This is a genomic window from Staphylococcus sp. HMSC14D10 (assembly GCF_001808125.1).
GTDB classification, from domain to species: domain Bacteria; phylum Bacillota; class Bacilli; order Staphylococcales; family Staphylococcaceae; genus Staphylococcus; species Staphylococcus haemolyticus.
The window spans coordinates 115,343-214,643 of sequence record NZ_KV792255.1 but is presented as its reverse complement, the minus strand read 5'-3'; the positions used below and the strand labels follow the sequence as shown (position 1 = coordinate 214,643).

The following is a 99,301-nucleotide window of genomic DNA, read 5'->3' as shown; positions in this document are numbered from 1 at the left end:
GGTTCTTCTCAACGCACAATAAATTTTCTCGGCACAAATGCGTAGTCTACTTTTTATCTTTATCTTGTAAATCATATTTTTCTTTCATCTCATCAAGGTCATCATCTTTATAAAAAAGTATAAAATAAGCAATAATACCAAACGGAATACCTAAAAATGGTGTAGTAAAAGAACTAAATATTACACACATAAAAATTAACCAAAACAAATCTTCTAAAGACCATTTTTTATTTAATAAATCATTCACAATCTGTTTGATAGTCATAAAAATAAAACACTCCTTTTTAGCAAACTTTATCACAATAGTTATCGCTTTACAGGTCTGTTTTTCGTCGTTATAATCTAGTTAAATCCCGTAAGGGCGCACTTATACGTTTGTTCCAAACGCTAGTGCAAATTCGTAATCGACCTGCGTCGATTTTTTATTTTAAATCTTAGTTTTAAAGAATCGGCGTTGTGGCGCAGATATAAAAATTAATACTGCACGAACTAGAATCGACGTTGTAGCGTAGATATAAAAATTAATACTACATCAAAATTTAACTAAGATTTGAGCTACTAGTTTTTGCTAGTCGATTTTTTATTTTGTTATTTTTAAATACCTTTATTTTGAATTTTAAGGGGGGATTTTGAAGATTTAGGGGGAGTTTTATACCAAAAACTTATATTGGTTCTTAAAACGCAAATATGAGCCAAATAAATATATGCTAATTTCACAAACAAAAGTTTGAGCAAAACTAGTGACTAATTTTTTAGACACTGCCCATTTATATGCAAATTAAAATTTTGCATAAAATCCTTCAAAAAGTAATACCAATTTTTAGTTTCTGCAGGGGCTGATTTCTGTAAAAATACCAAAATCTTGATTTTGTCCAAAATAAAAATTAAGAGCATAAGGGAAATTTGCTACCTTTTAAAAAGGTAGGTCTGGCGAAGCCAGACATTTCAATACTTACAGCATTTTTACTCAGGTATCCAAAATCGCTTAAGTACCCAAAATGTACCCAAACGTTTTTTAGCCCTTTTCAATAAAAAAACGCTAGCTTTTTGGCTAACGTTTTAGAAAAAATATCAAAATTTATACTCAAATTTCTTCGTCGATTTCATCAATCATTTGATGATTAATTTTTCTTTTTTCTTCTTCGGTCAAATCAAAAATTTCACTCGCTAAGTATTCTTTTTGGTTCCAGTGATAAAAAATTTGATAAATATATTCTGTCGGATCTACTTCTTTAAGATAATCTAAATCACCATTTTTTAATTTCTTTCTTGCCTCTTTAAACAAACCAGAATAAACAAGAATTTGTTTACCTTTGAGTGATTTATAAAATGCATCGAATACTTTTTGATTAATTAAATAGTCGCTATCTTTACCAGAATACTTCGCCATTCCGTATAATTCTTTGTTGTTATTTTGTTTTATTTTTTGAACATGAACTTGTGTAATTTCATCGTTACCCGTTACATCTCGCCATAAATTCAGCCATTCTTTTTGACTGATGTATGACTTAGTATCTTTAAAATACGATTTATTAACGGCAATTAAAACGTGAAAATGGGGATTATAATCATCCCGCTCTTTGTTATAGGTTCCGTTGCAAAGTTAAAAATCATGTAATATTTATACTGAAAAACGAAAAATAATTAATACTAACAAAACATTTTACTGTTAAAACAATATTTGTTTTTATAGTTTTGTATAGATGTGTATATAATTTTAACTTTGCAACGGAACCGAAAAAATTCATCCACAGTGGTACCAAATAGTCTTGCCAAATTAAATGCTAATGTCAATGTAGGATCATATATTGTTTTCTATTAAATTAATAGTTTCCAATAATATTGATATGTGAGAATGATGTTACCTAAAAAAGAAAATACAATTTTAAAATATGTTGTTTATCTAGTATCGAATATATCGCACATCTCAATTTCTACCGTTGTTTAATATGTTTCTTCTAATTAGTTGAGTCATCGTGTGAAATCATTTTGCATTTCTCCACTCACCAGTGTTATAATTTAGTTAACAAGGAAACTAGCATAGATGCACCAATCCCCTCACTATTGCCGTAGTGAGGGGATTTTTAGGTGTGGCTATGGTCGCCTATTTATTATTGCGATTACGTAGCCAATGCGTGAATATCGCAATAATACAACCACTGATGACTGTGGTCGTGATGTGAACAAGGATTTCTAGCATAGATTAGCACCTCCTCTCTACGCCTAAATTGACGCCTGAGAGATAGGCGACTAGTATATTATATCATCTCCAAATACACGCTGATGGTTTACTTTTAATAAGTCATTTTATAGTAATATTTTCCAAGATTTAACCTATATACTGTTCTTTTTATTACTAAATTTATCAAAATAGATGATGATACTTATATATCCTAAATGCTTTAAAACTGAGAAGTATCACCTACATGCACTATCTAATTTATGCTATAATGTGGTGTATTATTTAGAAGCTAAGGTGAGGCAAACGTTGAATAAGAATATAGACGTTCAAACGAAACAAGTTCTAAAACAAAATGGTGAAAAACAAAAATTTGAATTTGCTGCTCAAGGTTCATGGCAAAAGAAAAACGCAGATTATATTCGATACCAAGAACAAATTGAAGATGCAGTTGTTAATGTAACAATTAAAATTGAGGAACGCGGTGTTAAATTAATACGCAAAGGCGATATTAATATGAATCTTCACTTTGTGGAAGGTCATGATACGACTACACTTTACGATATACCAGCTGGTCGTATTCCTTTAACTGTTAAAACACGTAGCATCCTGCATTTTGTGAATGAAAATGGTGGAAAATTAAAAATTCAATACGAGTTACATCAGAACGATGAAAAGATGGGCTCATATCAATATGAAATTAATTATAAGGAGATAAGCGAATGAATATTATTGAAAAAGTAAAATCAACTTTAATAGAAGAAATTAAAGCAAGTATTGAAAAAGCTAATCTGGCTGAAGATATTCCCGAAATTAAAGTAGAGATACCAAAAGATACTAAAAACGGGGATTATTCAACGAATATTGCAATGGTATTAACTAAAGTTGCGAAACGTAATCCACGTGAAATTGCTCAAGCTATCGTTGATAACTTAGACACAAGTAAAGCGAACGTGAAGCAAGTAGATATCGCGGGCCCTGGTTTTATTAATTTCTACTTAGATAATCAGTATTTAACTGCAGTTATCCCAGAAGCTATCAATAAAGGTGACAAATTCGGTTGTGCAGAAGAATCTAAGAACACGAATATTTTATTAGAATATGTATCTGCTAACCCAACTGGTGATTTGCACATTGGTCATGCTAGAAATGCTGCTGTAGGTGATTCATTAGCTAATATTTTAATTGCTGCAGGTTATAATGTAACACGTGAATATTATATTAATGACGCGGGTAATCAAATTACTAACTTAGCACGTTCTATTGAAACGCGTTTCTTCGAGGCACTTGGTGATACAAGTCATGAAATGCCAGCTGATGGTTATAACGGAAAAGATATCATCGAAATTGGTAAAGATTTAGCTGATAAACACTCTGAAATGAAAGACTACTCTGATGAAGAACGTCTTAAAACATTCAGACAATTAGGTGTCGATTATGAAATGGATAAATTGAAAAAAGATTTAGCTGATTTCAACGTCCACTTTGATAACTGGTTCAGTGAAACATCATTATATGAAAATGGTGCCATTGATAACACATTAGCTAAAATGAATGAACTAGGTTATACGTATGAAGCAGATGGTGCGACATGGCTACGTACATCTGACTTTAAAGATGATAAAGACCGAGTATTAATTAAGAAAGATGGTACTTACACATACTTTACGCCAGATACAGCATATCATTACAATAAAATTAATCGTGGTAATGATATCCTAATCGATTTAATGGGTGCCGATCATCATGGTTATATTAATCGTTTGAAAGCTAGTCTTGAAACATTTGGTGTGGATAGTGATCGTCTTGAAATTCAAATCATGCAAATGGTTCGTTTAATGCAAGATGGAGTCGAAGTGAAGATGAGTAAACGTACAGGTAATGCGATTACTTTACGTGAAATTATGGATGAAGTAGGCATTGATGCTGCACGTTATTTCTTAACAATGCGTAGTCCTGATTCTCATTTCGACTTTGATTTGGAACTTGCCAAAGAAAAGTCACAAGACAATCCAATTTACTATGCTCAATACGCGCATGCACGTATTTGCTCAATCTTAAAACAAGCGAAAGAACAAGGTGTTGAAGTTACTGCTGATGCTGACTTTTCAACGATTACAAATGAAAAAGCAATCGACTTATTGAAGAAGGTTGCTGAATTTGAACCAACTATTGAAAGTGCAGCAGAAAGTCGCGCACCACATCGTTTAACAAACTATATTCAAGATTTAGCTTCTGCATTCCACAAATTCTATAATGCTGAAAAAGTATTAACAGATGATGCAGAAAAGACGAAAGCTCATATAGCTTTAGTAGATGCAGTAAGAATTACGTTACACAATGCATTAGCACTGGTTGGTGTCTCTGCACCTGAATCTATGTAATCAAGAGAATTATATAAATTTTGATAACACCCTCATAAATTTCGATTTGTGAGGGTATTATTATGTAAAGATTGGAGTGAGAGTATGCCAACGCTTACGACAGAAGAACTTTATGAAACTTTATTAGAGCATATGGGACCGCAACATTGGTGGCCCGCTGAGAGCCCGGAAGAAATGATGCTCGGTGCTATATTAGTCCAAAATACGAATTGGAAAAATGCAGACATGGCTTTACTTCGGTTAAAAGAAAAAACAAACTTTGATCCTCAAAAAATTTTATCGTTGCCATTAACTGAACTACAAGAAACGATCCGTTCCAGCGGCTTTTATAGGAATAAAGGGAAAGCCATTCATGCTTTGTTTCAGTGGTTAAATCAATTTAATTTTGATTATGAAAATATTGCTCAACATTATGGAGATAATCTAAGAAGAGAGTTACTAAAAATTCGTGGCGTCGGTAGCGAAACAGCTGATGTTTTACTCGTCTATATCTTTAAAGGTATAGAGTTTATTCCTGATAGTTATACAAGACGTTTGTATAGTAAGTTAGGTTACGCCCATACAGAAAGTTATGATAAATTTAAAAAGCAAATTTCATTGCCTCCTCATTTTACGAATCAAGATGCTAACGAGTTTCATGCCTTATTAGATAATTTTGGGAAAAACTATTTTAATGGAAATGGGACTCAAAAATACACATTTTTAGAAGATTATTTTAATAAGAATGATTGACTTTAACGTTACGTCATAGTCCACACTACTAAATAGATGAATGAGGTATTAATGATATTAAAAATAAAGTAAAGTGGAGAATAAAATAATGATAAATCATGACTATTTTACACCTAATGAAGTGAGCAAAGTGACGTCGGTTAGTACAAGAACTTTACGTTATTATCATGAGATTGGTTTACTTGTGCCTAGTTATATTGATGATAACGGGTATCGTTATTATCATTCTCAAGATATATCAACATTACAAACAATTTTATTTCTTAGACAACTCAATTTATCGCTTGAGAACATTCAAGACTATTTTCAGCAAAGTATTAATGATAAAAATGTAATATTAGAAGAAAATTATGCTCAAATTATTCATCAACGAAATCACCTGAATCAAATCATTGATTACCTCAATCATCATCTAATTAATCATAGAAATGAGGAGATTAATATGGACAAATTTAATCAATTTGATGTGAATGAACAATATGATAAAGAAGCGGCGCTAAAATATGGTGACACGGATTACTATCGGTCATATCAAGATAATAGAACTCAATTTAGTGATTCTGAGAAGCAAGATAATGATGATCATACTAATGAACAATTCAATCAATTTTTTAATGAGATGAATCAACTATTGGAAGATGGCTATTCAGCGGATGACGCATTTACGTATCAAAATATCGAAACGTTAAAAAAGATATTACAACGACAAGTACCAAATGCGGACAATCAATTCTTAGAATATATGGCACTCACTTATGAAAGTGATGAACGTTTTGCTAAAAATATAAATAAAAATCGTAATGATTATTTAAATGAATATATTGCAAGAGCAATTCGAGCTTATATTAAATAAAGTATTCTCTTCAATTCTTTATTGTGTAATGATTATAGTGAATCATATTTAAAGGAGACGCTATAATGATTGAGTCGTATCAGCTATTCTGGAAAAATTATTTCAATGTACAAGGTCGAACTCGTAGACGACATTATTGGTTTGCAACATTAGCTAATATCATCGTACTTGTATTATTAAGTTTACTTGCAGACTTACTTAAATGGGTGTTTGGCGGTGGAGATACGTTTTTTAACATTGTGTATGAAACGATTGATGTCATCATTGTAATAGGTACATTTACTATGTCAGTACGTCGATTTCATGATGTTGGGCGCACAATGTTAATTCCGTTAATTATGTTAATATCGATGCTGTTACGAGGATTAATTGTATTATTAGAAACAATATCTAATGTGTATTTGAGTAATTTTTATTCTGACGTATCGTTGATGATTGCAACGGTAGTTGTATTAGTTATTTCGATCGTATTATTAATTGTATCAATTTTCGCATTGATTTATTGTGTTACAGATAGTGAAAAAGGTACAAATGAGTATGGAACTAATCCCAAGGCAACGTAATGTTAAGAAAAGCATTGAGTATTTCTAAATTTAGAGATATTCAATGCTTTTTAATATTTAAAATTTTCCATAAACAAATAATAATATAAAATTACACAATTAAATATAAAAAACTAAATTAATATTTAATATTATTTGTTATGATATATGCATACATAATCTAGAAAGGAATGTGTGAACGTGTTAAATAAAAAGTTATGGATATTACTTAGTTTAGTCATGTTGATTCTTGTCGCTTGTGGACAAAACGACCAACATAAACAAGAAGATAAACAAAGTAATCAATCTGATTCCAACTCGAAAGAGCATTCATACAAACGTATCGTGTCGCTTATGCCAAGTAATACGGAAATTCTTTATGAATTAGGTCTCGGAAAAGATGTTGTAGGTGTTTCTACAGTGGACGATTACCCTAAAGATGTTAAAAAGGGGAAAGAACAATTTAATACAATGAATTTAAATAAAGAAGCCTTATTAAAAGTCAAACCCGATTTAATTTTAGCACATGAATCTCAAAAAGGAACTTCAAAGAAAGTGTTAGATAGTCTTGAAAAAAATGGCGTAAAAGTGGTTTATGTGAAAGATGCACAATCATTGGATCAAACGTATGAAACTTTTAAACAAATAGGTAAAGTAACGGGACGTGAACATGAAGCTAACGAACTTATTGATGAGACGAAGCACAATGTTGAAAAAGTAATAAAGTCGGTGCCAAGACATCATAGGTCACAATCTGTTTTTATGGAAGTCTCTTCTAAACCTGAAATATATACAGCAGGCAAACATACATTTTTTGATGACATGTTATCCCAATTAGATGCTAAAAATAGCTTTTCAAATATAGAAGGTTGGAAACCAGTGGATAAAGAAGGTATCATTAAAAAGAATCCAGATATCCTCATTTCTACAGAAGGTCTATCTAAATCAGATTACTATAAAGTGATTAAAAAACGTGATGGTTTCCGTCAAATTAAAGCTGTGAAAAATGGACGTATTGAAACTGTGAACGGTGATGAAATTTCACGTCCAGGCCCTCGTATTGATGAAGGTTTAAAACAATTAAGAGACGCTATTTATAAAAGATAAATTCATATGAATTAAATAGTTATTGTAAAAGTGAGATTAGTACAATTTATATTGAAAAGTTACATTACAAATCCCCTGTAGCTGACTGAACTGAGAAGAGCTTTAAATCAAGCTTTTCTCAGTTTTAATTATTTTTGCGACTATGCAACTACGGGACCTAGCAAAAAGAATGTTATATAGAAATGCTATAACTAATGCAAGCTAAGTCTACGAATATAAAAGAATGCTGCCCTCAGTCCCATTCTTTTATATCATCAGTTATAATAGAAGAAATAATAGAAAGATTATTGATGAGTTGATAAAATGACAAGAAATATATATTTAACATTTCTAAGTTGGTGCATATGTTTAATCGGTGCCATAGGACTTTATTTACTATGGGACTTAGGGAGCTTAACGGATTCATTTAATCAAATGATATTGCTTAAAGTTCGGTTGCCAAGAATTATTGAGGCCTTATTAACGGGAGCAATATTAACACTAGCAGGTCAGATGTTTCAGACTGTTTTAAATAATCCTCTAGCCGATAGTTTTACATTAGGACTGGCAAGTGGTGCTACATTCGGTTCTGGATTGGCGATATTTCTAGGATTATCTTTTATTTGGGTGCCCATCTTTTCAATTAGCACTAGTTTAATCGCATTGTTGATCGTCTTAATGATTGCTGCCAAAATCTCACGTGGTTATCCACTTAAAATTCTTATTATTACTGGTTTGATGATAGGTGCACTCTTTAATGCATTATTGTATATTCTAGTTTTAATTAAACCTAATAAGATGAACCAAATAGCTAACTACTTTTTCGGAGGATTTGCAGCGGCTGAAACGCGAGAGGTCATATACATCGGTCTAATAGCTATACCTATTATATTGATTCTACTTAGTATGGTGCCAGCGATTAAGTTATTACAATTAGGTGAATTGAAGAGCCGGTCATTAGGTTTAAACGTCCAACAAGTCATGTTTTTGATACTAACACTAGCATCTATAATAACAGCAGTCGCGATAGCATATACAGGTATTATTGGTTTCATCGGCATGATAGTGCCTCAACTGATAAGACGCTATTATTGGAGATTTACGTTAGGCATTCAAATGATATTAAATATTTTAATCGGTGCTACAATGATGTTGATTGCAGATTGGATTGGTAGTGTGTTAATTCATCCAGTGCAAATACCAGCTAGTATTATTTTGGCTTTAATAGGTATTCCAACATTATTTTACATTTTGCTTAAGCAATCTAAAGATATTTAAACATACATTTAACTGTATCACATGGATGTTACGTTATTATTTTATGGAAGACTTTTTGATAAAATGAGAATAATTATAGAGTTAAGAGGGAATTGACAATGGACTTAAGTCATATAAAAGCAATCGTGTTTGATTTAGAAGGTACATTATTAGATAGAACAAAATCTCGAGATAAATTCATTGAGGAACAATATGAACGATTTCATGATTACTTCGTACATGTTCAATTAGCAGATTTTAAACAAAAATTTATAGAATTAGATGACGATGAAGATAATGATAAACCTGATTTATATAAAGCAATTATTAAGCAGTTCCATATTGATCGTTTAACATGGAAAGATTTATTTAATGATTTTGAAATGCATTTCTATCGTTACGTATTCCCTTATTATGACACGCTATATACTTTGGAGAAATTATCGCAAAATAATTATGTTTTAGGTGTTATCGCAAATGGTAAATCTAAAATTAAACAATTTCGTTTACAATCATTAGGATTAGGGCATGTAATCAATTATTTATCAACTTCTGAAACTGTAGGATTCCGTAAGCCTCATCCTAAAATATTTGAAGATATGATTAATCAATTAAATGTTCAACCTGAAGAGATAATGTATGTGGGTGATGATGCTTTAAATGATGTAGCACCAGCTCGCGCAATGGGCATGGTAAGTGTGTGGTTTAAACATGATGACGCTGAATTAGAACCTTTAGAAGAAGAGGTTGACTTTATTATTACTACAAGTGAAGAGTTATTATCAATATTACCGATTCATATAAAACAAGGAGGAGATTCATAAGATGGATTTATTTACTAGAAAAGGTGGTTTATCCTTACATTACAATACGATGGGTGAGGGATATCCTGTTGTCTTAGTACATACAGCATATGAAAATGCTTCTATATTTCAAAATTTAGCAAAAGAATTGGCAAAATCTTTTCAAGTAGTTTTACTAGATTTAAGAGGACATGGCTATTCAGATAAACCAAGGCAAATTGATTTCAAAGAATTTGCCGATGATATCATACAATTACTAGATTATTTGTATATTGATGAATCAGCATTAATAGGTCATGAAATGGGCGCAGCCATAATTGCGGATTTGGCAGAACGTTATCCTAATTATGTGTCATCCCTCATAATGGTAACACCAACATCTATTGAGGGTGAATTACCTGAAGAACGTTTATTCAGAAAATATTCACATAAAATTAGAAACTGGGATGACGAAAAACAAAATAAGTTTTTAGAAAAGCATCGTTATCATAAGCCGAGAAAAGTTAATAAGTTTTTAAAACATGTTGAGGATACGAATGCAATTTCTACAAAAGAGGAGACACAAGCGATTGAAGATGTGTTCAAAGAAACTGCGATTTCAAGCGTATTTGAACATGTAACGAAACCGACGTTAATTATTGCGGGAGAACATGGTGAGCGTATTACAACACTTGAATCTAAAGAAGTAGCCGATTTAGTTAAAGAGTCACAATTTGATGTGTATGCTCAATCAAGTTTATATCCTTTTGAGGAAGAGAAAGATAAGTTTATTGAAGATGTAACACCATTTATTAAGAAATATATGCCTGAACACTAATTGTTGTTAGGATATCTTCAGTCGTCATCCTGATTTGTTACATAAAATAACTTATTTTGTAATATTTTCGTAACAATACTGTTATTTTAGTAATAAATGGGGTATACTATGAATAAGCACAAGACGAGAAACGAGATAAAGGAGAGAGTGCTTATGAAAAAATTAGTAGCGGCATTTTTAGTCTCTGGACTAGTAATGACAGGAGTAGGCGTTAATCATGCTGAAGCAGCTAGCGGTAATACAATTCAAACAGTTCAACAATTAACTCAAGGTGAAAAATCATTAGAAAATATTACACTTGGCGAATCAATCAAAAATGTTTCAAACAAATATGGTACACCGATTTATTCTAAAAATCCAAGCAACAATGAAGGTTATTATGAGTATCGCACAAATAAAGGTTTATTAGTTGTAACTGCAGTAGGTAAAAAGAACCAAGGTTATGTTACTAGAATTTCTATGACTTATAATGAAGCTAATGGCCCAACTTATAATCAAGTTAAGAAAAATTTAGGCCAAAATGCAGTGGCACGAGTTCAATATAATAAAGTAAGCGGCAATTTTGGATATATTCAAAAAGGTAAAACAAGCTATCAATTTGGCTCAAATTCACCTCAAGATAAAAACTTAAAATTATATCGTATTGATCTTGCTAAATAATAAAAATAACAAATTTTATAATTTCATCACTAGGAGCATGACGTTAAATTCTAACTTTTGAATAACGTCATGCTCTTATTTTTCGTCATTAAACAGAAAATAATGTCAATGTATGATAAAATTTTAAATTGAACAATTAACAATCGTATAGATGTTATTAAACTATAGCAAAGGAGTAACTCATGAGAACCAACGATAAAGTGTTACTTGAAAATATTAACGATTACTTTAGCCACAAAGGGATGGCACCTAATTTAATCGATGATATAAAAGAAAATTTGCGCAATGATTTGAAAAGGTCTGAATCAAAAGATGAAGATTATTTAGATTATCGTGGCAAATCTCCAGCACAAATTATTTTGATTATTCAACGAAATTTATTCGGTTTACAAACGAATCCTGTTATTTTCTTTATTATGAATTTTATCTTAATATCATATCTTTATGATAAGCAATATGTGCCATTTCAAGCGGCTACAGCAATTTCTATATTCTATTGTATAATCATTTTTCCATTATCGATTTTTATTAATATTCGTATTGATAAGAAGAAGTTTCTATATAGCAATCGTTTTGAAATGATACTAGGATATATCGTTGCGATAATTGCACTAATTTTAATCATTATGCGTGCTTTTAATCTAAATTGGGGAATCATTCCCATCACTATTTATAGTCATCAAGTCGTTTTTTTTATAGGTATTATACTAAGCTTGATCGGTGTCTTTTTTAAAAAAATAGAGTACACAGCAATTGGTTTATTATTCTGTCAAAAGACGATTGATGCAGTAGTGACAAAACCTGAAATTGCACAAATCATTTCTCTTATTATATGGATCATGATAGTGGCATTGATCGTTTTTTATACAATTAAATTATCATCAAGGACGAGGGTGTAACGCTTAATTAACATAAGCTTGAAATAAATATTATTTGAGTTTACATTCCCAGTTCAAAATAGATAAGCAAATTAACTTGAGAGTAGGGCCTGGGACATAAGCAATGTCTCAGGAGTTATTATATTGGCAGTCATTGACTGAGTTAAAAAGCACTTGTAACAAGTGCTTTTTTAATTTAAAAAATATTTATATAATAATGATTTTAATAAAGTTAAGAACATTCATAGCGTAACTTTTAATGAAGTGGGTATAGTAACAATTAAGGGAGGTGCCAATATGAAAAAAATCGAAACGTTAAACCAAACAAAATTAGCTTATCAAGATGAAGGACATGGCAGCCCCGTTATCTTAATTCATGGCTTAGATGGTAATTCGGCAGCGTTTGATTTATTAAACAAACAACTCCAACAAAACTATAGAGTGATTGCGTATGATGTTCGAGGACATGGTAAATCGTCACGTCCAGATTCATATAACTTAGAAGATCATGTGAAAGATTTATATGTACTTATCAATAAATTAAACTTAAAGAAAGCGCATCTATTAGGTCATGATATGGGAGGGGTTATTGCTAGAGAATTTACCGAAAAACATGAAAATCATTTATTATCTTTAACAATTATCTCTTCAAAAGCTGAGGATATCGTTCATGGTTTTACGAAATTAATGATTGAGCACCAAGACGAAATTGCAGGGTTTAATAAATCTGAAGCATTACTTTTATTATTCCCGTATATCTATAAAGAACAAGAATCAGCAATGAAATGGATTCAACGGCAACGCTTATACAGTAAACAAAATTCCGAGGATAGTGCTATAGCAAGCAGAGCACTTTTAGATACGGCTTATGCGAATAAAGGGTACACACATTATGTTAAAGTTCCTACATTAATTATAAACGGACGCTATGATCCAATTATAAATGATAAGAATCATTATAAAATAGAAGAGCGTTATCAAAATGTTGAGAAGGTTTTATTTGAAGAATCTGGACATGCACCCTATGTTGAAGAAGAAGATAAGTTTCTAGTCTTATATTTAAGTTTTTTAGAAAATGTTGAACAGGTAACAGAAGTGAATCATTAAATGATATTAGTTATTTTTATAAGTGGATGCCTGTTTGATGAATCATGATATAAAGCTTTTACATTAATATATTAGATGGAAATATTATGATTTAAAATACATTTGTAATACGACATATGATATACAAAAAAGCCAGTAAGTGAAATTTACGGATTTCATTTATTGGCTTTGTTATTTAAAAATAATATCTCAGGGTTATAAATTCATATCGAAACGAATAGAATTAGAAAAGCCACAAAGAAATTATAATTCAGTTTCTTTGTTAGCTTCTTCGATACGAGTATTTACTTTATTTAATAATGAATCGATTTTTTTACGTTGTGTACTATTTACAAGAATTAATACAGTTCTTTCATCGTGTTCATTACGTTTTTTATCAAAATAATCTTCTTGAGATAAATTTTTCACTGCTTTAACTACTTGTGGTTGTTTGTAGTTTAAGTGATTAATGATATCTTTTAAATAATATGCCTCTTCTTTACTTTGACTAATATATGTTAAAACTGCGAATTCTTCAAAGCTAATTGAAAATTCTTTTTTGATGATGTTTTTTAATTTATCTGCGTATGTGATCATTGATAATAATTCGAAACAATCATTGATTTTTGAAATTGCCATTTTGAAACCTCCCCAACTAATTGTGCACTTTTTCTATTTTGCCCGTTAAATTATATATAACGTCTTATAATAGTTAAAATTACTTAAATAATTTAGATTAAAAGAATTTTATTAAATTAATTTAATGCTATATTATTTAGTTAATTATAACTAAATAAAATTAAGAAGTAAACAAAGAAGTACTTAATAAAACAATATTTTGATTATTATATTCTTTGTTTGAATTTCAAAGCAATTTATAAAAATCAATTAATTAAGAACAATTATTATTTCGCTCTATATAATAAATTTTAATATGAATATACAATTGCAAAAAATCACTGCTATTTTTGTAGAAGTGATGATGAAGGATGCACAATCACTTTATCTCCAATATTTAATCCATTGGATACCATAATATACCCATTTTTTTGACTTTTAGTATATTCTATTCTTCTTTTAATAATTTTGTTATTTTGTGTAATTAAAACATAATAATTTTCATAAATTGCACTTATAGGTAGTTCTATTTTAGAAGTTCCAACATCGATATCAAAGTGGCGTCCAAGAGGGTATTGATCTTGAGTCGAAATATCTACTTGATAAATTGATTCACCTTTTTCTACTTTATAAGGGATTTGAATGATAGAAAGAATTTTACCAGTAAATAATTTGGAGTGATTTCTTGTAACGTTTACATCTTGATTCGCTTTAATATGTTCCAATTGAGATTCAGTTATACTAGCACGAATAATATGTTTTTCGCTATTAATTTGCATTATTTTTGTATTTAATTTAGAAGGATGTGCTTCTAGGATAGTTACTTTTCCAGGAATAGGGGAATTAATGCGTGTTTGAAGTCGAGTTTGGAGTTCTAATATTTGGCTGTTTAGCGTTAACTGTTGACTAATTGATTGTTTCGGTGAATGGTTGATAAGTGAGGATAGGGCCTTCTTTTTATCTACAATAAGCTTTTCAAGGAGCGGATTATAATACTCTAATAAAGGTGTATCAGAATGGATGATTTCATCATTTTTGACAAGTAAGGAAGAAACATTTCCTAAAGATGGATTGAAATATAAAGTGAAACTTTCTTGAGGTTGTTGTTCGCCAATGAATGAAAGAGAGTATTGAGGTTTTGCAGTAATGGTTTCTATTTTAGATGTGTCAGGTTCTGTTGGAATTTTTGCATAAATATGACATACAAAGGATATGACGAGGAGGATAAGTGTGGCAATTAAAATTCTTAACGGGGTAAAAAATGTCTTCAATAAGATCACCTCTATAAAATTTTTATACAACTATTATACAATGGAGATATAACGAATAAGTGTAATAACTTATAAATAAAAAAATGTCTTCTCAATTACTAAGAAAAGAAGACATTTTAAATAAAGATATTAATATAGTGTTGTAAAAACTAAAAGAGGCGTAACAAAATAATTCCTATAGCTATGGCAATTAGCCCACTAAACTTGCGAAGTGTTATTGGATTCTTGCGAACGCCTAAACCGAAATGATCAATGATAACGCCCATTAACATTTGACCTAACATTGCGACGATAGTTGTCAGTGCTGCACCTAAAAACGGCATCAGAATTATATTTGATGTGACAAATACAACGCCTAGAACACCACCAATAAAATGTATTGGCTTGATTTTACCGATATCAGGATGTGTGATTTTAATTTTGAGACTTCTGTTAAATATTAACGTTAAAATGAATAATGCTAATGTACCAACAGTGAAAGATACGAGTGCGGCAAATAGCGAATTATGCATTTGCTGAGCTAGACCACTGTTAATTGTAGTTTGTAATGGTGGCGCAAACCCAAATATAAAGCCGATGATAAGCCAAACATAAAACATATGATTTGTTTTTTCTTGGAGTTTATTTTTAGGTATATAGTTCATTAATAAGATACCGAAGAATAGGATTATGATGCCTACTGCTTTTAGGAAAGTGAATGAATGATTGCTTGCGCCAAGTAGACCGAAAGTATCTATGAAGACCCCCATGATGATTTGACCAGCTACTGTCATGACAACAGTTAACGCTGCGCCTAAACGAGGCAGTAATAATAAGTTTCCTGTTAAGAAACAAACACCTAGTAGACCACCAACCCACCAATGATAGTCAATTGTATGTCCACTATAAAATGAAGCGTCAAATAATTTAGGATTAAAAATCATATTTAAAATAAATAAAAATAGTGTACCTACGAAAAATGAAATGGTAGATGCATAAAAAGATGATTCTGTATATCGTCCTAGGCGAGAATTGATTGAGGTTTGGATTGGGACCATCATACCAGCCACAATACCGAGTATAAATAAAAATGCCACGATAGACCCCCTATATTTTCTTTCATAACTAAAACATCATTATTATACGCATTTTAGTTTCCAATTTCAAAATACGAATATCAACGCATTTTACTAATGGTGGACTCAGAATATAAATTATTGAAGTATTAATTATAAAAAAAGAAGCTAGGACAGAATTCTTTTCGAATTCTTCATCCTAGCTTCGCAAGGTTGACTAGAAGTGAGAAAAGCTTGATTTAAGCGTCTTGTCAGCTTAGTCAACTATTACGAATATACGCAGTAGTCATGAAACATTTTTTGTCTCACACTCATTGAAACATCAGAATGTGTTATTTAGTTTCAAATAGAGTAGTACTCGTAACGTCTATTAATTTAGCATAAGTGGCTTTAATAGGTGTGCCAACTGTAGGTTGTAGAATATTAAGTTTAATAATATTATCCATAGCAGCTTTAGCATCAGCCTCAGACACAGCAACGTTAACTTGTGGGAATTGCAATTTAGCAGTTTTATTTAAATTTGTTTTAAAAGCAAGTTCTAAAGTCTTTGACATGTAGAATACCTCCTTTCTTAATTTTTAAGTTAAATTAGGCTAAAACTTGTGTTTTAACCACCTCAACTTTATCGAATGTTTCATTAATCAGATGTGCAATGATATTGACGAATGATCTGATTTCTGAATCTGTGGCTTTAGTGTTTAAGTTAGTAAAACGACGTTTTGTTTCTTTCGCTTTACCACTTGCGTCGTGAGTGATATGCGTGCAAACAACAGATAATTGTGAAATTTCATTCATATGTTTGTCACCTCCTTTCACTCTATATATCGAAATCCATTCATAAAAGGGACACATTTATATAAAGAAATTTGAGCAAAAACATTTAATGTTACTAAAATATGGTTTATCATTAAATAAGAAACTTTTATGAGGTGGATAAATGAATCAAGTTGAACCGATCAGAAATAAAGATGATATAAAAAAGATGTATGATGTATTAAAAAAGAAATCTGATAGAGATTATCTTTTATTTAAATTAGCTATACATACGGGTATACGTTTAACAGATTTATTAAATCTAAAAGTGAAAGACGTCAAAATGATTGATCAAGATGAAATAAAATCATCTTGGATTGAGTCGTGTGCGCCTGCAATCAAAATCTTGTTACCAAACGATTTACGTGAAGAGGTTAGAAGATTTATTGAATATAATAAGCTTATGGATGATCATTTATTATTCCAATCGATAAGAACACATAAAGAGTTATCTAGACAACAAGCTTACCGAATCATTCATCATGCCGCTGAAGAGTTAGGTTTGTGTCATATTGGATTGACCACTTTGCGAAAAACATTTGCTTATCATGCTTATCAATCGGGTATTTCTATTGCAATCATACAAAAATATTTAGGTCATCAGACAACTCAAGAAACGGTGAAATTTATCGGGTTGTCTGCCGATGATGAACTTCATACAATTATCGCTTTAAATTTATAATTGATTTTCACTGAAAAGGAGGCTTTTGATGAGCTTAGTATATTTACTAGGTGGACTAATAGTTATTATGTTAATCGTCTTAATGACGTTGTTTATTAAGCCATTGAGACGGTTCGCTGGATATATTGCTTTGTTAGCGCCTATTTTAGCTTCGGGATATTTCTTAGCCCAAATTCCTAATGTTCTACATGGAAAATTTGTAGAATTTAAAATTCCATGGATGCCCGCTATTGATGTTAATCTAGATTTTCGATTAGATGGTCTAGGATTAATGTTTGGATTAATTATCTCCATTATAGGGGTGGCAGTATTCTTTTATGCTACTCAGTATTTATCTGTTAATATAGATAACTTACCGCGTTTCTTCTTATATTTATTATTATTCATGTTTAGTATGTTGGGTATTGTAGTCTCAAATAATACTATCTTAATGTATGTTTCCTGGGAATTAACAAGTGTATCGTCATTCTTATTAATTTCATACTGGTATAGCAATGCCGAAAGTCAATTAGGCGCCATTCAATCATTTATTATCACTGTTTTAGGTGGTTTAGCCTTATTAACAGGATTCATTATGTTGTATATCATTACTGGTACAAATACGATTTCAGAATTACTTACTCAAAGTCATAGCATTAGTAAACATGCTCTATTTATACCAATGATGATAATGTTGTTAATAGGTGCATTTACGAAATCAGCCCAATTTCCATTCCATATTTGGCTACCTAAAGCCATGGCTGCACCAACCCCTGTAAGTGCCTATTTACACTCAGCTACTATGGTTAAAGCTGGTATCTTTTTACTATTTAAATTCACGCCTATCTTAGGTTTAAGTGATAGTTATATTTATATTGTTACTTTTGTAGGTTTGATTACAATGATATTTGGCTCTGTAACGGCCGTAAGACAATATGATTTAAAAGGTATCTTAGCGTATTCAACAATTAGCCAACTAGGAATGATTATGTCGATGGTTGGTCTAGGTGGAGGTGTTGCGCAACACTCATCAGGTCCAATGTCAGAGACGTATACATTAATTTTATTCGCCGGTTTATTCCATTTAATGAATCACGCAATATTTAAATGTGCTCTATTTATGGGTGTCGGAATCATTGATCATGAAGCTGGTACGAGAGATATTCGCCGACTAAGTGGAATGCGTAAATTCTTCCCGAAAATGAATTTAGTTATGACACTTGCTGCGTTATCAATGGCAGGTGTGCCGTTGTTAAATGGTTTCTTAAGTAAAGAGATGTTCTTCGATTCTTTAGTTAGCGCAATCGAACTTCAACAATTTGGTTTAACGTTAACGATTATTGTTGTAGCTATTGGTGTTATAGCAAGTATCTTTACTTTTGTGTATGCAGTTTACATGCTTAAAGAAACTTATTGGGGAGAATTTGATGAAAAGAAAGTGCCAAAGAAACATATTCATGAACCTTGGTTGTTCAGTTTACCTGCAATAATTTTAATGGTTATGATACCAATCATTTTCTTTATTCCCAACTTTTTCACTGAGCACTTAGTATTGCCGGCACTACGAAATGTTACCAATTTGGGTAGTAGCGTAGATGCAATAGCACCGCATGTTTCTCAATGGCATGGTGTTAATTTGCCACTCATTTTTAGTGTGATTGTTATTATAGTTGGTCTCATTGTAGCGTTAAAAGTAAACTGGAAAGCTATTACGCATCAAGTCATTAAATATGCTTCTATTACAAATTCTTATCGCAACGTGTATCGAGGATTTGAACGTTATTCAGGTCAAATGATTCGAGGTTTAATGAATAACAGATTAAACCATTATAATATTATAACGGTTCTTATTTTCTCTATATTAATTGCATATGGCATATTCCAAGTAGGTTTGCCAAAGTTACATCAAATAGAAGTTTCAGAATTTGGTCCATTGGAAGTTATTTTAGGCATTATGATTAGTGTTGTCGGTATAGCGTTAGTGTTTATTCGACAACGTTTAACAATGGTTATTTTAAATGGAATTATTGGTTACAGTGTTGCATTATTCTTCTTATTAATGAGAGCACCAGATTTAGCGTTAACTCAATTAGTAGTAGAAACAATTACGACCATTCTCTTTATTGTAAGTTTCTCTAGATTGCCAAATATCGCTCGTACAACAGCGAATATGAAAAAAGAAGCAATCAAAATTATCGTATCATTTATTATGGCTGGAGCCGTAGTAACGCTCATATTTATTGCGCAACAAGGTGATGGTCTAGAGTCAATTTCTAAATATTATACGAATGCCTATGAATTGACTGGTGGTAAAAACATTGTAAATGCTATTTTAGGAGATTTCAGAGCCTTAGATACAATGTTTGAAGGTATCGTCTTAATTATTGCCGGTTTAGGTATTTATACATTATTACATTACAAAGATAGGAGGGGCCAAGATGAAAGAAAATGATGTTGTGTTAAGAACCGTTACTAAAATCGTCGTATTTATTTTATTAACATTCGGCTTTTATGTTTTCTTTGCGGGACATAACAATCCTGGTGGCGGTTTTATAGGTGGTCTTATCTTTAGTTCGGCCTTTATCCTAATGTTCCTAGCTTTTGATGTACATGAAGTATTAGAAAGTTTACCTATTGATTTTAAAAAGTTAATGATTGTTGGTGCCATAATCTCAGCACTTACTGCAATCGTTCCGGTTTTCTTTGGTAAATCGTTCCTATACCAAAGTGAAGCATACATCCATTTTCCATTATTAGGTGAATTACATGTAACGACAATTACATTATTTGAATTAGGGATATTGTTAACGGTTGTCGGCGTCATCGTAACAATTATGTTGGCTTTGAGTGGTGGTAAATCATGAATTTAATATTATTACTTGTGATAGGATTTTTAGTATTTATAGGAACGTACATGATACTATCACTCAACTTAATTCGAATTGTTATAGGTATTTCGATTTATACGCATGCGGGAAATCTAATTATTATGAGTATGGGTCATTATAGTAATAAGATGACGGAACCTTTAATTCACGGTTCTAATACTAATTATGTGGATCCATTATTGCAGGCTATTGTTTTAACTGCAATCGTTATCGGATTTGCAATGACTGCCTTCTTACTAGTATTAGTTTATCGAACATACCGTGTTACTAAAGAAGCAAATATTGATGTATTAAGAGGAGAGGAGGATGAAAATGAACAGTAATTTATTAGTCCTTCCAATCCTATTACCATTGTTATGTGCATTAGTCCTTGTTTTTACTAAAGAAAAGAACAGGCTATCTAAAATTTTGTACATTGGAACAATGTCTGTTAATACAATTATTTCATTATGTTTATTGATATACGTCTTACAACATAAACCCATTACGCTTGATTTTGGTGGTTGGGCAGCACCTTATGGTATCCAATTCTTAGGTGATTCACTGAGTTTAGTTATGGTTACAGTGGCGTCATTTGTTGTGACACTCATTATGTCATACGGATTTGGTCGTGGGGAAGATCGTGTTAATCGATACTACTTGCCTACTTTTATCTTATTCTTAACAACAGGCGTTATTGGCTCTTTCTTAACATCTGATTTATTTAACCTGTATGTTATGTTTGAAATCATGTTACTAGCTTCATTTGTATTAGTAACGTTAGGACAATCTGTCGAACAATTAAGAGCAGCCATTATTTATGTTGTACTGAATATCGTAGGATCATGGTTATTCTTGTTAGGTATTGGTTTATTATACAAGATGGTTGGAACATTAAACTTCTCACAAGTTGCTTTACGTTTAGATCAAATCCATGATAATAAAGCGATTATTATTATTTCAATTGTATTTATAGTGGCCTTTGGTTCGAAAGCTGCCTTAGTACTATTTATGTGGTTGCCTAAAGCTTATGCAGTGCTTAACACTGAACTTGCCGCTTTATTTGCAGCGTTAATGACGAAGGTAGGTGCATATGCACTCATTCGTTTCTTTACACTTCTATTTGATCAACATACGGGTGTGACACATCCATTGTTAGTATTTATGTCATGTATCACAATGCTTATAGGCGCTTTCGGTGTTATTGCATATCGTGATATTAAGAAAGTGGCTTCATATCAAGTTATATTATCGATAGGTTTTGTCATTTTAGGTCTAGGTTCCAATACCTTTGCAGGTGTACATGGTGCTATCTTCTATCTAGCGAATGACATTATTGTGAAGACAATGTTGTTCTTTATTATAGGTAGTTTAGTTTATATGTCTGGTTACCGCGAATATAAATATTTATGTGGATTAGCTAAGAAAGAACCATTCTTTGGTGTTGCATTTGTTGTTATGATATTTGCGATTGGAGGCGTACCGCCATTTAGTGGTTTCCCAGGAAAAGTACTCATCTTCCAAGGTGCGATTGAAAATGGTAACTACATTGGCTTAGCGTTAATGATTATCACAAGTCTATTAGCAATGTATAGTCTGTTTAGAATTTTATTTATTATGTACTTTGGAGACAATGATGGTGAACAGGTTGATTTCAATCCACTACCTAAGCACCGTAAAACGATTCTGGGTATTTTAGTCGCAGTCGTACTTGCAATGGGTATTGCAGCGCCAGTTGTGATGAATGCTACTGAAAATGCAACAAAATTGAATATGGATGATAATTATTTCCATAGCATTGTCAATTCACATTTGAAGGAGGGGAATAAATGAGACAAGTTGTATTGAACATATTAATCGCATTTTTATGGGTACTGTTTCAAGATGAAGACTCATTTCAATTCTCTACCTTCGTATCTGGCTTCATCATTGGTTTAATCGTAATTTATATATTACATCGTTTCTTTGGGCAATCTTTTTATCCTAAGAAGATATGGATTGCTATAAAGTTCTTAGGTGTGTATTTATACCAATTAATTACTTCTAGTATTAGTATTATTAATTATATTCTATTTAAAACGAGACATATGAACCCTGGGTTATTAACATATGAAACGAATTTAAAAAATGATTGGGCAATTACGTTTTTAACTATTCTAATCATTATTACGCCTGGTTCAACAGTTATTCGTATTTCGAAGACTACCAATAAATTCTTTATACACAGTATAGATGTTTCAGAAAAAGAAAAAGAAAGTCTGCTTAAAAGCATAAAACAATATGAAAACTTGATTACGGAGGTGTCACAATGATTGAAACGCTCACGAATTTTTTTATTACAAGTGCATTAGTATTATTTGGCATAGCGTTCATAATTGGATTATTCCGTTTAATCAAAGGACCTACTACAGCTGATAGGGTTGTGGCATTCGATGCTTCCAGTGCTGTCATCATGTGCATTATAGGTATAGTTAGTGTTATTTATAATACTGTTTCGTTCCTTGATTCCATAATGCTTGTTGCAATTATTTCATTTGTAAGTTCTGTATCTATTTCTAGATTTATAGGGGGAGGTCGAGTATTCAATGGCACAAATAAACGAAATCATTGATTTGATTGCCGCTTTCCTCATATTTCTAGGCAGTATCATTGCCGTAATTAGTGCAATTGGAATTGTAAAATTTCAAGATGTCTTTTTACGAAGTCATGCATCTACCAAGAGTTCTACGCTATCTGTCTTACTAACATTAGTGGGTGTATTAATTTACTTTACGAATGAACAAAGCTTCTTTAGTGTTAGATTATTATTATCAATTGTTTTTATTAATTTAACATCACCGGTAGGTATGCATTTAGTTGCCAGAGCAGCATATCGGACAGGTGCATACATGTATCGCAAAGATGATGCACTAAGTCGATCTTCCATTTTATTAAGTTCTAAAGAATACAATTCTACAGAAGAACTTAAAAATCGAGCTCGAATTCGAGAAGAGCGTCGTGAAAAAATTTATTACGATGTTCAGAAGCAGCGACAGAAAGAAAAAGAAAAACAGCAAGAAGAAAAAATCGAAAGTTTATCAGAAACTAGAAGAGAAACTAAAGATTGATTAAATCAATGAGATTGAACAAGAATGAGTAATAGTTAAGACTACTACTTTGAAATGCTCAATCTCATTTTTTTAAATTTATATAAGAGACCAGTGTCATTAACACGGTCGATATACTTAAATAAATGTAAAGAAGTAGGAAAGGTATGGGGGATGTAGCGATTATAAAATGAATAACCAATAATAAGATTGGCGTTATTAAACTAAGTAATAAAAATAATAAGTCCATATAAGACCAGTGTTTCGTTGTAAAAAGATAAAAGATTTCTAAAAGCCATATAATCAGAAATAAAATTGGGTACGCAATTATAAATGGGACAAACACAACCATTTGTGCCAATGCATTCTCGCTTTCAAGTTCAGACAATGGTGGCAGAAATAATGTCCAAAAGAACAAGGTTGCAATCATTAGTACAAAAGACCATATAAGAAGAACTAATTTAAATTTATTCATAATAAATGACTTCTATTACTGAATTTTATTGTAATAGGGAATGAAAAATGTATGTATGGTTTAGAAGTGAATTATAGTGTCTTCAATTTAATTAAAATAGATTAGAAATGAATGCAAGTTAGTTAATTCATTGTAACTTTAATGGTAAAATTATAATTAACCGATTGTGAGTTTAAGATGTATTTTATCAGGATATAAATAGACATAAAACTTATTTTTATATTAGGCAAGTCTTATTTCTCCAATTAAATATGAAGTATAAAATGGGGTGGAAGTTTGGAAATATTTGAAACGATTCTCATATTTCTAGCAGTAGTTATTGTAAGCTCCTTTGTTCATACTTTTTTACCCAAAGTGCCTCTGGCATTCATTCAAATTGCTTTAGGAATGCTCCTCTTTTTAACGCCAGTACCTGTAGAATTTAACTTCGATTCAGAACTCTTTATGGTAGCAACGATTGCACCGTTACTTTTTGTGGAAGGTGTTAACGTTTCGAGAGCTCATTTACGTCGTTATATTAAACCAGTGATGTTAATGGCTTTAGGACTCGTTATTACAACTGTTATTGGTGTAGGTCTATTTATTCATTGGATTTGGCCGACACTTCCTATTGGTGCAGCTTTTGCCGTAGCCGCAATATTATGTCCAACTGATGCTGTGGCAGTGCAAGCTATTACAAAAGGTAAGGTTTTACCTAAAGGTGCTATGACTATCCTTGAAGGTGAATCGTTACTTAATGATGCAGCAGGTATCATCTCATTCAAAATAGCGGTAGGTGTTTTAATTACTGGTTCATTCTCATTATTTGAAGCGGTGCAACAATTTCTAATCGCGTCAATCGGTGGTGCGATTATTGGTTTACTTATTGGTATTGCGCTTGTTAGATTCCGTTTAACACTTACAAGACGTGGCATAGAAAACATTAATATGTTTACTTTTTTACAACTATTAACGCCATTTGTTACCTATCTTGTTGCTGAAATGTTTCATGCGTCAGGTATTATTGCTGCCGTTGTAGCAGGTTTAGTACATGGTTTTGAACGTGATCGTATCGCTCAAACACGTACTCGACTTCAAATGAGTTACAATCACACTTGGAACATTCTAGGATATGCATTGAATGGTTTTGTTTTTTCAATATTAGGATTTTTAGTTCCAGAAGTAATTGGAAATATTGTAAAGACTGAACCACACAATTTATTGTTCTTAGTTGTGATAACAGCACTCGTTGCGTTAGCGGTATACTTATTTAGATTCATATGGGTGTATGTGCTCTATCCTCTATTCTATTTATCTGTCAGTCCTTTCCAAAAATTAATGAATGAAGAAGGAGAAGACAAGAAGAAAGAGAAGCCACCTAAACGAAGCATGTATGCGCTTATCATGACACTATGTGGCGTGCACGGAACTATTTCGTTAGCAATCGCATTAACATTACCATACTTTTTAGCAGATCATCATGCGTTTACATATCGTAATGATTTACTATTTATTTCATCAGGTATGGTTATTATAAGTCTTGTGATTGCACAAGTTGTATTGCCGTTTGTAACATCTAGTGCACCTAAGGCTAAGATTGGAAGTATGAATTTTAAAGAAGCTAGAATATATATTCTTGAACATGTCATAGATTATTTGAATCATCATTCATCATTTGAAACAAGTTATCGTTATGGTAATGTTATTAAAGAATATCACGATAAATTAACGTTCTTGAAATCTGTTGAAAAGGATGATGAGAACTCAAAAGAACTCGAAAGATTACAGAGTTTAGCTTTTAAGGTTGAAACGAAAACGTTAGAACGACTTGCCGATGATGGTGAAATAACTGCGAGTGTATTAGAAAACTACATGCGTTATGCAGAACGTACACAAGTGTATCGTCAAGCGTCATTGATACGTCGTATGATTGTTGGTGCGAGAGCTGTACTATTAAAACGTCGTATACGTACACGTACCAATGCGGCATCATCATTAAGTGTTACTGATAACTTAATGGAACTTTCTAAAATCAATAAGATTGTTCATTATAATGTTGTGAGTCGTCTTGTAGATGAAGCGAATGAAGATAACAAATTAGAAGTTGGTATGATTTGTGACGGTTATCTTATGAGAATAGATAACTTATCGCCATCTAATTTCTTTAATACGCGTGCCGAAGATTCAATTACGAAGATAAAATTAAATGCTTTAAGAGAACAACGCCGTGTTTTATCTAATTTAACTGACGATGGAGAGATTACTGAAAGTACGGCATTGAAATTAAGAGAAGCGATAAACTATGATGAAATGGTTATCGTTGATAGCTTAACTGACTAACTTAATAAATATGATTGAAGATATAATAGAGTGTGGTCGGGATAATGAATTCAAATGGAATTCTATCCTAGCCTCACTTTTTTTATTAAGGTACGGTTTGTTTAAATAAGGTGAATAACATTCGTTATCAATTCATGATACAATAAAGTGAATGTATGGGTGAGGTGAAATGATGTTAACTGAAGAAAAAGAGGATTATCTAAAAGCAATATTAGCCAATGATGGGGATACATCCTTTGTCTCAAATAAAAAGTTATCTCAGTACTTAAATATAAAACCTCCTTCAGTTAGTGAAATGGTTGGACGCTTGGAAAAGGCTGGTTATGTTGAAACGAAACACTATAAAGGTGTGAAACTCTCAGATGAGGGCTTGAAACATACGTTGGATATCATTAAGCGTCACCGCCTGTTGGAGTTATTTTTAATAGAAGTTTTACAATATAATTGGGAAGAAGTCCATCAAGAAGCGGAAATCTTGGAACATCGCATTTCAGATTTATTTGTAGAACGCTTGGATAAGATACTTGATTATCCTGAAACATGTCCACACGGTGGTATTATCCCTAGAAACCAGCATTTTGAAGAGAAATTCACGGTATCTTTATTAGAATTTGAACCTGGTGATAAAGTGACGATTAAGCGGGTGCGTGATAAGACCGAACTTCTGGTATACCTTTCTAGCAAAAATATTTCAATTGGAAATGATGTTGAGATCGTAACTAAAGATGAAACAAATAAAGTAATGATTGTGAAACGAAATGATATTGTAACGATACTAAGTTATGATAATGCAATGAATATTTTCGCAGAGCATGTTTAAATCAGATAATAAAATCTCCAATAAAAGGTTCAATAATACCTTTTTATTGGAGATTTTTTGAATGAATTTATTAAATTGTAAAGATAAGCATTAAGTATATCGATAATATGTTAATCGCTATCCATAATGTACTGAATAAGAAAGTTGGTATGCGTGTAAGTTCTGTCAATGTGCGTCCATCCCAACTTGGAATTGGTCGCTGAAAAGTCAGTTTGAATATCGTCCAACTTGATTGTAAAACTTCACCTAATAAGACACCTAGTATAAGGTGATAAATAAATGTGACTAGATAATAAAATAATAATTGATTATCATGTTGTACTAAGAAGTATAGAAGTGCAATAAATATAATTAGTACAATGATAGGTGATAGTTTGCGTGATGTAAGCATTAAAAAATAAATGAAAATGATGATATAAGCGCTTAAGAACAAACTAGGGTGACCATAATACGCAGCACTTAGACCAATTAAAAGCATTAATGGAGGCATAATATAGCCACCTAGAGTAGTAATGAATTGTCCAATGAGCCCCTTGGATTGGGTAATGGCATAGCCTTGTTGCATCGTTTGAAGTCGTTCCGAAGGCCGTGTGATGATGACTAAATCTTTTGCGCGTCCACCACTGATTTTATTGAATAATACATGACCGAATTCATGTGTAAGTACAGGAATATAGTTTAAATAAACATCTAAATATTGATTGAATTGACGATGTCTATTTTGATGAATCATAATATAGATAATTGCTATAATACAGATTAAATATATATTTAAATTAATAGTTGTAGTAAAAAAGTTTTCTAAATAGACCATAGTTGACCTCGTCGAGTGTAAGATTATAGTATTTATTATAAAGTAAATTTGATGATTTAGCGTTTAGACTTTAGATGTATCTTTTAATGAGAGAACTAAAAAAAGAAGATAAATCATTTGAAAATATATGTAGACAGCTACATAGTTATTTATTATGATTCTATTTTCATATAATATATGCATATGAAAATTGTTTAGACAGTAAGGAGATTACTTAAATGCATGATCAAAAAGAGACAACAGCGACTAAAGTGGATATTTTAGGTGTTCAATTTAATAATGTAACCATGTTAGATATGATTGAACATGTCAAAACATTTTTCACACAAGAGACTGAGGATAATTTGTTTATCGTGACAGCTAATCCAGAAATCGTTGATTATGCGTCAGAGCATAGTACTTATAAACAGTTAATTAATAGTGCGGATTTTGTTGTCCCGGATGGCACAGGTGTTATTAAAGCATCAAATCGTTTGGGAACACCGTTGAAACGACGTGTGCCGGGCATTGAATTAATGGAACATTGTTTAAAGATTGCCCATACAAATTATCAAAAAGTATATTTACTTGGTGCCAAAAATGAAGTAGTCACACTAGCACATAAAAATTTACAACACAAATACCCTCAGGCGCAATTCGATTACCATCATGGTTATATAGATTTAAATGATGAGACGGTAATCAAGCGCATAAAACGTTTTAATCCTGATTATATATTTGTAGGAATGGGTTTCCCTAAACAAGAAGAGTGGATTCAAAAACATCGACACACCTTTAAAAGAACTGTAATGATGGGTGTGGGCGGCTCATTTGAAATATATAGTGGCACAAAAAAACGCGCCCCTAAACTATTTATTAAATTAAATATCGAATGGGTATATCGTTTATTAATCGATTGGAAACGTATTGGACGTATGCGTAGCATTCCTAAGTTTATGTTTAAAGTTTTTAAAGTACAACGAAAAATGAAAAAGCAAAAATAAGTAGCTAATCTGATACTAATTATTTTAAATATGAAGAAGGCGGATTCAAGTCGAGAGGACTGAATCCGCCTTTAAAATTTTTTGTTTTAATTATCGCTATTTAACAATAAAGCGTTTTTCATCTAAACCTTTGCGAAATGCTTTTTGATCAGCTTTTGATTTTTTCTTAAAGTCCTTTAAGAATTGCTCATATTTAGGAAGAACCTCTTCTAAATCTCCGTATTCTTTGAGCTTTCCGCCTTCAATCCAGGCAATTTTAGTACAAAATTCACGGACTTGGCGAATATTATGACTAACGAAGAAAATCGTTTTATTCGCTTCTTTGAACTCATAAATTTTGTCTAAGCATTTTTGAGTGAAAGTTTGGTCACCAACAGATAATGCTTCGTCAATGACTAAGATATCAGGATTAATTGTAACATTAATCGAGAATCCTAATTTAGCACGCATACCACTTGAATAATTTTTAACAGGTTGATGGATAAACTCGCCGAGTTCACTAAATTCTATAACTTGAGGCATAAGTTGCTTGATTTCTTTTCTTTTGAATCCCATGCATAACATTTTAAATTCGATATTTTCTACACCAGTTAAACGACCATTCAGACCTGCATTGATTGCGATGACACTGACTTCACCATTACGTTCAATATTTCCAGAAGTTGGGGAAATAGAACCACCAATCATATTACTTAATGTAGATTTACCTGAGCCGTTAATGCCGACTAAACCTATGACATCACCTTCGTGAGCTGTTATAGAGACATCATCTAAAGCGAAAAATGTATTGTTTTTATTTTTAGGGATTAAGGCATCTTTAATGCGTTCTTTATTATTACGATAAATGCGATATTCTTTTGTCACATTATTTATATTTACAGATACGCTCATGATATTTCCTTCCTTATAAATACTTATATAGATTATAATACATCATACAATAGTTGTTAAATTTATTAACCTAGTGTAAAGTGTATAAGAGATTTTGAATAACTTTTTGTAAACAATAAGTAGATTTTACTTTTTTTGGAAAATTAAGTCCATAGTTATGGTTCTTATTTTCTAGTAATCTTCTCTACAATATAAAATAATACTGTATGTACGTAATAATTATATTAAACTTTTGAGAAAACGTTATATATAATATAGTTATCCTAATTTTAAATAAAAAATGTAAATACATTGTGGATATTTAATTGAAAGCGTGGTTAATTTCAATGTCGGCAGTAGGATCTGTTTTTAAAGAACATATCAAGAATTTTTACTTAGTGCAAAGACTTGCACAATTTCAAATTAAAATAACAAATACGAATAACTATCTTGGTGTAGCATGGGAATTACTGAATCCAGCATTACAAATCATGGTTTACTGGTTTGTATTTGGTATGGGGATTAGAAGTAACCAACCTATTCATGGGATACCTTTTATTTATTGGCTACTTGTAGGGATTAGTATGTGGTTCTTCGTAAACCAAGGTATTCTTGAAGGTACTAAATCAGTATCTATGAAGTTTAATCAAGTGGCGAAGATGAATTTCCCACTTTCTATCATACCAACTTACACTGTAACCAGTCGTTTTTATGGTCATATAGGTTTATTGTTAATTATTATAGGAATTTGTATCGTTAATGGTATTTTCCCTTCAATTCATATTGTACAATTATTAATTTATGTACCAATGACATTTTTCTTTACAGCATCTGTTGCATTATTTACGTCGACACTCGGCATTATTGTACGGGATACACAAATGATCATGCAGGCTTTGCTAAGAATTTTATTCTATATGTCTCCAATTCTATGGGTACCTAAAGATTCAGGTATTGGTGGAACAATTGGTGAAATTATTAAATTTAATCCAGTTTATTTCTTAGCTGAATCATATCGTGCAGCGATTTTATTCCACGAATGGTACTTTATAGAACATTGGAAATTATTAATTTATAACGTGATAGTTATTTTAATATTCTTTGTTCTAGGTTCAATTTTACATCGAAGATATCGCGATCATTTCGCAGATTTCTTATAATTTAAAGTCCTTGATAAATGTTGATGCGTTTATCAAGGATTTTGTGTATACAGCATAATGACAATTTTTGATTTATAATTTTTATAATGAAAATATAAGGGGTAAATGTATGCGACTAATTATTAAAAAAGTATATATGTTGATGATTACATTATTGAATTTTATTTACAAAAGGAGACAAGTTGATAAAAAGCAAATTACGGTACTCATGACATTTCCTGAAGATGTCATGCCGATTATTAACGAATTAGACAATAAAGGTTACAAAATAACTGTAATTGCAAAATTTGAAGAGCAATATAGGCTGAAACATCTTAACAACATTACTTTCATACCAGCAGGAAACAAATATATCGTCAAACATATAAAAGCATTAAGTAGTTCGAAAGTCATTTTAATCGATACGTATTATTTAATGCTAGGTGGTTATACTAAGAAGAAGACACAAACGATTATTCAAACGTGGCATGCATCTGGCGCACTGAAAAATTTTGGGCTGACTGATCATCAAGTTGATTTGACTAATGTAACCATGGTTAGACAATATCAACGCGTGTATCAAGCGACTGATTATTATCTTATTGGTGGTAAAGAGATGGGAACATGTTTTAAAGAGTCATTTGAAGCTACTGAAGAACAATTATTGCCAATCGGTTTACCACGTCTATCAAAATATTTAAAATTCAATCTTAAGGCCGAGCAAGAACGTTTGAAAAAGCATTATAATATTCATAAAAAATTGGTGGTCTATGTTCCTACTTATCGTGAAGGTTCTGAAAACAATAGACAAATAGATGTTGCTCGCTTTGAAGAAGTGCTACCCGAGTACACATTGATTAATCAATTACATCCATCTATTTCAAAAAGTCAATCTATAGCCACAACACAAGAATTGATGATTATGGCGGATGTGATTATTAGTGATTATAGTTCATTACCTATTGAGGCGAGTTTATTAGACAAACCAACATTATTTTATGTGTACGACGAGCATAAATATGATAAAATTCGTGGGTTAAACCAATTTTATAAAGCAATTCCACAACAATATAAGGTAACAACTGAAGAAGAATTAATTTTAAAAATTAGAAATGATATTGCCTTGTTCAAACCTTTATTTAAAAATTGGCATAAGTATAATCGTGAAGATAGTGTTCGACGCGTTACAGAATTTATTGAAAAGATGGTGAAAAGATGAAAATAGCTATCATAATACCTGTATATAATGCAGAAAAGACAATACGTAGAGCAATCAAATCTATCGATACAACACATGAGGCTGAAATCATTTGTGTGAATGATGGTTCTACAGACCATTCGAGACATGAGCTCACTCAATTACAAAAAGAAGTTAAAAATATTATGATTTACAATCAAGATAATCAAGGTGCAGCTGCAAGTAGAAATTTTGGATTAGCTGCAATGTCTGATGATGTTGAAGCATTTATGTTTTTAGATGCAGATGATCAATTTTTACCGGGAAGACTAGATAAGATGATAGATTACTATGAACGTAATCAAGAGGTTGATATCGTCATTGGTCAAATTGGTAGAGGTGTCCAAGGAGATTGGAAAATTGTATCGACACATGAAGAAATGAATCGTGAATCACTAGTATCTTTAGCTCAAGCGCCTGAAATTTTGCAATCTATTGGGCCTGGTGGAAAATTATTTAATTCTAAATTTAGTGCATTACGTTTTGATGAAGACGTTGTATTTTGTGAAGAGCATACCTTTGTCACACGAGCTTATTTAACAGCACGTGATATCCAATTACTACCACTCATTATATATGGCTATAATGAGCAAGAAGGTTCAATCACAGATAAACGAGCTGATACATTTATATCTTATATTGAAGATGCTCGAAGAGTACGTCAGCGCGTCATGGAGATGCTACTTTTAACAAATGAGAAAGCATACTATAGTTATCGAATGGATGATTTAATTGTTAGTTATCTTATCCAAGCTTACTTATTAAAATACAGTAAAGTTACACCTGAATTTATTGATAAGGTCACACATTACATTAAAGATATGCAACATACGAACTACTCTGGCGATGCGCTATTTAGAATCATTCAAGCAGTTGAACAAGGTGCAACAAATTGGACACGTGACACTTACGAGAAGTGGCGTCAAACGCTTATCGATGTTGGTATTGGAAGACCAGGATATTTTCGTTTTCAAGCACAAGTTATGCCTAAAAAATTTGCCTTTAGCAGTAAACAGTTAGTTAAGCGTACTTTAAAGAGATAGTGTAGTATAACTTATAAAATTAATGGTATGTAAATTTTATTTATGCTAAATTAAGATTATGAAAAAATGTTAAAAACTATGTTAAGGAGATAGCGTTTATGAGAAGAGTTATTACTTATGGTACTTATGACTTATTACACTATGGTCATATTGAATTACTAAGAAGAGCGCGTGAAATGGGCGATTATTTAATAGTTGCTTTATCTTCAGATGAATTCAATCAAATTAAGAATAAAAAGTCATATTATGATTATGAACAACGTAAAATGATGTTAGAATCAATTCGTTATGTTGATTTAGTTATTCCTGAGAATGATTGGGGTCAAAAAGAAATCGACGTGGATCGCTTTGAAGTAGATGTCTTTGTAATGGGACATGACTGGGAAGGTGAATTCGACTTCTTAAAAGATAAATGTGAAGTCGTATACTTAAAACGTACTGAAGGTATTTCAACAACTAAGATTAAACAAGAATTATATGGCAAAGACGCTAAATAATTAAAAATATAAGGTCTTAATCCTATTAAAAGAGCCAGCAAATGAACTTTTTGAATTCATTTGCTGGCTTCTTTGTTTAACTTAAGTTGCTTCGCGTTCCTGAGGTGACGTCTCTATAGCAGTTCTTTAAAGTGATTCTTAATTGTTTTACATTTTAGAATTTCTTACCTAAGTGATATAGCACTTAGGTTCTTTATATTAATACTGAAAGTAAAAGATATTGTTACTATATAGTCAAAGAGTTATCAATCACTTTATTTACGTTTAAATAATAAATGAATAATTGAACGTACAATAAGTATAATTGCAATTGCTAATAATGCTAATGCGACAAAGGTAACCACTGGATGCTCTTTCCACGTCGTTTGAGCAATGGTATTTGCTTTGTGCAATAGAGGTTTCGTTACTTCAACTTTTGGAGGTCCATCATCTTTTGTAAGAAATTGACGATTGTAGTCAAGATGAATTGAACCATCTTTAACGATAAATTTATAATCTTTTTTATTCATACCTTCAGGTACTACATCATATAAGGTGTCTTTGACATAGTACTTTTTGCCATTGATTTTATGTGTGCCTTTTGAAAGTACCTTTTTATAACTGTATTGATCGAAAGAACGGTTCATCATGGCATTTCCCATCATATTACGTTGCTTTTCTCCACCTAAATTCACGTAATCTCCTGCTCCCATAATAACTTGGTTAATGCGGAAGTTGTTACGTTTAGTTGTAATCGTATGATTATAATCTGCAACATCACTTGAGCCAGTCTTTAAACCATCTGTACCCGGCAAACTCATTTTGGCTCCTTCTAATGAATGATTGAATGTATAATATGTGACACCGTGTTGTGTAGGAGCAAGTTGTTTAGTGAAATGTAATATCTTAGGAGTCTCTTTGATGACATGGTGATCTAAAATTGCAAAATCTTTCGCAGTGGAAGTAGTATTGTCTTGGTTTTTATATTTTGATGGCGCAAATTCTTTTAATTGCTTGTTTTCAGCACCTGTTGGGTTTACGAAATGTGTGTTTGACATGCTTAATGCTTTAGCTTTCTTATTCATTAAATCAGTAAAATTATTCACATTTCCCGAAACCTCATCAGCTAAAATTAAAGCTGCAGCGTTACTTGAGTTAGAAACTGTAATTTGGAGTAGCTCGCTAATTGTATATGTTTCACCAGCATATAATTTCGTATTACTTAATTCTGGTAAAGTTGACATGCGATAATGCTTGTCCGTAATATGTACTTTGTCATTTAAAGAAAGCTCTCCTTTATTCACAGCTTCAAGTGTAAGATACATTGTCATTAGCTTCGTCATTGAAGCGGGGTACCATTTTTGGTTAGATTGATAGTCGTACAAAATTTGCCCGGTTTGACTTACATTTATGCTACCTTCAGGTTGATAGGCATCTGTTACATTCGGGTAACCATATTGTCTAGCAATTTCAGTAGGTGTTGGTTCATATTCGGAAGCGTAGGAGTTAGGTGCTATAATAACAATGGTTAAAAGTAGAGCAAAGGTAATTATTAAGCTTCGTTTCATTCTTATCTTTCCTTTTTCAAAATTTCAACTAAAATATTTTATCATATAAACTTGTTTATATGAATTTATTTGTTAAAGCTTTATACTTGGAAAATAATATAATTAAATTTTTAAAATGAATATAAAAAGAGGGCTAATTTATGAAAGGTCAAAATCCGTTATTTTTCTTATTTAAACGATTGTCGTGGCCATATGGACTGATTATTGCGGCAATCATTATTTCTTCGCTAGGGAGTATTAGTGGTCTGTTAATTCCTCTATTTACTGGACGATTAGTTGATAAATTCTCAACAAGTAGTATCAACTGGAATATCGTTCTTTTATTTGCAGGAATATTTATAGCTAATGCACTACTAAGTGGTATTGGTATTTATCTACTAAGTAAAATTGGTGAAAAAATGATTTACGATATTCGATCAATACTTTGGGAACATATCATTAAATTAAAAATGCCTTTTTTCGATAAGAATGAAAGTGGGCAGTTAATGAGTCGTTTGACAGACGATACTAAGGTTATAAATGAATTTATTTCACAGAAATTGCCACAATTACTTCCCGCAGTAATTACACTCATTGGATCCATAGTTATGTTGTTTATTATGGACTGGCAAATGACATTATTAACATTTATTGCAATTCCGATATTTATGGCAATAATGATTCCATTAGGTCGCAAAATGCAAAAGATATCAATGAACACACAAACTGAAATTGCTAACTTTAGTGGTTTGCTAGGTCGTGTGTTAACTGAAATGCGTTTAGTAAAAGTATCGAATACAGAAAGACAAGAATTAAACAACGCGCACAGTAATTTACGTGAGATTTATAATTTAGGTCTGCGACAAGCAAAAATTACAGCTGTCATTCAACCTATTTCAAGTGTGATTATGTTATTAATGATCGCAGTTATATTAGGTTTCGGTGCGATAAGGATAGCTACAGGTGCGATAACAGCTGGTGCGTTAATTGCGATGATTTTTTATGTGATGCAGTTATCGATGCCATTAATGAATCTTTCAACCTTAGTTACAGATTATAAAAAAGCAGTTGGTGCAAGTAGTAGAATCTTTGAAATCATGCAAGAACCTATTGAACCAATGGAAGATTTACAACCTATAGAAGATATCTCAATTAACGATGGTGAATTGTCATTTGAAAATGTTGATTTTAAATATGATATTAAAACGATTCTTAGTAACGTATCTTTCCGTATACCTCAAGGAGAGGTGAGCGCATTTGTTGGTCCGTCGGGTTCAGGAAAAAGTACAATTTTTAATTTGATTGAACGTATGTATGACATTGAATCTGGAGATATTAAATATGGAACGCAAAGTATTTATGATGTTCCAATTACAAATTGGCGAAACAAGATTGGTTATGTAATGCAATCGAATTCTATGATGAGTGGTACGATACGTGACAATATTTTATATGGTATAAACCGTGAAGTGTTGGATGAAGAATTGGTTAAGTATGCTAAGTTAGCGAATTGTCACGACTTTATTATGCAGTTTGATGATGGCTATGACACGTTAGTAGGTGAACGTGGTCTGAAGTTATCTGGCGGTCAAAGACAACGTATCGATATTGCACGCAGTTTTGTGAAAAATCCTGATATTTTATTATTAGATGAAGCTACCGCAAATTTAGATAGTGAGAGCGAACAAAAAATCCAAGAGGCATTAGAAATTCTTATGGAAGGAAGAACTACTATTGTTATTGCACATCGTCTCTCAACTATAAAAAAAGCAGGCCAAATCATATTCCTAGATCAAGGTAAGGTAACAGGTGAAGGTACACATGCTGAATTAATGAGAAATCACGAAAAATACCATCAGTTTGTTACTACTCAAAATTTAACCGAGTAATGAATATTAGGTAGTTGGGACTTATGTTAGTTCCAACTACTTTTTTAATAAGAAAAATGAAGGATATGTTTTGTCTTATGTAGTTAACTGTGAAATAATCATCAATAATTAAATGACGTATGTGAGTATACAGTCTCACACTTTAAAACTTAAGATGGGAGCATAATTATGTTATATACAATAACTTCCACTTTACCTCCTACACATGGTGGAAGAACAAAATCTTTGTTACATAGAGTAAAGTTTTTAGAAACTCAATTGGGAGAAACTTCTACAATTCTAACGACGAATTATAACGCTAATTATAAAAATGTATATCGAATTTTTAGGAATAAAGAATTAATAACTGAGAATACAAAATTAGACAACATATACGATTGGCTTGCGAATTATAATTTATTAGAGGAACCAGTTGAACCCAGATTATTTAGAAAGTTACCAATTCAAACTAAAGTTAAAATACGTGGGTTAGAGGCCATTCAAGAAGGCGATAACGTTAAATACTATAAAGATAATGTTTATGTGTTATTTCGCAAATATTATGCGAATAGACAGATTATGAAGTTTGAAGATACAATCAATCCTAATTCACAAAAGGTATCTAAACGTAAGGCATTCACGCTAAATGGCAGATTACATAAAATTGATTACTTTGATGATGTAACGGCAATCAAAACAATGGAAGAATATTATGATAAAAAGGGTAACGTGTACTTAAAGAAACATTTTACGAACGATGAAAAGAACAAATTGATTGATATTCAACATCTATCAATGCACGGTGAGACGCGCACCTTTAATAATGAAAAAGCGTTATTTACTTATTATTATAACCATGTTTTACCTAATGGAAGTGTTGTATTTAATGATGCACGCTTACTCGACAGACCATTGATTGATTGTGAAAATGACATTAAGCGCATATTAATGTTTCATAGCAATCATTTACAAGGGAATAAAGTTCGTCATTCATATAAATTAGCACTAGATAAACAAGAAATAATCGATAAATATATAGTTTTAACAGAATATCAAAAACATGATATTCAATCACAGTTTGGCATAGATGATAATAAAATAGATGTCATACCTCATTTTGTTAGCATAGCGCAATCAAATAGTCGAGATGATGTAGAAGATCAATTTTGCTTTATTGGTAGATTGGCTCAAGAAAAACAAATTGATCATATTATCAAAGCGTTTGATATTTATTTGAAAAAAGGTTATTCATCTAAGTTGCTTGTATATGGAAAAGATAAAGAGGGTAATTTAAACAAATTGAAGCAATTGGTTAAAACACTTCAACTTGAAGATAAAGTAATATTCAAAGGACACACTAATCATCCTAAAGAAGTCTTTTCAAAAGTGATAGCTTCACTATTGACAAGTCAGTATGAAGGCTTTGGGTTATCGATTATGGAAAGTATAAACAGCGGTTGCCCTGTTATCTCATATAATGTACGTTATGGACCGAGTGAGTTAATTACTAATCATGAAAATGGTATACTTGTGAAAAAAGATGACATCGAAGGGTTTGCGGATGCAATGGAAATGGCTAGAAATATTCATTTCAAAGATGTAAAATTAAGTGAAAAATTTAGTGTAGAACAAGCATCAAATAATTATCAATCACTCATCGATGACGTAACACATGCGGAGAATAAATAGAAAATTGGAGAGAAATATATTGAATAAATTATCGATTATTATTACGTATTTTAATAATGAAGATTATATTAGTGAGTGTATTCACAGTTTAAAAAGCCAGAGAAATCAAGATTTTGACATTATTGTTGTCGATGATGGTTCAACTGATCGCTCAACAGAAATCTTACAAGAAGCATTAAAATCATATGATAAAGACGTTCACTTCATTCAATTGCAAGAGAATACTGGACACGCACATGCACGAAATGTAGCTTTGAAACAAGCGCATGGTCAATACGTACTATTCCTAGATGCCGATGATCAATTGGCCTCATATGCTGTTGATTACTATCTTCAACATGTGAATGGTTTAGATACACTGATTGCACCAATTCATAAATTTAGAAGTCAACGACCACAGTATGTAGATAAAGATAAAGTACGTTTGCAATATGCTTCTCATCAAAAAAGTCCAAATGCAATTTTGAGAAAAGAATCAGCATGTAATATTTTATTTAAAAATGCCATTATTAAAGCGCATCAGATTCAATTTAATGAATCATTAGATATTTATGCAGATACGTCATTTGTGCTTGAGTATTTAAAATATGCGGAGCGTTTTGTTAGAATTACCAACTTCCCATTCTATTATCGTGGTGAGGTATACGATCCATTTTATGGTAATACATTAAGTGATCAAGATTTTACAAATAAATTTGAAGATCATGTTAATAGTTTCTTTGATGCTATGCAAAGAACGAATGATAAGCGAATTAAAAATTTCCTCATTCAACGAATGAAAAATGAAATTAAAAGTGGATTTGATCCTGCACTTAGAGATATAAAATCTCGATATGTGTCACTTGAAGATGCGCTTATTAAAATTGTTAAAGCTTTAAAATGGAACATACTAAAAGATGGGAAAGTATTATACAATTTAGAAATATTATTCTTATCAATGGATGATGTTGAAAATGCCAAATATGTTAATGACTTACGAAATAAAACACGTTTAGTTAAAAATATTGTGTTAAATAGCAAGATGAAAGAACGTTCAAAATATCAACTGAGTGATAATGAAGACTTAGTTGACCCGAATACAATTGTATTTGAAGCGTTTGGTGGTAAAAATTATAGCGATAGTCCTAAATATATTTATGAATACATGCAAAAACATTATCCTCATTTAAATTATATTTGGGTCTTTTCAAAACCAGAAAATAACAATATTCCAGGTAATGCTACTAAAGTGAAAAAAGGATCTCAAGCTTATTATGATGCCTATGCTAAAGCGAAATATTGGGTTACAAACGCTAGATTACCTTTATATTTAAATAAAAAAGAGAATCAAATGTATATCCAAACTTGGCACGGAACACCATTAAAACGTTTAGCCAATGATATGAAAGTGGTTAGAATGCCTGGCACGACAACTGCAAACTATAAGAAGAACTTCTATGCTGAAGCATCACGTTGGGATCGTTTAGTATCACCAAATAGATACTCTTCTGATATTTTTAAATCAGCATTTTGGATGGATGAAGACCGTATTTGGGAGATTGGTTATCCGAGAAATGATGTATTAGTTAACCGTCAAAATGACACTGAATATATTGAACAAATTAAGCGTGACTTGAATTTACCTGCAGATAAGAAAGTTATCATGTATGCTCCAACTTGGAGAGACGATGAGTTTGTGAAAAAGGGACAATACTTATTTGATTTGAAAATTAATTTAGCTAATCTTCAAAAAGAAATAGGAGATGAGTATGTCATCTTATTAAGAATGCATTATCTAATTGCGAATGCTTTAGATTTACATGGATATGATGACTTTGCGATTGATGTATCAAATTATAATGACATTTCGGAATTATACTTAATTTCTGATGCATTAGTTACTGATTATTCTTCTGTTATGTTTGACTTTGGTATCTTGAAGCGTCCACAATTTTTCTTTGCATACGATATCGAAAAATATGATAAAGGACTTCGTGGTTTCTACATGGATTACATGAACGACCTACCAGGTGAAATTATTACAGACGAGTTTAAATTAGCTGAAGAGTTAAAACAAATTGATCAACATAAAGTGAAATATCAAGATAAGATAGAATCATTTTATAATGATTTTTGTTCTATAGAAAATGGAAAAGCATCTCAATATATTGGTGATTATATTTATAAAGATATTGAGAAAAAATCATAATTAAAATGAAAGTAGAAAGCACTAGAGCAGTAAATTTAACTCTAGTGCTTTCTATTGTACTAATTAAAAAATCTTTATTTTCTCGAACATTACCTCATGGTATAATTAAAAATATATTATTAACAGAACTTTTGGGGTTAATTAGTGAACAAAGTACGGTTCTGTTGTATAGACATGCTATGATATTAATGTCATAAAAAATTAATCAGGTAGGTGCCTTATGTTTTTATTGGTTAACATCATTGGGTTACTTGCATTTTTGGGAATTGCAGTTTTATTTTCAAGAGATCGCAAAAACATCCAATGGAAATCTATTTTAATTCTTGTAGTATTAAACTTGTTTTTAGCATGGTTCTTCGTCTATTTCCAAATCGGGAGAACGATTGTAGAAGGATTAGCTTCAGCAATTGCATGGGTAATTCAATCAGCGCATACTGGAACAGGCTTTGCATTCAGCAGTTTCACTAGCGGTAAACAGATGGATATGGCGATTAGCGCACTCTTCCCAATTCTGCTTGTAGTACCATTATTTGACGTATTAATGTATTTCAATATTTTACCTAAAATTATAGGTGGTATTGGTTGGGTGCTAGCGAAAATTACACGTCAGCCTAAATTTGAATCATTCTTTGGCATCGAAATGATGTTCTTAGGTAATACTGAAGCTTTAGCTGTATCAAACGAACAATTGAAACGTATGAATGAAATGCGTGTATTAACAGTGGCTATGATGTCAATGAGTTCAATCTCTGGAGCTATTGTTGGTGCATACGTTCAAATGATACCGGGTGATCTCGTATTAACAGCGATACCGCTAAATATTATTAATGCAATAATTGTATCTTCAATTTTGAATCCGGTCAGTGTTGAAGAACAAGAAGACATCATTTATAGCATCAAAAATAATGAAACGGTAGAACGTCAACCTTTCTTCTCATTTTTAGGTGATTCTGTACTTAATGCAGGTAAATTAGTATTAATCATCATTGCATTTGTAATTAGTTTTGTTGCTTTAGCAGACTTAATTGATCGCTTTATAAACTTAATTACAGGTCTAATCGGTGGATGGATAGGCGTAAAAGGAAGTTTCGGTTTAAATCAAATTTTAGGATTATTTATGTATCCATTTGCACTTTTACTTGGTTTGCCATGGGGAGAAGCATGGATTGTTGCTCAACAAATGGCTAAGAAGATTGTTACTAACGAATTTGTAGTTATGGGTGAAATTAGTAAAGTCGTTGATTCATATAGCCCTCACAGAAGAGCTGTTATTTCAACATTCTTAGTTTCATTTGCTAACTTCTCTACAATCGGAATGATTGTCGGAACATTAAAAGGGATTGTCGATCAAAAAACATCAGATTTTGTATCTAAATACGTACCAATGATGTTATTAGCAGGTATATTAGTATCATTACTTACTGCAGCGTTTGTCGGATTATTCGCTTGGTAAGAAGATAGATAACATGTTTGACAATTTAAAAGAATCGTGGAACATCATTCAATTTGAATTTCGTTCCACGATTTTTTTGAATTATTTCAGTAGATTTTAGTTAACATGATAAAAACCAAGTATGTAGGGTGAGGAGACACTCTATATACTTGGTTTTTATGGGAAATGAATATTAATGTACTTGTAACGGTAAGGACTAGGTACTGTCACAGTACTTCGAGCAAAATTTGTTTTGTTACTATAAACAACACAAAGGAGATAACTTCTCTTATTAAGAAGTTATACACATTATAGCAAATGTAATTGACAAAGTAAACAAAAAATTCAGAAAATTTATATTTGTTTTTAAATTAGTTCACTTAAACATGATGAAATAGAAATATACCTTGAAAATAATCTAGATATAGATTATTTCTAAAATGCATATTGTAGCTTCACTAGTGATTGTGATAACCTTTTTAATGATATTACATTAAAAGGGGTTGGTGTATGTGAATAAAAATATTAAAGATTTACTTTTAGTTATACTAGGCTCTTTCATATTTTCAGCTGGAGTTAATGCATTCGTTATCTCAGGTAATTTAGGAGAAGGTGGCGTAACAGGTATAGCCATTGTATTATATTATGCGTTTCACATTTCTCCAGCCATCACGAACTTTGTAGCAAATGCACTACTGATCATTGTAGGGTATAAATTTTTAAGTAAAAAAAGTATGTTATTAACTATTGTGGCAACTGTACTTATCTCAGTGTTTTTAAGTTTAACTGAGTCTTGGCACGTTGAAACTGGAAATATCATTATTAACTCTATATTTGGTGGCTCTTGTGTTGGGTTGGGCATTGGTATTATTGTTTTAGCTGGTGGTACAACTGCAGGGACAACGATACTAGCACAAATTGCTAATAAATATTTAGATGTAAGTACTGCATATGCGTTATTGTTTTTTGATTTGATTGTAGTACTCATATCATTAACTGTATTACCATTGCAGATGGCCTTAGTAACAGTTATATCATTATATATAGGTACCAAAGTTATGGAATATGTTATAGAAGGTTTAAATACTAAAAAAGCAATGACAATTATTTCAAGTAATCCTGACCAAGTAGCGAAAGCGATAGATGAACAAGTTGGACGAGGTCTCACAATATTAGATGGTCGAGGCTATTATAGTCGTGAAGAAAAAGACGTATTATATGTTGTCGTTGCAAAAACACAAGTGTCTCGAGCTAAGAAAATTATACGAAAGATTGATAATCAAGCCTTTTTAGTTGTGCATGATGTGAGAGATGTATATGGTAATGGCTTTTTAGCAGATGAATAATGAGAATGAATAAGATTAGGTGTTTCAATATATTGGTGAAGGTGATATGACGACATCAATTAATGAAATACCTAACCTTTGTTTTGTCGATTACAAATAGTCAGTTATTTACAAAGATGTTATAATACCTCTATTGACTATGATAATTATTATCAATTGGCAAACTCAATCGTACATAAAGTTATTTATTATGAAAGTAGGGGAAACATGAATCGTTTAAAAGCGCAACAAGTGGAAATTGGATATGGGGATCATACGATTATTAACAATTTAGATGTAGAAATACCAGATGGCAAGGTTACGTCTATCATTGGGCCTAATGGTTGTGGGAAATCTACATTATTAAAAGCATTGTCACGCTTATTAACAATCAAAAATGGCGAAATTCAATTAGATGGTGAAAATATTCATACGCAATCAACTAAAGAAATTGCTAAAAAAATTGCTATATTACCACAAACACCAGAAGTAGCAGATGGTCTTACAGTTGGAGAATTAGTATCTTATGGTCGTTTTCCGCATCAAAAAGGGTTCGGCCGTCTATCTGCTGAAGATAAAAAAGAGATTGATTGGGCTTTAAATGTTACTGGCACATCTGAATTTAGACATCGTTCTATTAATGATTTAAGTGGTGGTCAGCGTCAACGAGTTTGGATTGCGATGGCATTGGCTCAAAAAACAGACATTATTTTCCTAGACGAACCCACAACATATTTAGATATCTCACATCAATTAGAAATTTTAGAATTAGTTCAACAATTAAATAAAGAACAAGGTTGTACCATCATAATGGTCTTACACGACATCAACCAGGCTATTCGTTTTTCTGATCATCTTATCGCTATGAAGAAAGGTGAAATCATTGCTTGTGGCGCTACTGAAGACGTGCTGACTAAAGATATTCTAGAAAAAGTGTTTAATATTGATGTCGTACTTAGTACGGACCCTCGTACAGGTAAACCATTGTTAGTGACCTATGACTTATTCGAACGTAATTATTCATAATATATAGATAAACTAAGAAAAGGGAATTTTTATCATGATGGAGAAAGATAAAAAAGTAAACATAGGTTTTATTGGCTATATTATTTTAGTCTTTGTGTTGTTAGTAGGCGCATTGCTTGTATCTATCTTGATAGGTGAAGCGAAAATTAGTTTTTCAACTATTATGGATGCTATTTTTCATTATAATCCTAAAAATCAACAACATAATATTATTAGTGAGATACGTATACCGCGTGATTTAGGTGCGGTATTAGTTGGAATGGCATTATCAGTTGCTGGTGCTGTTATTCAAGGTGTAACTAAAAACGGACTTGCAGATCCAAGTTTAATAGGTTTAAACTCTGGGGCTTCATTTGCATTGGCGTTAACATTTGCTTTTTATCCAGTAGCACCATTCTTAATGCTCATGTGTGCAGGGTTTTTAGGTGCGATGTTGGGTGGCTTTATTGTCTTAACAATAGGTCGATCTAGACGTGATGGCTTCAATCCTATGAGAATCATTTTAGCAGGTGCTGCTGTAAGTGCACTTTTAACGGCTTTGAGTCAAGGTATTGCTTTAACATTTAAGCTGAATCAAACACTTACTTTCTGGACTGCTGGTGGTGTTTCAGGTACGACTTGGAAACAACTTATGTGGAGCGGACCTGTTATTATCATTGCTATTGTTATCATCATAACAATGAGTAAACAATTAACGATTTTAAATTTAGGAGAGACACTTGCTAAAGGCTTGGGACAAAATATCACGTTGATTCGTGGAGTAAGTTTGTTCTTAACAATGATATTAGCGGGGGTAGCCGTTTCAATGGTAGGACAAATTGCCTTTGTTGGCTTGATGATACCTCACATTGTCAGATTCTTAGTAGGCACAGACTACGCAAAGGTATTACCATTAACAGCTTTAACAGGCGGTTTACTTATGATTTTAGCTGATACTGTTGCACGAATGTTAGGTGAAGCGCCAGTGGGAGCGATTATTTCATTTATCGGTGTGCCTTATTTCTTATACTTAGTTAAAAGAGGGGGGCGCACAATATGATTCATCCTAAATTAAGACGAAAACAAATCGTTACTTTAGTAATTTTCTCAATATTATTATTAGTCGCATGTACATGGAGTGTGTCTTCAGGAGAATATAAAATTCCGGTTGATCATTTTTTAAAGACGCTCATAGGTCAAGGTGAATATTATGATCAATTAATCTTAATGGAATTTCGTTTTCCACGAATGTTAATTACTATTTTAGCAGGTGCTGCGTTAAGTTTAAGTGGTGCTATTATTCAAAGTGTCACTAAGAATCCAATTGCGGAGCCAGGTATTTTAGGTATTAATGCTGGCGGTGGTTTCGCCATAGCGCTATTTATTTCAATAGGACATATTAACCCTGATAATTTTGTTTATGTGTTACCAGTGATTAGTGTCATTGGTGGTGTAGCTACTGCAATTGTTATCTTTTTATTTAGTGTGAACAAGAGAGATGGCATTACACCTTCAAGTATGGTGCTAATTGGTGTAGGCATGCAGACAGTCTTATACGGTGGTTCTATTACGCTTATGTCTAAATTTAATGAAGATCAGTCAGAATTTATTGCTACTTGGTTTGCTGGTAATATCTGGGGCGATGACTTTACATTTGTAATTGCAACTATTCCATGGCTTATCATTATTATTCCATTTCTTTTATATAAATCTAATGTGCTGAACTTAATTAATACACATGAGCATATTGCAAAAGGACTTGGTGTTAAGATTGAACGTGAACGTGTAGTTTTATTCTTTATTGCTGTTGTTTTATCATCAATTGCCGTGGCTGTTGCAGGTGCTATTACATTTATTGGTTTAATGGGACCACACATTGCAAAATCAATTATTGGACCGCGTCATCAACTATTTTTACCAATTTCAATTATTGTAGGTGCCTTCTTACTTGTTTTATCAGATACCATTGGTAAGGTTATTCTTGAACCGACAGGGGTACCTGCTGGTATTGTAGTTGCTATTATAGGCGCACCTTATTTCATTTATTTAATGTATAAATCTAAAAGTATTTAAAAATTGGTGCATTGAATAGTGATGCTGAAGGATAAAATATATTTAAGACATCGTTTCTAATTAGTTAAATATTAAACTTTTTACGATTGTAGTAATCTTCGTGGGAGTGGACAGACCTTATTAATGAATTTTACGCTGAAATTCTCTGTGTTTGGATAAGGACAAATTCTGTTCCATTTCCACTTTTTTATTAAAGTCGATTTATATGTAAATGATAGCGCATACATTGCGCTTGATTTATAATTAAATTGATAGGCCAAAGGAGGAGGTTACATATGAAAAAGCTAATAAAACAAAAAGAAAACTTTTTAAAAGATATGCTAGACGGTTTAAAAATAGCAAATAATGATATCGAAATCATTGCAGAAACTGTTGTCGTGCGACGTAAAAAGAAATCTAAAGGCGTAGCGATTGTTTCAGGTGGCGGTAGTGGACATGAACCGGCTCATGCAGGTTATGTTGCGCAAGGGATGCTTGATGCGGCGGTTTGCGGAGAAGTATTTACTTCACCAACACCTGATAAAGTGTTAGAAGCAATTAAGGCTGTCGATACTGGTGATGGTGTTTTATTAATTGTTAAAAATTATGCTGGCGATGTAATGAACTTTGAAATGGCGCAAGAAATGGCAGAAATGGAAGATATTCAAGTAGAGATGGTTGTCGTTAAAGATGACATATCAGTGTCTGAAGAAACGCAAAGACGTGGTGTTGCAGGCACAGTATGCGTTCATAAATATGTAGGCTATTTAGCTGAACAAGGTTTAGCTCTACAGGATATTAAAGAAAAAGCGGAAACAATAGCTTCACAAATTAAAAGTATTGGTATGGCACTGACACCACCAATGGTTCCAACAACAGGCCAATATGGATTTGATATTAATGATGAGGATATAGAAATTGGGATAGGTATTCATGGGGAAAAAGGAATTGAACGAATACACTATGAAGAAATCGATAGTATCGTTGAACGGTTATTAAGTCGATTACTTAAAGAAAATCAAGACCAATCATTAATCGTTATAGTTAATGGAATGGGTGGTACACCACTATCAGAGTTAAATATTGTGACTAAATATTGTTCGCTTTATTTAGAAAAGCAAAATAGAGATGTAGCGCAATGGTTTGTTGGTGACTATATGACTTCATTAGATATGCAAGGTTTTTCAATCACACTACTTCCTAATAATGAAGAACTACTCAAAGCTTTACAAGCACCTACTACGTCTCGCTACTTTTAAAAAGAAAACTACATTCAACTGAGGTGATTAAAAATGGATGTTAAAGATATGAAACAACGATTATTAAATTTAGAGGCAGTGTTTTCAGAGAAAGAAACATTATTAACGGATTTAGATAGAGCAATTGGTGATGGCGATCATGGTGTCAATATGTTGCGTGGATTTAAAAGTTTGAAAGACAAGATAGATGATAGTAGTATGTCATCGCTATTTAAATCTACCGGTATGGCATTAATGTCAAATATTGGTGGTGCATCTGGTCCATTATATGGATTTAGCTTTGTTAAGATGGCTAATGTTGTTAATGATGAAATGGATAAAGAAAATTTAAAAGCTGTTGTTACTGAATTTGCTAATGCGATTGCCCAGAGAGGTAAAGTACAACGAGATGAGAAGACTATGTTTGATGTTGTAGATCGAGCGCGTGAAGCTTTAGAAAATGATGAAACAATCACATTAGAGATACTACAACAATTTGCTACTGATACGAAAGAGATAGAAGCTACAAAAGGACGTGCAGCATACTTTAAAAAGGATTCAATAGGTTATATCGATCCTGGTGCTCAAAGTATGGTTTACGTATTAAGTGCACTGATTGGAGATGAGATTGAATGACAACAATTATAATTATCAGCCATAGTGAAGACATTGCGAATGGTACTAAAGCATTGCTTAATCAGATGGCGCAAGATGTTAACGTCATAGCTCACGGCGGTGTTGATGGAGGCATAGGTACATCATTTGATGATATTCAAAATATTATCAATAACTTAGATGATGACGCATTGTGCTTTTATGATTTAGGTTCTTCTGAAATGAATTTAGATTTAGCAATTGAGATGTATGAAGGACCACATCATGTTAAGAAGATAGATGCACCAATAGTAGAAGGTAGTTTTACTGCCGCAGTGAAACTCTCAGTTGGCGGAACAACTGATGAAGCGATACAAGAAGTCGCTCAAACTTCATTTAAGGAAAATACATTTGACTAATGTTTAAATAATGTGCGTAAATATAATAATCAAATAAATGCGCAAAATAAATTTTATAATTAAGTAATTTATAAAATGAAAATGACAAATGATTGTGATAAAATAGATTATTATAGTAAAGCGAGAGAGTAGGTGGACAAGGTCATGCAAAGTAGCATCAAGGAATACGTTTTAAGTGGAGAATTTGAACAAGTTAGACAACTAATGACCAAAGCAGACTTTTTAGATTTTGAAGAAGCCTACATTTCATGTGCACATGAAAATGAAAGCATGATGTTTTATACTTGTATTTTAGATATGATTAAATTTGAAGAAACGTCTGAATTGCATGATTTAGCATTTCTATTACTTGTCTATCCCCTAAGTGAGATAGAAGGGGCATTGGATTCTGCTTATTACCATGCACAAGCGTCCATTCAGTTGACGAATGGTAAAGAAATTAAGAGTCTATTACAAATGTTATTATTACATGCCATTCCAGAACCTGTTATTACTGATACTGAAGCTTTCAAAGTTGCTAAACAAATTTTGAAATTAGATCCAAGTAATCATGTTGCAAGAAATGCACTTAAAGAAACAGCTAAACGTATGGATAATGTTGTTATTGATATTAATGAATTACAACAATATGGAAATTCTAATTAATCAGCATGTAAATGATTGCATCATTGTACAAATAATTACTTTCTAGATTTTATATATGGTAGTGGGACAGAAATAGTATTTTTCAAAATTTATTTCGTTGTATCCCCAACTTGCTTAGCCTGTAGAATTTCTTTAGGAAATTCTCTTTGTTGGGGCCGCCTACCAGGCAAGGATGACTAGGTTTGAGAAAAATTGATTCAAGGTCAATTTCAAATCAGTCAGCTATTGCCAAATTGGTAAAATAGGCTGAGACATTTAATTTTGTCTCAGCCTTTTTAATTCAAGTCATTTTTAAATTTAATTATTTATTAAAAAAACTAATGACTAGTGCGATAATAGCCGATATTAAACCTGCAGTTACTCCTAAACTTATTTTTTACCTCCTCTATAATGATCGCCATTATCTGTTTGAAGATGTAGATATGATGTTCATCATTAATCTAAAATTAAATATGATTTACTAGTTACTTATTTATGAAAAATAAGATAATTATAATAATTTTTAAAGAATTTTAAATCCTTGACAAGTGTATATAGAATAGTGTTTATAGCCGATAAACGCCGGTTCGTAACCTTTATGCACTGTTGCATATTATTTGAAGTGCGTTATAATGCACAATGTGTCAAATTTAAGGAGGTTATATTTTCGCATGGGATTAAATAAAGAAGCTGTAAAAATTGGTTTCGCCTATGTCGGCATTGTAGTAGGTGCCGGATTCTCAACTGGACAAGAAGTTATGCAATTCTTTACACCATATGGTTTATGGTCTTATATTGGTGTACTTATTTCAGGTTTGATTCTTGGTTTTATAGGTAGACAAGTTGCTAAAATAGGTACAGCATTTGAAGCTACGAATCATGAGTCAACATTAAAATATTTATTCGGAGAAAAGTTTAGTAAAATCTTCGATTATATATTAGTATTCTTCTTATTTGGTATAGCAGTCACTATGATTGCAGGGTCAGGTTCAACATTCCAAGAGAGTTTTGGCATACCTACGTGGTTAGGTGCCTTAATTATGACTATTGTCATTTATTTAACATTATTATTAGACTTTAACAAAATCGTGAGGGCACTTGGTATCGTTACACCATTCTTAATAATTATGGTAATACTTATTGCCATTTACTACTTATTTGCAGGTAGCGTTCCTTTAAATGAGGTTAACAGTACTGTTGATAAAACAAGTGTATTTTGGGGTATAGTTAGAGGATTAATGTATGGTGGTCTAGCTTTTGCAGTGGGCTTTAGTACAGTTGTTGCAATTGGAGGCGACGCTTCTAAACGTAAAGTTTCAGGTGGAGGTGCAATGTTTGGCGGTGTGATTTACACTATCTTACTTGCTCTAATTAACTTTGCACTACAATCTGAATATCCTAAAATCAAAGATGTTGAAATTCCAACAATAACATTAGCTAATGCTATTCATCCATGGATTGGTCTTGTTCTAACTGTCATCATGTTAGCAGTTATGTACAATACAATCTTAGGGCTATGCTATTCATTCGCAGCACGTTTTACAGAACCATATAGTAAAAAGTATCACATCTTTATCATTGTTATGATGATTGCTGCATTTATTTTAAGCTTTGTAGGTTTCGCAGACTTAATTAACTTCTTATATAACATTATGGGTGTTGTTGGTCTGTTTATCGTAGTTGCAGTATTAATTAAATACTATGTACGTAAGAGTGATAATAAAGATCATATAGCATAGATTTAAAATAGCAATACTTTACAATTGAAAGTGAATGTTTTAATCTTAAAAGCAATTCGTATGATTATACGGGTTGCTTTTTCTATTAAATGAATAAGCAAACTTTCTATAATCAATTGAAAGGAACGTAGGGAATGAATACTCAGAAAAAATGGACGATCATCACAGGTGTCATTATAGTGATTGTGAGTGTTGTAGTTGCTTGGGGACTATACCACCATCAACAAGAGAGTGAGAAGAAAAAACAACAACGTGAAAAAGTTCAAATTAATAATCCTAACGTCAAATTATTTCAAAATATTACCTATAATAATCATCTTCCTGAAAGCCAACTCGACATTATGATGCCTGACGATATAGACAAGGATACTAAATTGCCAGTTATCTTCTGGATGCATGGAGGGGGTTATGTTGCAGGTGATAAACAATATAAAAATCCATTGCTATCGCAAATTGTGGAACAAGGCTATGTAGTAGTGAATGTTAACTATGCTTTAGCACCTAATTATAAATATCCTACACCACTCATTCAATTTGATGATGCAATTCAATTTATTAAGCATAATAAAGACCGCTTCCCAATTGATTTAGATCAAGTTGTTATAGGCGGTGACTCTGCCGGTGCACAACTTACAAGTCAATATGTTGCTATGCAAACAAATAGTTCACTACGAAGTGAAATGGGATTTGAACAGCGTTTTACACCATCACAAATAAAAGGCGCTATCTTTTTCGGTGGTTTTTATGATATGAAGACAGTTAGAGAAACGGAATTCCCAAGAATTCAAATGTTTATGCATAGTTATACTGGTGCAACAAAATGGGAATCAGAATTTAAAAATATTTCTCAAATGTCAACAATTAATCAAGTGACTAAAGATTATCCTTCAACGTATCTATCAGTAGGTGATGCTGATCCTTTCTACAGTCAAAATATTGAATTTTACCGTAAGTTGAAGGAAGAAGGCATTCCTGCTAGTACATTGTTCTATAATGGTTCACATCATTTACATCATCAATATCAATTTCATTTAGAGAAGCCAGAATCTAAAGAGAATATGAAACGTGTACTCGCATTCTTAAGCAGAAATACTTCATCATCTGGTGTAGAACAAAATCAGCAATCTCCATTTGATGGTTCTACGAGTTCGGATAAAAGTTTCTCATTATCACCTTACTAACCACGATGAAGTGATAAAATTATCAAACTTTATTAGTGACAACACTATAGCTAAGAATAAAAGGCTTATTTCCTAAATGTTAAATCATTAAGGAAGTAAGCCTTTTTAATTTCTATTAATCTATGATAGTGCTATTTAATTACTATAGGTATATTGTTATTTAATCTAACATTTTAGTAATGTTGTTTAATATTATTGAGACTAGAGTATAATATAATGATAGTAAATTTAAATACTAAATAAGCAGTTTGGCCATGACATATTTATTGAAGTATTGACCATTAATGTATAGCTTATCATTTAATTCGCCCTCAATATTAAATCCAGCAGCTTTAAAGAGTTCAACTGCGCGCGCGTTTTCAGGGACAACGGAAGCTTCGATACGCCTAATATCATGGTTGATTGACCAAGCTTCAGTCGCATTTACTAAGGCCATACCTATGCCATGTTTCTGATATAGTTGTCTAACACCAATTGTGATAACTGCTTCGTGACGTTTGCGCTCAAAATCTTCAGTTGTAATGAATGCGTAACCAACCAGTTGATCATCTTGCTCTGCAACATAAACAGTATTTCTTGGAGAAGTGATAATGCGTTCTAAACGATCACTAACACTTGAGATGCTGGGCGTATATTCACCCGGGTTATATAATGTATATTCAGATTCATCATAAATTTTACTTAATAATTTAATAAAGTCTTCAACGTCTTTTATACTAATTTCACGAATAATATGAGCCATAAGGCTTCCTCCCAAATTAATAAACTATTGTGTCTTACATGGTATTATAGCAATAAATCTTAGATATACATAAAATAAAAAACTTTTAAACTAAAGGGGTAATCTTAAATATGAAACCGAATGTACTATTAGCAGGTGGTAGTGGTTATATTGGTAAGTATATAAGTAGTGTTATTGAAAAAGATGCAAACATATATGCCCTATCAAAGTATCCAAATACTAAAAAAGAAGATAATGATCGAATTATTTGGTTGAAAAGAGATATTTATAATTATACTGATGTTGTAAAAGCTATGGAAGGTATGGATATTGCTGTTTTTTATTTAGATCCTAATAAGAATTCAGCAAAATTAACGCAAGCAACGGCACGAGATTTAAATTTGATCGCCGCAGATAACTTTGCCAGAGCAGCAGCTCAACAAGGTGTGTCTAAAATAGTATATATAAGTGGTAGTCGATTTGATAGTGAGACAGTACAAAGGCTAGAGAATTACGGTGTTCCTGTGGAAAAGACAAACACACAAATTAAACGACCGCATATAAATGCTGAATTACAGATGTCTAAATATGATGATATAAGAACAGCGATGCGAATGATATTACCTAGGAAATGGACATTATCCTATTTAGTAGACTACTTTATGAAATGGCTTAATGATACACGTGGTACATTCATGCACACATATAAAGATAATGATAGATACATTGTTTATGCACGAAAAAAGTCTAAACCATTATTAATTATGGAAAAAGTTGAAAACGACTCGGGACTTATAACATTACACTTGATTTCAGGTTCAATGATAAAATCTAATCAAAAGAAACAAGGTAAATTAGAATTTAGGCAAATTAAAGGGACAAGATTGGTCATTGTTCATTTATATGATTATATTCCGAAATTACTATGGCCAATTTACTATTTCGTTCAAGCACCATTACAAGGTTTGATTATGCGAGGGTTTGAAATTGATTGCCGAATTAAACATTTTAACGGACGGGTTCAATCAGGGGAAAAAATGAAATATACAAAATAATAGGTGATAAAGTGATGCAAGTATTATTAGTAGAAGATGATCAAACACTCTTCCAAGAATTGAAAAAAGAATTAGAACATTGGGATTTCTTTGTGACAGGTATAGATGATTTTAGTGCAGTAATGGATATTTATGAAGAAACAAATCCTGAGATTGTTATTATGGATGTTCAATTACCTAAATACGATGGATTTTATTGGTGCAGAAAGATTAGACAAGTATCTAATGTCCTCATCTTATTCTTATCATCACGTGATAATCCGATGGACCAAGTCATGAGCATGGAATTGGGAGCCGATGATTATATGCAAAAACCATTCCATACAAACGTCTTAATAGCTAAATTGCAAGCCATTTATTGACGTGTTTATGAATTTGGAGCAGAAGAAAAGAGAACATTGAATTGGCAAGATGCACTTGTGGATTTATCAAAAGATAGTATTCAAAAAGGTGATTCAGTTATCTATTTATCGAAGACTGAAATGATTATTTTAGAAATGTTAATTCAAAAGCAAAATCAAATTGTTACTAGAGATACCTTAATTACTGCGCTATGGGATGATGAAGCGTTTGTAAGTGATAATACGTTGACTGTTAACGTTAACCGTTTGCGTAAAAAATTATCTGATATCGGTATGGATACACAGATCGAAACTAAAGTAGGTAAAGGTTACATGGCACATGAGTAACGTGAAATGGTTTTGGTTATTCCTCAAAACGCGAAGTAACTGGATTTTTTGGATTGTGTTTCTACATCTGATTTTATTAGGTATGGCTTACATTGATTATGATATTTCCATCGAGAGTATAGGATTTATAGTAACTTTAAATCTCGGTCTTACAGCGATGTTTTTAATTTTTACTTTTTTAAAAGAAGTAAAGCTATATCAACATTTATATAATAATAAAGAAATTGAAGAAATTAAACATAAAGATTTAGCGGAAGATCCGTTTCAAAAGGAAGTTGTTAATTATCTTTATCGCAAATTAACGAGTCAAAAGGAACGTGTTGTTGAACAACAATTACACATACAATCGACAGAACAATCTCTAACAGAATTTGTTCATGATATTAAAACACCTGTGACAGCGATGAAGTTGTTAATCGATCAAGAAGAAGAGGGGACACGTAAAAAGTCATTATTGTATGAATGGGCACGTATTAATGAGTTGTTAGATAAGCAACTTTATTTAACGCGTTTAGAGTCTAAAAATAGAGACATGTATTTTGAAGAGACATCACTGAAGCGTCTTGTGATTGATGAGATCCAATTAACACGTCACATTAGCCAAGCCAAAGGTATAGGCTATGATTTGGATTTAGAAACAAACTTAGATGTATACACGGATGTGAAGTGGTGTCGCATGATGATTCGCCAAATTTTATCTAACTCATTAAAATATTCTCAAGGACAAGATATCATTATTCGTTCTTATACAAATGATGGTCATGTCGCATTAGAAATTAAAGATTTTGGTAGAGGTATCAGTCACAAGGATTTACCACGTATATTTGAGCGTGGTTTCACTTCGACTGCGAATCGTAATGAGACAACTTCTTCAGGAATAGGGCTATATCTGGTTAACAGTGTAAAGGATCAATTAGGTATTAATGTTCAAGTAGAATCTACAGTAGGACAGGGGACTACTTTTGTATTAACTTTTCCAAAACAGAATGAATTGATGGCCCGTATGACCCAAGTGACAACAATGTTACCTTAAAACTTAGATTTGTTACTCCATCTTCATTTCATCAAAAGCGATAACTTTTATAATTAAACTGATTAAAGTAGTGAGATGTTTCTAAAGTAAACGCACATGCAGATAAAATGAATGGCGAGGTGAATAAAACCGTGGCAATATTACAGGCAAAGCAAATTGCCAAAACTTATGGAAATAAACAAACTGAACAAGAAGTTTTAAAAGATATAGATCTGTCAATTGAAGCGGGAGAGTTTGTAGCTATCATGGGGCCATCGGGATCAGGCAAGACAACGTTATTAAACGTATTAAGTTCAATTGACTATTTAACACATGGTTCTATTATTTTAGATGGTCAACAATTAGAGAAATTATCTAATAAAGTGTTGTCTGAAATTAGAAAAAAAGATATTGGTTTTATTTTTCAAGAATATAATTTATTACATACGTTAACAGTTAAAGAAAACATCATGTTACCTTTATCAGTTCAAAAGATAGATAAAAAAGAAATGAATGAACGCTATCAACGTATTACACAGGCTTTAAATATTTTTGAAATTAGTGATAAATATCCATCAGACATTTCTGGTGGACAGCGACAAAGAACATCCGCAGCGCGTGCATTTATTACGTATCCTAAGATTATTTTCGCGGATGAGCCAACAGGGGCACTTGATTCTAAAAATACTCGCGATTTATTACAACGTTTTCAAAAAATCAATGAACTTTATAACGCAACGATAGTAATGGTAACGCATGATCCTTTGGCAGCAAGCTTCTCAGAGCGTGTGATTATGTTAAAAGACGGGCAGATATTTACTGAAATTTATCAAGGTGAAGATGATAAAAATGTCTTTCACAAGGAGATCTTACGTGCGCAAAGTATATTAGGTGGCATGATGTATGAGTTTTAGTCAAATTATATGGAAGAACTTTCAACAGAATATAATTCATTACGCGATTTATATCTTTTCACTTGTATTAAGTATCGTGTTGTTTTTTAGTTTTATAACAATTAAGTATGTGCACCATTTCAATGTGCATCAATCGTTGTCAATGATACAACAAGGAACACAAGTGGGGAGTTATTTTTTATTTATCATTATTGTTGTATTTATTATGTATACGAATATGTTGTTTATTAAACGACGTAGCTATGAATTCGGATTATTGCAAACGATTGGTTTAGGTAAAAAGAGTATTATTTATATGCTAATGCTTGAACAATTATTTATTTTTATTATAACCGCGATATTAGGTATGATTATCGGTATTTTAGGATCAAAAATACTATTAATGATTGTTTTAAAATTATTAGGTATACATACTTCTGTATCAATCATTTTTAGTTTTCAAGCGATTGCGCAAACTTTATTTATACTTGTCATTGCTTATATACTTATCATTATTCAAGCGTCTATTTATTTAAGTAAATCTTCAATTAAAAGTTTAATGGCCTCTCAAGACAGTAAAGAAGATAGTCACATCACACTTACATTAGGAGAAGTTATATTAGGTGTTTTAGGTATTGTATTGATATTAACAGGTTATTATTTATCGACACGTTTTGTCGAGATTGTAGATGATGTGATACTACCGTTTGTTATTCTAATTCTTACTGTTTTAGGAACTTACTTTTTCTTTCGAAGTACGATTTCTCTCATTTTAAAGATGATTAGATACCTTAAAGGTGGTAATGTTTCTGTAAATGATGTTATTTTTACATCATCACTCATGTTTCGAATTAGAAAAAATGCATTTTCATTAACTGTAATGGCAATCATTTCAGCAATAACTGTATCTGTATTGTGTTTCGCTGCGATTAGTAGGGGCTCTTTGACAAATGAAGTTCTATTAGAATCTCCTCATGAAGTTACACTGAAAGAAGAAAAATTAGCTAATGAATTAGGTTTTGAATTAAATCGGCATCATATTCCTTACCATTACGACTTTAAACAAGTTGTTTATTCTCAACTATACAAAGATCATTTATTTGATAAAAATCAGGTGCAACCATACGCAATTATTGTAACGAGTGAAAAATATTTCCCTAATGTTTCTATAGAGAAAGGTGAGGCTAATTTAATTATGCCTGAAGGGTTAATTCATGATTTATCGAATCATACACTCCATGGTACGGCTTCTATAGGAACTAAAAAGCATCATGCAAATATTAAATTGAATAAAGTGATGGATAAAATTTATTTTAAACAGAGTATTGACTTAGGAGGTCCTACTTTAGTTTTAAATGATACAGATTATAACTATTTGAAAGCACATGCGAAAAATAAATATATCGTTTCACAATATGGTTTTGATTTAAAACATAAAAGAGATATACCAAAACTTGAGAGTATAACAAAGGGTCTTGATGGTAATGTTCAAACGCGTAGTGAAGTGGTGAGCGAAGTATCAAGTTTGACTGGAATATTGTTATTTGTAACATCATTTTTAGGAATTGCATTTTTAATCGCTACAGGGTGTATTATTTACATTAAACAAATTGATGAAACAGAAGATGAGTTAGAAAGTTATTCTGTATTACGTAAATTAGGTTTTATTCAAAAAGACATGGCAAAAGGGTTAAAACTCAAAGTGGCATTTAATTTTGGTATACCACTGATTATTGCCTTACTACATTCTTACTTTGCGGCAGTGGTCTTTATGAAGGTTATAGGCTTTGATAATAAAGTTCCTATTTTCGTTGTAATGGGTATTTATACAATCATTTATAGTATTTTTGCAGTTATCGCCTATAATCACTCTAAAAGAACGATTAATCACTCAATTTAAGTCAATATTTATCTAATATTTCGTGTTTGTAAAGAATTTGTAAATGTAATTGTGGTTATGTAAATTTTGTGATATTTTCGAATAGGGACAAATTCAGTAATGGAGTATTACGTGAATAACAGTAAAACATTATATTTACATAAAATTTACAAATAGTCAGAAAATAGACTCTTTGAATGTTCTTATTGTAAATGTATTCTTTATCTAAAGTTGTCTTAAAATAATAAAAATTTACAAATGTGATTGGAAACGATCGCTATAATGGAGGCTTTATAATGTTTACTAAGAAAAAGGATAAGTTCATGGTTCAATTAGAGGAAATGGTATTTAATTTGGACCGTGCTGCAGTTGAATTCGGGAAAATGGATTTCAATACGCACTTAGATTTAAAAGCTTATTCTGACAATATCAAGACATATGAGTCACATGGTGACGAATTAATGCATCAAGTTATTACGGATTTAAATCAAACATTTATTACGCCAATTGAACGTGAAGACATTCTATCTTTATGTAATGCAATAGATGACGTTCTTGACGCAATGGAAGAAACTTCAGCAATGTTTGAAATGTATTCAATTGAATATACAGATGAATACATGGCAGAATTCGTAGAAAATATCCAAAAAGCAGTAGCGGAAATGAAATTAGCTGTTGGTTTATTAGTTGAGAAGAAATTATCTCACATGCGCATTCATTCTATTAATATTAAAGAATTTGAAACAAATTGTGATGGCATTTTACGTCAATCTATTAAACACATTTTCAATAGTGAAACAGATCCAATCACACTAATTAAAATAAAAGATATTTATGAAAGCATGGAAGAAATAGCAGATAAATGTCAAGTTGTAGCAAATAATTTCGAAACGATTATTATGAAAAATAGCTAAGGGAGTTTTAATTTATGGAATATGTATTAATTATCACTATAGCTATCGTTATATTTTCTTTAATCTTTGACTTTATCAATGGATTCCATGATACAGCCAATGCGATTGCTACAGCAGTATCGACACGTGCATTGACGCCTAGAACTGCAATATTTTTAGCGGCAATTATGAACTTTATCGGTGCTTTAACATTTACTGGTGTTGCCGGTACAATCACAAAAGATATTGTTGATCCATTTAAATTACATAATGGGTTAGTAGTTGTATTAGCCGCTATTTTAGCAGCAATCATTTGGAATTTATTAACATGGTTTTATGGTATTCCAAGTTCATCATCTCACGCATTAATAGGTTCAATCGCTGGAGCAGCGATTGCAGCACAAGGATTTGGTGTACTTCACTATCAAGGTTTTACTAAGATTATTATTGTTTTAATCATTTCACCAATTATTGCATTTTGTGTTGGATTCATTATGTACACGATTGTTAAAATTGTCTTTAAAAATGCTAACCTTACTCGAGCGAATCGTAATTTCCGATTCTTCCAAGTATTTACAGCAGCATTGCAATCGTTCTCACATGGTACGAACGATGCACAAAAATCAATGGGTATCATTACATTAGCTTTAATCGTTGCTAATATTCAAGATCCAACAAACGTTGAGCCGGCATTATGGGTAAAAGTTGCCTGTGCAACTGCAATGGGTCTAGGTACTGCAATTGGTGGATGGAAAATTATTAAAACAGTAGGCGGAAACATTATGAAAATTCGCCCAGCAAATGGGGCTGCTGCTGACTTATCATCAGCATTAACAATATTTGTAGCTTCATCATTACACTTCCCATTATCTACTACACACGTTGTATCATCATCAATTCTTGGTGTAGGTGCTTCTAACAGAGCTAAAGGTGTTAAATGGAACACTGCACAACGTATGATAATTACATGGGTTATTACATTACCAATCTCTGCGATTTTAGCAGCATTGATATTCTGGGTTATGAACATTTTCTTATAATATATTAAAGAAGGGCTAGCGATACATTGTCGCTAGCCCTTCTTTATTAGATATGAAGTAAGACATAATAGAATTTAAATCATCTTTTGAATTCAAGTTGAAACAGTGGGATGATTTATTAAATTGCATTATTTTAGTGCCAAAAAAAGAGCAATCCAATTAAACTTAATTAGCTGCTCTTATACTCTATATTTAATTTCTTAGTGAATGAAGTTGTAGCTTGAAACTACAGATGCAGGAATTGTTCTAGTATTAGTGTTATATGGTCCGTTTGCATAATTCATTTCTGAAATTAAGATACTACCATCAGCATTAACACGTTCAACATAAGCTACGTGTCCATAGTAGCCAGTAGTTGTTTGCATGATTGAACCTACAGTTGCGTTATGATCTACTGTATAACCATCTGCTGCTGCATTACCTGCCCAATATTTTGCATCTGACCAATAAGTACTAATTGGTTTACCAGCTTGAGCACGTCGGTCGAATACGTACCATGTACATTGACCAGCAGTATATAGGTTTTGGTGACTAAATGTTGGACTAGAATAACCGCCACTTCCACCTACATTATTGTTTGTACTAGGATTTGTTTTACTAGGTGTTGTAGTTGAACCATTAGGTATTTTTAATTTTTGATTTGGTGTAATTAAGTAACCTGATAAATTATTGGCTTTCATTAATGCATTGACAGTTACACCATTTTTACTAGCAATTGCATATAAAGAATCGCCAGCTTTTACAGTATATGTTGATGAAGAAGTTGTTGTATTTGAACTGGCATTATTAGAGTTATTACTGCTGCCCCCAATAGTAATAACTTGACCAGGGAAAATCATATTGTTTGAAAGATTGTTGCTCTTCTTAATACTATCCACAGATGTATTATATTTACTAGCGATGCTCCAAAGCGACTCGCCGGATTTTACAGTATGTTGAGTTGATGCTTCAGCATTGTGATTAGATAGTACTGCAACTGCTCCGGTTGCGACAGAAGCTGCGACTGCTAACTTTTTCAACTAAATGTCCTCCTTGAGAAAATTGATTTTATTTATAATTAATAAATTCCTAAACTATTAATTTATCTTATATATTCATTTACATATATCACGTATTCATACTATCAAAAAAAACACACAATTTGGGCATTGTTATTATCTTGTAATATTGTTAATATTTGTCTCTTATTATGTAAAAGCGTCTAATCTGTTGATATGATAGCGTTCATTAAATATTTGACCGCACATTTTAGTAAAAAAATTAAGTGATTTGTAATATTTCTATTAGAAATAAAAATGAGTTGGGTGGAAAATTTAAGCTCCAAATGGATTAACAATAGGCTTTAAGCTTGTGTTAAATTTAATTGTAGTTCATATTTTGCGGTCTAGTATTAATAACTAATGTAAATGTAATTGTAGAAAACATATCATTCGTTAATGGTTTATTTTTTGAAAAGTAGTTAGAATGCGATACAATCATGTTGAAAAAGTGATATCTGAAAAGGAGAGATTCATTGTATGTCTCAGTCGTATAACAACACACATCACATGAAGACAAAACATCGAGATAAAGATAGGACGCGTGATTATGCCAAGGTATGGCTATTTTTTATGTATTATTGGATTATATTTGGAATTGGATGTTACTTCGGACAATACTTACCTATGGAATGGAGACGTCCTTTATCTATAGCATTATTAGTACTTATTTTGGCAACATTATTTATTCAACGTGCGCGTAAGTATGGTTTGGTTATTTCGCATATTTACGCCATTATTGTAGGTCTTTTATCATACGCTACTTTTACAACTTATATGCAAAATTTAGGACCAGAGGTCTTCTATAAAAATGTCTTATTAGCAATTGGCGCATTTATAGTTTTCGGTATTTTAGGTTTTTTCATTATTAATGATGCTTCTAGTATTGGTAAATATTTATTTGTAACATTAATTGCATTAATTATTGCCGGATTGATTGGAATGTTCATTCATAATCCTATATATCACACTGCCATTACGGTTGTAGGTTTAATACTTTTTCTATTATATACATTGTATGATTTCAATCGTATGAAGCGAGGGAATTTTTCACCACGTGAAATGGGTTTTAATCTATTTATTAATTTGTTGAATATTATAAAAGATGTATTAAGACTTGCAAATCGCTTTAAAAATTAAATAAGAAAGAACATAATGAGAACCTATACATTTGAGATGTCTACGTGTTGCATTCAATGATTTTATTTTGTTTAGTAATTGTATGATTGATCGTATTACTATATACATGATTGAATTTGAAGCAATAACGGGACATTTTTTAACAAATTCATAACTTAAGTTAATAATAACAAGAAATTAATTTATAAAAAATTGTATTTTTGATTTGTTTATCATGTTGTGGTAAATTTACATTTAATCACTATGATAGTGCTAAGAAGCAAAAAGGAAATTAGTACAACATTTAGAAAGACTATCATGAATTAGAAAGAGGTTAATCAATGTCTAATACCAATATTCATATATTGACTAAGAATGAATACAAAATGACACGTTGCCAAGACGGTATTATTCTGTTGTTTCCGATAGAAGGTCAACTTAAACTTCAGCACTTTACTAAAAACGTTAACGTCGAAAATGACATTTATGTTATTAATAATACAGATATTTTTTCAATTCTAAAAAATAAAAAAACCATCATGCTTTATATAGCTAGTGATTGGTTTAGAGATCGCCATTTTGATTTCTTCAATTATAAATACTCAACTAATCTAGTTAAGTCCATTAACTCCATTAAACGCGCATTATTGCAACTTGCCCTAAACCATTTAAACGCAGACTCAGTTTCTGAAGATACTACATATATTACTTCTGTTGTTGATATTATTGGGAAAGAAGGCGCCATTGAGAAATCAATCGCAAATCATCAATATAACTTCTCTTTTTACGGTGAATTAAGCGAAATATTAGAATATATTAATCAAAATATTACTAAGAAATTAACGCTAACGGGTATAGCATCAAAGTTATTTACTTCTAAATCTAATCTTTCGGCACAGTTTAATCAATTGCTAAATATGGGTTTCAAGACATATGTAGATACTTTAAAAATTGCAAATTCATTTGAATGGCTATTAACAACGGAATACACGATAAGTTTAATAAGCGAAAAAGTAGGATTTAGCAATGCTTCAAGTTATTCTAAAACGTTTAAAAATTATGTTGGCATGACTCCCAACGAGTACCGGTACTGTGATAGATATGAAAAATCTATTGATATGGATTATGAAAATATAATCGAAGGAAATATTGACTACATTAATCAATTAATCAAGATTAAACAACAATATTATAACCAACACGATGAATATATAATCTACGCAGATTCAACAATTGGTTCTACTGTGAATCCGTATTATTTAGTGATTCAAATTAATACTATAGAAGAAATAAGATTATTATTTTTTCAAGATTTTGCACGACCTTTGTATTACGAACACTCAACATTGAAGTTTTATCTAAATATAGATATGCGTGATATTAAAGATAAAATGACAAAGTATGAGAGACAACGATTGTTTGAATACATCATTATTAATGAATTAAATGTAGTATTTAGACTGGAAGATTTAACGTTAACGAATTTTTTAGAGTCTAATTTTGAGGATGTAGCAAACTACTTCAGAGAACATCAACTTCCTACGAGTGGTAATCATAAATTAGGTCTTGTTTTTGATTTAGATGAAGTAAATTTGAAATCCATTTATCGAATTATTTTAAAAATACAGCATAAAACGCAACAATTTTCATTTGGGTTAGAAATAAGTAAGCTGCTAAACGACCCTGTATTGTTTAAAACATTAGAATCACAAATCAAACGCATTAATTTTGAATTTTTATATATTGATAATGCACAACTAAAAATGCCTTACTTAATTGAACAGAATGAACATTTACTGGTGAAAAATATATTACGATACCAAAATATTAGACAAATATTAAAGCAATTTGATCTAGAAGATCAGAAAATAATATTTTTAAATTTTGAAAACCACAAATTTTTAAATAGTAAATATAATGATTTGAATAATAGTGCACCTTTATTAATTGAGACATTTGTTAGAACAGCGTCATATTTTAACGGAATTGGCTTTAACTTCAAGCATAGTGGTAATCTGTTTAATGCACTTCACATATTCGATGAAAACGGGTTTAAGTCGATATTAGGAACGATTTTAGAGCAACTCATTAAAATTAGTATGAAACCCAAATTATTTAATGAAAATTACATATTAATTGACGATGAAGACCAATATACTGTTCTAATTTACGATTGGCGTGTTTTAGAAAGTGAATCATTGCAAGTCAATTATGATCAGACATATATATTTATTGACTTTACAGATGATGTATTAAAAGATACCTATTTAGTTCAAATTCAACTCGTCGATGACTATAACGGTAATATTAATCATCTTATTTCTCAGCGTATTAGAAAAAAACATAAATGGTCAAAACGATTTTTAAGAAAACTAGATTATTTAATCCATCCAACATTTCAAATGATAGAACATAACTTTAATAATGCACCTCTTCAAATTAAACTTAATTACAATGCGTTGTACATCGTTAAAATTTTTAAAAAATAAAATCTATCCAATTGTATTTTGCACAACTATATTTAACATTGTTAGTAAATTCGACAAAAATTTCTAAACAAAGTTATAGGACATACCTAAAAATATAAAGGATAATAGTAATTAAGTTGTCTGCTTATATTTGGAGGTGCAAAAATCATTGAATAATGACAAATTAAATAAATTACTAGAATTCTATAAACAACATAAAGCATTGTCAGAGTACATAGATAAACAATATAAGTTGACATTAAATGATTTGGCTTTGCTCAAACTTGCTCATGAACATATTGCTAAAGATCAAATGTTAATGCAAAAATTTCTAAAAATAGCAATTAGTGAGTTAGAGTTAAGTAGAACTAAATTATTAGTCTCAATTCGACGACTTATAGAAAAAGAAAGACTAAGTAAGGTTCGATCAACTGAAGATGAGAGAAAAATTTTTATCTATATGGATGAGAAGAATATTAAAAAATTCGATTCTTTATTCAATGATGTTGAAGAATTCTTAAATATTTAATTTAATATGTTGAACGAGAATACTGACAAAGACATTCTGTCAGTATTTTTTTATGCTTATTTTTACTTCGTACAATGCGTTTATTTCCTTTTTAGACAATGCTTTATTAATGCTATATAATAAGGATTATTGAGTATGAAAGTGAGATGACATTATGGGACGTAAATGGAATAATATTAAAGAGAAAAAGGCCCAAAAAGATAAAAATACAAGTAGAATATATGCGAAATTTGGTAAAGAAATATATGTAGCAGCCAAATCTGGTGAACCAGATCCTGAATCTAACCAAGCATTAAGATTAGTACTTGAAAGAGCGAAGACGTATTCAGTACCTAATCATATTATTGATAGAGCAATTGACAAAGCTAAAGGTGCAGGTGATGAAAATTATGACCATCTACGTTACGAAGGCTTTGGACCAAGTGGTTCAATGCTTATCGTAGATGCATTAACTAATAATGTAAACCGTACGGCTTCAGATGTGAGAGCTGCTTTCGGTAAAAATGGCGGAAATATGGGTGTATCAGGTTCTGTAGCTTACATGTTTGATCACACGGCTACTTTCGGCATTGAAGGTAAATCAGCTGATGACATTTTAGAGGCATTAATGGAACAAGATGTTGATGTTAGAGATGTAATTGAAGATGGAGATCTTACAATCGTTTATGCTGAACCAGACCAATTTGCTCATGTACAAGATGCATTACGTCAAACAGGTGTAGAAGAATTTAAAGTTGCTGAGTTTGAAATGTTACCTCAAACTGATATTGAATTATCAGAGGATGACCAAGCAACATTTGAGAAATTAATTGATGCACTCGAAGACCTTGAAGATGTTCAAAATGTTTTCCATAATGTGGATTTAAAATAATGAAGAAAAATGCAGATTATTGGATTAAACAACTTGATCTAACACCTCATCCAGAAGGTGGGTATTATAAAGAAACAATTCGAGAAACAATAAATGAGGCACAACGTGCACCATTCAGTAGTATATACTTCTTGTTAAATACTGGTGATATTTCTCATTTTCATCGTATCGATGCGGATGAAGTATGGTATTATCATGCAGGTGAATCTTTGACCATTCATATGATTACACCTCAGGGGAACTATCAATCAGTACAATTAGGTGCTTCAATTGAAAATGGCGAAGTATTGCAGTATTTAGTGCCTAAAGGTACTATTTTTGCATCGAGTTTAACAGACAGAGAAGGCTATAGTTTGGTTGGATGTATGTGCCAACCAGCATTTGATTTTAATCATTTTGAATTATTCACACAAGATGCGTTGTACAGTATGTATCCTCAACACGAGGCAATTATTAAACAATATGCCTTATTAAACATAGACCAATAGACTTAAAGGAGTGGGACAGAAATAATATTTTCCAAAATTTATTTCCTTGTGTCCCCAGCTTGCTTAGCTTGTAGAATTTCTTAATGAAATTCTTGTTGCTGGGGCCCCGAACCCCAACTTGCGTAGCTTGTAGAATTTCTTAAAGAAATTCTCTTTGTTGGGGCCCGCCCACCAGGCAAGGTTGACTAGAATTAAAAAAGCTTGTTACAAGCGCATTTTTAAATCAGTAAACTTCTGCCAATATATATTTATAGCCTGAGTCATTGAATTATGCCCAGGCTCTTTTTAGAATTCAATAAGGTGCTAATTAGCGCTGCCTAATAACTCATTAGATAGCTCTACGACATATTTTAATTTAGTCCATTGTTCTTCTTCTGTGAGTTGATTACCTTCTTCAGTTGAAGCGAATCCGCATTGAGGACTCAAACATATTTGATCTAGAGAGATGTATTGTTGTGCCTCTTTAATACGTTGTTTAATTAATTCTTTATCTTCAAGTTCGGGTGTCTTAGAAGTAATTAAACCTAGTACGGCATAAGCCTCCTTATCAAAATAGCGTAAAGGCTCAAAGTCGCCAGAACGCTCATCATCATATTCTAAGAAAAATCCATGCAGGTGCTCTTTAAATAAATACGGAGCAATCGCTTCGTAACCACCTGAAATTGCCCATGTTGATTGATAATTACCACGACAAATGTGTGTAGTTAAAATTAAATCCTTTGGAAGACCTTCGACAGCATCATTTACTACCTTATATGCTAATTCACGAGCTTGAACTTTTTCTTCATCTGTACGTTGACGTCCTCGAACTTTATGTGTACCGTCAGTCAGACTAGCCCAATATACATCGTCTATTTGTATGTACCTTGCACCTAAATCATAAAAATGTTGCAATGATTGACGATAAGCTTCAGAAATATCATGAGCAAAGTCTTCAATATTTGGATAAATATCTTCATTCAATATGTTAGGGTGGAATAATTGGTTTGGACTCGGAATTGATACTTTTGCGGTAGCGCGTCCATTAACTCTGTCATATAAGAACTTGAAATGGTCAAAGTGGGGGTGATTAGGATTATATCTAACTTTATCAACTACTCTTACATTATGGGCACGCGTTTCTAGCCCTTCAAACTCTAGCCCGTGATCAGGAGTGTAACCTTCGACACCATCTAGATTTTCTAAGAAATCAAAGTGCCACCAACTTCTTCGAAATTCACCATCTGTAATACTATGTAAACCTATTTCTAATTGCTTCTCTATAATACGGTCGATTTCCTCATCTTCTATTTGTTTTAGCTCTGCACCACTGATTTCATTTTGATTATATTTAGCGCGAGCGTCCTTTAATCTTTGAGGTCGTAACAAACTTCCAACATGGTCTGCTTTAAAAGGTCTGTAAGTCAATAGCAGTTCCTCCTTTATCAATTTATTTAGAATTTTCAGATAATATAAATATAAACTATCAAATACGAGTATTTTTGTCAATTTTCCCTAAAAATTAATTAGTTGTAGTAAAATAAAATTGAAAATTTTTATATGTTTATGTGCGTAATTCAATTAAAAACGACCAAAGATGACATCAATTAGTTAGTTTAATATAATAATGACAAGGAGTTGGTGGCTTTATGAAAATTAAATATATAGATAAACGTCACTGGCGTCGCCTATTAGAACGTGATTACATAGAAGTTAAGGTAAATAATAATAGATTTAAGGGTATTATTGGCTTGGTCACGATGAAGAAGGTTCGTGAACCTTTAGAGGTGACGGTAGTAGGCCAGAATATAATTGTTGCTAATGACAATTATCAATGGTTGCAGATTTTGCCGGAAAAGAAACGATATAGTATTACTGCAATGTTTGATGATAAAGGAAATCCATTGGAGTATTACTTCGATATCAATATTAAGAATATTACTCAAAAGGGCAATGCTAGAACACTCGATTTATTCTTGGATGTGCTTGTGTTACCATCAACTGGAGAATATGAGCTCGTTGATGAAAATGATTTGAAATTAGCATTAAAAAATGAACAAATCACTAAAAAACAATATCATGAAGCTTATATGATTGCGCATCAATTGATGATTGAAATCAATGAAAATTTTGATGATGTTAATAATCGAATTATGTATTGCTATAACAAGATGGTTGGTAAGTTGAGAAAGCCAAATTATAATAAGACGTATAAAAAACATATTCAACATCATAAGCCACATGTAAACAAAGGGAAATGATGGAACTCTAAGCCTTTAATATTAGGAGCGAAGCGGAATGATAAGTAAATGTGAAGCATTGTTTATATAGTTTTCGTTTCGGTCTTAAACTTTTTTTGTTGCTCATAGCCATGTTCATGAATAAACATTAGTAGGGGGAAGCTATGAAAATAGAAGACTATCGATTATTAATTACATTAGATGAAACCAAGACGTTACGTAAAGCAGCAGAAATATTATATATTTCTCAACCAGCTGTAACACAACGACTGAAAGCAATAGAGCATTCATTTGGTGTAGACATATTTATTCGTACAAAGAAACAATTAATCACTACCACTGAGGGGGCTATGATTATTGAGCACGCTCGTGACATGTTAAAACGAGAGCGTGTATTTTTTGATAAAATGCAAGCCCATATTGGAGAAGTGAATGGTACCATTTCAATTGGCTGCTCATCATTGATTGGTCAAACGTTATTACCAGAAGTATTAAGTTTATATAATTCACAATTTCCAAATGTTGAGATACAAGTTCAAGTAGGTTCTACAGAACAAATTAAAGCAAATCATAGAGACTATCATGTGATGATAACTCGAGGAAATAAAGTAATGAACTTGACTAATACACACCTCTTTGACGATGATCATTATTTTATCTACCCAAAAGAAAGAAAGAGCGAGGTTTCTAAATTACCTTTCATAGAGTTTCAAGCTGATCCTATCTATATTAATCAAATTAAAGAATGGTATAATGAGAATCTTGGACAAGACTATCACGCAACGATAACAGTGGATCAAGTTGCTACATGCAAAGAAATGTTAGTAAGTGGTGTAGGGGTTACGATTCTTCCAGAAATCATGATGAAAAATATAGATAAAAATATGTTCGAATTTGAAAAGGTAAACATCGACAATCAACCACTTATTCGCTCAACATTTATGAGTTATGACAGTAGCATGTTACAACTCCCTCAAGTTGAGTCATTTGTTACTTTGATGCTTAACTTTATTCGCTAATCATTAGGATAACGTGTAATTAAATAAGAATAGAGGTAGAAAAATGTTTGCAGCATTGTTGCATATAAAAAACTACAAATTATTCGTTGTGAATATGATGCTATTAGGTATGGGGATTGCCATCACAGTACCTTACTTCGTCTTATTCGCGACTAAAGAACTAGGGATGACAACTAACCAATTCGGTATTCTACTTGCCCTAGCAGCAGTGAGTCAATTTACAGTCAATTCTATTGTCGCTCGGTTTTCAGATACGCATAGCATTAATAGAAAAGTACTCATCATTAGTGCACTAATGATGGGGGCTATTAGTTTCTCGATTTATTTTTATATTCATAATATTTGGTTGTTTATTATTGTATACGCTATTTTTCAAGGGTTATTCGCTCCAGCAATGCCACAATTATATGCATCTGCACGTGAATCCATTAACGTTTCATCTTCAAGAAATAATGCCAAATTTGCCAATACTGTTTTACGCTCTATGTTTTCTTTTGGTTTCTTATTTGGTCCGTTAATCGGAGCGTATTTAATTCAATTTATGGGATATGCTGGACTTTTTGGTGGCACCGTCTTTATTTTATTATTCACACTTGTTTTACAAATCTTCTTCTATAAAGATTTAAATTTATCAGCAAAAGAGCAAGTTGGTGGTACAGCCAATGTTGAGAAGACTGCGCCTAATATGCTTAAAGATAAAACACTATTTATTCCATTTATAGCATTTATTTTATTACATATAGGTCAATGGATGTACACAATGAATATGCCGCTATTTGTCACAGATTATCTTAAGGAGCAAGAGGGATATGTAGGAACGCTAGCAAGTTTATGTGCCGGCTTAGAAGTTCCCTTTATGGTTATATTAGGTATGTTATCTGCTAAGTTAGCTACTCGAACGTTGTTAATCTTAGGTGGAGTTAGTGGTGGTGCCTTCTATTTTAGTATTGGTGTTTTTGAAAATATCTATGCTATGATGATCGGACAAATCTTCTTAGCACTATTTTTAGCTATCTTACTCGGATTAGGTATTAGCTATTTCCAAGATATTTTACCTGATTTCCCAGGTTATGCTTCAACATTATTTGCGAATGCAATGGTGATTGGACAGTTGTTAGGAAATTTATTAGGTGGTGCAATGAGCCATTGGGTTGGATTGGAGAATGTTTTCTTCGTTTCAGCAACATCTATTTTCATAGGAATGATATTGATATTCTTTACGAAAGATCAAAAATATACGGAAGCGGATGTGAAAGTTAAGTAATGGAAGTTGTTTTATGGATATTAATACTATTATCATTTGTTTTAGCATTTGTAGGTTTAATTAAACCTATTATTCCATCTGTACTTGTGCTATGGGTAGGATTCTTAATTTATCAATTTGGATTCTCTCAAGATGGGTTATCATGGATATTTTATGTAGCTATGATTTTGTTCACTGTATTTATTTTAGTATCTGACTTTTTAATGAATAAATACTTTGTAAATCGCTTTGGCGGTTCTAAACTGGGTGAATATGCTGCGTTAATAGGTGTGATTGTTGGGTGCTTCGTCCTTCCACCATTCGGTATTATCATCGTACCTTTTATAGCAGTGCTCATTGTAGAATTAGTGCAAGATTTTGATTTTGGAAAAGCACTTAAAGCAAGCATTGGATCTGTAGTAGCATTTTTAGCGAGTTCGGTTGCACAAGCGTTAATTATGTTCATTATGATCATTTGGTTCTTTATAGATGTGTTTTTAGTAGGATAATTAAAAAAAGGTTAAGTCATTCATATCATAGTGGCTTTGAGTTTTCAATTCGTCTTTTTAGAACATCATTGCGCACGTACGATATAGATGCTTAACCTTTTTAATTTTTATAAAATGCTACTTTACAAGTCTTAGTTCATCGTGACAACGTATTATAAGATAGTATTTGAATCCTTGTTAACAAAATGATGTTGTATATAAAAAGCAATCGGCGTAATGATGGCTGAAATTATAATAAATGACCAATTACTAATAAGAATGTAAGGACCAAAAGCTAAAAATGATTGCGGAATAAAAAAGACATAAAATAAAGCGACTAACAGTAAAGCGATAATAGTGTAATTAAATAACCACACCCAATGTGAATTATTGAAACTTTGAAGTTGAACCGTCTTAAATATGACTAATATAAACATAAAAATAATAAATAAACCTGCTATGACACTAATCGGAAATGTATACAAGTAAACTTCATTATTATCTCCACCAATAAAAAAGCCAATAAAGCCTTTAAAGAAACAAAAAATACCAATTAAAAAAATAAAATTCCTGAAAATATACTTAAATATATTTTGAAACGTTTCATTAGGCAATGATTTAATTTCTTTTTTAGCATGTGCTTTTGGATTATGTTCGAAAAACTCTAATGCTAACGTACCTTCATTCTCAGCTTCTAATAATCTTTTTAATATACGACTTAGCATTACCTCACTGTCATGCGGATTGACGCGTAAATCAGCGCGGATGTATGTCATATAATTTTCAAAGATTTCTCTATCTGTATTATTTAGGCGCAATGATTTTACATTATTTTCACGTGCTAATTTCGCAGTGGATTTCATTGACTAAGCTCCTTAACGTCTAAACTTATTTTATTTTTAAAAATAATAGATTATTATATGTTAAATATGGATAATCATACCATAGATAAATATAGAATATAATGTATAACATAAAGGAAGTCATTATGCGAAAACTAACTGTTAAAGATATGGAATGGATTGAATCCATCGCAAAGATACAAGAATATTATATTGAAAAGCGAGAAATACATTACAATGCGACACATCTATCAATTGGATTACGTCAAGATATGATTATTCAACGATTAAAGCACAGTAATGAAATAATTTTAATTGAATTGAGCGAAGACACACGGCACTTAATTTCGTTTATTTGGGGGCATTTTGAGGCAGTTCAAGAAAAAGTAATCACTGAGATGATATACACTAACCCTCATTTTCGAGGACTGGGTCATGCTAAGCGTCTAAAGATTGCTTTAGAAAATTGGGCGATTGAAATGGGTGCTAAATCAATTGAAGGTATGGTTGATGCTACAAATGATGCAATGATTGAGTTCAATAAAGCGAATGGTTATGCGATAAGTCATGTAAAAATGCGTAAAGACCTAAGGTAAACAAATGAATAGGTTCTTAATTCATGTTAAAATAATATTACTCATTCGTAATAAAGGAGAAAAGCATGAAAAAATGGTTGATACTTCTACTTTCTGCGACACTTATGTTGTCTGCTTGCGGTAAAAGTGATGAAAGAGCATCATTGGAGAAAGATGTTAAAGAACTTCAAAAAGAAAATGATGATTTGAAAAATCAAAAGAAAGACTTAGAAAAGCAAAAAGAGAAACTTAACGACCAACGTGAAAAGCTTCAAAAAGAAGTGGATGATTCAGTTGCGACAGAATCAGCTAAAGATGATTCGGAAAGTGATGAAAGTGATAGTAGTGACTCAAATCAATCATCAGATAGTGATACATACAAACAGTCTAAGAGCCAAAGTACCACTGAAAATAACACGTCAAGTAACGAAACGAATACTTCTAAGACAAATGGCGGTAGTGATTCACAGCAATCTAATCCATCTAGTAATACTCAAGAGGGTCAATCAAATAGCGGTGAAAATGCTACAAGTGAACAAAGTAGCTCAGACGATACACATCAAGTAGCCGTTAATAAAATTACTTAAATAATGAAGGAAATTTAGCCGGCCTCATACGTCAAGTTTGACATGTACGAATGTAGGGTAAACTAAATTTAAATCATTTACAATTCACATTTTAATCATTGTATAAATTAAGCTTAACTACATAATAAAACGTTTAATCATAAACTATAATATTGGAGAGATGACACATGCATGAACAAGATTTTCACATTTTAGAAGGTCGCGAAATCACATTACCTGAATTAGGACGTGAAATTGAAAATATTACTGGACGTACAATTGTTGATTCTACTGGTGAAATCAAACGTGTGGTTGCACACTTACCAAACTTTGAATCTGATACCGACACATTTGTAGCTACATTTAAACTTAACCATCGTAATGACTTTGTAGATGCAACTTTTGTTGCACCTAAAGATCAACGTGATCGTTTAAAAGAGATTCCAGTACACATTGAACTCGTTAGTTATATATCTAGAGGTTAATTAGTTACTCAATCAAATTTAAAGACGGATAAAGTGTGCTATGGTCTATATCCATATCGCACTTTTTTACTCATGTATTTCTTTAAAATGGGGTGTTTAAAATGGCTACATATATAGAAACAGAAAGACTTAAATTACGAGACTGGAAGCAAGAAGATTTATTGCCATTTCAAAAGATGAATGCTAATCCTCAAGTGCGACGCTATTTTCCAAGTTTATTAAGTTATCGACGTTCTGAATTAGATATGAAAAAAATGGATGACATTATTAAAGAAAACGGTATAGGCTTATTTGCAGTTGAACTTAAAGAGACTGGCGAATGGCTTGGTTTTATTGGGGTTAATTATATACCTCAAGATAGCCAATACCCATTTGAGGAATTACCACTATATGAAATTGGATGGCGTCTTATTCCAGAAGTATGGGGTAACGGACTTGCCACTGAAGGTGCAACAGCTGTGTTAGCATTTGCCAAAGAAAAGGGGATTGAAGCTATTTATAGCTTTACTGCAGAAAATAATTTGCCTTCTAGAAAAGTAATGGAAAAAATTGGCATGACATTATATGACCATTTTGAATTACCAGAGTTAAACAAATATCATATGTTAAAAAGACAAGTACGTTATTATAAACAATTATCAATATAAGATTAAAAGCGACATGAGATTGGATGGTTATATTATGTGATAAATAATCACTTTTATAAATATAATAGTCCAAAACATGTCGCTTTATAATTAATCGTATGTACGTATACCTAAGGGTTTAAAATTAAGTAACCCATTAATTAAATCTTCTTTAGAATTATATAAAGGTGCTAATTGTTTATATTTTTCATCAATAAATCCTTCTTCAATCATACTATTTATAAGTTGTTGAAGTGGATTGAAGAATCCATTTAAATTATAAACGGCAATTGGTTTTTCATGAATGCCAATTTGCGCCCAACTATAAGTCTCGAAAAATTCCTCAAGAGATCCAGCGCCACCAGGGGCCATTACAAAAGCATCTGCAAGTTCCGCCATTTTTTGTTTGCGTTCATGCATTGAATCTACAAGAATAAGTTCGCTCACTTTTTGACTAGTGATTTCTTTTTCATCTAACATCTTAGGCATTACACCAATAGCATGTCCACCGTGATCTAATACACCATCTTGAATTGCACCCATAATACCTACAGAACCTGCACCAAAAACTAATTCATAACCTTGCTCAGCCATATATTTACCAAGTTCGTATGCTTCTTTAACATAAATGGGGTCTTTACCTTTACTAGCACCGCAATATACTGCAATTCGCTTCATTATTCTTCCTCCTACAGTTGTTTGATAACTGATTTAAATGCACGCTCAAATTGTTTTTTATCTTCTTTTGAAAAAGGGGGAGGCCCTTTATGACGACCGCCTTGCTTTCTTATCTGTGCATTATTATAACGTTGTTGTAATAACATATCTATGTTACTTGAACGATACAAATGCCCTTTATGATGCATTACAATCTTAACTTTAGATAGTAATAAACTGGCAAGTCCATAATCTTGAGTTATTACAATGTCTTCTGGTGTAGCTAGCTTTACAATTTTATAGTCAACAGCATCAGGTCCATCATCAATATAAATTGTTTCAACGTGATCTGGGAGCACTTTATTTGAGTAATGGCTAAAGCTGCGTAAAATGGTAACAAAAATGCCTGTCCCATTAGTTAATTCAATTACTGAATCAACTACTGGACAAGCATCTCCATCAATGATTACACGTGTCATAAAGCGTTACGCCTTATTGTTATCTTCATTTTTATTTTGTGTAACAACACTTTCAGCTTCATGATCTTTGAACTTTTTCATTTCTTTGATGCGTGCTTTTTCTTCTTGCTTTTGTAATTTCTCTTCTTCTTTATGACGTTTATCAATATTTTTTTGGAGCTTTTTATCTAGCTTATTAACGTCTTTTTTATTATCTTTCTCGAGTTTTTCGCCTTTTTTCTCTGTCTCATCATCAAGTTTACCAGGAGTTAAACCAACTTTTTCTTGATATTTTTGAGTTTTCTTCATGTCTTTAATGCGTTGTTTTTCGTTTTTTTCACGCTCTTTTTCTTCTTCTTTATGACGTTGTTCGATATTTTTTTGAAGTTTTTTATTCATTTTGTCAGCTTCTTTATAGTTTTTCTTAGCTAACTTTTCGCCTTTTTTCTGAATGTATTCAGGGTCATTTTCTTTTGCAATTTTCTTTAATTCACGTTTGTTGTCGAATTCTTGTTTTTTATCTCCTAAATACTCTTTTGCACCTGTTGCTTTATTCGCAATCGCTTGTCCTGCATTTGACGTTGCATGAGTTGCTTTTTGTACCTCAGGATGAGATTTAATACGCTTACGTTCTACTACTAGTGGCACAATAATGATCGGTAAAACATTAATCGCCGTTTTAATGATTTTCTTTTTGTCCATACTCGTTGCCTCCATTAGATTTACTATTTATCTTCATTACCCTATGATACATCATACTAAACGAAGGAACTAGCTAGAACCCTTATATTAACTTAAGTAAAACTAGGTAGGTTAGGAGTGTGTCTTAGTCAGTTAATTGACTAAAAAAATCGCCAAAGATTAAATCTTTGACGATGTTATGTGACGTAAAGCCACTATTAGATTGATTTATAATTAACCTGAAATGCCTTGACCAATTCCAAAGCCGAAGTAAAGAATGGCTATAATTATTACCAATACGATTCGATAAATTGCAAATGGTACTAACTTAACTTTATTAATTAAGTGTAAGAATGTTTTGATTGCAATCAAGCCAACAATAAAGGCAGCCAAGAATCCAATTAAGTAAAATGGAATATGTGCAAGTTCAATATATTGATAGTTTTTAACTAATGATAGTGCACTTGCAGCTAGCATAATAGGTACAGCCATAATGAAGGTAAAGTCAGAAGCAGACTTATGATCTAACTTCATCAAGACACCTGTTGAAATCGTAGAGCCAGATCTACTGAAACCAGGCCACATTGCTACCGCTTGAGAGATACCAATAACGAATGCTTGAACATAACTGATTTGGTCAACTGACTTAGGATTTTGAACTTTTTTACTATATTTGTCTGCAATAATCATATAAATTGCACCTAAGAATAAACCAATCATTACAGTAGGAACACTAAATAAATGCGCTTCAATAAAATCGTCGAATAACACACCTAATATACCAGCTGGAATCATACCAACTAATACGTGTAGTAAATTTAATCGACGTGGTTTAGAACGGAATTCTTCATTTATTGAAGTGTTTCTATATTTGCCAATATGTAACATTTCGAAATAACGCTCACGGAATACCCATGCCGCAGCAAAAACAGAACCTAATTGAATTACGACTTTAAATGTAAAAGCTGAATGAGGACCTAGAAATTCAGTCGATTTTAACCACATATCATCCACTAGAATCATATGACCTGTAGATGAAACTGGAGCAAATTCAGTTAAACCTTCGACAATACCTAAGATAAGGCCCTTGATAAACTCGATAATAATCATAAGTAACCTCTTTCTTTTATTAAAAATTTAAAATATTGTTGTCTTTCAATATATTGTTGTCAAAATTCACTTTTCTATAATATCATAACGCATCAAATCAACGCTAATAATAATGAGATAACTAATAATTGATTTTATATACAATATATCGCAGTACCTTTATTAATTTACTGATATAACGTAACTTACCGCAACGGACTTAAGGATGAGATGTTATGTTCATTATATTGTCACTGTTTTTTAAAAGATATTAAATGATAAACATTTGAGAACCTTTTATAATAATAAATTAGGTGAAGATAAAGTGAAAAAACTAATGAATTTAGTCCTTAATTATAAAGTATTTCCATTATTTATGGGAATTGTGAGTATGTTCTTAGCAATAACAGTAGTGGTTCAGAATATAAGTATTGCGAGTTTTTTAAATCGAGTGCTTTACAATCATTTGAGTTCTGTAAATTCATTAGTGATTATCATCTTAATCGTTTTAATTCTTAGAGCAACATTGAATATGATTAACTTAAGATTAGGTGATACGTTAGCTGGCAAAGTTAAACATCAATTGCGTCGAGAAGTTGTTTTGAAAGAATCAACTATTGCTACAGGAACGCAAATTAATATTTTAACAGAGACAATAGACGGACTATCCCCGTTTTTTAAAAATTATTTGCCACAGGTTTTTAAATCTATGATGATCCCTTTAATGATTATCATAGCAATGTGTTTTATCCATTTAAATACTGCATTAATAATGATAGTTACAGCACCGTTTATTCCACTTTTTTATATCATTTTTGGACTTAAAACACGTGATGAATCAAAAGATCAAATGACGTATTTAAATCAGTTTAGCCAACGTTTTCTTAATGTGTCTAAGGGACTGATTACACTTAAACTTTTTAGACAGACAGCCCACACGAAAAAACAAGTATACGAAGATAGTACACAATTTCGAGATTTAACGATGCGCATATTAAAGAGTGCATTTTTATCAAGTTTGATGCTCGAATTCATAAGTATGCTTGGTATTGGATTGGTTGCATTAGAAGCAGCATTAAGTCTTGTTGTTTTTCATAATATTGATTTTAAAACTGCAGCTATTGCAATTATATTAGCTCCTGAATTTTATAATGCTATAAAAGATTTAGGACAAGCTTTCCACACAGGTAAACAAAGTGAGGGTGCTAGTGATGTAGTTTTTGAATTTTTAGATTCTGAAAATACACCGCTTACTAATCGAGAAATAGTAAAAGAGCAACAAGAATCACTTATTAAGATGCGCAACGTCAATTACCAATATCCTAATAGTCCTTCTTATGCCATTCGTGATATATCGCTCAAGATAGATAAGGGTGAAAATATAGCTATTGTAGGACCAAGTGGTGCAGGTAAAACGACTTTATCCAAATTACTTACTCAAATAGTACGTCCGACGAGTGGGCATGTGTCCTTTAACAAATGTGTTAATCAAATTGGAATGCTCAGTCAAAATCCTTATATTTTTTCAGCATCAATTAAAGACAACATAGCAATGTTTAAAAAAGTTGATGACGACCAAATTCTTCATGTGTTAGAGATGGTTGGGCTAAAAGAAAAGGTTATGTCTCTAAAAAATGGTATTCATAGCAGAATAGGTGAAGGTGGAGAAATGCTATCAGGCGGACAAATGCGTCGTATTGAGTTATCAAGGGTATTATTGATGAATCCTGATATTGTTGTTTTTGATGAACCTACGACTGGACTGGATATAGAGACTGAAACTGTTATTCAACAAGTTATCGCACAACATTTTGAAGGGGTAACGATGATTATGATTGCGCATCGCGATTCAACGATTCGTCAAGCAACGCGACGATTGTTTATAAAAGATGGTTACTTAGTTGAAGATGATCAAACGATTTCTGTAAGACTTGAAAAGGGTGGTGACTTAGTGTGAAACCACAAATTCGATTTCGACCTGACAAATATTTAATATTAGCAATATTGACGGGTGTTATTGGGAGTGTCGTTGCATTAGCAATGTTCTTCTTAAGTGGGTACATGGTAACTCAAAGTGCTTTAGGCGCACCTTTATATGCATTAATGGTGTTAGTTGTATCAGTTAAGTTATTCGGGTTTATACGTGCGATTGCAAGATACGAGGAGCGTTTACTATCACATAAAACGACATTTACAATGTTACGAGATGTTCGGGTTCAATTTTTAGAAACATTAATCCCTAGAGTACCTAATTTATATCGCCAATATTCATCTGCTGATTTATTGACTAAAATGATAAGCAAAGTCGAAGCTTTACAAAACATCTATTTAAGAGTCTATTATCCACCGGTTGTCATTGGTTTCACAGCAATTATTGCAGCAGTAACATTGGTATATTTTAGTGTTATGCATGCTATAGTTATCATTATAAGTATGTTGTGTTCACTTTGGCTTGTACCGTGGTTGAGTGCCAAACGTGCAGGTAAATTGAAGCAACAAGTTGAACAACAGCAACAAACTACGATTACCCAATTTTATGATTATAAAGAAGGCTATGCCGAGTTAAATCGTTTTAACAATGCAGAAGCCTATCGTGAAGATTTAATGAACGCATTAGAATCGTATGACAAAATGCAATCGAAAGAAACGAGATTTTTAACTTTATATGATTATATGCTAAATATAATCGCAATGATCGCTATATTTGCTACCTTAGCATTGGGATTTATTCAAGTTAAAGAAGGACAATTAAATGTTGTGTATTTAACGAGTATTGTTTTGATGATGTTAACTCTATTCGAACAAACAGTGCCTATGAGTAACTTTGCATATTATAAAGCAGATACAGATGAAGCGTTAAATAGTTTAAATGATGTTCTATCATATCCAGTAGATCAATCTAAGCAATCATTTGTAACAAAACAGAGTAACGTCTACAATATTAGGAATGTATCCTTTAGTTATGAACATCAAGAATTACCAACGTTATCCAATATTAATTTAACTGTTGGGAAAGGGGAAAAAGTAGCGATTGTTGGACCATCTGGTTCAGGTAAAAGTACATTGTTACAAATTATGAGTGGTTTGTACGATATCGATGAAGGACAAGTTTCTCTCGATGGTCAGAACATATCACAACTAGATGAAGACATTCGCTTTGAAAAGCTTAATGTTCTTTTACAATCACAACAATTATTTGATGGTACGTTACGTTACAATATGTTCTCTAGTAAAAATGATAATGTTATTCAACGTGTCTTAACGAGCCTCAATTTAGGCTATCTAGATTTAGAAAAAACAATCACTTTAGATGGAAATACATTATCAGGTGGTGAGATGCAACGTATTGCATTAGGTCGACTTTTTCTAAAAGGTTCCCCAATATGGTTATTAGATGAACCAACGACTGCATTAGATGAGGATAATACTAAACAAGTGATGCAATTGATTGATGAACAAGTTGAAACATTGGTTATTGCAACGCATGATTTAAAATTACTGCCATATTTCGACAAGATAGTTGTTCTTATTGATGGACAGATTAAAGAGCAAGGGAGTTATGATGAACTAAGTCATGGCAACCATTATTTAAGTCGTTTATTAAAAATGAATTAGACAATGTTTAAATATACGCATACGTTGCCTTAAAACGAAAAACCTGAGGTATCTGTTATAGATAACTCAGGTTTTTCGTTATTGATAAATATATAGTAATTTGATTCGAAACGAATAACTTTAATTGGCTTAGTATTAGCATGTCATTTTACTTTGACTCGGTAAAAGCATTGATGACTTTTCCCAATAGACGATTGAGTTCATGTACTTCATCATTACTTAAAGAAGAAGCATTCGCGACTTTTTGAGATGCATCGCTTAATTCAGGTTTGATTTTTTCGCTTTTCTCAGTAAGATGAATAAATACTTCACGTTGATCAACTTCAGATCGTTCGCGTTTGATGAGGTCAACTTGTTCCATTCTTTTTAATAAAGGTGATACAGTACCAGTATCTAAAGCTAGTTCTGTAACTACCTTTTTAACATTTACAGGAGATTCATCCCATAAAATACTTAGCACTAAAAATTGTGGGTACGTAAGATTGTACTTTTTAAAGACTTTATTTGAATAGTAGCGATTAACTTGTCTTTGTGCATTGTACAAACTAAAGCAGAGTTGCTCTTTCAAATTATGTTGTTCAGACATTAAAGTTCTCCTCCAGACATTCTATCCGTCTCTCTATGTTTCGGATTAAATTTCGTCTATGTTGTATAAAATATAACTTGCAACACACTTCGTCTCAATGCCATGCTAAAATTAAAGTATGTTTAAATTCTAGAAGATATTTCTATTTTAATCAAGTGTAATCTAAAATAAATACATATATTATCATATTCAAATTAATTTTAAAAAGAAAAGAGATTTTAAAATGATAAATAATAAAAATGAAAAAATATCAATTACAATCGTAAATGGCTTTTTAGGAAGTGGTAAAACTACATTTCTAAAACATTATATAGAGCAATTATTAAAAAAAGATGAGAAAATAACAATTATAATGAATGAATTTGGATCTTTTGACGTTGATAGTTTATTACTTGGAAATGATGTTTCTATTCATTCATTAATTAATGGCTGCGTATGCTGTGATTTAAATAACGATTTAGTTAACCAATTAAAACAGTTGATTGATCAAACAGATACGAGTCATATTCTTATAGAAGCAACTGGTTTAGCGCATCCCCTTGAGATTTATTCGGCTTGCCAAGACCCTACAATAATAAAAAATATTCACGAACCAACAATTATTGGTATTGTAGATGCACAAAGATTCACTAAAAAAGAAGTCTATAGTCCTTCAACAACTCAGTTATTAGAAGAACAATTACGTTATAGTGATACGATAATACTAAATAAAATTGATTTAATAGGTGAAGAAGCACTTAACGACGTTAAAGAAAATTTAAATAAACTCAATCCACAAGCGCCTATAATTATTACTACTTATAGTCAATTTAACGATGAACAAATCAATGGTAAAGTGATTCAACATAATGAAATTCAGCATAAACATACACATCATCATGGGATTCAGTCGATGCAGTATACATTTACAGCAGCAATAGACCGTCAGTTATTTTATCAATTTATTATGCGTTTGCCAGATAGTGTACTTCGCTTAAAAGGATTTGTGAAGTTTAGAGATCTACCAGAAGTAACATATGAATTTCAATATGCAATGGGCTTACCTGATTATGGCATTATCGATAAAGACGTACCGATGACTATCGTTATCATTGGAGAGTCATTAGATACAGATAGATTACGTAATCAACTTGATATGATTCAATTCACATAATATCGTTTTGTCACAGTTATGACATAGGCGTTTACTTTTTTATGTTTTATAATAAAAATAGGAGGGTTTGACCATGAATAACGAGGATAAACGTACGAAGCAAATTCGTTTTGAATTTAGATGTATTACGATTCCTTATACAGTTTTTGCTATTATCGTACTATTGTTTAATATATTTTATACTAACATTAAAGTGACAATGGCTTTATTCGGACTCTTTTTTGCATACAATTTAGGTATTTTATTCATAGCTTTTATTAATCGCTTCAAACGAACACTTATTTTATCTTTAATTTTGACTGTTTTGAGTGCGGCTACATTCTTTACGCTATTATATGTGTTTGGCTTAAATCGTGAAATTTTTGGTTAAATAATTTTGTTAAGAATGACATAGACTTTGTGATAGTCAGTAAGACGTTATCACAAAGTTTTTTTATGCTTAAAATAATATGAAAAGTGAATATTTTGTGTATTTTGTCACATTCCATCATCATTGAAGCGCTTTCTTGATATACTGAATTTGACGAATTAAGGGAGTGGTAACTATGGAAAAAGTGCAGGCTACACAGGAGAATAACAACCTTTTAAAAAATAAAAAGGAAAAAAAGAGTAAAAGTGGTTATAAGCCATTATGGATTATTATAAGCTTTACCATTTTATTAATTATCTTGTTATTACCAACACCAGCAGGGTTACCAATAATGGCAAAAGGAGCACTTGCCATCTTAGCGTTTGCCGTTATTATGTGGGTAACTGAAGCAGTGACGTATCCAGTATCAGCAACAATGATTTTAGGTTTAATCATTTTAATTTGTGGATTTAGTCCAGTCCAACAACTATCAGAGAAACTAGGTAATCCAAAAGAGGGAGATAAAATATTATCTGGCACAGATTGGTTAGGCACGGGAAATGCATTAACGCATGCCTTTAGTGGATTTTCGACATCTGCGGTTGCATTAGTAGCAGCGGCATTATTTTTGGCAGCAGCGATGCAAGAGACGCAATTACATAAACGTTTGGCTTTACTAGTGCTATCAATTGTAGGTAATAAAACACGTAATATTGTTATCGGTGCAATCTTAGTTTCAATTTTACTAGCTTTCTTTGTTCCTTCAGCAACTGCAAGAGCGGGTGCAGTTGTACCAATCTTATTAGGTATGATTGCCGCATTCAAAGTATCAAAGGAAAGTAAACTTGCATCACTTTTAATTATTACAGCAGTCCAAGCTGTTTCGATTTGGAACATTGGTATAAAAACAGCGGCTGCTCAAAATATTGTAGCTACTAATTTTATTAATCAGAACTTAGGACACGATGTGTCATGGGGAGAATGGTTCTTATATGCTGCACCATGGTCTATCCTTATGTCAATCGCGTTATTCTTTATCATGATGAAAGTGATGCCGCCTGAACATAAAGAAATTGAAGGCGGTAAAGAACTGATCAAAGAAGAATTAGATAAATTAGGACCAGTCTCTTTTAGAGAATGGCGTCTGATAATTATATCTGTGTTATTACTTTTCTTCTGGTCTACTGAAAAGATTCTACATCCTATAGACTCTGCGTCCATTACTTTAATTGCTTTGGCAATTATGTTAACACCTAAAGTTGGTGTTATTACATGGAAAGGTGTAGAAAAAACAATACCTTGGGGAACAATTATAGTATTTGGAGTAGGGATTTCACTAGGGAATGTACTATTAAAAACAGGCGCTGCACAGTGGCTGAGTGACCAAACCTTCGGGCTTATGGGGTTACAACATATGCCACTCATAGCTACTATTGCTCTTATAACACTATTTAATATCTTGATTCATCTTGGGTTTGCGAGTGCAACAAGTTTATCTTCGGCGCTTATACCAGTATTTATTTCACTTACAGCTACATTACATTTAGGTGATCAATCGATTGGATTTGTTCTAATTCAACAATTTGTAATTAGCTTTGGTTTCTTATTACCCGTTAGCGCACCACAAAACATGCTTGCTTATGGTACGGGTACATTCACAGTTAAAGACTTCCTAAAGACAGGTGTACCACTAACGGTTATTGCCTATATCTTAGTGATTATATTTAGTTTGACGTATTGGAAATGGTTAGGATTGGTTTAAAGACTTTGGTTTTCCATTAGGTCGAAACATAAAGTTTCTGATTTTAATTATTGGAAAAAGGGTAAAGTTAATGAACCTTTAATAACAGGAGTGAAATGATGACTATAGGTGTAATACTAAATCGCGTTTTCCGAATTAATAATAATCCATTATTTGAATATATTCATCAAAATAAAGAGGATATTGAGAAATGCTACCTCATTATTCCACAGGAAATATTCGAAGAAGATGACACAGACATGAAAGCAAATTATTATTTTGGTGTAATGCAATCATTTCTAAATGACTTAAGACAGTATGATATTGAACCCTTCTTGTTAGACTATAGTGATTTAGGAGATTTTTGTGATGATAAATCTATCAATGAAGTTATTGTTGCTGGCGATATTATGAGTTATCATCAAGAAAGTTATGATATTCGTCATTTAAAAAAGGCTTTTAACAAGCACAATATTACAGTTACCACAGTGCGTGCCAATCACTATTTCAAACCAAGCGCTACGATGAACAAACAAGGGGAACCATACAAAGTGTTTACCAGCTTTTATAAGGCACATCGTTCCAAACTAAGAAAGCATGACTCTTATGCCTATAAATTAAAGGACTTGTCTGATTTATTCGTGAAATCTCAGCAAAAGTTAAACCAAGATTATTCGAAGTTTGGCCTTTCAGAATCAAAAGCAATTAAAAAATGGAATGATTATATAGATCAAGACATACAAAATTATGAAACCAATCGTGAATATTTGCCTGAAGTTTTAACGAGTCAGTTAAGTATCATTTTAGCTTATGGCATAATAGACATTAAACAAATTGTTACTCAATTGTTAGAGCGTTATGAAGAGGACGAACATAATATTGAACAGTTTATACGAGAATTGATGTTCAGAGAGTTCTATTATGTGTTAATGACACAATATCCAAACACAGCTCATGAGGCATTTAATGAAAAATATCGTGACATTAAATGGGAGTATAATAAGGATGAATTTAAAAGTTGGTGTGAAGGACATACTGGTTTTCCAATAGTTGACGCAGCAATGACTGAACTAAATCAAACTGGATTTATGCATAATCGTATGAGAATGGTTGTTTCACAGTTTTTAACGAAAGATTTGTTCATTGATTGGACTTGGGGTGAGGATTATTTTAGAAGAAAATTAATCGATTTTGATTCCGCATCAAATGTACATGGTTGGCAATGGTCTGCATCTACAGGAACAGATGCTGTTCCTTACTTTAGAATGTTTAATCCAAGTCGTCAGAGTGAACGATTTGATAAAGATGCTTTATACATTAAAACGTTTATACCACAGTTAAATGATGTTACTCCTAAATTATTACATGAACCTATTAAACATGAAGCGGAGTTAGAACAAGAAGGTATTAAACTAGGTCAGGATTATCCAAAACCACTAGTCGATCATAAAGAAGCAAGAGATCATGTTATGTCAGTATTTAAACAAATATAAAAAATAATTGGAGTGAGATAGCAATCAAATTAAATGTTGTCTCACTCCAATTTACTTTTGTTAGAAGGGAGTGGGGCAGAAATAATATTTTCCAAAATTTATTACACCCCAGCTTGCTTAGCTTGTAGATTTTCTTGTTGAAAATCTCTTTGCTGGGGCCCCGCACCCCAACTTGCTTAGCTTGTAGAATTTCTTTAAGAAATTCTCTTTGTTGGGGCCCCGCACTCAACTACGTTTAATTACCTATATTAGAACTACTTACGTAAGTGTGTGAACACTTACTTTCACCAAGGTTTTGAGTGTTATTTTAAGGCAAATAAGCATATATATACGGCTACGTATTCTAAGAAAGTAACCAAATACATATATTTTAATCGTAGTTTGACATTTAATGGCACTTCCCATTTAGGATAACGGCGTTCATAATAAAAAATTTGAACGAGATACAAACCAATACCAAGTGGTAATAACATAAGGATAATACTATGTGTCATACTAAAACCATTTTTATGAAAGAAATGTCCAATAATGAGTTGTAAAGCAATAATAATGATTAGAAGAATCATAATGTGCCAAATCATTTTGCCACTCTCACTCCTTTCACGAATATAATGATTACGGTTTGTAGTAATACCATAAGTAAAATAAATGTTATGGATTGTGTATTTAAAGATGCAATCACCTGATGAATAATAGTGAAAGGTTCAGTGATCAAATGAACAGTATGGAATCTCAAAAAACGACCCATATAAATACCCAAACCATTTAAGAACATAAGCACTACAATTAGAGTACGATTTAGCCATAAGTTTGAAGTGAAATGCATCAAATTTATAAATATAAGAATCATACAATACATTGCTAAAAAGACGCCTAATAATAGGTAAGTAAAATACAGCCATTCCATAATATTTAATTGAACATAAAAATCAAATGTAAATTGATTTAAATGAATTAAATCCGTTAGCATATAAAACGTATTAGGCACTAGCAATACAAAAATTAAACCAAATATTAAAAATAGTGGCCATTCATATTTTTTTCTTGGCTTAAATAATCTTAATAGTAAACACAACTCAAATGGTATATAAGCTAAAAAGAGGTTTAAACTCATAAAATTAAAAACACGTGTTTCAAATAGTGAGAATGTGAAAAGTATTATGAAATATATTCTGGCAATATAACGCGAAGTCATTTTAAACACTACTTTCTTTGAAAAAATAAGAGTTTATTTTAGTTAGTCAATGATTAATAATAAAGGTTACCTAAATGGTAATCAAATATTTAAGCATTATGTTTATCTAGTCAAAAGAAATTTAAAGATATAAAACGCTATTTTAATGTAATAAATGAGGAATACATATAATAACCCATAGATGCATATCTAAATATGTCATCTATGGGCTAATTTAATTTATACATTGCATTAAGGTCTTAATAAGTTCAATCCAGTTTCTTCATCATGTGTACGATTAACATCTAAGTTAGTCATTTGAATTACTATTTCAGCCGTAGCTGATACAATAGCTTTCGTTAAATGACCACTCAATGTTTGGAAATCATGTGTTCCGAATGTTCCATGTAAATGCGCAAATGGTTTATCATCAATATGTGAAATATTGCCAAGTAAACTTGTTAGTTCTAAAGCTTCATTAACTTCACGTGCTTCATATTTTTGAGTGTCTAAATTGTAAAAATTCAACGTTACGTTGTCACATGCGCCTATACCACTAACTGAACCGAATTTCATTTCTTGCTCCACAGCAAATTGTGTTAGGACTTCTACAATATCTTCACCTTTGTCTAGCACTAAAAGAAACGTTTGACCATCTTTATTATATTTCATCATCGTCACCTCAATTTGATAAGTTACCTACATTATACTAGCCAGTAAGTTTTATTGCTTAGAATTTAAATCTTACTATTGTAATATAGAAGTTAAATAGTATACAATGTCCTAATATTATGTAATTTTCAACTATGTTATTAGACGTAGCTCATTTATATTTAATCAGAAGCGTGATTAAAATTGATCTTCAATGAAATGATGAAATTTACCAAACAAAAAATGAAATGAGGTGTCATCATGAAAAAACAATTATTTACATTGTACTTCAATATTTTCTTAATCTTTGTAGGTATCGGATTGGTAATACCTGTACTCCCCGTTTACTTGAAAGATTTAGGTCTAAAAGGTAGCGACTTAGGCATATTGGTAGCAGTGTTTGCCTTATCTCAAATGATTATTTCACCATTCGGTGGTACGATGGCTGATAAACTTGGAAAAAAATTAATTATTTGCATTGGTCTAGTTCTATTTGCCATATCGGAGTTTCTATTCGCTATCGGTCATCATTTTCCTGTATTAATCGCTTCTCGTATATTAGGTGGTTTTAGTGCAGGAATGGTAATGCCTGGTGTAACTGGTATGATTGCAGATATTTCACCAGCTAAAGACAAAGCCAAGAACTTTGGGTACATGTCAGCTATTATCAATTCAGGCTTTATTCTAGGTCCAGGGATTGGCGGATTTTTAGCGGAATTCTCTCATCGAGCTCCATTTTACTTTGCGGGAACTTTAGGTGTATTAGCATTTATCATGTCTTTATTATTAATTCATAACCCACGCAAAGAAACAACTGAAGGATTCCATTCAATCGAACCGGAAGTATTTACAAAAATTAACTGGAAAGTATTTATTACGCCAATTATTTTGACATTAGTACTGGCATTTGGTCTATCAGCATTTGAAACATTATTCTCACTTTATACATCTGAGAAAGCCAACTATACACCACGTGATATTTCAATCGCAATTGTTGGTGGTGGCGTAGCAGGAGCGGTATTCCAAGTCTTTTTCTTCGACAAATTTATGAAATACATGACTGAATTAACCTTTATTATCTGGTCATTACTCTATTCAGCGATTGTACTTGGTTTATTAATCTTGTCGCATAGTTATTGGACGATCATGTTTATTAGTTTTATCGTGTTCATTGGATTCGATTTGATTCGTCCAGCACTTACGAACTACTTCTCTAACATTGCAGGTAATCGTCAAGGTTTTGCGGGTGGATTAAACTCCACATTTACTAGTATGGGGAACTTTGTAGGTCCATTAGTAGCAGGCGCTTTATTTGATGTTAACGTGGAATTTCCTTTATATATGGCAATCATAGTTATGTTGTTCGGTATCGTGATTATTTTTGTTGAAAAAGCACTGCAAGCAACGAGACGTCGAAAACACACAACGAAGTAAAGACCATAGAATAGATAAGTAAGAGATAATATGAATATTAAATAGAATAGGCAATGACATCATTCGTTTTTAATTGAAAAATTGACGATGTCATTGCTTGTTTTTACATTTATGTTGTTAAATTGTAACAATATAGCGTCGATTATTAATAGAAGTATTACAAAGATTACAGTTATTTTAAATTGCAGTCTACATAATTATTTTTACTCTATATATATGTTAAGATAAATAAAAATTTAGAGAGAAATGTGGGTAAGGAGATGAATTTAAAAAACATACTTTTAGGTATGGTGGCTGTAATTTTATCGTTATGTCTAGCTTTCTTATTATTTATAGCTACAAACCAAAATGCCTTAGCTAGAGTGCATCAGACAATTTCTACATTTTCAAAGGTGAGTAGTGTCTCTGCAACTGAAAAAATGTTAGATATTACTACAAGTCACACAGCTAAAGCATCAGAGAAAAATGCCGATGAACGCAAAATGGAAACACACTATAATAAAATAGATTCCACTTCCCATGACAATGCAAATAGTAATAAGCATGAATATTCTTCTGAAGAATGTAGAATAATTGCTCAAAATTATACGAATCATCAATATGGTAAAGTGGTCAATTTAGAACGTAGTGGTGAAACGAATCAAGATATTACGTATCAATTGAATCCAAACCATCAATCACAAAGTAGTAATATTGCAGTAAATAAAACGGGTAAAATAGAAGCCTTATCTAATAACGCACAATGAGCGCGCCTTTTCTTATAATAGAGAAGAGCGCTCTTTTTATTTTTCATAGAAAACGTAGTAAGATTATAGTTAAAGATGAATTTGAGGTGAACGTGTATGAAACATAAGAAAACAAATGCGATGCGTATGTTAGACAGAGCCAAAATAGATTATGAAGTCAAAACATTTGAATTGGAAGATGGGCATATGGATGGTGAACGCGTTGCAGAATTAGTCGGTGAAAATGTCCATGATGTTTTTAAAACACTTGTATTAGAAAATGCTGAACATGATCATTTCGTATTTGTAGTTCCAGTCAGTGAGTCATTAGATATGAAAGCAGCGGCAAGTGTCGTTAATGAAAAGAAATTACAGCTAATGCCATTAGATAATTTGAAACAAGTAACAGGTTATATACGAGGTGGTTGTTCTCCAGTAGGTATGAAACATTTATTTCCAACTACGATTGATCAATCTGCTTCTTTACGCGAAAAAATTATCGTGAGTGGTGGACAACGAGGAATTCAAATTGTGTTACAACTTGAGGATCTTGTTTCAATGACAAATGCACAAGTAGAAGACATTACTCAAAAATAGCAATATAGTGACAGATATTACAAATGGGATGACAAATTGTGTAATATCTGTTAATTTTTAAACCGAAATGAATGTTTTTGATTGATTTTGACAATTTGTGAATGAAAAATGTAAGCGTACACATTATAATGTGAGTTGAAGCGGGGTGGTTAAATGATTTCTGAAAAAAGACATGACTTAATACTTCAGGAATTAAAGAAAAAAGATTTTCTCACACTCCAAGAATTAATAGAGCGAACAGGTTGCAGCGCTTCAACTGTTAGAAGAGATTTATCGAAATTGCAACAACAAGGTCGACTTCAAAGAGTTCATGGAGGAGCAACATTAAATAGTAATAGAAATAATGAACCAATTCTGTCGGATAAATTGTCGCAAAATTTAAAAGAAAAAAGAGTAATTGGTCAATTTGCTGCAAAACTCATCGAAGATAATGACTGCATTTTTATGGATGCTGGTTCATCAACGATTGAAATGATTCCATTCATTAAAGCACAAAATATTGTAGTGGTTACAAATGGATTAACACATGTTGAAAAGTTACTTAACCAAGGCATCAAAACTTTGATGATAGGTGGACAGGTTAAAGAAACAACATTTGCCACAGTAGGTGCTAGTGCACTTGATACCTTGAGTCGTTATTGTTTTGATAAGGCTTTTTTAGGAATGAATGGTTTAGATTTAAAATATGGTCTTACGACACCAGATGAAAAAGAGGCACTAATAAAAGAGAAGGCCATGGAACAAGCAAATCAATCATATGTTTTACTTGATCATTCAAAAATAGATGAAGTTTATTTTGCACATGTGCCAATTAGTCAAAACCATGTTGAAATGGTGGTTTCAAAGCAAACAATAGAACTTTCACATTTTGAACAATATAAAGAGAAGTACGTGTTTATAGGAGGTTAATCATGATTTATACAGTAACATTCAATCCATCTATTGACTACATTATGTTTACTAATGGATTTGAAATAAAAGGGTTAAATAGAGCGACATCTACTTATAAATTTGCAGGTGGAAAAGGTATCAATGTATCTCGTGTTTTAAAAACACTAGGTGTATCATCTACAGCATTAGGATTTGCTGGAGGTTTTCCTGGAGAATTTATAGCTCAGACATTAGAAGAAAGTCAAATTAAAACGGACTTTATTAAAGTTGATGATGATACACGTATTAATGTAAAACTTAAATCTGGTGACGAAACTGAAATTAATGCACCTGGACCGTCTATTACTGATGACCAATTCCTAGCATTATTAAATCAAATTAAACAGACAACAAAGGAAGATACAGTCATTGTTGCTGGTAGTGTACCTAAGAGTATTCCAAGTGATGCGTATGCTCAAATTGCAGAAATAACTCAAAGCACAGGTGCAAAATTGGTGGTTGATGCTGAAAAAGATTTAGTTAACACAGTGCTAAAATATCAACCATTATTTATTAAACCTAATAAAGATGAATTAGAAGAAATGTTTGATATGACTGTTGAGAGCGACCAAGATGTTGTTAAGTATGGTCGTGAAATATTAAAAGAAGGTGCACAATCAGTCATTATATCTTTAGGTGGAGATGGTGCAATTTATATAGATAAAGCACGTAGTATAAAAGCTCAAAATCCTAAAGGACAAGTTGTTAATACGGTTGGTTCAGGAGATAGCACTGTTGCTGGTATGGTGGCAGGTCTTGAATCCGGATTATCACTTGAAGATGCATTTCAACAAGCTGTTGCTTCTGGGACAGCAACAGCATTTACTGAAGATTTAGCGACAATAGAAGATATAGAAAAAATTAAATCACAGGTTACTATTACAGTACTTGATGGGGAGTAAAATTAATGAGAATAACAGAATTACTAACAAAAGATACAATTGCTATGGATTTATCAGCGTCTGATAAAAATGGTGTCATTGATAAATTAGTGAATCAATTAGATAAAGCTGGCAAGTTAAGTGATATTGCTCAATTTAAAGAAGCAATCCATAATCGTGAATCACAAAGTACAACAGGTATTGGAGAAGGAATTGCTATTCCTCATGCAAAAGTAGCAGCAGTAAAATCTCCAGCCATTGCTTTTGGTAAATCTAAGGAAGGTGTGGATTACCAAAGTTTAGACGGTCAACCAGCACATTTATTCTTTATGATTGCTGCTCCAGAAGGTGGCGCACAAACACACTTAGATGCACTAGCTAAATTATCTGGTATTTTAATGGATGATAAAGTGAGAGAAAGCTTACTACATGCTAACTCTCCTGAAGAAGTGCTTCAAATTATTGATAATGCGGATGATGAAGCAACTAAAGAAGAGGAAAAAGAAGTACAAGAACAAGAGGCAGCGACCGCTGGTGCGACAAGTGGTTCTGCAAATACGACAGATACTAATGAGCCTTATGTATTAGCTGTTACAGCATGTCCTACAGGTATCGCACATACTTATATGGCTCGCGATGCATTGAAAAAACAAGCCGATAAAATGGGCGTTAAAATGAAAGTTGAAACAAATGGTTCAGGCGGTATTAAAAAACATTTAACTCAACAAGACATCGAACGTGCGACAGGTGTTATCATAGCTGCAGATGTTCATGTTGAAACAGATCGTTTCGACGGTAAAAACGTAGTTGAAGTACCAGTTGCTGATGGTATCAAACGACCAGAAGAACTTATTAACACAGTACTTGATACAAGTCGTAAACCATTTGTAGCACGTGGTGGTAACTCTAAATCTACAGATAGTGAAAGTAATGAGAAACAAAGCTTTGGTAAAGCGTTCTATAAACACTTAATGAACGGTGTATCAAATATGCTACCTTTAGTAATTGCTGGTGGTATCTTGATGGCTATTGTATTCTTATTCGGGGCTAACTCATTTGACCCTAAAAGCTCTGAGCACAACGCTTTTGCAGAACAATTATGGAATATAGGTAATAAGAGTGCCTTTGCCTTAATCATTCCAATCTTATCAGGTTTCATCGCTCGTAGTATTGCAGATAAACCAGGTTTCGCAGCTGGTTTAGTTGGCGGTATGTTAGCAATTTCTGGTGGTTCTGGATTTATCGGTGGTATTATTGCAGGTTTCTTAGCAGGTTACTTAACACAAGGTATTAAATATATTACACGTGGCTTACCACAAGCAGTTGAAGGTTTAAAACCAACGTTAATTTATCCATTATTAAGTGTAACTATCACTGGTTTATTAATGATTTATGCATTTAACCCGCCAGCAGCATGGTTAAATAACTTATTATTAAATGGATTAAATAGCTTATCAGGTTCAAATATTGTATTACTTGGTTTAGTTATCGGTGCAATGATGGCTATCGATATGGGTGGACCATTTAACAAAGCAGCATATGTATTCGCCACAGCAGCATTGACAGAAGGAAATGCCGCACCAATTACAGCAGCAATGGTAGGCGGTATGATTCCACCATTAGCAATCGCAACAGCAATGATATTCTTTAAACGTAAATTCACTAAAGAACAACGTGGTTCTATCGTGCCAAACTATGTGATGGGCTTATCATTCATCACTGAGGGTGCAATTCCATTTGCTGCAGCTGACCCATTACGTGTGATCCCATCAATGATGGTAGGTTCAGGTGTAGGTGGTGCAATTGCATTAGCATTAGGTTCAAGAATCAATGCACCACACGGTGGTATCATTGTTATTGCAGCGACTGACTTTAGTCATATCTTACAAACATTAATTGCTTTAATTGTAGGTACTCTTGTTTCAGCAATTATGTATGGTTTATTGAAACCAAAAGTAACTAAAAACGAAATTGAAGCTTCAAAAGCTATGGATGAATAGAAATAAAAATCTCTTGCCCTAATAATTGGGCAAGAGATTTTTTAATACTTTAATTTATTCTTCATAACTAGACGAGGAGTCTATATTATCAAGATTAAGACAAGATAATGAATTCATTATGAATTATGTCTTACTTCATTTTTGTCTTAGTCATAAATTACAGTGATAATAAAACATTATCATTTCAAATTGATATAGAGTCATTAAAATATGTAAAAATGGGTAGACATATGAGAGTATGTCATAGGAAGAAAAGCGTTTTAGTGATAAAGAATTTATGCTTTGTGACTTCCAAGCGCTTTAGTGTAGTCCTCTCTTGACTATTACGCAATATTAGTTTTAAATGATAAGTTGTAACTTTTTAATCAAAAGCGTTACAATCAACTATTGGTAATTAATATATGATAAAATAAAAGTAATACATTTTTTCGGGGGTGTCGCAATGGGAAGGTCTTAACATGTGTTTATATCGTCAAAGTACATTACGAATTAAATTCGTGTTACCCATATGGGACACATTTATTTGGAGGTGAATCCCTAGGAATAGGGAATTAATTGGATACAGTGACCTTAATAAATTTAGTAATATTTTTTCTATTAATAGCATTAACAACAGTATTCGTAGGTTCAGAATTTGCATTAGTTAAAGTACGTTCAACGCGTATTGAACAATTAGCTGAAGAAGGTAATCGTAGCGCTAAAATTGTCAAAAAGATGATTGCGAATCTTGACTATTATTTATCAGCCTGTCAATTAGGTATTACAGTTACTTCATTAGGATTAGGTTGGTTAGGGGAACCAACATTTGAAAAATTGTTGCATCCTCTATTTAACTTATTACAGTTACCTGATGCATTAACTACAACAATCTCATTTGTAATTTCATTCATCGTAGTGACTTACTTACATGTAGTATTAGGTGAATTAGCACCGAAATCTATAGCAATTCAACATACAGAAAAATTAGCCCTAACTTACGCTAGACCATTGTACTATTTCGGTAATATAATGAAACCTTTGATTTGGTTAATGAATGGTTCAGCACGTGTGATAATTAGAATGTTGGGTGTTGATCCAGACGCTCAAACTGATGCTATGTCAGAAGAGGAAATTAAGATCATTATTAACAACAGTTATAATGGTGGAGAAATCAACCAAACAGAATTAAACTATATGCAAAATATCTTTTCATTTGATGAGAGACATGCAAAAGATATCATGGTACCACGTACTCAGATGGTGACTTTAAATGAACCATTTAATGTTGACGAATTATTAGAGACGATTAAAGAACATCAATTTACACGTTACCCCATTACTGAGGATGGAGACAAAGACCATATTAAAGGTTTCATTAACGTTAAAGAATTCTTAACAGAGTATGCTTCTGGGAAACCTATCAAAATCAATAATTATATCCATGAATTACCAATGATTTCAGAGACAACTCCCATTAGTGATGCGTTAGTTAGAATGCAACGTGAACACGTACATATCAGTTTAATTATTGATGAGTACGGTGGCACAGCTGGTATTTTAACAATGGAAGATATTCTTGAAGAAATTGTCGGTGAAATACGTGATGAGTTTGATGATGATGAAGTAAATGACATCGTTAAACTTGGTGAAGATACGTATCAGATTAATGGACGTGTCCTTCTTGATGACCTCAATGAAAAATTCAACATTGAATTTGAAGATTCAGAAGACATTGATACAATAGGTGGTTGGCTCCAAGCCCACAACACTAATTTACAAGTTGAAGATCATATCGATACGCAATATGATCGTTGGATTGTGTCTGAAATGGACAATCATCAACTAGTTTGGGTTGTACTTAAATATGAGTTCATCGATAATAGACTAACATTCGGTAAAGTCGAAGATGAAAGTGAAGATAAAAAAGATAATAGCGATGAAAGTCGTGAATAATTTAAAGAGTATTGGATGAATTAATATTATACAAAGCTATATCGCAAATTTGCATAAGCTGACTGAGCTGAGAAGGCGCTCTAAATGAAGTGTTTCTCAGTTCTTTTCAATTTTGAGGGCTGGGACAACGAATTCTAAAGAATTCAGTCCCAGTCCTTTTAATTGTTCAATACACTCGATTAGAGTTATCCTAATTATTAATAGATTAAAAATTATCAAGAACGTTAGGAGAATATATTATGGTAAATGACACACAAATTTTAAACAATGGTTATCCGATGCCGAGACTTGGCTTAGGTGTCTATAAGGTTACAGATGAAGAAATGGAAACAGCGATTCAAGCTGCATTAGATGATGGTTATCGTGCATTTGATACAGCATATTTTTATAACAATGAAAAAGCACTCGGTAAAGCACTAAAAAATAGTGGAGTGCCTCGTGAAGACTTGTTTATTACAACTAAACTATGGAACGACCATCAAGGTTATGATAGTACACTTGAATATTTTAATCGCTCATTAAATAATTTAGGTTTAGAATATATCGATTTATATTTAATTCACTGGCCTTGCGAAAAAAATGAACTTTATATTGAAACATATAAGGCATTAGAAAAATTATATGAAGAAGGTAAAATAAAAGCAATTGGAGTATGTAACTTCAAAGTGCATCACTTAGAAAAATTAATGCGTGAAACTAATATTGTACCTCAAGTTAATCAAATTGAAGTACATCCTTACTTTAATCAACAAGAAGTCCAAGATTTCTGTGATAAGCATGATATAGTAGTTACTGCATGGATGCCATTAATGAGAAACAGAGGATTGTTAGACGATCCTACTATAACAAAACTAGCAAAAGCGTATGATAAAACACCAGCGCAAATCGTATTACGTTGGCACGTGGCACATAATCGTGTTGTCATTCCAAAATCTAAAACACCATCACGTATAAGAGAAAATCATGATATATTTGATTTCAACCTAGAACTAACAGAAATAGCTGAAATAGATAGTTTAAATCGCAATGCGCGTCAAGGTAAAGATCCTGATGAAGTGAGTATAGGTGATTTAAAATAAATTGGTTTCTATTAAATGGAATCAGACATTGAAAATTATAGAATGATTGTATATTTTTTATTTAATTTTTATTAATTATTTGTTAATTACATAGTTTTTAGTAGAATAGTTATTTATTTTATTGATAAAATAGTACTAAGAATGATGAAAAGGATGTAATTTAATGAAAATCAGAGTCATTGTGCCTTGTTTTAACGAAGGTGAAGTCGTAACAAAAACTTACGACAAATTGACTGAAATTTTGATGAAAGATAGCTTGGACAAAGGGTATGATTATGACCTTTTATTTGTCGACGATGGTAGTAAAGATAACACAATCGACCATGTTCAACATTTAGCAAGCTTAGATCTGCATGTTAAATATATTTCTTTCAGCCGAAATTTTGGTAAAGAATCAGCAATGATAGCTGGTTTTCAACATAGTGTGAAATGTGACGCTGTGGTGATGGTAGATGGAGATTTACAGCATCCACCAGAATTCATTCCACAAATGATAGAAGGATTCCAAGAAGGGTATGACCAAGTTATTGCTAAGCGAGATCGAACAGGAGAGAACATAGCCCGTAAGTCAATGACTAAGTTATATTATAAATT

Annotated in this window: 97 protein-coding genes and 3 pseudogenes (1 of these 100 only partly in view); 76 read left to right on the top strand and 24 right to left on the bottom strand. The window is 32.0% G+C overall.

Features of this window, described 5'->3' with window-relative positions:
• Positions 1 to 46: 46 nt before the first annotated feature.
• The 4 genes and pseudogenes from HMPREF3134_RS07760 to HMPREF3134_RS12005 all read right to left on the bottom strand — a co-directional run bounded on the left by HMPREF3134_RS07760 (position 47) and on the right by HMPREF3134_RS12005 (position 2,200).
• On the bottom strand, positions 47 to 265 hold the full coding sequence (locus tag HMPREF3134_RS07760; RefSeq protein ID WP_011276556.1) for a VraH family peptide resistance protein: 219 nt from the start codon (positions 263 to 265) through the stop codon (positions 47 to 49).
• A gap of 819 nt (positions 266 to 1,084) precedes the next feature.
• A pseudogene (locus HMPREF3134_RS11790) lies at positions 1,085 to 1,591 on the bottom strand (protein rep); the annotation flags it as partial.
• A gap of 146 nt (positions 1,592 to 1,737) precedes the next feature.
• Positions 1,738 to 1,834: pseudogene (locus HMPREF3134_RS12500) on the bottom strand (helix-turn-helix transcriptional regulator); the annotation flags it as partial.
• Positions 1,835 to 2,104: 270 nt separating this feature from the next.
• Positions 2,105 to 2,200 (bottom strand): type I toxin-antitoxin system Fst family toxin, encoded by a 96-nt coding sequence (locus HMPREF3134_RS12005; protein WP_011276553.1) that lies wholly within the window; start codon positions 2,198 to 2,200, stop codon positions 2,105 to 2,107.
• Positions 2,201 to 2,488: 288 nt separating this feature from the next.
• Here HMPREF3134_RS12005 and HMPREF3134_RS07750 point away from each other — a divergent pair, with 288 nt between their 5' ends.
• From HMPREF3134_RS07750 to HMPREF3134_RS07695, 12 genes are all read left to right on the top strand, one after another.
• Positions 2,489 to 2,905, top strand: a complete 417-nt coding sequence (locus HMPREF3134_RS07750) for a YwiB family protein (protein WP_011276552.1) — start codon at positions 2,489 to 2,491, stop codon at positions 2,903 to 2,905.
• Positions 2,902 to 4,563 carry an arginine--tRNA ligase gene (gene argS / locus HMPREF3134_RS07745; RefSeq protein WP_070441998.1) on the top strand — a complete coding sequence of 554 codons (1,662 nt, stop codon included), beginning with the start codon at positions 2,902 to 2,904 and terminating at the stop codon, positions 4,561 to 4,563. The genes HMPREF3134_RS07750 and argS overlap by 4 nt, the downstream gene beginning before the upstream one ends.
• 84 nt (positions 4,564 to 4,647) lie before the next feature.
• Complete coding sequence (locus HMPREF3134_RS07740) at positions 4,648 to 5,295, top strand: endonuclease III domain-containing protein (protein WP_070441995.1); 648 nt, start codon at positions 4,648 to 4,650, stop codon at positions 5,293 to 5,295.
• 88 nt (positions 5,296 to 5,383) lie between these two features.
• Complete coding sequence (locus HMPREF3134_RS07735; RefSeq protein ID WP_070441993.1) at positions 5,384 to 6,148, top strand: MerR family transcriptional regulator; 765 nt, start codon at positions 5,384 to 5,386, stop codon at positions 6,146 to 6,148.
• 65 nt (positions 6,149 to 6,213) lie between these two features.
• Positions 6,214 to 6,711 carry a DUF805 domain-containing protein gene (locus HMPREF3134_RS07730; RefSeq protein WP_070441990.1) on the top strand — a complete coding sequence of 166 codons (498 nt, stop codon included), beginning with the start codon at positions 6,214 to 6,216 and terminating at the stop codon, positions 6,709 to 6,711.
• 219 nt (positions 6,712 to 6,930) lie between these two features.
• Positions 6,931 to 7,797, top strand: coding sequence for an ABC transporter substrate-binding protein (locus HMPREF3134_RS07725; protein WP_049425988.1), 867 nt, complete (start codon positions 6,931 to 6,933; stop codon positions 7,795 to 7,797).
• 303 nt (positions 7,798 to 8,100) lie between these two features.
• The gene (locus tag HMPREF3134_RS07720; RefSeq protein ID WP_011276546.1) at positions 8,101 to 9,054 is read left to right on the top strand and encodes a FecCD family ABC transporter permease; all 954 of its coding nucleotides are present in this window, start codon (positions 8,101 to 8,103) and stop codon (positions 9,052 to 9,054) included.
• A 98-nt stretch (positions 9,055 to 9,152) separates the two neighbouring features.
• The gene (locus HMPREF3134_RS07715; RefSeq protein ID WP_011276545.1) at positions 9,153 to 9,857 is read left to right on the top strand and encodes an HAD family hydrolase; all 705 of its coding nucleotides are present in this window, start codon (positions 9,153 to 9,155) and stop codon (positions 9,855 to 9,857) included.
• 1 nt (position 9,858) lies between these two features.
• Positions 9,859 to 10,653: an alpha/beta fold hydrolase gene (locus HMPREF3134_RS07710; protein WP_011276544.1), complete on the top strand. Its 795-nt coding sequence runs from the start codon at positions 9,859 to 9,861 to the stop codon at positions 10,651 to 10,653.
• 153 nt (positions 10,654 to 10,806) lie between these two features.
• Positions 10,807 to 11,313: an SA0570 family protein gene (locus HMPREF3134_RS07705; protein ID WP_011276543.1), complete on the top strand. Its 507-nt coding sequence runs from the start codon at positions 10,807 to 10,809 to the stop codon at positions 11,311 to 11,313.
• A 182-nt stretch (positions 11,314 to 11,495) separates the two neighbouring features.
• A complete protein-coding gene (locus HMPREF3134_RS07700) occupies positions 11,496 to 12,212 on the top strand; it encodes a hypothetical protein (protein ID WP_011276542.1) in 717 nt (238 codons plus the stop codon).
• 276 nt (positions 12,213 to 12,488) lie between these two features.
• Positions 12,489 to 13,298, top strand: a complete 810-nt coding sequence (locus HMPREF3134_RS07695) for an alpha/beta fold hydrolase (protein WP_053019395.1) — start codon at positions 12,489 to 12,491, stop codon at positions 13,296 to 13,298.
• 243 nt (positions 13,299 to 13,541) lie between these two features.
• Here HMPREF3134_RS07695 and sarA read toward each other — a convergent pair whose 3' ends face one another.
• The 5 genes from sarA to HMPREF3134_RS07670 form a co-directional block, all read right to left on the bottom strand.
• Positions 13,542 to 13,916, bottom strand: coding sequence for a global transcriptional regulator SarA (gene sarA, locus HMPREF3134_RS07690; RefSeq protein ID WP_070441987.1), 375 nt, complete (start codon positions 13,914 to 13,916; stop codon positions 13,542 to 13,544).
• 323 nt (positions 13,917 to 14,239) lie between these two features.
• Complete coding sequence (locus tag HMPREF3134_RS07685) at positions 14,240 to 15,175, bottom strand: efflux RND transporter periplasmic adaptor subunit (protein ID WP_256262278.1); 936 nt, start codon at positions 15,173 to 15,175, stop codon at positions 14,240 to 14,242.
• A 140-nt stretch (positions 15,176 to 15,315) separates the two neighbouring features.
• Positions 15,316 to 16,242 carry a DMT family transporter gene (locus tag HMPREF3134_RS07680; RefSeq protein ID WP_016930893.1) on the bottom strand — a complete coding sequence of 309 codons (927 nt, stop codon included), beginning with the start codon at positions 16,240 to 16,242 and terminating at the stop codon, positions 15,316 to 15,318.
• A gap of 311 nt (positions 16,243 to 16,553) precedes the next feature.
• Positions 16,554 to 16,775 carry a DUF2922 domain-containing protein gene (locus tag HMPREF3134_RS07675; protein ID WP_016930894.1) on the bottom strand — a complete coding sequence of 74 codons (222 nt, stop codon included), beginning with the start codon at positions 16,773 to 16,775 and terminating at the stop codon, positions 16,554 to 16,556.
• 34 nt (positions 16,776 to 16,809) lie between these two features.
• Positions 16,810 to 17,016, bottom strand: coding sequence for a sigS mRNA-stabilizing protein SroA (locus HMPREF3134_RS07670; RefSeq protein WP_011276536.1), 207 nt, complete (start codon positions 17,014 to 17,016; stop codon positions 16,810 to 16,812).
• A 142-nt stretch (positions 17,017 to 17,158) separates the two neighbouring features.
• On the opposite strand from HMPREF3134_RS07670, the gene HMPREF3134_RS07665 reads away from it, so the two are divergent.
• The 10 genes from HMPREF3134_RS07665 (at position 17,159) to HMPREF3134_RS07615 (ending at position 27,262) form a co-directional block, all read left to right on the top strand.
• Entirely contained in the window at positions 17,159 to 17,716 is a 558-nt protein-coding gene (locus tag HMPREF3134_RS07665; RefSeq protein ID WP_011276535.1) for a tyrosine-type recombinase/integrase, read from the top strand.
• 28 nt (positions 17,717 to 17,744) lie between these two features.
• Complete coding sequence (locus HMPREF3134_RS07660) at positions 17,745 to 20,147, top strand: DUF4040 family protein (RefSeq protein WP_070441983.1); 2,403 nt, start codon at positions 17,745 to 17,747, stop codon at positions 20,145 to 20,147.
• A complete protein-coding gene (gene mnhB2 / locus HMPREF3134_RS07655) occupies positions 20,134 to 20,559 on the top strand; it encodes a Na+/H+ antiporter Mnh2 subunit B (protein WP_011276533.1) in 426 nt (141 codons plus the stop codon). The genes HMPREF3134_RS07660 and mnhB2 overlap by 14 nt, the downstream gene beginning before the upstream one ends.
• Positions 20,556 to 20,906, top strand: coding sequence for a Na+/H+ antiporter Mnh2 subunit C (gene mnhC2 / locus HMPREF3134_RS07650; RefSeq protein ID WP_011276532.1), 351 nt, complete (start codon positions 20,556 to 20,558; stop codon positions 20,904 to 20,906). The genes mnhB2 and mnhC2 overlap by 4 nt, the downstream gene beginning before the upstream one ends.
• Positions 20,896 to 22,395, top strand: a complete 1,500-nt coding sequence (mnhD2, locus tag HMPREF3134_RS07645; RefSeq protein WP_037548242.1) for a Na+/H+ antiporter Mnh2 subunit D — start codon at positions 20,896 to 20,898, stop codon at positions 22,393 to 22,395. The genes mnhC2 and mnhD2 overlap by 11 nt, the downstream gene beginning before the upstream one ends.
• Positions 22,392 to 22,874 carry a Na+/H+ antiporter Mnh2 subunit E gene (gene mnhE2 / locus HMPREF3134_RS07640; RefSeq protein WP_070441982.1) on the top strand — a complete coding sequence of 161 codons (483 nt, stop codon included), beginning with the start codon at positions 22,392 to 22,394 and terminating at the stop codon, positions 22,872 to 22,874. Before mnhD2 ends, mnhE2 begins: the two co-directional genes overlap by 4 nt.
• Complete coding sequence (gene mnhF2 / locus HMPREF3134_RS07635; RefSeq protein WP_011276529.1) at positions 22,871 to 23,173, top strand: Na+/H+ antiporter Mnh2 subunit F; 303 nt, start codon at positions 22,871 to 22,873, stop codon at positions 23,171 to 23,173. Before mnhE2 ends, mnhF2 begins: the two co-directional genes overlap by 4 nt.
• Positions 23,148 to 23,669, top strand: coding sequence for a Na+/H+ antiporter subunit G (locus HMPREF3134_RS07630; RefSeq protein ID WP_070441980.1), 522 nt, complete (start codon positions 23,148 to 23,150; stop codon positions 23,667 to 23,669). The genes mnhF2 and HMPREF3134_RS07630 overlap by 26 nt, the downstream gene beginning before the upstream one ends.
• Before the next feature lie 730 nt (positions 23,670 to 24,399).
• Positions 24,400 to 26,442: a cation:proton antiporter gene (locus HMPREF3134_RS07620; RefSeq protein ID WP_070441977.1), complete on the top strand. Its 2,043-nt coding sequence runs from the start codon at positions 24,400 to 24,402 to the stop codon at positions 26,440 to 26,442.
• A gap of 172 nt (positions 26,443 to 26,614) precedes the next feature.
• The gene (locus HMPREF3134_RS07615) at positions 26,615 to 27,262 is read left to right on the top strand and encodes a metal-dependent transcriptional regulator (RefSeq protein ID WP_053017185.1); all 648 of its coding nucleotides are present in this window, start codon (positions 26,615 to 26,617) and stop codon (positions 27,260 to 27,262) included.
• Positions 27,263 to 27,332: 70 nt separating this feature from the next.
• On the opposite strand, the gene HMPREF3134_RS07610 is transcribed toward HMPREF3134_RS07615, so the two are convergent.
• A complete protein-coding gene (locus tag HMPREF3134_RS07610) occupies positions 27,333 to 28,076 on the bottom strand; it encodes a M50 family metallopeptidase (RefSeq protein WP_070441976.1) in 744 nt (247 codons plus the stop codon).
• Between the two features lie 218 nt (positions 28,077 to 28,294).
• On the opposite strand from HMPREF3134_RS07610, the gene tarA reads away from it, so the two are divergent.
• The gene (tarA, locus tag HMPREF3134_RS07605) at positions 28,295 to 29,059 is read left to right on the top strand and encodes an N-acetylglucosaminyldiphosphoundecaprenol N-acetyl-beta-D-mannosaminyltransferase TarA (protein ID WP_070441974.1); all 765 of its coding nucleotides are present in this window, start codon (positions 28,295 to 28,297) and stop codon (positions 29,057 to 29,059) included.
• 96 nt (positions 29,060 to 29,155) lie between these two features.
• On the opposite strand, the gene tagH is transcribed toward tarA, so the two are convergent.
• Positions 29,156 to 29,950, bottom strand: a complete 795-nt coding sequence (tagH, locus tag HMPREF3134_RS07600; protein ID WP_011276519.1) for a teichoic acids export ABC transporter ATP-binding subunit TagH — start codon at positions 29,948 to 29,950, stop codon at positions 29,156 to 29,158.
• Positions 29,951 to 30,276: 326 nt separating this feature from the next.
• Between tagH and HMPREF3134_RS07595 the strand changes: the two genes are divergently transcribed.
• From HMPREF3134_RS07595 to tagD, 4 genes are all read left to right on the top strand, one after another.
• The gene (locus HMPREF3134_RS07595; protein ID WP_037548273.1) at positions 30,277 to 31,089 is read left to right on the top strand and encodes an ABC transporter permease; all 813 of its coding nucleotides are present in this window, start codon (positions 30,277 to 30,279) and stop codon (positions 31,087 to 31,089) included.
• Between the two features lie 109 nt (positions 31,090 to 31,198).
• Positions 31,199 to 32,287 (top strand): teichoic acid glycerol-phosphate primase TarB, encoded by a 1,089-nt coding sequence (gene tarB, locus HMPREF3134_RS07590; protein ID WP_070441972.1) that lies wholly within the window; start codon positions 31,199 to 31,201, stop codon positions 32,285 to 32,287.
• Complete coding sequence (locus HMPREF3134_RS07585; protein WP_070441970.1) at positions 32,284 to 33,348, top strand: glycosyltransferase family 2 protein; 1,065 nt, start codon at positions 32,284 to 32,286, stop codon at positions 33,346 to 33,348. The genes tarB and HMPREF3134_RS07585 overlap by 4 nt, the downstream gene beginning before the upstream one ends.
• A gap of 98 nt (positions 33,349 to 33,446) precedes the next feature.
• The gene (gene tagD / locus HMPREF3134_RS07580) at positions 33,447 to 33,845 is read left to right on the top strand and encodes a glycerol-3-phosphate cytidylyltransferase (RefSeq protein WP_011276515.1); all 399 of its coding nucleotides are present in this window, start codon (positions 33,447 to 33,449) and stop codon (positions 33,843 to 33,845) included.
• 254 nt (positions 33,846 to 34,099) lie between these two features.
• Here tagD and pbp4 read toward each other — a convergent pair whose 3' ends face one another.
• Positions 34,100 to 35,392 carry a penicillin-binding protein PBP4 gene (gene pbp4 / locus HMPREF3134_RS07575; RefSeq protein ID WP_070441967.1) on the bottom strand — a complete coding sequence of 431 codons (1,293 nt, stop codon included), beginning with the start codon at positions 35,390 to 35,392 and terminating at the stop codon, positions 34,100 to 34,102.
• A gap of 140 nt (positions 35,393 to 35,532) precedes the next feature.
• Here pbp4 and HMPREF3134_RS07570 point away from each other — a divergent pair, with 140 nt between their 5' ends.
• The 14 genes from HMPREF3134_RS07570 to HMPREF3134_RS07505 all read left to right on the top strand — a co-directional run bounded on the left by HMPREF3134_RS07570 (position 35,533) and on the right by HMPREF3134_RS07505 (position 52,725).
• Complete coding sequence (locus HMPREF3134_RS07570; RefSeq protein ID WP_070441964.1) at positions 35,533 to 37,260, top strand: ABC transporter ATP-binding protein; 1,728 nt, start codon at positions 35,533 to 35,535, stop codon at positions 37,258 to 37,260.
• A gap of 168 nt (positions 37,261 to 37,428) precedes the next feature.
• Positions 37,429 to 38,928 (top strand): glycosyltransferase, encoded by a 1,500-nt coding sequence (locus tag HMPREF3134_RS07565; RefSeq protein WP_070441962.1) that lies wholly within the window; start codon positions 37,429 to 37,431, stop codon positions 38,926 to 38,928.
• 19 nt (positions 38,929 to 38,947) lie between these two features.
• Positions 38,948 to 41,116, top strand: a complete 2,169-nt coding sequence (locus tag HMPREF3134_RS11785; RefSeq protein WP_076742287.1) for a bifunctional glycosyltransferase/CDP-glycerol:glycerophosphate glycerophosphotransferase — start codon at positions 38,948 to 38,950, stop codon at positions 41,114 to 41,116.
• 220 nt (positions 41,117 to 41,336) lie between these two features.
• A complete protein-coding gene (locus HMPREF3134_RS07555; protein WP_070441960.1) occupies positions 41,337 to 42,569 on the top strand; it encodes a NupC/NupG family nucleoside CNT transporter in 1,233 nt (410 codons plus the stop codon).
• Positions 42,570 to 43,060: 491 nt separating this feature from the next.
• Positions 43,061 to 43,894, top strand: coding sequence for a YitT family protein (locus HMPREF3134_RS07550; protein ID WP_070441957.1), 834 nt, complete (start codon positions 43,061 to 43,063; stop codon positions 43,892 to 43,894).
• 207 nt (positions 43,895 to 44,101) lie between these two features.
• Complete coding sequence (locus HMPREF3134_RS07545) at positions 44,102 to 44,899, top strand: ABC transporter ATP-binding protein (protein WP_053017195.1); 798 nt, start codon at positions 44,102 to 44,104, stop codon at positions 44,897 to 44,899.
• A 34-nt stretch (positions 44,900 to 44,933) separates the two neighbouring features.
• Complete coding sequence (locus HMPREF3134_RS07540; RefSeq protein WP_070441955.1) at positions 44,934 to 45,938, top strand: FecCD family ABC transporter permease; 1,005 nt, start codon at positions 44,934 to 44,936, stop codon at positions 45,936 to 45,938.
• Positions 45,935 to 46,951 (top strand): FecCD family ABC transporter permease, encoded by a 1,017-nt coding sequence (locus HMPREF3134_RS07535; protein WP_070441952.1) that lies wholly within the window; start codon positions 45,935 to 45,937, stop codon positions 46,949 to 46,951. The genes HMPREF3134_RS07540 and HMPREF3134_RS07535 overlap by 4 nt, the downstream gene beginning before the upstream one ends.
• A 275-nt stretch (positions 46,952 to 47,226) precedes the next feature.
• The gene (gene dhaK, locus HMPREF3134_RS07530; RefSeq protein ID WP_070441949.1) at positions 47,227 to 48,189 is read left to right on the top strand and encodes a dihydroxyacetone kinase subunit DhaK; all 963 of its coding nucleotides are present in this window, start codon (positions 47,227 to 47,229) and stop codon (positions 48,187 to 48,189) included.
• A gap of 33 nt (positions 48,190 to 48,222) precedes the next feature.
• The gene (gene dhaL, locus HMPREF3134_RS07525; protein WP_037548306.1) at positions 48,223 to 48,804 is read left to right on the top strand and encodes a dihydroxyacetone kinase subunit DhaL; all 582 of its coding nucleotides are present in this window, start codon (positions 48,223 to 48,225) and stop codon (positions 48,802 to 48,804) included.
• The gene (gene dhaM, locus HMPREF3134_RS07520; RefSeq protein WP_053019306.1) at positions 48,801 to 49,181 is read left to right on the top strand and encodes a dihydroxyacetone kinase phosphoryl donor subunit DhaM; all 381 of its coding nucleotides are present in this window, start codon (positions 48,801 to 48,803) and stop codon (positions 49,179 to 49,181) included. Before dhaL ends, dhaM begins: the two co-directional genes overlap by 4 nt.
• 144 nt (positions 49,182 to 49,325) lie before the next feature.
• A complete protein-coding gene (locus HMPREF3134_RS07515; protein ID WP_070441946.1) occupies positions 49,326 to 49,826 on the top strand; it encodes a hypothetical protein in 501 nt (166 codons plus the stop codon).
• 650 nt (positions 49,827 to 50,476) lie between these two features.
• The gene (locus HMPREF3134_RS07510; protein WP_070441943.1) at positions 50,477 to 51,544 is read left to right on the top strand and encodes a YkvI family membrane protein; all 1,068 of its coding nucleotides are present in this window, start codon (positions 50,477 to 50,479) and stop codon (positions 51,542 to 51,544) included.
• 134 nt (positions 51,545 to 51,678) lie between these two features.
• Positions 51,679 to 52,725 (top strand): alpha/beta hydrolase, encoded by a 1,047-nt coding sequence (locus tag HMPREF3134_RS07505; RefSeq protein ID WP_070441940.1) that lies wholly within the window; start codon positions 51,679 to 51,681, stop codon positions 52,723 to 52,725.
• Between the two features lie 235 nt (positions 52,726 to 52,960).
• On the opposite strand, the gene HMPREF3134_RS07500 is transcribed toward HMPREF3134_RS07505, so the two are convergent.
• Positions 52,961 to 53,467 (bottom strand): GNAT family N-acetyltransferase, encoded by a 507-nt coding sequence (locus HMPREF3134_RS07500; RefSeq protein ID WP_070441937.1) that lies wholly within the window; start codon positions 53,465 to 53,467, stop codon positions 52,961 to 52,963.
• A gap of 110 nt (positions 53,468 to 53,577) precedes the next feature.
• Between HMPREF3134_RS07500 and HMPREF3134_RS07495 the strand changes: the two genes are divergently transcribed.
• From HMPREF3134_RS07495 to HMPREF3134_RS07465, 7 genes and pseudogenes are all read left to right on the top strand, one after another.
• Positions 53,578 to 54,501 carry an NAD(P)H-binding protein gene (locus HMPREF3134_RS07495; protein ID WP_070441934.1) on the top strand — a complete coding sequence of 308 codons (924 nt, stop codon included), beginning with the start codon at positions 53,578 to 53,580 and terminating at the stop codon, positions 54,499 to 54,501.
• Positions 54,502 to 54,515: 14 nt separating this feature from the next.
• Positions 54,516 to 55,190 (top strand): annotated as a pseudogene (graR, locus tag HMPREF3134_RS07490) (response regulator transcription factor GraR/ApsR).
• A complete protein-coding gene (locus HMPREF3134_RS07485) occupies positions 55,183 to 56,223 on the top strand; it encodes a HAMP domain-containing histidine kinase (protein ID WP_070441931.1) in 1,041 nt (346 codons plus the stop codon). The pseudogene graR and the gene HMPREF3134_RS07485 overlap by 8 nt, the downstream one beginning before the upstream one ends.
• Positions 56,224 to 56,354: 131 nt before the next feature.
• A complete protein-coding gene (locus HMPREF3134_RS07480) occupies positions 56,355 to 57,116 on the top strand; it encodes an ABC transporter ATP-binding protein (RefSeq protein WP_070441928.1) in 762 nt (253 codons plus the stop codon).
• Positions 57,106 to 58,995: an ABC transporter permease gene (locus tag HMPREF3134_RS07475; protein ID WP_070441925.1), complete on the top strand. Its 1,890-nt coding sequence runs from the start codon at positions 57,106 to 57,108 to the stop codon at positions 58,993 to 58,995. Before HMPREF3134_RS07480 ends, HMPREF3134_RS07475 begins: the two co-directional genes overlap by 11 nt.
• Positions 58,996 to 59,270: 275 nt before the next feature.
• Complete coding sequence (locus HMPREF3134_RS07470) at positions 59,271 to 59,888, top strand: DUF47 domain-containing protein (protein WP_011276491.1); 618 nt, start codon at positions 59,271 to 59,273, stop codon at positions 59,886 to 59,888.
• Between the two features lie 14 nt (positions 59,889 to 59,902).
• On the top strand, positions 59,903 to 60,907 hold the full coding sequence (locus tag HMPREF3134_RS07465; protein WP_053024944.1) for an inorganic phosphate transporter: 1,005 nt from the start codon (positions 59,903 to 59,905) through the stop codon (positions 60,905 to 60,907).
• A 200-nt stretch (positions 60,908 to 61,107) separates the two neighbouring features.
• Here the strand turns inward: HMPREF3134_RS07465 and HMPREF3134_RS07460 are convergent, their stop codons facing one another.
• Entirely contained in the window at positions 61,108 to 61,926 is an 819-nt protein-coding gene (locus HMPREF3134_RS07460) for a LysM peptidoglycan-binding domain-containing protein (protein ID WP_037536500.1), read from the bottom strand.
• Positions 61,927 to 62,424: 498 nt separating this feature from the next.
• Between HMPREF3134_RS07460 and HMPREF3134_RS07455 the strand changes: the two genes are divergently transcribed.
• The 5 genes from HMPREF3134_RS07455 (at position 62,425) to HMPREF3134_RS07435 (ending at position 67,419) form a co-directional block, all read left to right on the top strand.
• Positions 62,425 to 63,084: a Bax inhibitor-1/YccA family protein gene (locus tag HMPREF3134_RS07455; protein WP_037536498.1), complete on the top strand. Its 660-nt coding sequence runs from the start codon at positions 62,425 to 62,427 to the stop codon at positions 63,082 to 63,084.
• 320 nt (positions 63,085 to 63,404) lie between these two features.
• Positions 63,405 to 65,552, top strand: coding sequence for a helix-turn-helix transcriptional regulator (locus HMPREF3134_RS07450; protein WP_037536496.1), 2,148 nt, complete (start codon positions 63,405 to 63,407; stop codon positions 65,550 to 65,552).
• A 148-nt stretch (positions 65,553 to 65,700) separates the two neighbouring features.
• A complete protein-coding gene (locus tag HMPREF3134_RS07445) occupies positions 65,701 to 66,060 on the top strand; it encodes a transcriptional regulator, SarA/Rot family (protein WP_070441922.1) in 360 nt (119 codons plus the stop codon).
• A 154-nt stretch (positions 66,061 to 66,214) separates the two neighbouring features.
• Complete coding sequence (locus tag HMPREF3134_RS07440) at positions 66,215 to 66,931, top strand: YebC/PmpR family DNA-binding transcriptional regulator (protein ID WP_011276485.1); 717 nt, start codon at positions 66,215 to 66,217, stop codon at positions 66,929 to 66,931.
• Positions 66,931 to 67,419, top strand: a complete 489-nt coding sequence (locus HMPREF3134_RS07435) for a cupin domain-containing protein (RefSeq protein WP_070441919.1) — start codon at positions 66,931 to 66,933, stop codon at positions 67,417 to 67,419. The genes HMPREF3134_RS07440 and HMPREF3134_RS07435 overlap by 1 nt, the downstream gene beginning before the upstream one ends.
• A gap of 303 nt (positions 67,420 to 67,722) precedes the next feature.
• Here the strand turns inward: HMPREF3134_RS07435 and HMPREF3134_RS07430 are convergent, their stop codons facing one another.
• The gene (locus HMPREF3134_RS07430) at positions 67,723 to 68,826 is read right to left on the bottom strand and encodes a 5-methyltetrahydropteroyltriglutamate--homocysteine S-methyltransferase (RefSeq protein WP_070441916.1); all 1,104 of its coding nucleotides are present in this window, start codon (positions 68,824 to 68,826) and stop codon (positions 67,723 to 67,725) included.
• A 221-nt stretch (positions 68,827 to 69,047) separates the two neighbouring features.
• On the opposite strand from HMPREF3134_RS07430, the gene HMPREF3134_RS07425 reads away from it, so the two are divergent.
• From HMPREF3134_RS07425 to HMPREF3134_RS07410, 4 genes are all read left to right on the top strand, one after another.
• Positions 69,048 to 69,659 (top strand): ribonuclease FAU-1 family protein, encoded by a 612-nt coding sequence (locus HMPREF3134_RS07425; RefSeq protein WP_070441913.1) that lies wholly within the window; start codon positions 69,048 to 69,050, stop codon positions 69,657 to 69,659.
• 143 nt (positions 69,660 to 69,802) lie between these two features.
• Positions 69,803 to 70,657 carry a LysR family transcriptional regulator gene (locus HMPREF3134_RS07420; protein ID WP_011276481.1) on the top strand — a complete coding sequence of 285 codons (855 nt, stop codon included), beginning with the start codon at positions 69,803 to 69,805 and terminating at the stop codon, positions 70,655 to 70,657.
• A 43-nt stretch (positions 70,658 to 70,700) separates the two neighbouring features.
• The gene (locus HMPREF3134_RS07415; protein ID WP_070441910.1) at positions 70,701 to 71,921 is read left to right on the top strand and encodes an MFS transporter; all 1,221 of its coding nucleotides are present in this window, start codon (positions 70,701 to 70,703) and stop codon (positions 71,919 to 71,921) included.
• A complete protein-coding gene (locus tag HMPREF3134_RS07410) occupies positions 71,921 to 72,409 on the top strand; it encodes a DUF456 domain-containing protein (protein WP_070441907.1) in 489 nt (162 codons plus the stop codon). The genes HMPREF3134_RS07415 and HMPREF3134_RS07410 overlap by 1 nt, the downstream gene beginning before the upstream one ends.
• A gap of 152 nt (positions 72,410 to 72,561) precedes the next feature.
• Here HMPREF3134_RS07410 and HMPREF3134_RS07405 read toward each other — a convergent pair whose 3' ends face one another.
• Positions 72,562 to 73,251: a DUF1129 family protein gene (locus HMPREF3134_RS07405; protein ID WP_011276478.1), complete on the bottom strand. Its 690-nt coding sequence runs from the start codon at positions 73,249 to 73,251 to the stop codon at positions 72,562 to 72,564.
• A gap of 125 nt (positions 73,252 to 73,376) precedes the next feature.
• On the opposite strand from HMPREF3134_RS07405, the gene HMPREF3134_RS07400 reads away from it, so the two are divergent.
• The 4 genes from HMPREF3134_RS07400 to HMPREF3134_RS07385 all read left to right on the top strand — a co-directional run bounded on the left by HMPREF3134_RS07400 (position 73,377) and on the right by HMPREF3134_RS07385 (position 75,503).
• A complete protein-coding gene (locus HMPREF3134_RS07400) occupies positions 73,377 to 73,826 on the top strand; it encodes a GNAT family N-acetyltransferase (RefSeq protein ID WP_070441904.1) in 450 nt (149 codons plus the stop codon).
• Between the two features lie 65 nt (positions 73,827 to 73,891).
• On the top strand, positions 73,892 to 74,392 hold the full coding sequence (locus HMPREF3134_RS07395; RefSeq protein WP_070441902.1) for an SA0632 family lipoprotein: 501 nt from the start codon (positions 73,892 to 73,894) through the stop codon (positions 74,390 to 74,392).
• Between the two features lie 167 nt (positions 74,393 to 74,559).
• A complete protein-coding gene (locus HMPREF3134_RS07390; RefSeq protein WP_011276475.1) occupies positions 74,560 to 74,856 on the top strand; it encodes a hypothetical protein in 297 nt (98 codons plus the stop codon).
• A gap of 101 nt (positions 74,857 to 74,957) precedes the next feature.
• On the top strand, positions 74,958 to 75,503 hold the full coding sequence (locus HMPREF3134_RS07385) for a GNAT family N-acetyltransferase (RefSeq protein ID WP_070441899.1): 546 nt from the start codon (positions 74,958 to 74,960) through the stop codon (positions 75,501 to 75,503).
• 90 nt (positions 75,504 to 75,593) lie between these two features.
• Here HMPREF3134_RS07385 and HMPREF3134_RS07380 read toward each other — a convergent pair whose 3' ends face one another.
• From HMPREF3134_RS07380 to HMPREF3134_RS07365, 4 genes are all read right to left on the bottom strand, one after another.
• The gene (locus HMPREF3134_RS07380) at positions 75,594 to 76,160 is read right to left on the bottom strand and encodes an LOG family protein (RefSeq protein WP_037549149.1); all 567 of its coding nucleotides are present in this window, start codon (positions 76,158 to 76,160) and stop codon (positions 75,594 to 75,596) included.
• Between the two features lie 11 nt (positions 76,161 to 76,171).
• Positions 76,172 to 76,618: a YaiI/YqxD family protein gene (locus HMPREF3134_RS07375; protein ID WP_070441896.1), complete on the bottom strand. Its 447-nt coding sequence runs from the start codon at positions 76,616 to 76,618 to the stop codon at positions 76,172 to 76,174.
• A gap of 6 nt (positions 76,619 to 76,624) precedes the next feature.
• Positions 76,625 to 77,299 (bottom strand): hypothetical protein, encoded by a 675-nt coding sequence (locus HMPREF3134_RS07370; protein WP_011276471.1) that lies wholly within the window; start codon positions 77,297 to 77,299, stop codon positions 76,625 to 76,627.
• A gap of 213 nt (positions 77,300 to 77,512) precedes the next feature.
• Positions 77,513 to 78,388, bottom strand: a complete 876-nt coding sequence (locus HMPREF3134_RS07365) for an undecaprenyl-diphosphate phosphatase (protein WP_070441893.1) — start codon at positions 78,386 to 78,388, stop codon at positions 77,513 to 77,515.
• Between the two features lie 304 nt (positions 78,389 to 78,692).
• Between HMPREF3134_RS07365 and HMPREF3134_RS07360 the strand changes: the two genes are divergently transcribed.
• On the top strand, positions 78,693 to 80,324 hold the full coding sequence (locus tag HMPREF3134_RS07360; protein WP_070441890.1) for an ABC transporter ATP-binding protein/permease: 1,632 nt from the start codon (positions 78,693 to 78,695) through the stop codon (positions 80,322 to 80,324).
• The gene (locus tag HMPREF3134_RS07355; protein WP_053022736.1) at positions 80,321 to 81,982 is read left to right on the top strand and encodes an amino acid ABC transporter ATP-binding/permease protein; all 1,662 of its coding nucleotides are present in this window, start codon (positions 80,321 to 80,323) and stop codon (positions 81,980 to 81,982) included. Before HMPREF3134_RS07360 ends, HMPREF3134_RS07355 begins: the two co-directional genes overlap by 4 nt.
• A 148-nt stretch (positions 81,983 to 82,130) precedes the next feature.
• Here HMPREF3134_RS07355 and HMPREF3134_RS07350 read toward each other — a convergent pair whose 3' ends face one another.
• A complete protein-coding gene (locus HMPREF3134_RS07350) occupies positions 82,131 to 82,568 on the bottom strand; it encodes a global transcriptional regulator MgrA (protein ID WP_053024932.1) in 438 nt (145 codons plus the stop codon).
• 223 nt (positions 82,569 to 82,791) lie between these two features.
• Between HMPREF3134_RS07350 and HMPREF3134_RS07345 the strand changes: the two genes are divergently transcribed.
• The 4 genes from HMPREF3134_RS07345 (at position 82,792) to HMPREF3134_RS07330 (ending at position 87,304) form a co-directional block, all read left to right on the top strand.
• On the top strand, positions 82,792 to 83,721 hold the full coding sequence (locus HMPREF3134_RS07345; protein ID WP_070441887.1) for a CobW family GTP-binding protein: 930 nt from the start codon (positions 82,792 to 82,794) through the stop codon (positions 83,719 to 83,721).
• A gap of 73 nt (positions 83,722 to 83,794) precedes the next feature.
• The gene (locus HMPREF3134_RS07340) at positions 83,795 to 84,091 is read left to right on the top strand and encodes a hypothetical protein (protein WP_037536459.1); all 297 of its coding nucleotides are present in this window, start codon (positions 83,795 to 83,797) and stop codon (positions 84,089 to 84,091) included.
• 175 nt (positions 84,092 to 84,266) lie between these two features.
• Positions 84,267 to 85,832 carry an SLC13 family permease gene (locus HMPREF3134_RS07335; protein ID WP_070441884.1) on the top strand — a complete coding sequence of 522 codons (1,566 nt, stop codon included), beginning with the start codon at positions 84,267 to 84,269 and terminating at the stop codon, positions 85,830 to 85,832.
• Between the two features lie 98 nt (positions 85,833 to 85,930).
• Positions 85,931 to 87,304, top strand: coding sequence for a cryptochrome/photolyase family protein (locus tag HMPREF3134_RS07330; RefSeq protein ID WP_070441882.1), 1,374 nt, complete (start codon positions 85,931 to 85,933; stop codon positions 87,302 to 87,304).
• 302 nt (positions 87,305 to 87,606) lie between these two features.
• Here HMPREF3134_RS07330 and HMPREF3134_RS07320 read toward each other — a convergent pair whose 3' ends face one another.
• From HMPREF3134_RS07320 to HMPREF3134_RS07310, 3 genes are all read right to left on the bottom strand, one after another.
• Positions 87,607 to 87,885, bottom strand: a complete 279-nt coding sequence (locus HMPREF3134_RS07320; protein ID WP_011276462.1) for a hypothetical protein — start codon at positions 87,883 to 87,885, stop codon at positions 87,607 to 87,609.
• A complete protein-coding gene (locus tag HMPREF3134_RS07315) occupies positions 87,882 to 88,499 on the bottom strand; it encodes a DUF1361 domain-containing protein (RefSeq protein ID WP_070441877.1) in 618 nt (205 codons plus the stop codon). Before HMPREF3134_RS07315 ends, HMPREF3134_RS07320 begins: the two co-directional genes overlap by 4 nt.
• A 231-nt stretch (positions 88,500 to 88,730) precedes the next feature.
• A complete protein-coding gene (locus tag HMPREF3134_RS07310; protein ID WP_037548434.1) occupies positions 88,731 to 89,150 on the bottom strand; it encodes a PPC domain-containing DNA-binding protein in 420 nt (139 codons plus the stop codon).
• Between the two features lie 240 nt (positions 89,151 to 89,390).
• Here HMPREF3134_RS07310 and norA point away from each other — a divergent pair, with 240 nt between their 5' ends.
• From norA to HMPREF3134_RS07265, 9 genes are all read left to right on the top strand, one after another.
• A complete protein-coding gene (gene norA, locus HMPREF3134_RS07305) occupies positions 89,391 to 90,563 on the top strand; it encodes a multidrug efflux MFS transporter NorA (RefSeq protein WP_070441874.1) in 1,173 nt (390 codons plus the stop codon).
• Between the two features lie 260 nt (positions 90,564 to 90,823).
• A complete protein-coding gene (locus tag HMPREF3134_RS07300; RefSeq protein WP_070441871.1) occupies positions 90,824 to 91,309 on the top strand; it encodes a hypothetical protein in 486 nt (161 codons plus the stop codon).
• Positions 91,310 to 91,405: 96 nt separating this feature from the next.
• The gene (gene ybaK, locus HMPREF3134_RS07295) at positions 91,406 to 91,885 is read left to right on the top strand and encodes a Cys-tRNA(Pro) deacylase (RefSeq protein ID WP_037548444.1); all 480 of its coding nucleotides are present in this window, start codon (positions 91,406 to 91,408) and stop codon (positions 91,883 to 91,885) included.
• Positions 91,886 to 92,038: 153 nt separating this feature from the next.
• Positions 92,039 to 92,794, top strand: coding sequence for a DeoR/GlpR family DNA-binding transcription regulator (locus HMPREF3134_RS07290; RefSeq protein ID WP_070441868.1), 756 nt, complete (start codon positions 92,039 to 92,041; stop codon positions 92,792 to 92,794).
• A 2-nt stretch (positions 92,795 to 92,796) separates the two neighbouring features.
• Positions 92,797 to 93,717, top strand: a complete 921-nt coding sequence (gene pfkB / locus HMPREF3134_RS07285) for a 1-phosphofructokinase (RefSeq protein ID WP_070441865.1) — start codon at positions 92,797 to 92,799, stop codon at positions 93,715 to 93,717.
• Between the two features lie 5 nt (positions 93,718 to 93,722).
• Positions 93,723 to 95,696: a PTS fructose transporter subunit IIABC gene (locus tag HMPREF3134_RS07280; protein WP_070441862.1), complete on the top strand. Its 1,974-nt coding sequence runs from the start codon at positions 93,723 to 93,725 to the stop codon at positions 95,694 to 95,696.
• A gap of 555 nt (positions 95,697 to 96,251) precedes the next feature.
• The gene (locus tag HMPREF3134_RS07275; protein ID WP_070441859.1) at positions 96,252 to 97,628 is read left to right on the top strand and encodes a hemolysin family protein; all 1,377 of its coding nucleotides are present in this window, start codon (positions 96,252 to 96,254) and stop codon (positions 97,626 to 97,628) included.
• Between the two features lie 239 nt (positions 97,629 to 97,867).
• Positions 97,868 to 98,707 carry an aldo/keto reductase gene (locus HMPREF3134_RS07270; RefSeq protein ID WP_070441856.1) on the top strand — a complete coding sequence of 280 codons (840 nt, stop codon included), beginning with the start codon at positions 97,868 to 97,870 and terminating at the stop codon, positions 98,705 to 98,707.
• A gap of 163 nt (positions 98,708 to 98,870) precedes the next feature.
• Positions 98,871 to 99,301, top strand: partial view of a glycosyltransferase family 2 protein gene (locus HMPREF3134_RS07265; RefSeq protein ID WP_070441853.1) — the 5' portion only. The gene runs 559 nt beyond the window's last position; the window shows 431 of its 990 coding nt (coding positions 1–431); it begins with the start codon at positions 98,871 to 98,873; the stop codon falls past the right edge of the window.

Coding starts and splice junctions, on each gene's coding strand:
- HMPREF3134_RS07760 (WP_011276556.1), bottom strand. CDS start 265: ATGACTATCAAACAGATTGTGAATGATTTATTAAATAAAAAATGGTCT.
- HMPREF3134_RS12005 (WP_011276553.1), bottom strand. CDS start 2,200: ATGCTAGAAATCCTTGTTCACATCACGACCACAGTCATCAGTGGTTGT.
- argS (WP_070441998.1), top strand. CDS start 2,902: ATGAATATTATTGAAAAAGTAAAATCAACTTTAATAGAAGAAATTAAA.
- HMPREF3134_RS07740 (WP_070441995.1), top strand. CDS start 4,648: ATGCCAACGCTTACGACAGAAGAACTTTATGAAACTTTATTAGAGCAT.
- HMPREF3134_RS07735 (WP_070441993.1), top strand. CDS start 5,384: ATGATAAATCATGACTATTTTACACCTAATGAAGTGAGCAAAGTGACG.
- HMPREF3134_RS07730 (WP_070441990.1), top strand. CDS start 6,214: ATGATTGAGTCGTATCAGCTATTCTGGAAAAATTATTTCAATGTACAA.
- HMPREF3134_RS07725 (WP_049425988.1), top strand. CDS start 6,931: ATGTTGATTCTTGTCGCTTGTGGACAAAACGACCAACATAAACAAGAA.
- HMPREF3134_RS07720 (WP_011276546.1), top strand. CDS start 8,101: ATGACAAGAAATATATATTTAACATTTCTAAGTTGGTGCATATGTTTA.
- HMPREF3134_RS07715 (WP_011276545.1), top strand. CDS start 9,153: ATGGACTTAAGTCATATAAAAGCAATCGTGTTTGATTTAGAAGGTACA.
- HMPREF3134_RS07710 (WP_011276544.1), top strand. CDS start 9,859: ATGGATTTATTTACTAGAAAAGGTGGTTTATCCTTACATTACAATACG.
- HMPREF3134_RS07705 (WP_011276543.1), top strand. CDS start 10,807: ATGAAAAAATTAGTAGCGGCATTTTTAGTCTCTGGACTAGTAATGACA.
- HMPREF3134_RS07700 (WP_011276542.1), top strand. CDS start 11,496: ATGAGAACCAACGATAAAGTGTTACTTGAAAATATTAACGATTACTTT.
- HMPREF3134_RS07695 (WP_053019395.1), top strand. CDS start 12,489: ATGAAAAAAATCGAAACGTTAAACCAAACAAAATTAGCTTATCAAGAT.
- sarA (WP_070441987.1), bottom strand. CDS start 13,916: ATGGCAATTTCAAAAATCAATGATTGTTTCGAATTATTATCAATGATC.
- HMPREF3134_RS07675 (WP_016930894.1), bottom strand. CDS start 16,775: ATGTCAAAGACTTTAGAACTTGCTTTTAAAACAAATTTAAATAAAACT.
- HMPREF3134_RS07670 (WP_011276536.1), bottom strand. CDS start 17,016: ATGAATGAAATTTCACAATTATCTGTTGTTTGCACGCATATCACTCAC.
- HMPREF3134_RS07665 (WP_011276535.1), top strand. CDS start 17,159: ATGAATCAAGTTGAACCGATCAGAAATAAAGATGATATAAAAAAGATG.
- HMPREF3134_RS07660 (WP_070441983.1), top strand. CDS start 17,745: ATGAGCTTAGTATATTTACTAGGTGGACTAATAGTTATTATGTTAATC.
- mnhB2 (WP_011276533.1), top strand. CDS start 20,134: ATGAAAGAAAATGATGTTGTGTTAAGAACCGTTACTAAAATCGTCGTA.
- mnhC2 (WP_011276532.1), top strand. CDS start 20,556: ATGAATTTAATATTATTACTTGTGATAGGATTTTTAGTATTTATAGGA.
- mnhD2 (WP_037548242.1), top strand. CDS start 20,896: ATGAACAGTAATTTATTAGTCCTTCCAATCCTATTACCATTGTTATGT.
- mnhE2 (WP_070441982.1), top strand. CDS start 22,392: ATGAGACAAGTTGTATTGAACATATTAATCGCATTTTTATGGGTACTG.
- mnhF2 (WP_011276529.1), top strand. CDS start 22,871: ATGATTGAAACGCTCACGAATTTTTTTATTACAAGTGCATTAGTATTA.
- HMPREF3134_RS07630 (WP_070441980.1), top strand. CDS start 23,148: ATGGCACAAATAAACGAAATCATTGATTTGATTGCCGCTTTCCTCATA.
- HMPREF3134_RS07615 (WP_053017185.1), top strand. CDS start 26,615: ATGTTAACTGAAGAAAAAGAGGATTATCTAAAAGCAATATTAGCCAAT.
- HMPREF3134_RS07610 (WP_070441976.1), bottom strand. CDS start 28,076: ATGGTCTATTTAGAAAACTTTTTTACTACAACTATTAATTTAAATATA.
- tarA (WP_070441974.1), top strand. CDS start 28,295: ATGCATGATCAAAAAGAGACAACAGCGACTAAAGTGGATATTTTAGGT.
- tagH (WP_011276519.1), bottom strand. CDS start 29,950: ATGAGCGTATCTGTAAATATAAATAATGTGACAAAAGAATATCGCATT.
- HMPREF3134_RS07595 (WP_037548273.1), top strand. CDS start 30,277: ATGTCGGCAGTAGGATCTGTTTTTAAAGAACATATCAAGAATTTTTAC.
- tarB (WP_070441972.1), top strand. CDS start 31,199: ATGCGACTAATTATTAAAAAAGTATATATGTTGATGATTACATTATTG.
- HMPREF3134_RS07585 (WP_070441970.1), top strand. CDS start 32,284: ATGAAAATAGCTATCATAATACCTGTATATAATGCAGAAAAGACAATA.
- tagD (WP_011276515.1), top strand. CDS start 33,447: ATGAGAAGAGTTATTACTTATGGTACTTATGACTTATTACACTATGGT.
- pbp4 (WP_070441967.1), bottom strand. CDS start 35,392: ATGAAACGAAGCTTAATAATTACCTTTGCTCTACTTTTAACCATTGTT.
- HMPREF3134_RS07570 (WP_070441964.1), top strand. CDS start 35,533: ATGAAAGGTCAAAATCCGTTATTTTTCTTATTTAAACGATTGTCGTGG.
- HMPREF3134_RS07565 (WP_070441962.1), top strand. CDS start 37,429: ATGTTATATACAATAACTTCCACTTTACCTCCTACACATGGTGGAAGA.
- HMPREF3134_RS07555 (WP_070441960.1), top strand. CDS start 41,337: ATGTTTTTATTGGTTAACATCATTGGGTTACTTGCATTTTTGGGAATT.
- HMPREF3134_RS07545 (WP_053017195.1), top strand. CDS start 44,102: ATGAATCGTTTAAAAGCGCAACAAGTGGAAATTGGATATGGGGATCAT.
- HMPREF3134_RS07540 (WP_070441955.1), top strand. CDS start 44,934: ATGATGGAGAAAGATAAAAAAGTAAACATAGGTTTTATTGGCTATATT.
- HMPREF3134_RS07535 (WP_070441952.1), top strand. CDS start 45,935: ATGATTCATCCTAAATTAAGACGAAAACAAATCGTTACTTTAGTAATT.
- dhaK (WP_070441949.1), top strand. CDS start 47,227: ATGAAAAAGCTAATAAAACAAAAAGAAAACTTTTTAAAAGATATGCTA.
- dhaL (WP_037548306.1), top strand. CDS start 48,223: ATGGATGTTAAAGATATGAAACAACGATTATTAAATTTAGAGGCAGTG.
- dhaM (WP_053019306.1), top strand. CDS start 48,801: ATGACAACAATTATAATTATCAGCCATAGTGAAGACATTGCGAATGGT.
- HMPREF3134_RS07515 (WP_070441946.1), top strand. CDS start 49,326: ATGCAAAGTAGCATCAAGGAATACGTTTTAAGTGGAGAATTTGAACAA.
- HMPREF3134_RS07510 (WP_070441943.1), top strand. CDS start 50,477: ATGGGATTAAATAAAGAAGCTGTAAAAATTGGTTTCGCCTATGTCGGC.
- HMPREF3134_RS07505 (WP_070441940.1), top strand. CDS start 51,679: ATGAATACTCAGAAAAAATGGACGATCATCACAGGTGTCATTATAGTG.
- HMPREF3134_RS07500 (WP_070441937.1), bottom strand. CDS start 53,467: ATGGCTCATATTATTCGTGAAATTAGTATAAAAGACGTTGAAGACTTT.
- HMPREF3134_RS07495 (WP_070441934.1), top strand. CDS start 53,578: ATGAAACCGAATGTACTATTAGCAGGTGGTAGTGGTTATATTGGTAAG.
- HMPREF3134_RS07485 (WP_070441931.1), top strand. CDS start 55,183: ATGAGTAACGTGAAATGGTTTTGGTTATTCCTCAAAACGCGAAGTAAC.
- HMPREF3134_RS07475 (WP_070441925.1), top strand. CDS start 57,106: ATGAGTTTTAGTCAAATTATATGGAAGAACTTTCAACAGAATATAATT.
- HMPREF3134_RS07470 (WP_011276491.1), top strand. CDS start 59,271: ATGTTTACTAAGAAAAAGGATAAGTTCATGGTTCAATTAGAGGAAATG.
- HMPREF3134_RS07465 (WP_053024944.1), top strand. CDS start 59,903: ATGGAATATGTATTAATTATCACTATAGCTATCGTTATATTTTCTTTA.
- HMPREF3134_RS07455 (WP_037536498.1), top strand. CDS start 62,425: ATGTCTCAGTCGTATAACAACACACATCACATGAAGACAAAACATCGA.
- HMPREF3134_RS07450 (WP_037536496.1), top strand. CDS start 63,405: ATGTCTAATACCAATATTCATATATTGACTAAGAATGAATACAAAATG.
- HMPREF3134_RS07440 (WP_011276485.1), top strand. CDS start 66,215: ATGGGACGTAAATGGAATAATATTAAAGAGAAAAAGGCCCAAAAAGAT.
- HMPREF3134_RS07435 (WP_070441919.1), top strand. CDS start 66,931: ATGAAGAAAAATGCAGATTATTGGATTAAACAACTTGATCTAACACCT.
- HMPREF3134_RS07425 (WP_070441913.1), top strand. CDS start 69,048: ATGAAAATTAAATATATAGATAAACGTCACTGGCGTCGCCTATTAGAA.
- HMPREF3134_RS07420 (WP_011276481.1), top strand. CDS start 69,803: ATGAAAATAGAAGACTATCGATTATTAATTACATTAGATGAAACCAAG.
- HMPREF3134_RS07415 (WP_070441910.1), top strand. CDS start 70,701: ATGTTTGCAGCATTGTTGCATATAAAAAACTACAAATTATTCGTTGTG.
- HMPREF3134_RS07410 (WP_070441907.1), top strand. CDS start 71,921: ATGGAAGTTGTTTTATGGATATTAATACTATTATCATTTGTTTTAGCA.
- HMPREF3134_RS07405 (WP_011276478.1), bottom strand. CDS start 73,251: ATGAAATCCACTGCGAAATTAGCACGTGAAAATAATGTAAAATCATTG.
- HMPREF3134_RS07400 (WP_070441904.1), top strand. CDS start 73,377: ATGCGAAAACTAACTGTTAAAGATATGGAATGGATTGAATCCATCGCA.
- HMPREF3134_RS07395 (WP_070441902.1), top strand. CDS start 73,892: ATGAAAAAATGGTTGATACTTCTACTTTCTGCGACACTTATGTTGTCT.
- HMPREF3134_RS07390 (WP_011276475.1), top strand. CDS start 74,560: ATGCATGAACAAGATTTTCACATTTTAGAAGGTCGCGAAATCACATTA.
- HMPREF3134_RS07385 (WP_070441899.1), top strand. CDS start 74,958: ATGGCTACATATATAGAAACAGAAAGACTTAAATTACGAGACTGGAAG.
- HMPREF3134_RS07380 (WP_037549149.1), bottom strand. CDS start 76,160: ATGAAGCGAATTGCAGTATATTGCGGTGCTAGTAAAGGTAAAGACCCC.
- HMPREF3134_RS07375 (WP_070441896.1), bottom strand. CDS start 76,618: ATGACACGTGTAATCATTGATGGAGATGCTTGTCCAGTAGTTGATTCA.
- HMPREF3134_RS07370 (WP_011276471.1), bottom strand. CDS start 77,299: ATGGACAAAAAGAAAATCATTAAAACGGCGATTAATGTTTTACCGATC.
- HMPREF3134_RS07365 (WP_070441893.1), bottom strand. CDS start 78,388: ATGATTATTATCGAGTTTATCAAGGGCCTTATCTTAGGTATTGTCGAA.
- HMPREF3134_RS07350 (WP_053024932.1), bottom strand. CDS start 82,568: ATGTCTGAACAACATAATTTGAAAGAGCAACTCTGCTTTAGTTTGTAC.
- HMPREF3134_RS07345 (WP_070441887.1), top strand. CDS start 82,792: ATGATAAATAATAAAAATGAAAAAATATCAATTACAATCGTAAATGGC.
- HMPREF3134_RS07340 (WP_037536459.1), top strand. CDS start 83,795: ATGAATAACGAGGATAAACGTACGAAGCAAATTCGTTTTGAATTTAGA.
- HMPREF3134_RS07335 (WP_070441884.1), top strand. CDS start 84,267: ATGGAAAAAGTGCAGGCTACACAGGAGAATAACAACCTTTTAAAAAAT.
- HMPREF3134_RS07330 (WP_070441882.1), top strand. CDS start 85,931: ATGACTATAGGTGTAATACTAAATCGCGTTTTCCGAATTAATAATAAT.
- HMPREF3134_RS07320 (WP_011276462.1), bottom strand. CDS start 87,885: ATGATTTGGCACATTATGATTCTTCTAATCATTATTATTGCTTTACAA.
- HMPREF3134_RS07315 (WP_070441877.1), bottom strand. CDS start 88,499: ATGACTTCGCGTTATATTGCCAGAATATATTTCATAATACTTTTCACA.
- HMPREF3134_RS07310 (WP_037548434.1), bottom strand. CDS start 89,150: ATGAAATATAATAAAGATGGTCAAACGTTTCTTTTAGTGCTAGACAAA.
- norA (WP_070441874.1), top strand. CDS start 89,391: ATGAAAAAACAATTATTTACATTGTACTTCAATATTTTCTTAATCTTT.
- HMPREF3134_RS07300 (WP_070441871.1), top strand. CDS start 90,824: ATGAATTTAAAAAACATACTTTTAGGTATGGTGGCTGTAATTTTATCG.
- ybaK (WP_037548444.1), top strand. CDS start 91,406: ATGAAACATAAGAAAACAAATGCGATGCGTATGTTAGACAGAGCCAAA.
- HMPREF3134_RS07290 (WP_070441868.1), top strand. CDS start 92,039: ATGATTTCTGAAAAAAGACATGACTTAATACTTCAGGAATTAAAGAAA.
- pfkB (WP_070441865.1), top strand. CDS start 92,797: ATGATTTATACAGTAACATTCAATCCATCTATTGACTACATTATGTTT.
- HMPREF3134_RS07280 (WP_070441862.1), top strand. CDS start 93,723: ATGAGAATAACAGAATTACTAACAAAAGATACAATTGCTATGGATTTA.
- HMPREF3134_RS07270 (WP_070441856.1), top strand. CDS start 97,868: ATGGTAAATGACACACAAATTTTAAACAATGGTTATCCGATGCCGAGA.